The organism is Sagittula sp. S175 (assembly GCF_049800975.1).
In the GTDB taxonomy this organism is placed as follows: domain Bacteria; phylum Pseudomonadota; class Alphaproteobacteria; order Rhodobacterales; family Rhodobacteraceae; genus Sagittula.
In genome coordinates, this window is sequence record NZ_JBNAGB010000004.1 from 169,775 (window position 1) to 282,419 (window position 112,645).

The 112,645-nt window shown below is 64.9% G+C and carries 106 protein-coding genes, 1 tRNA gene and 1 riboswitch (2 of these 108 cut by a window edge); of the genes, 58 read left to right on the forward strand and 49 right to left on the reverse strand.

The features are described 5' to 3' along the window. From gcvP to ACP16H_RS07245, 5 genes are all read right to left on the reverse strand, one after another. Nucleotides 1–1,315, reverse strand: partial view of an aminomethyl-transferring glycine dehydrogenase gene (gene gcvP, locus ACP16H_RS07225; protein ID WP_425071593.1) — the 5' end (the start) only. 1,529 nt of this gene lie to the left of the window's left edge; only the first 1,315 of its 2,844 coding nucleotides appear in the window; its start codon is at nt 1,313–1,315; the stop codon falls past the left edge of the window. Nucleotides 1,316–1,405: 90 nt separating this feature from the next. Continuing rightward, complete coding sequence (locus ACP16H_RS07230) at nt 1,406–1,696, reverse strand: hypothetical protein (RefSeq protein WP_425071594.1); 291 nt, start codon at nt 1,694–1,696, stop codon at nt 1,406–1,408. A 42-nt stretch (nt 1,697–1,738) separates the two neighbouring features. After that, a complete protein-coding gene (gene gcvH / locus ACP16H_RS07235; protein WP_425071595.1) occupies nt 1,739–2,098 on the reverse strand; it encodes a glycine cleavage system protein GcvH in 360 nt (119 codons plus the stop codon). Between the two features lie 17 nt (nt 2,099–2,115). Further along, nucleotides 2,116–3,237, reverse strand: coding sequence for a glycine cleavage system aminomethyltransferase GcvT (gene gcvT / locus ACP16H_RS07240; RefSeq protein ID WP_425071596.1), 1,122 nt, complete (start codon nt 3,235–3,237; stop codon nt 2,116–2,118). A gap of 151 nt (nt 3,238–3,388) precedes the next feature. Next, nucleotides 3,389–3,480, reverse strand: a riboswitch (glycine riboswitch). A gap of 46 nt (nt 3,481–3,526) precedes the next feature. Beyond that, complete coding sequence (locus ACP16H_RS07245) at nt 3,527–4,009, reverse strand: RrF2 family transcriptional regulator (protein WP_425071597.1); 483 nt, start codon at nt 4,007–4,009, stop codon at nt 3,527–3,529. A gap of 96 nt (nt 4,010–4,105) precedes the next feature. On the opposite strand from ACP16H_RS07245, the gene ACP16H_RS07250 reads away from it, so the two are divergent. After that, nucleotides 4,106–4,669, forward strand: a complete 564-nt coding sequence (locus tag ACP16H_RS07250; RefSeq protein WP_425071598.1) for a gamma-glutamylcyclotransferase family protein — start codon at nt 4,106–4,108, stop codon at nt 4,667–4,669. Nucleotides 4,670–4,722: 53 nt separating this feature from the next. Here ACP16H_RS07250 and ACP16H_RS07255 read toward each other — a convergent pair whose 3' ends face one another. From ACP16H_RS07255 to ACP16H_RS07265, 3 genes are all read right to left on the reverse strand, one after another. Then, complete coding sequence (locus ACP16H_RS07255; protein ID WP_425071599.1) at nt 4,723–5,283, reverse strand: DUF2202 domain-containing protein; 561 nt, start codon at nt 5,281–5,283, stop codon at nt 4,723–4,725. 153 nt (nt 5,284–5,436) lie between these two features. Beyond that, the gene (locus ACP16H_RS07260) at nt 5,437–7,953 is read right to left on the reverse strand and encodes an ABC transporter permease (protein WP_425071600.1); all 2,517 of its coding nucleotides are present in this window, start codon (nt 7,951–7,953) and stop codon (nt 5,437–5,439) included. Further along, the gene (locus tag ACP16H_RS07265; RefSeq protein ID WP_425071601.1) at nt 7,950–8,651 is read right to left on the reverse strand and encodes an ABC transporter ATP-binding protein; all 702 of its coding nucleotides are present in this window, start codon (nt 8,649–8,651) and stop codon (nt 7,950–7,952) included. The genes ACP16H_RS07260 and ACP16H_RS07265 overlap by 4 nt, the downstream gene beginning before the upstream one ends. A gap of 14 nt (nt 8,652–8,665) precedes the next feature. On the opposite strand from ACP16H_RS07265, the gene ACP16H_RS07270 reads away from it, so the two are divergent. Beyond that, a complete protein-coding gene (locus tag ACP16H_RS07270) occupies nt 8,666–9,340 on the forward strand; it encodes an arylesterase (protein WP_425071602.1) in 675 nt (224 codons plus the stop codon). 10 nt (nt 9,341–9,350) lie between these two features. Here the strand turns inward: ACP16H_RS07270 and ACP16H_RS07275 are convergent, their stop codons facing one another. The 6 genes from ACP16H_RS07275 to ACP16H_RS07300 form a co-directional block, all read right to left on the reverse strand. Continuing rightward, complete coding sequence (locus tag ACP16H_RS07275; protein WP_425071603.1) at nt 9,351–9,545, reverse strand: hypothetical protein; 195 nt, start codon at nt 9,543–9,545, stop codon at nt 9,351–9,353. Between the two features lie 100 nt (nt 9,546–9,645). Beyond that, nucleotides 9,646–10,815 (reverse strand): geranylgeranyl reductase family protein, encoded by a 1,170-nt coding sequence (locus ACP16H_RS07280; protein WP_425071604.1) that lies wholly within the window; start codon nt 10,813–10,815, stop codon nt 9,646–9,648. Then, complete coding sequence (locus ACP16H_RS07285; RefSeq protein WP_425071605.1) at nt 10,812–11,360, reverse strand: L,D-transpeptidase; 549 nt, start codon at nt 11,358–11,360, stop codon at nt 10,812–10,814. The genes ACP16H_RS07280 and ACP16H_RS07285 overlap by 4 nt, the downstream gene beginning before the upstream one ends. 134 nt (nt 11,361–11,494) lie before the next feature. Further along, a complete protein-coding gene (locus tag ACP16H_RS07290; RefSeq protein ID WP_425071606.1) occupies nt 11,495–12,169 on the reverse strand; it encodes a MotE family protein in 675 nt (224 codons plus the stop codon). Nucleotides 12,170–12,178: 9 nt separating this feature from the next. After that, a complete protein-coding gene (locus tag ACP16H_RS07295; RefSeq protein WP_425071607.1) occupies nt 12,179–12,523 on the reverse strand; it encodes a hypothetical protein in 345 nt (114 codons plus the stop codon). A gap of 12 nt (nt 12,524–12,535) precedes the next feature. Continuing rightward, complete coding sequence (locus ACP16H_RS07300; protein ID WP_425071608.1) at nt 12,536–13,057, reverse strand: flagellar basal body-associated FliL family protein; 522 nt, start codon at nt 13,055–13,057, stop codon at nt 12,536–12,538. 115 nt (nt 13,058–13,172) lie between these two features. On the opposite strand from ACP16H_RS07300, the gene fliF reads away from it, so the two are divergent. Genes fliF through fliP form a run of 4 tightly spaced genes read left to right on the forward strand, consistent with a single transcriptional unit; the run spans nt 13,173 to nt 16,425 of the window. Next, a complete protein-coding gene (fliF, locus tag ACP16H_RS07305; RefSeq protein WP_425071609.1) occupies nt 13,173–14,801 on the forward strand; it encodes a flagellar basal-body MS-ring/collar protein FliF in 1,629 nt (542 codons plus the stop codon). Beyond that, nucleotides 14,798–15,412, forward strand: coding sequence for an ABC transporter ATP-binding protein (locus tag ACP16H_RS07310; protein WP_425071610.1), 615 nt, complete (start codon nt 14,798–14,800; stop codon nt 15,410–15,412). The genes fliF and ACP16H_RS07310 overlap by 4 nt, the downstream gene beginning before the upstream one ends. Then, the gene (locus ACP16H_RS07315; RefSeq protein ID WP_425071611.1) at nt 15,405–15,689 is read left to right on the forward strand and encodes a FliM/FliN family flagellar motor switch protein; all 285 of its coding nucleotides are present in this window, start codon (nt 15,405–15,407) and stop codon (nt 15,687–15,689) included. Before ACP16H_RS07310 ends, ACP16H_RS07315 begins: the two co-directional genes overlap by 8 nt. 4 nt (nt 15,690–15,693) lie before the next feature. Next, complete coding sequence (fliP, locus tag ACP16H_RS07320) at nt 15,694–16,425, forward strand: flagellar type III secretion system pore protein FliP (RefSeq protein ID WP_425071612.1); 732 nt, start codon at nt 15,694–15,696, stop codon at nt 16,423–16,425. A 12-nt stretch (nt 16,426–16,437) separates the two neighbouring features. On the opposite strand, the gene ACP16H_RS07325 is transcribed toward fliP, so the two are convergent. Next, nucleotides 16,438–17,397, reverse strand: a complete 960-nt coding sequence (locus tag ACP16H_RS07325; RefSeq protein ID WP_425071613.1) for an aldose epimerase family protein — start codon at nt 17,395–17,397, stop codon at nt 16,438–16,440. A gap of 64 nt (nt 17,398–17,461) precedes the next feature. Here ACP16H_RS07325 and ACP16H_RS07330 point away from each other — a divergent pair, with 64 nt between their 5' ends. Further along, nucleotides 17,462–18,691 (forward strand): CynX/NimT family MFS transporter, encoded by a 1,230-nt coding sequence (locus ACP16H_RS07330; protein ID WP_425071614.1) that lies wholly within the window; start codon nt 17,462–17,464, stop codon nt 18,689–18,691. A gap of 3 nt (nt 18,692–18,694) precedes the next feature. On the opposite strand, the gene ACP16H_RS07335 is transcribed toward ACP16H_RS07330, so the two are convergent. Together ACP16H_RS07335 and ACP16H_RS07340 are read right to left on the reverse strand one after the other, a co-directional pair. Continuing rightward, nucleotides 18,695–19,624 (reverse strand): rhodanese-related sulfurtransferase, encoded by a 930-nt coding sequence (locus ACP16H_RS07335; protein ID WP_425071615.1) that lies wholly within the window; start codon nt 19,622–19,624, stop codon nt 18,695–18,697. A 36-nt stretch (nt 19,625–19,660) separates the two neighbouring features. Beyond that, entirely contained in the window at nt 19,661–20,878 is a 1,218-nt protein-coding gene (locus ACP16H_RS07340) for an Hsp70 family protein (RefSeq protein WP_425071616.1), read from the reverse strand. 102 nt (nt 20,879–20,980) lie between these two features. Between ACP16H_RS07340 and pncA the strand changes: the two genes are divergently transcribed. From pncA to ACP16H_RS07370, 6 genes are all read left to right on the forward strand, one after another. After that, nucleotides 20,981–21,574 (forward strand): bifunctional nicotinamidase/pyrazinamidase, encoded by a 594-nt coding sequence (gene pncA, locus ACP16H_RS07345; protein ID WP_425071617.1) that lies wholly within the window; start codon nt 20,981–20,983, stop codon nt 21,572–21,574. Between the two features lie 94 nt (nt 21,575–21,668). After that, nucleotides 21,669–23,627, forward strand: coding sequence for a response regulator (locus ACP16H_RS07350; protein WP_425071618.1), 1,959 nt, complete (start codon nt 21,669–21,671; stop codon nt 23,625–23,627). Next, a complete protein-coding gene (pncB, locus tag ACP16H_RS07355) occupies nt 23,564–24,853 on the forward strand; it encodes a nicotinate phosphoribosyltransferase (RefSeq protein ID WP_425071619.1) in 1,290 nt (429 codons plus the stop codon). Before ACP16H_RS07350 ends, pncB begins: the two co-directional genes overlap by 64 nt. A gap of 111 nt (nt 24,854–24,964) precedes the next feature. Further along, a complete protein-coding gene (gene hisC / locus ACP16H_RS07360; protein WP_425071620.1) occupies nt 24,965–26,050 on the forward strand; it encodes a histidinol-phosphate transaminase in 1,086 nt (361 codons plus the stop codon). A 2-nt stretch (nt 26,051–26,052) separates the two neighbouring features. After that, entirely contained in the window at nt 26,053–26,958 is a 906-nt protein-coding gene (locus ACP16H_RS07365; protein WP_425071713.1) for a prephenate/arogenate dehydrogenase family protein, read from the forward strand. Between the two features lie 25 nt (nt 26,959–26,983). Further along, a complete protein-coding gene (locus ACP16H_RS07370) occupies nt 26,984–27,625 on the forward strand; it encodes an extensin family protein (RefSeq protein WP_425071621.1) in 642 nt (213 codons plus the stop codon). Nucleotides 27,626–27,629: 4 nt separating this feature from the next. Here ACP16H_RS07370 and ACP16H_RS07375 read toward each other — a convergent pair whose 3' ends face one another. Further along, nucleotides 27,630–28,553: a sterol desaturase family protein gene (locus ACP16H_RS07375; protein ID WP_425071622.1), complete on the reverse strand. Its 924-nt coding sequence runs from the start codon at nt 28,551–28,553 to the stop codon at nt 27,630–27,632. Then, complete coding sequence (locus ACP16H_RS07380; protein ID WP_425071623.1) at nt 28,543–28,953, reverse strand: hypothetical protein; 411 nt, start codon at nt 28,951–28,953, stop codon at nt 28,543–28,545. The genes ACP16H_RS07375 and ACP16H_RS07380 overlap by 11 nt, the downstream gene beginning before the upstream one ends. A 349-nt stretch (nt 28,954–29,302) precedes the next feature. On the opposite strand from ACP16H_RS07380, the gene ACP16H_RS07385 reads away from it, so the two are divergent. Continuing rightward, nucleotides 29,303–29,845: a hypothetical protein gene (locus tag ACP16H_RS07385; protein WP_425071624.1), complete on the forward strand. Its 543-nt coding sequence runs from the start codon at nt 29,303–29,305 to the stop codon at nt 29,843–29,845. Between the two features lie 332 nt (nt 29,846–30,177). Here the strand turns inward: ACP16H_RS07385 and ACP16H_RS07390 are convergent, their stop codons facing one another. Beyond that, nucleotides 30,178–30,741, reverse strand: coding sequence for a TlpA family protein disulfide reductase (locus ACP16H_RS07390; protein WP_425071625.1), 564 nt, complete (start codon nt 30,739–30,741; stop codon nt 30,178–30,180). Nucleotides 30,742–30,762: 21 nt separating this feature from the next. Here ACP16H_RS07390 and argH point away from each other — a divergent pair, with 21 nt between their 5' ends. The 6 genes from argH (at nt 30,763) to ACP16H_RS07420 (ending at nt 37,218) form a co-directional block, all read left to right on the forward strand. Beyond that, nucleotides 30,763–32,151 (forward strand): argininosuccinate lyase, encoded by a 1,389-nt coding sequence (argH, locus tag ACP16H_RS07395; RefSeq protein ID WP_425071626.1) that lies wholly within the window; start codon nt 30,763–30,765, stop codon nt 32,149–32,151. Beyond that, nucleotides 32,151–32,297: an argininosuccinate lyase gene (locus tag ACP16H_RS07400; RefSeq protein WP_425071627.1), complete on the forward strand. Its 147-nt coding sequence runs from the start codon at nt 32,151–32,153 to the stop codon at nt 32,295–32,297. The genes argH and ACP16H_RS07400 overlap by 1 nt, the downstream gene beginning before the upstream one ends. Further along, a complete protein-coding gene (locus tag ACP16H_RS07405; RefSeq protein WP_425071628.1) occupies nt 32,297–32,608 on the forward strand; it encodes a DUF2834 domain-containing protein in 312 nt (103 codons plus the stop codon). Before ACP16H_RS07400 ends, ACP16H_RS07405 begins: the two co-directional genes overlap by 1 nt. Before the next feature lie 66 nt (nt 32,609–32,674). Then, nucleotides 32,675–33,202: a hypothetical protein gene (locus tag ACP16H_RS07410; RefSeq protein WP_425071629.1), complete on the forward strand. Its 528-nt coding sequence runs from the start codon at nt 32,675–32,677 to the stop codon at nt 33,200–33,202. 119 nt (nt 33,203–33,321) lie between these two features. Next, nucleotides 33,322–34,587 carry a diaminopimelate decarboxylase gene (gene lysA, locus ACP16H_RS07415; protein ID WP_425071630.1) on the forward strand — a complete coding sequence of 422 codons (1,266 nt, stop codon included), beginning with the start codon at nt 33,322–33,324 and terminating at the stop codon, nt 34,585–34,587. A gap of 36 nt (nt 34,588–34,623) precedes the next feature. After that, nucleotides 34,624–37,218 carry a TIGR02302 family protein gene (locus tag ACP16H_RS07420; RefSeq protein ID WP_425071631.1) on the forward strand — a complete coding sequence of 865 codons (2,595 nt, stop codon included), beginning with the start codon at nt 34,624–34,626 and terminating at the stop codon, nt 37,216–37,218. Between the two features lie 160 nt (nt 37,219–37,378). Here ACP16H_RS07420 and arfB read toward each other — a convergent pair whose 3' ends face one another. From arfB to ACP16H_RS07450, 6 genes are all read right to left on the reverse strand, one after another. Then, complete coding sequence (gene arfB, locus ACP16H_RS07425; RefSeq protein ID WP_425071632.1) at nt 37,379–37,798, reverse strand: alternative ribosome rescue aminoacyl-tRNA hydrolase ArfB; 420 nt, start codon at nt 37,796–37,798, stop codon at nt 37,379–37,381. A 477-nt stretch (nt 37,799–38,275) separates the two neighbouring features. Further along, nucleotides 38,276–38,917, reverse strand: coding sequence for a queuosine precursor transporter (locus ACP16H_RS07430; protein ID WP_425071633.1), 642 nt, complete (start codon nt 38,915–38,917; stop codon nt 38,276–38,278). Between the two features lie 93 nt (nt 38,918–39,010). Then, the gene (locus ACP16H_RS07435; RefSeq protein WP_425071634.1) at nt 39,011–39,889 is read right to left on the reverse strand and encodes an esterase-like activity of phytase family protein; all 879 of its coding nucleotides are present in this window, start codon (nt 39,887–39,889) and stop codon (nt 39,011–39,013) included. A 4-nt stretch (nt 39,890–39,893) separates the two neighbouring features. Continuing rightward, nucleotides 39,894–40,811: a penicillin-insensitive murein endopeptidase gene (gene mepA, locus ACP16H_RS07440; protein WP_425071635.1), complete on the reverse strand. Its 918-nt coding sequence runs from the start codon at nt 40,809–40,811 to the stop codon at nt 39,894–39,896. Next, nucleotides 40,808–42,169, reverse strand: coding sequence for an MFS transporter (locus ACP16H_RS07445; RefSeq protein WP_425071636.1), 1,362 nt, complete (start codon nt 42,167–42,169; stop codon nt 40,808–40,810). The genes mepA and ACP16H_RS07445 overlap by 4 nt, the downstream gene beginning before the upstream one ends. A 115-nt stretch (nt 42,170–42,284) precedes the next feature. Beyond that, complete coding sequence (locus ACP16H_RS07450; RefSeq protein ID WP_425071637.1) at nt 42,285–42,827, reverse strand: acyl-CoA thioesterase; 543 nt, start codon at nt 42,825–42,827, stop codon at nt 42,285–42,287. A gap of 129 nt (nt 42,828–42,956) precedes the next feature. Between ACP16H_RS07450 and ACP16H_RS07455 the strand changes: the two genes are divergently transcribed. Further along, complete coding sequence (locus ACP16H_RS07455; RefSeq protein WP_425071638.1) at nt 42,957–43,244, forward strand: YggT family protein; 288 nt, start codon at nt 42,957–42,959, stop codon at nt 43,242–43,244. Between the two features lie 116 nt (nt 43,245–43,360). Here ACP16H_RS07455 and ACP16H_RS07460 read toward each other — a convergent pair whose 3' ends face one another. Next, complete coding sequence (locus ACP16H_RS07460) at nt 43,361–43,867, reverse strand: SH3 domain-containing protein (protein ID WP_425071639.1); 507 nt, start codon at nt 43,865–43,867, stop codon at nt 43,361–43,363. A gap of 99 nt (nt 43,868–43,966) precedes the next feature. Here ACP16H_RS07460 and ACP16H_RS07465 point away from each other — a divergent pair, with 99 nt between their 5' ends. The 4 genes from ACP16H_RS07465 (at nt 43,967) to ACP16H_RS07480 (ending at nt 46,595) form a co-directional block, all read left to right on the forward strand. Next, a complete protein-coding gene (locus ACP16H_RS07465; protein WP_425071640.1) occupies nt 43,967–44,953 on the forward strand; it encodes a 2-hydroxyacid dehydrogenase in 987 nt (328 codons plus the stop codon). Between the two features lie 8 nt (nt 44,954–44,961). Beyond that, nucleotides 44,962–45,306: a CidA/LrgA family protein gene (locus ACP16H_RS07470; protein ID WP_425071641.1), complete on the forward strand. Its 345-nt coding sequence runs from the start codon at nt 44,962–44,964 to the stop codon at nt 45,304–45,306. Beyond that, a complete protein-coding gene (locus tag ACP16H_RS07475; RefSeq protein WP_425071642.1) occupies nt 45,299–46,015 on the forward strand; it encodes an LrgB family protein in 717 nt (238 codons plus the stop codon). Before ACP16H_RS07470 ends, ACP16H_RS07475 begins: the two co-directional genes overlap by 8 nt. Nucleotides 46,016–46,082: 67 nt before the next feature. Beyond that, the gene (locus tag ACP16H_RS07480; protein ID WP_425071643.1) at nt 46,083–46,595 is read left to right on the forward strand and encodes a PhnA domain-containing protein; all 513 of its coding nucleotides are present in this window, start codon (nt 46,083–46,085) and stop codon (nt 46,593–46,595) included. A gap of 119 nt (nt 46,596–46,714) precedes the next feature. Here the strand turns inward: ACP16H_RS07480 and ACP16H_RS07485 are convergent, their stop codons facing one another. After that, a complete protein-coding gene (locus ACP16H_RS07485; protein ID WP_425071644.1) occupies nt 46,715–48,271 on the reverse strand; it encodes a 2-isopropylmalate synthase in 1,557 nt (518 codons plus the stop codon). Between the two features lie 14 nt (nt 48,272–48,285). Continuing rightward, entirely contained in the window at nt 48,286–48,642 is a 357-nt protein-coding gene (locus ACP16H_RS07490) for a cupin domain-containing protein (RefSeq protein ID WP_425071645.1), read from the reverse strand. A 307-nt stretch (nt 48,643–48,949) separates the two neighbouring features. On the opposite strand from ACP16H_RS07490, the gene ACP16H_RS07495 reads away from it, so the two are divergent. Then, the gene (locus tag ACP16H_RS07495; RefSeq protein ID WP_425071646.1) at nt 48,950–51,904 is read left to right on the forward strand and encodes a calcium-binding protein; all 2,955 of its coding nucleotides are present in this window, start codon (nt 48,950–48,952) and stop codon (nt 51,902–51,904) included. Nucleotides 51,905–52,066: 162 nt separating this feature from the next. Here the strand turns inward: ACP16H_RS07495 and epsE are convergent, their stop codons facing one another. After that, on the reverse strand, nt 52,067–53,275 hold the full coding sequence (gene epsE, locus ACP16H_RS07500) for an exopolysaccharide biosynthesis GT4 family glycosyltransferase EpsE (protein WP_425071647.1): 1,209 nt from the start codon (nt 53,273–53,275) through the stop codon (nt 52,067–52,069). A gap of 178 nt (nt 53,276–53,453) precedes the next feature. Between epsE and ACP16H_RS07505 the strand changes: the two genes are divergently transcribed. From ACP16H_RS07505 to ACP16H_RS07530, 6 genes are all read left to right on the forward strand, one after another. Next, on the forward strand, nt 53,454–54,278 hold the full coding sequence (locus ACP16H_RS07505; RefSeq protein WP_425071648.1) for a glycosyltransferase: 825 nt from the start codon (nt 53,454–53,456) through the stop codon (nt 54,276–54,278). A gap of 17 nt (nt 54,279–54,295) precedes the next feature. Next, complete coding sequence (locus tag ACP16H_RS07510) at nt 54,296–55,633, forward strand: oligosaccharide flippase family protein (protein WP_425071714.1); 1,338 nt, start codon at nt 54,296–54,298, stop codon at nt 55,631–55,633. 195 nt (nt 55,634–55,828) lie between these two features. Beyond that, on the forward strand, nt 55,829–62,239 hold the full coding sequence (locus tag ACP16H_RS07515; protein ID WP_425071649.1) for a type I polyketide synthase: 6,411 nt from the start codon (nt 55,829–55,831) through the stop codon (nt 62,237–62,239). Nucleotides 62,240–62,242: 3 nt separating this feature from the next. After that, a complete protein-coding gene (locus tag ACP16H_RS07520; protein ID WP_425071650.1) occupies nt 62,243–63,229 on the forward strand; it encodes a glycosyltransferase family 2 protein in 987 nt (328 codons plus the stop codon). Beyond that, on the forward strand, nt 63,216–67,697 hold the full coding sequence (locus ACP16H_RS07525) for a MupA/Atu3671 family FMN-dependent luciferase-like monooxygenase (protein WP_425071651.1): 4,482 nt from the start codon (nt 63,216–63,218) through the stop codon (nt 67,695–67,697). Before ACP16H_RS07520 ends, ACP16H_RS07525 begins: the two co-directional genes overlap by 14 nt. A 561-nt stretch (nt 67,698–68,258) precedes the next feature. Continuing rightward, nucleotides 68,259–69,590, forward strand: coding sequence for a GumC family protein (locus ACP16H_RS07530; RefSeq protein WP_425071652.1), 1,332 nt, complete (start codon nt 68,259–68,261; stop codon nt 69,588–69,590). A 120-nt stretch (nt 69,591–69,710) separates the two neighbouring features. Here ACP16H_RS07530 and ACP16H_RS07535 read toward each other — a convergent pair whose 3' ends face one another. From ACP16H_RS07535 to ACP16H_RS07560, 6 genes are all read right to left on the reverse strand, one after another. Beyond that, nucleotides 69,711–71,390 carry a CpsD/CapB family tyrosine-protein kinase gene (locus ACP16H_RS07535; protein WP_425071653.1) on the reverse strand — a complete coding sequence of 560 codons (1,680 nt, stop codon included), beginning with the start codon at nt 71,388–71,390 and terminating at the stop codon, nt 69,711–69,713. A 155-nt stretch (nt 71,391–71,545) separates the two neighbouring features. Continuing rightward, the gene (locus ACP16H_RS07540; RefSeq protein WP_425071654.1) at nt 71,546–73,657 is read right to left on the reverse strand and encodes an NAD-dependent epimerase/dehydratase family protein; all 2,112 of its coding nucleotides are present in this window, start codon (nt 73,655–73,657) and stop codon (nt 71,546–71,548) included. 7 nt (nt 73,658–73,664) lie between these two features. Continuing rightward, on the reverse strand, nt 73,665–74,624 hold the full coding sequence (locus ACP16H_RS07545) for a glycosyltransferase (RefSeq protein ID WP_425071655.1): 960 nt from the start codon (nt 74,622–74,624) through the stop codon (nt 73,665–73,667). Beyond that, nucleotides 74,621–75,871: a glycosyltransferase gene (locus ACP16H_RS07550; protein WP_425071656.1), complete on the reverse strand. Its 1,251-nt coding sequence runs from the start codon at nt 75,869–75,871 to the stop codon at nt 74,621–74,623. The genes ACP16H_RS07545 and ACP16H_RS07550 overlap by 4 nt, the downstream gene beginning before the upstream one ends. Further along, complete coding sequence (locus ACP16H_RS07555) at nt 75,868–76,851, reverse strand: NAD-dependent epimerase/dehydratase family protein (RefSeq protein WP_425071657.1); 984 nt, start codon at nt 76,849–76,851, stop codon at nt 75,868–75,870. Before ACP16H_RS07555 ends, ACP16H_RS07550 begins: the two co-directional genes overlap by 4 nt. Beyond that, nucleotides 76,839–77,996 (reverse strand): Gfo/Idh/MocA family protein, encoded by a 1,158-nt coding sequence (locus tag ACP16H_RS07560; protein WP_425071658.1) that lies wholly within the window; start codon nt 77,994–77,996, stop codon nt 76,839–76,841. The genes ACP16H_RS07555 and ACP16H_RS07560 overlap by 13 nt, the downstream gene beginning before the upstream one ends. A 189-nt stretch (nt 77,997–78,185) precedes the next feature. On the opposite strand from ACP16H_RS07560, the gene ACP16H_RS07565 reads away from it, so the two are divergent. Beyond that, nucleotides 78,186–78,950 (forward strand): WecB/TagA/CpsF family glycosyltransferase, encoded by a 765-nt coding sequence (locus tag ACP16H_RS07565; protein ID WP_425071659.1) that lies wholly within the window; start codon nt 78,186–78,188, stop codon nt 78,948–78,950. 16 nt (nt 78,951–78,966) lie between these two features. On the opposite strand, the gene ACP16H_RS07570 is transcribed toward ACP16H_RS07565, so the two are convergent. After that, the gene (locus tag ACP16H_RS07570) at nt 78,967–79,446 is read right to left on the reverse strand and encodes a YqhA family protein (RefSeq protein WP_425071660.1); all 480 of its coding nucleotides are present in this window, start codon (nt 79,444–79,446) and stop codon (nt 78,967–78,969) included. A 60-nt stretch (nt 79,447–79,506) separates the two neighbouring features. After that, complete coding sequence (locus ACP16H_RS07575) at nt 79,507–80,682, reverse strand: acetyl-CoA C-acyltransferase family protein (RefSeq protein WP_425071715.1); 1,176 nt, start codon at nt 80,680–80,682, stop codon at nt 79,507–79,509. A 105-nt stretch (nt 80,683–80,787) separates the two neighbouring features. Here ACP16H_RS07575 and ACP16H_RS07580 point away from each other — a divergent pair, with 105 nt between their 5' ends. Both ACP16H_RS07580 and ACP16H_RS07585 read left to right on the forward strand, forming a co-directional pair. Continuing rightward, nucleotides 80,788–81,741 (forward strand): PLP-dependent cysteine synthase family protein, encoded by a 954-nt coding sequence (locus tag ACP16H_RS07580; protein ID WP_425071661.1) that lies wholly within the window; start codon nt 80,788–80,790, stop codon nt 81,739–81,741. Between the two features lie 7 nt (nt 81,742–81,748). Continuing rightward, nucleotides 81,749–82,453, forward strand: coding sequence for a DUF4336 domain-containing protein (locus ACP16H_RS07585; RefSeq protein ID WP_425071662.1), 705 nt, complete (start codon nt 81,749–81,751; stop codon nt 82,451–82,453). A gap of 326 nt (nt 82,454–82,779) precedes the next feature. Here ACP16H_RS07585 and ACP16H_RS07590 read toward each other — a convergent pair whose 3' ends face one another. Further along, nucleotides 82,780–84,132: a mechanosensitive ion channel family protein gene (locus tag ACP16H_RS07590; RefSeq protein ID WP_425071663.1), complete on the reverse strand. Its 1,353-nt coding sequence runs from the start codon at nt 84,130–84,132 to the stop codon at nt 82,780–82,782. A gap of 290 nt (nt 84,133–84,422) precedes the next feature. Between ACP16H_RS07590 and leuC the strand changes: the two genes are divergently transcribed. The 4 genes from leuC (at nt 84,423) to ACP16H_RS07610 (ending at nt 88,946) form a co-directional block, all read left to right on the forward strand. Next, nucleotides 84,423–85,838 carry a 3-isopropylmalate dehydratase large subunit gene (leuC, locus tag ACP16H_RS07595; protein ID WP_425071664.1) on the forward strand — a complete coding sequence of 472 codons (1,416 nt, stop codon included), beginning with the start codon at nt 84,423–84,425 and terminating at the stop codon, nt 85,836–85,838. A 174-nt stretch (nt 85,839–86,012) separates the two neighbouring features. Continuing rightward, the gene (gene leuD / locus ACP16H_RS07600) at nt 86,013–86,618 is read left to right on the forward strand and encodes a 3-isopropylmalate dehydratase small subunit (RefSeq protein WP_425071665.1); all 606 of its coding nucleotides are present in this window, start codon (nt 86,013–86,015) and stop codon (nt 86,616–86,618) included. A 511-nt stretch (nt 86,619–87,129) separates the two neighbouring features. Further along, a complete protein-coding gene (locus tag ACP16H_RS07605; RefSeq protein ID WP_425071716.1) occupies nt 87,130–87,948 on the forward strand; it encodes a hypothetical protein in 819 nt (272 codons plus the stop codon). 20 nt (nt 87,949–87,968) lie between these two features. Continuing rightward, on the forward strand, nt 87,969–88,946 hold the full coding sequence (locus ACP16H_RS07610) for an endonuclease/exonuclease/phosphatase family protein (RefSeq protein ID WP_425071666.1): 978 nt from the start codon (nt 87,969–87,971) through the stop codon (nt 88,944–88,946). On the opposite strand, the gene ACP16H_RS07615 is transcribed toward ACP16H_RS07610, so the two are convergent. After that, entirely contained in the window at nt 88,828–89,637 is an 810-nt protein-coding gene (locus tag ACP16H_RS07615) for an NmrA family NAD(P)-binding protein (protein WP_425071667.1), read from the reverse strand. The genes ACP16H_RS07610 and ACP16H_RS07615 overlap by 119 nt on opposite strands. Nucleotides 89,638–89,844: 207 nt before the next feature. Here ACP16H_RS07615 and ACP16H_RS07620 point away from each other — a divergent pair, with 207 nt between their 5' ends. From ACP16H_RS07620 to ACP16H_RS07635, 4 genes are all read left to right on the forward strand, one after another. Next, nucleotides 89,845–90,741 (forward strand): LysR family transcriptional regulator, encoded by an 897-nt coding sequence (locus ACP16H_RS07620; protein ID WP_425071668.1) that lies wholly within the window; start codon nt 89,845–89,847, stop codon nt 90,739–90,741. 55 nt (nt 90,742–90,796) lie between these two features. Next, nucleotides 90,797–91,903, forward strand: a complete 1,107-nt coding sequence (gene leuB / locus ACP16H_RS07625) for a 3-isopropylmalate dehydrogenase (RefSeq protein ID WP_425071669.1) — start codon at nt 90,797–90,799, stop codon at nt 91,901–91,903. Nucleotides 91,904–92,022: 119 nt separating this feature from the next. Next, nucleotides 92,023–93,009, forward strand: a complete 987-nt coding sequence (locus ACP16H_RS07630; protein ID WP_425071670.1) for a DMT family transporter — start codon at nt 92,023–92,025, stop codon at nt 93,007–93,009. 75 nt (nt 93,010–93,084) lie between these two features. Further along, nucleotides 93,085–93,161: transfer RNA gene (locus ACP16H_RS07635), tRNA-Pro, on the forward strand. A gap of 127 nt (nt 93,162–93,288) precedes the next feature. Here ACP16H_RS07635 and ACP16H_RS07640 read toward each other — a convergent pair. The 7 genes from ACP16H_RS07640 to ACP16H_RS07670 form a co-directional block, all read right to left on the reverse strand. Further along, nucleotides 93,289–93,486 carry a CsbD family protein gene (locus tag ACP16H_RS07640; RefSeq protein WP_425071671.1) on the reverse strand — a complete coding sequence of 66 codons (198 nt, stop codon included), beginning with the start codon at nt 93,484–93,486 and terminating at the stop codon, nt 93,289–93,291. A 43-nt stretch (nt 93,487–93,529) separates the two neighbouring features. Beyond that, a complete protein-coding gene (locus tag ACP16H_RS07645; RefSeq protein ID WP_425071672.1) occupies nt 93,530–93,778 on the reverse strand; it encodes a hypothetical protein in 249 nt (82 codons plus the stop codon). A gap of 131 nt (nt 93,779–93,909) precedes the next feature. Beyond that, nucleotides 93,910–94,866 carry a YihY/virulence factor BrkB family protein gene (locus tag ACP16H_RS07650; RefSeq protein WP_425071673.1) on the reverse strand — a complete coding sequence of 319 codons (957 nt, stop codon included), beginning with the start codon at nt 94,864–94,866 and terminating at the stop codon, nt 93,910–93,912. 49 nt (nt 94,867–94,915) lie between these two features. Further along, a complete protein-coding gene (locus ACP16H_RS07655) occupies nt 94,916–96,472 on the reverse strand; it encodes a phospholipase D family protein (RefSeq protein WP_425071674.1) in 1,557 nt (518 codons plus the stop codon). Further along, a complete protein-coding gene (locus ACP16H_RS07660; RefSeq protein ID WP_425071675.1) occupies nt 96,462–98,186 on the reverse strand; it encodes a sensor histidine kinase in 1,725 nt (574 codons plus the stop codon). Before ACP16H_RS07660 ends, ACP16H_RS07655 begins: the two co-directional genes overlap by 11 nt. 25 nt (nt 98,187–98,211) lie before the next feature. Further along, on the reverse strand, nt 98,212–98,775 hold the full coding sequence (locus ACP16H_RS07665; protein ID WP_425071676.1) for an RNA polymerase sigma factor: 564 nt from the start codon (nt 98,773–98,775) through the stop codon (nt 98,212–98,214). Further along, complete coding sequence (locus tag ACP16H_RS07670) at nt 98,762–98,914, reverse strand: NepR family anti-sigma factor (RefSeq protein WP_425071677.1); 153 nt, start codon at nt 98,912–98,914, stop codon at nt 98,762–98,764. The genes ACP16H_RS07665 and ACP16H_RS07670 overlap by 14 nt, the downstream gene beginning before the upstream one ends. A gap of 126 nt (nt 98,915–99,040) precedes the next feature. Between ACP16H_RS07670 and ACP16H_RS07675 the strand changes: the two genes are divergently transcribed. Next, a complete protein-coding gene (locus tag ACP16H_RS07675; RefSeq protein ID WP_425071678.1) occupies nt 99,041–99,850 on the forward strand; it encodes a response regulator in 810 nt (269 codons plus the stop codon). A 61-nt stretch (nt 99,851–99,911) separates the two neighbouring features. Here ACP16H_RS07675 and ACP16H_RS07680 read toward each other — a convergent pair whose 3' ends face one another. Next, nucleotides 99,912–101,078, reverse strand: coding sequence for a GAF domain-containing protein (locus ACP16H_RS07680; RefSeq protein ID WP_425071679.1), 1,167 nt, complete (start codon nt 101,076–101,078; stop codon nt 99,912–99,914). A gap of 165 nt (nt 101,079–101,243) precedes the next feature. Beyond that, nucleotides 101,244–101,414 carry a DUF1328 domain-containing protein gene (locus ACP16H_RS07685; RefSeq protein ID WP_425071680.1) on the reverse strand — a complete coding sequence of 57 codons (171 nt, stop codon included), beginning with the start codon at nt 101,412–101,414 and terminating at the stop codon, nt 101,244–101,246. Nucleotides 101,415–101,529: 115 nt separating this feature from the next. Between ACP16H_RS07685 and ACP16H_RS07690 the strand changes: the two genes are divergently transcribed. The 14 genes from ACP16H_RS07690 to paaZ form a co-directional block, all read left to right on the forward strand. Continuing rightward, on the forward strand, nt 101,530–101,844 hold the full coding sequence (locus ACP16H_RS07690; RefSeq protein ID WP_425071681.1) for a DUF883 family protein: 315 nt from the start codon (nt 101,530–101,532) through the stop codon (nt 101,842–101,844). A 123-nt stretch (nt 101,845–101,967) separates the two neighbouring features. Further along, entirely contained in the window at nt 101,968–102,378 is a 411-nt protein-coding gene (locus ACP16H_RS07695) for a phage holin family protein (RefSeq protein WP_425071682.1), read from the forward strand. Beyond that, the gene (locus tag ACP16H_RS07700; RefSeq protein ID WP_425071683.1) at nt 102,362–102,988 is read left to right on the forward strand and encodes a hypothetical protein; all 627 of its coding nucleotides are present in this window, start codon (nt 102,362–102,364) and stop codon (nt 102,986–102,988) included. Before ACP16H_RS07695 ends, ACP16H_RS07700 begins: the two co-directional genes overlap by 17 nt. 3 nt (nt 102,989–102,991) lie before the next feature. Further along, nucleotides 102,992–104,026, forward strand: coding sequence for an AI-2E family transporter (locus tag ACP16H_RS07705; RefSeq protein WP_425071684.1), 1,035 nt, complete (start codon nt 102,992–102,994; stop codon nt 104,024–104,026). A 60-nt stretch (nt 104,027–104,086) separates the two neighbouring features. Then, nucleotides 104,087–105,049, forward strand: coding sequence for an amidoligase family protein (locus tag ACP16H_RS07710; protein ID WP_425071685.1), 963 nt, complete (start codon nt 104,087–104,089; stop codon nt 105,047–105,049). Beyond that, the gene (locus ACP16H_RS07715) at nt 105,046–105,768 is read left to right on the forward strand and encodes a gamma-glutamyl-gamma-aminobutyrate hydrolase family protein (protein ID WP_425071686.1); all 723 of its coding nucleotides are present in this window, start codon (nt 105,046–105,048) and stop codon (nt 105,766–105,768) included. Before ACP16H_RS07710 ends, ACP16H_RS07715 begins: the two co-directional genes overlap by 4 nt. Before the next feature lie 79 nt (nt 105,769–105,847). Beyond that, nucleotides 105,848–107,032, forward strand: coding sequence for a 23S rRNA (adenine(2503)-C(2))-methyltransferase RlmN (rlmN, locus tag ACP16H_RS07720; RefSeq protein ID WP_425071687.1), 1,185 nt, complete (start codon nt 105,848–105,850; stop codon nt 107,030–107,032). A gap of 59 nt (nt 107,033–107,091) precedes the next feature. After that, nucleotides 107,092–107,898: a PaaX family transcriptional regulator C-terminal domain-containing protein gene (locus ACP16H_RS07725; RefSeq protein WP_425071688.1), complete on the forward strand. Its 807-nt coding sequence runs from the start codon at nt 107,092–107,094 to the stop codon at nt 107,896–107,898. 194 nt (nt 107,899–108,092) lie between these two features. Then, on the forward strand, nt 108,093–109,076 hold the full coding sequence (paaA, locus tag ACP16H_RS07730) for a 1,2-phenylacetyl-CoA epoxidase subunit PaaA (RefSeq protein ID WP_425071717.1): 984 nt from the start codon (nt 108,093–108,095) through the stop codon (nt 109,074–109,076). Between the two features lie 11 nt (nt 109,077–109,087). Next, complete coding sequence (paaB, locus tag ACP16H_RS07735; protein WP_425071689.1) at nt 109,088–109,375, forward strand: 1,2-phenylacetyl-CoA epoxidase subunit PaaB; 288 nt, start codon at nt 109,088–109,090, stop codon at nt 109,373–109,375. Beyond that, complete coding sequence (gene paaC, locus ACP16H_RS07740) at nt 109,375–110,163, forward strand: 1,2-phenylacetyl-CoA epoxidase subunit PaaC (protein WP_425071690.1); 789 nt, start codon at nt 109,375–109,377, stop codon at nt 110,161–110,163. Before paaB ends, paaC begins: the two co-directional genes overlap by 1 nt. Next, nucleotides 110,157–110,660, forward strand: coding sequence for a 1,2-phenylacetyl-CoA epoxidase subunit PaaD (gene paaD, locus ACP16H_RS07745; RefSeq protein WP_425071691.1), 504 nt, complete (start codon nt 110,157–110,159; stop codon nt 110,658–110,660). The genes paaC and paaD overlap by 7 nt, the downstream gene beginning before the upstream one ends. Before the next feature lie 34 nt (nt 110,661–110,694). After that, nucleotides 110,695–111,756, forward strand: coding sequence for a 1,2-phenylacetyl-CoA epoxidase subunit PaaE (gene paaE / locus ACP16H_RS07750; RefSeq protein WP_425071692.1), 1,062 nt, complete (start codon nt 110,695–110,697; stop codon nt 111,754–111,756). Next, nucleotides 111,746–112,645, forward strand: partial view of a phenylacetic acid degradation bifunctional protein PaaZ gene (paaZ, locus tag ACP16H_RS07755; protein ID WP_425071693.1) — the 5' portion only. It continues 1,155 nt past the right edge of the window; only the first 900 of its 2,055 coding nucleotides appear in the window; its start codon is at nt 111,746–111,748; its stop codon lies beyond the right edge, outside the window. The genes paaE and paaZ overlap by 11 nt, the downstream gene beginning before the upstream one ends.

The following is a 112,645-nucleotide window of genomic DNA, read 5'->3' on the forward strand; positions in this document are numbered from 1 at the left end:
AGGCGCGCCACACGGCTTCGATGGTCGAGGGGCGGGTGCGCTCGTCCAGGGTGATGCCCACCTTGGTCTTGCCGACCTTGCGCAGGTTCAGCCCCTCGCGCACCGCCGCCTGCAACACGCCGCGCTGCAAAAGGCCGACGTCCACCGTGATGGTGTCGAAGAACGATTTGGGTTCGACGGCAAAGCCCGCCGCCTCCAGCCCCTTGGCCAGGCGCGCGGTCTTGCGATGGATGCGCTGGGCGATGGCGCGCAAGCCCTTGGGGCCGTGGAAGACGGCGTAGAACCCGGCCATCACCGCCAGAAGCGCCTGCGCGGTACAGACGTTCGAGGTCGCCTTCTCGCGCCGGATGTGCTGCTCGCGCGTTTGCAGGGCGAGGCGATAGGCCTTGTTGCCGTGGCTGTCGATGGAGATGCCGACGATGCGGCCCGGCATGGCGCGCTTCATGTCGTCCTTGCAGGCCATGTATGCGGCGTGCGGCCCGCCGTAGCCGACCGGCACGCCAAAGCGCTGGGTCGAGCCGACAGCGATATCGGCGCCCATGGCCCCCGGCTCCTTCAGCAGGCACAGCGCCATCGGGTCGGCGCTGACCACCGCCACCGCCCCCGCCGCATGCAGGGCCTCGATCTCGGGCGTGACATCCCGCAAGTGGCCGTGGGTGCCGGGATACTGGAAGATCGCGCCATAGACCTGCGTCGCGTCCAGCTGGTCCACGGGCCCGACGATGACCTCGATCCCCAGCGGCTCGGCCCGCGTCTTCATCACGGCGATGTTCTGCGGGTGACAGCCCTCGTCGACAAAGAAGGCGACCGCCTTGGACTTGGCCACCCGCTGCGCCATGGTCATCGCCTCGGCACAGGCGGTGGCCTCGTCCAGAAGCGAGGCATTGGCCACCGGCAGGCCGGTCAGGTCGCACACCATGGTCTGGTAATTCAGCAGCGCCTCGAGCCGCCCCTGCGAGATCTCCGGCTGGTAGGGCGTATAGGCCGTGTACCAGGCGGGGTTCTCGAGGATGTTGCGCTGGATCGCGGGCGGCGTCACGGTGCCGTGGTATCCCTGCCCGATGAGCGAAGTCAGGACCTTGTTCTTCTGCGCCACCTCGTGCAGGCGGTGGATGACCTCGCGCTCGGACAGGGCCTTGCCCCAGTCCAGTGCGCCGTCCCAGCGAATGTCGGCGGGCACGGTCTGCGCGATCAGCGTGTCCAGCCCGTCCACGCCCAGCACGTCGAACATCTGCGCCATTTCCTCGGGCGAAGGCCCGATGTGGCGACGGTTGGCGAAATCATACGGCAGGTAGTCAATCGGCTCATAGGTCATCAGGCAATCCTTCCCCGATCAGGGGGCACGCGGCCCCTGCTTCTTCTTGGTCCAAATACTCATTGTCCACGCCCGCCTCCGGGCACGGCGTCACCGCTTGGCCTTCACGGCCTCCAGCAGCATCATCAGGCCCATCCGGGCGCCCTTGGCATTGTCGAACCCGACGCCCGCACCGGATTTCTCCCACAGCCCGCGCGCATCCTCACCCGAGGCAATCATCCGCTGGATCGCCGCGCGCAAGGCAGCCAGCTCGTCCGGGGAAAACCCGGACAGGACTTCGTCCACCGCATCCTCGAAGCGCTCGAAGCGGTCGAAAATCTGGTGCGAGAGGCCCTTGCCCACCCGGCTCCACAGCGCTTGGTCTTCGGTCGTCAGGTCCATGTGGCGTAGGTCGGGGCTGTGCCCCGACTCCCCTGTGAAAGGTCAGGAAATGAAGGATTTGTAGGCCGCTTCATCCATGAGGTCGTCCATGTCGGACATGTTCTCGACCTTCATCTTGAAGAACCACGCGTCCCCTTCCGGGTCCTCGTTGACCTTGCCCGGATCGGCGACGATGGCCTCGTTGACCTCGACGATCTCGCCGTCCAGCGGGGCGAGGATGTCCGACGCGGCCTTGACCGACTCGATCACCACGACCTCGTCGTCCTTCGACACTTCGGTCCCGGCTTCGGGCAGTTCCACGAACACCACGTCGCCCAGTTGCTCGGCCGCGTGTGCCGTGATCCCGACCACCACGAGGTCACCCTCGACCAGCAGCCACTCATGCTCTTCGGTAAACTTCATCCGCGTCTCCTGTCCGCTCACCGTTTGAATCCCGCCGGGACGAAGGGCAGCCTGACCACGTCAACTGCCAGCCGCTTGCCCCGAACCTCGCCCCACAGCCGCGTGCCCTCGACCGAGGACCCGTCGGCCACGTATCCCATCGCCACCGGCGCATTGACCGAGGGGCCGAACCCGCCCGAGGTCACTTCGCCCACCTGCGCGCCGCCGTCCTCGGCGTCGAACAGCGGCACTCCGGCCCGCATCGGCGCGCGCCCCTCGGGCTGCAAGCCAACCCGGCGACGATCCACACCCTGCGCCAGCTGTTTCAGCACCTCGGAGTCGCCGGTAAAGCCACCCTCGGTCCGCCGCCGCTTGCCCATGGCCCAGGTCAGCCCGGCCTCGACCGGAGAGGTCCCGCTGTCCAGATCATTGCCGTACAGACACAGCCCGGCTTCCAGCCGCAGCGAATCCCGCGCGCCGAGGCCGATCGGTTCGACCCGTTCGTCCGCCAGAAGCGTCCGGCACAAAGCCTCGGCGGCGCTGTTCGGCACCGAGATCTCGAACCCGTCCTCGCCGGTATAGCCCGACCGGGACACCCAGCATTCGGCGCCCTGCAAGGTCACGGTTGCCACATCCATGAAAGTCATGTCCCGCACCTCGGGCGCCAGCCCGGCCAGCACGTCCTCTGCCTGCGGCCCCTGAAGGGCCACAAGGGCGCGGTCCTCGATCACCTCGATGGTCACGCCCGCAGGCTCCAGCGCGGCGCGCATCAGGCCAAGGTCGTGGTCCCTGCGCGAGGCGTTCACCACCATGAAGAGGTGATCGTCGCGCCGCGCGACCATCAGGTCGTCCTCGATCCCGCCGCTGTCATTGGTGAAATAGCCGTAGCGTTGCCGCCCGACACCCAGCCCGGCGATGTCCACCGGAACGATGCGTTCCAGCGCCTCGTCCAGACCGGCCCCGCGCAGGATCACCTGACCCATGTGCGACACGTCGAACAGCCCGGCCGCGGCGCGCGTGTGAAGATGCTCCTTCATCACGCCGAGGCCATATTGCACCGGCATGTCATAGCCGGCAAAGGGCACCATCTTGGCCCCCAGCTCGCGGTGCAATGCGTTCAGCACCGTTTCTTTCAGATCGCCGTGATCTTCTTGCGCCATGCGCCCCCCGTCATTTCCCCGGGGGCCATGCCACCGGACAGTCATGGCGCCTCCGCGCCGCACTGCCCCCTCTGTCTTCCGGCCTTTCGGCCTGCCTGAGATCGTTATCCCTTCGGCGGACGCGTGCACCCGCGCCTCTCTCCAGAGTCACTGCACCTCGACGGTCCTTTGGCCTGAGCGTTTCCGGGGCGGTTGCGCCTTCGGCACCGGCACATGCGCACCGGATTCTCCCGTCGTGGTCAAAGACTTGCTATGCGATGGCTGCACCCTTTGCAAGAGCGGCGACGCTTCAGGCGTCAATAGCGACTTCTGGTTTAACCTCTTGCCCACGGCACTGCGCCTGCGGCGCGATGATGTCGAGCAGATCGATGTTGTCGCAGACCAGCGTATCCAGCGTGACCGGGTCCAGCGTTTCATAAAAGGAATTGGCCGCTTTCGTCAGAAGATCGCGCAACCGGCAGGCTTCGGTCAGGGGGCAGGTGTTGTCCACATCGGCAAAGCATTCCGCCAGCGGCACCGGCTGTTCGAGATGGCGGAAAATGTCGCCAATCACGATCTCGGACGCGGGGCGGGACAGTTCCAGCCCCCCGTTTCGCCCGCGTTGCGTGTGCAGAAACCCCAACTGCGCCAGTTGATTGATGACCTGTGCGAGGTGATTCTCTGACGCGTTGCAGACCTCGGCGATCTCGTGCTTTGTCACCAGTCGGTCGGTATGGGCGGCGCAGTACATCAACACCCGCATGGCGATATTCGTTCGCTTGGTCACTCGCATGGCGCAGCACTCCACGGCTGGTTTCGGCTGTCCCCTTGTGGCAGCAATCCACAACCATGTGTTTGACATGCATCAATCGGGGCAAATACTTCGCATATGACGCATATGTATTTCTTTGGCTACGGGTCGTTGGTGAACGCCGCCACGCACGCCCATACGCCCCTGCACAAGGCCACGGCGAAGGGCTGGCGCCGCGCATGGGTTGCCGTGCCCGAGCGTGACCTGTGTTATCTGAGCGCGGTGGCGGACCCGCTGTCGGTGCTGCACGGGGCCATCGCCCCGGTGCCCGGCAACGACTGGGCCGCGCTGGACCTGCGCGAGGCGGCCTATGCCCGTCACGACCAGACGGAGCAGATCGACCATGACAGCCCGGCGCGCAGCATCGCGCTGTACGCCGTCGCGCCGGAACGCCATACGGACCCCGGTCCGGACAATCCGATCCTGCTGAGCTACCTCGATACGGTGATTACGGGCTTCCTCGCGCTGCATGGTCCGCAGGGGGCGATGGAGTTCTTTGCCAGCACCTCGGGCTGGCAGGCGCCGATCCTGAACGACCGCGTCGCACCGCGCTATCCACGCACCACACCGCTGTCCGAGCAGGTCCGGGAGATGGTCGACGAAGGACTGGCCGCGCAGGGCAGCCGCATCCTGGCGACCTGAAAAAGCGAAACGCCCCGGCCCGCCAGCCGGGGCGTCCCATGCTCAGACACGGTTCAAAGCAGCGCTTCGAAGGCGTCGAGATGGTTCACCGATCCTGCAAGCAGGCGGTCGTAGACGTCGGCCAGCGGCGTATCTGCGACGGCCTCGGCGGCGGCGGCGATGTCCACCATGTCCTTTGTCTCGATCGCGACGCCGACCTCGAGGGCCGCCTCCAGCGACTCGCTGCCCTGTGCCAGAAGGGTGTCGTACATCTCCTGCAACTCGGGATCTACGTAGGTGCCCGCCTCGGCAAAGACGATGGCATCGACGTCCAGCCCAAGGCTTTCGGCCTGCGCCAGAAGCGCGTCGAAGTGGTTGTCCTCGGACTCTGCGATGTTGTCGAAGATCGGAATGCCGTACATCTCGTAAAAGGCGTCATAGATGTCGCCCGCGAGCTTCTCCTCTTCGAGCATGAAGAGCAGTTCGGCGATGGCCTCGTCGGAATAGGTGGCTTCGGTCACCGTGACCGTCGTTTCCTGCTCAAAGGACGCATCGACCGGGCCACCCATGCCCTTGCCGAACCCGCCGCGACCAAAACCATTCTGCTCGACGCCGCCCCAGGCCCCCGTTTTCATACCGGTTCTCATTTTGACCTTTTCCTTCTTTGCTAAAGGGTCAAGGTCCCCAATTTCCTGCTTCGTGTGCGGAAACTGTTATATATGAAATTCGATATGTGAAAGGCGGAAATAAAGCCAATTTTAGGCTTGGGTGCATTCCCGCCAGTCCTGTTATTCGCTGGCCCGCAAGACCTGAGCCGGGCGGACGGACAGGGGCCTCCATGCGAACATCAGGTTGGCGACGAGTGTGGCAAGGATACCCCCCGTGACGACCCCCAGGGCATTCGGCCAGACGACGGCAAAGCTGCTCTCCATGACGAAGGTCATGATCGCCCAGGCGCCGAGGATGCCCGCACCCAGAGCCACAAGCCCCGCGCCGGCACCCAGAAGGGCCGACCGCAGGGCAAAGCTGGTGAGGATCGTGCGGCGCGGTGCGCCCAATGTCTTGAGCACAGCGGATTCGTAGGTCCGCGCGGTCTCGCCCGCTGCTGCCGCGCCGATCAGCACGAGGAAGCCGGTCAGCAAGGTCGCCGCCGCCCCCCAGCGCACCGCCGATGCGATGCCGTCGAGCAATTCAGAGACACGTTCTATGGCATCCTTCACCCGGATCGCGGTGATGTTGGGATAGGCGTTGGCCAGGTCGCGCAGGATCTGAGCCTCGGCCTGCGGCTCGGCATAGACGGTGGAGATGAAGGTGTGCGGCGCGCCCTGCACGGCTGCCGGGTTCATGGTCAGGACAAAGCCGATCCCGGCGGTGGAGAAATCCACCTCGCGGAAGGAGGTGATCGTCGCGTCGATGTCGCGGCCAAGGATGTTGATGGTGATGGAATCGCCAAGCTTCAGGCCGATTTCTTCGGCCTCTTCGGCGGCAAAGGACACTTGCGGCGGGCCGACATAATCCTCGGGCCACCATTCGCCCGCCGTCACAGTGGTGCGGCTGTCGGGCTGGGCGGCATAGGTGATGCCGCGGTCTCCGCGCACGACCCAGTGGTTGCCAGCGACTTCGCGGGCGGAGATGCCGTTAATCTTCGTGATGATGCCCCTCATCATGGGTGCGCTGTCGACGCGGCTGACGGCGGGATCGTTTTCCACGCGGTCGCGGAAGCCGTCCATCTGGTCCTTCTGAATGTCGACAAAGAAGTAGGAGGGCGCGCGTTCGGGCAGGTCGCGCTGGATGGCCGCACGGAAGTTGCCGTCGATCTGGCCGATGGCGGCAAGTACGGCGAGGCCGAGGCCGAGGGAGAGCACCACCGCAGAGGCGCTTTCGCGTGGTCCCCCGATGCTGGAGACCGCCCAACGCAATGCCGGAAGGCCTCGCGTAGCCTTGGTCGCGCGGCGTGCCGCCGCACGGATCAGCCACGCGGCACCGGTCAACAGGACGAGCGCGCCAAGGATGCCGCCCGCGGTGGAGAAGGTCAGACGTTCATCGCCGGAAAAGACCGCCGCCGTGCCGACCAGCCCCACAATAAGGATGAGCGTGGCGATGACGTAGCGGGTGCCGGGCAGGGCGCGTGCGCCTTCGAGGGCATCCCGGAAGAGGGTCGCGGCACGGACTTCCTCAGCGCGGGCGAGGGGCCAGAGCGTGAACAGAAGTGCGGTCAGCGTGCCGTAAAGCGCGGCCTCGATCAGCGGGGCGGGGTAGAGGGTGAACACCGTCGGGATTGGCAGGGCCTGCGCGATGATCGGCGACAGCAGCAGCGGAATCCCCGCGCCGAGGATCAGGCCGATCAGGATACCGACCAGCGCCAAGGCTCCGATTTGCAGAAAATAGGTCAGGAAGATGGTTTGCCGCGTGGCACCGAGCGTGCGCAAGGTCGCGATGACCGAGGTCTTGTTGGCGAGGTAGGCGCGCACTGCGGCGGACACGCCGATGCCACCCACGGCCAGCCCGGACAGGCCAACCAGCACGAGGAAACTGCCCAGACGATCGACGAACCGCGCGATCCCCGGCGCGCCACGGCGGGAATCGCGCCAGCGCAGGCCGGTCTGTTCGAATTTCTCCAGCGCATCGGCGGCGGCCGTGTCGAGATCGGTGCCGGGGGGCAGCAGCAGGCGGTATTCGGTTTCATACAGCGATCCGGGGGCCAGAAGGCCGGAGCCCTCCAGATCCTGTGTCAGAACGAGGGTGCGCGGCCCGAGGCCAAAGCCGTCCCCTGCGTCGTCCGGTTCGGTCACGATGGTGGCTAACAGGGTGAATTCGGCCTCGCCCAGCCTGAAGGTATCGCCGGGCGTCAGGCCCAGCCGGTCGGCCAGGACGGGGGCCATGACGGCGCCTCGGTTGGCCAGCGCCTCGTCCAGCGGGATGGCGGGTTCGAGGATCATCTCACCCAACAAGGGGTAGGCGCTGTCGACGGATTTCACTTGGGTCAGGCCGCGCTCGGTCTCGCCATCGCGGGTGACGGTCGCCATGGATCGAAAGTCTGTGATTTCAGAGACTTGCGTGGCGATTGAATCGAGGTAGGCGCGTTCTTCCTCGCTGGCGAAGCGGTAGGTGAACTGTGCCTGCGCGTCGCCGCCGAGCAGGATGGCCCCCTGGTCCTGAAGGCCCGCCTGGATGGCGGATCGGACCGACCCGACGCCGGCAATGGCGGCGACCCCAAGCGCGAGGCAGGCAAGGAAGATGCGGAAACCGGACAGGCCTCCGCGCAATTCGCGGCGGGCAAAACGGGCGGCTGTGGACAGGCTCATTCGGCGGCCTTCGTCGCGGCCAGAGTTTCGGCGTCGATCAGCCCGTCGCGCAGGGGGATCGTGCGATCGCACAGCGCGGCCAGCTCGGGCGCGTGGGTGACCAGCACAAGGGTCGCACCGTGTTGGCGGGAGAGGTCGAACAGCAGATCGGTGATCGCCTGCCCATTCGCTCCGTCAAGGTTCCCCGTAGGCTCGTCCGCCAGAAGGATGCGCGGCTGCGGCGCCAAGGCACGGGCGAGAGCCACGCGCTGCTGTTCGCCGCCTGACATCTGCGCGGGGTAGTGATCGGCGCGGCTGGCCAGCCCAACCTTGGCCAACATGTCCTGCGCCCGGTCAAAAGCGTCCTTGTCCCCGGCCAGTTCCAGCGGCGTGGCGACATTTTCCAGCGCCGTCATGGTCGGGATGAGGTGAAAGCGCTGAAAGACCACCCCCATGTTGTCGCGGCGAAACCGCGCGAGGGCGTCCTCGTCCATGGCGGTCAGGTCCTGTCCCAGCGCGGTGACGGTCCCCGTGGTGGCACGTTCCAGCCCACCCATAATCATGAGCAGCGAGGATTTGCCGGAACCCGAGGGCCCGACAAGGCCAAGGGTTTCGCCTGCCGCGACATTCAGGGATATGCCATGAAGGATTTTCACCATCCCGGCATTGCCCCTCAGGCTCAGGGTGACATCTTGGAGGGAGAGAACGGGTTCGGTCATGGAGGCGCTCCGCGATGTTTGCTGACGTTACATATGGGGTTGTTCGCTTGTGCAGCAAGGTGGCGCTGGTGCTTTGGGCGGTGTCTGCATCGGTGTCGGCGCAGGCGGAAACGGTGCATGTGCTGGCCCTCGGGGACAGCTTGACGCAGGGGTACGGGCTGCTGGATGGGGAGGGCTTCGTGCCTCAGCTCAACGATTGGCTCAAGGACCATGGCCACGATGTGCGTGTGGTGAACGGGGGCGTGTCCGGGGATACGACGGCCGGTGGGTTGTCCCGCGTCGAGTGGTCGTTGACGCCTGAAATCCGTGGAATGATCGTGACACTTGGCGGGAACGACCTGCTTCGCGGGATTGATCCGGCGACCTCGCGGGCCAACATCGAAGGTATCCTGAAGGTGGCTCAGGCGCGTGACATCGAGGTCCTGCTGATTGGCATGACTGCGCCGGGCAACTACGGGGCAGACTACAAGGCCGCTTTCGATGCCATTTATCCCGAACTGGCGGCGTCATATGGCACGCTTTATCTGAACAGTTTCTTTGCCGGTGTCATGCAGGACGGTCAGATGCCTTCGGACGTGAATTCGGTCATGCAAGCCGACGGGATTCATCCAAACCCTGAGGGGGTGAAGAAAATTGTCGCCGCCATAGGCCCGAAAGTCGAAGAGCTGATCGACCTCATGCGCCAGTAGGCGGACGGGTTCATGTGGGGCGCAGCTTTAACCCGTTGGGAGGCGGCTGCCATGTGGACAGCGCGATCAACGTCAGGCCGAGCAGGAGCGAAATTGCAAGGTACAGCGCCAAAGCCATACCAAGGGGAACGCTGAACCACAGCCAGCCAATCAACGCCATGAGCGTGCCGACACAGCTGCTGAATATGAACGCGATGATCGCCATTTGCCGCCTCCTGATGCCTAGAGGTTAACGCGGCAAAAGATAACGCGAGATTAATGCTCGGTGACAATTTAGGGGCGATTTGCCGGTCAAAGGGCTTCGCCTACCGTCCTCGCAGCGCGCGCCAGACAAAGCTGGGAAGGCGCAGGGCCATGCCCTTCATGATGGCATCGTATTCGGTCTGACCCGCAAGTAGCCGTAAATACTCGCGTTTCAGCGTTCTGGAGCGTTTGAAGCTGCGGATGAAGGTTGGTCGCAGAGCCTCTCGGAACATGACATGGCGCAACAGCCGGGCTTGTTTCAAACCTGAATGAATTGGGCGCAGCGCCGCCGTATAGCGCGATAGTGCCGTGTCCGGGTTCTGAGCATGCAGGGCCTCGACCACGGCCAGCGCGGCCAACTCGCCGCTGTGCAGCGCATGGGCGATGCCTTCGCCGGTGATCGGATCGACCAGCCCGGCGGCATCGCCGGCCAGCAGGACGCGTCCTTTGCCCGGGGTCTCGCGGAAACCGCCGAAGGGCAGGAATTGTCCCTTGATCTTAAGCTCTTCCGTGACGCCAAGCGTGCGTAGATACCCTGCGAGGGACGCTTTCATGTCGGCATTGCGGCGCATCACGCCGCCGACACCGATCGTCGTTCCGCAGGTCTTGGGGAACTGCCAGCCATAGCCCCAGTCGGCAGCCCCGAAGTCGATACGCAAGGGCACGTTCGATGCGTCCCCAGGCCGCTCGACCTCCAGCGCGAAGCCGATCTGGTCGCGGTCAAAAGCCTCTCCAAACAACAGCTTGGCGGTCGGACTGCTGACACCATCCGCCGCCACGATCAGCGGCGCGGTCAAGCGCAGTCCGGGGAGATCAAGGGCAGGGCTATCAGGGTCCAGTGTGCCCGGCTGACCTGTGAAGTCCTCGGCCCCCGCCGAAATGGCCTGCTGGAGCAACCAGGCATCCAGATCCCGCCGCATGGCGAGGTGAATCGGCGGAGAGTCACTGCCGGTATCGAGGTTCTCACCAAAGGCATGGAATTCGAAATTGTCGCGTCTTTCAAACGGGATGTCGGGCAGTGGCTTGCCAAAAATCCGGTCGTGATGCCCGATCGCACGTCCCGTCAGACCGCCACCGCACAGTTTGTCCCGGGGAAAACGCTTCTTGTCGACGAGCGCAGTCTTCAGACCATTTTTCGCAGCGGTCCGCGCACAAGCGGCGCCAGCTGGGCCGGCGCCGATCACGATGAGGTCGAAAGAGCGGGTCGCGCCGCCGGAATCCGTGGGAGTCACAGGACGGTGACTTTGGTCCCGACCGGCACGCGCGGATACAGGTCCATGACGTGCTCGTTAATCATTCGTACGCAGCCATTGGACACCGAACGACCGATGGATTCCGGAGCGGTGGTGCCGTGGATGGCGTTGAAAGTGTAACGACCGTCACGGTACAGGTACAGCGCGCGCGCGCCTAGAGGGTTACCCGGACCGCCCGGCTGCACGTAATCGTTGTCCTTGAACTTGCCGTAGTGGCCGGGATCACGCTCGATCATCGCATCGGTCGGACGCCAGGTCGGCCATTCCTTCTTGCCACCTACGTAAAATTCGCCGGAAATTGCCTGACCAGCCTTGCCGAACCCAACGCCGTAACGCATCGCCGAGCCGGGCTGGTCGATGTAATACAGGAAATGCGCGCGCGGCAGGATCAGGATCTGACCCGGCGCGCTGGCAGCCGACATGGCGACACGCTGCGGTTTGAAGATCGGATCGACCTCGAAAGCCAAAGCGGGCGTGGCCAGCGTCGTGGCAGCGGCGGCGAGGAAGGTACGACGATTCATCATGGCAGCACTCATTTCTAGGTAGACCCCCGTGATGTGGCCAAAAGGGCGACGAAAATCAATCCCGGGTTCGGGAAGACAGGGGTCACGATGGTGTGGGGGGAGGTTGGCCTGTGGCTCAATGGCCACAGCTTGGATCACTCCTTTGGCACCTCGGCGTTGCGTCCGGCGAGAATGACGCTGATCAGATACGCCTTCTCCGGCTGCATGCCGGCGAGGATCGAGGCGGCCGAATCGGGTTTCATGCGCGCCATGAAGCCGGCAGCGAACTGCGGGTCCATCTGTTCGAACACCTGCGCGGCCTGCTTTGGCTTCATCTTGGCATAGACGTCGGTCAGCTTGGCCAGATCATTCTCGGCGGCAGAGCTGGCAAGGGCCAGCGTTTCGCGCAGGCGCGCCTCTGCCGCCTCCATCGCTGTCATTTTGCGCTCGATTTCCTGTTCGGCGAGCGAAAGCGCCTGCATCCGGATATTCATGTCCTCTTCGCGCTTGTTGATACGCGCCTCGCGGGCCTTCAGCGCCTCGATCAGGGGCAGGATGTCAGCATCGGTCATGGCGGGCGGCGCGTCTGCGGCGTGCTGTTCGCCATGTCCGGTGTCATGCCCGGTATCGGCCGTTACATGCCCGGCAGAAGGGTCTTCGCGCGCGAAAGCACGATCTGCGCCGATTCCCACGCGAATCAGCGCCGAGGCCACCAACAGCGCGCCGATTGCAGCCAACGCGCCACGCGGCCGCTTGCGGGTCTTGGGAGACGGTTTGGCCGCCGGCGTTGCCTTGGGCGCGGTCTTATCCTTTTTGAGCATTTTCAGCATGATACGACCTCAGTTTCGAGAGTGGCGGACAAAGACGGGTTCAGCGGCCTCGGCTTTTGGCTGCGGCTTCTGGGGGAGGTCGTGCATCGAGGCGACCAGCAGTTCCAGGCGTCGGGCCACGTCCTCGGCCCGGTCTGTCAACTCTTGCAGGGATTTCGTGGAATCACCGGCGCTGTCCTGTGCGGCCGTAAGCGTGCGCGTCAGGTCGTCCACCTGGGCCGACAGAACGGCAACAGCCCCGCCGACACCGTTTTCCAGGTCGGTGAATTTCGTCAGCCGCCGGGCAAGCACGTAGCAATAGAACCCCGCGCCCAGCGCCCCGGCCACCAACAGGATATCCGCAATCATTTCCATGAGAATTCTTCCTCAGTTCAACACGAATTCGAGGACAAGCAGGTCGCGGACCCTGTCCTCCCCGGCCACCAGCCGGATACGCCGCAACATCTGGCCGCGCAGTTTGATCAAAGCGCCCTGCGCCTCGAGATCGCGGGGCTCCAGGGCGCGCAGGTAGCTGTTCATCACGTCCTGCACGCGCGGCAGGATGCCCTCGACCTCGGCCGCGTATTGCTGCGGGACCTCGAGGCTGGCGCGAAACCGGAGGTGCTGCGAATGCGAATTCGGGCCGAGGGAGACGACGACCTGCGGCACCTCGATGAATGACACCTTGGGCAGGGCGATATTGTCGACCTGCTCTTCTTCCGAGGCATGGGCATCCTCGGCGGGCGCCTCGGCATGGGCGTCGACGCCGCCCCCGCCCAGAAGACCAGACTGCACCGCAAAGAATCCACCGCCCCCGCCCGCCAGGGCCAGGACGACGCCAATGATCATCGGCAGCTTGGAAGGCTTCTTTTCTTCGACTTCACTGTCGTCGACCGTCGCATCCGACATGCAGAACCTCTTTTTCGCTCTGACATCGTTATAGGCGCAAAGGGGCTAACTGATTGTTAAGTCGAATGGGTCAAAACTCTGGACAACCGAACAGAAGGTTTGGACGGAGGTTGGTTTGAGCCAGATCCTAAACAGCTGGGGCGCCCTTGGTGGACGTCAGAGAATGGTGGTCCTCGGGGCCACGGTGGCCATGGTGCTTGCGGTCTGGGGGCTTGCCAGACTGGCGTCGGCTCCGAATTACGCATTGCTCTACGCGGGGCTGGAAAACGGCGCCGCAGGCGATGTCGTCACGGCGCTGGAACAGCGCGGCGTGCAGTTCGACGTGCGCGGCGGGTCGATTTTCGTTCCCGAATCGGAACGGGACGCCCTTCGGCTGACCCTCGCATCGGAAGGGCTGCCCGCCACCGACGGCAAGGGGTACGAGCTGCTGGACGGGCTGTCGGGCTTTGGCACCACCTCCCAGATGTTCGACGCCGCCTATTGGCGCGCGAAAGAAGGTGAACTGGCGCGCACCATCGTCGCCAATCCGCAGATTGCCACGGCGCGCGTGCATATCGCCAATACGACTGCGAATCCCTTTCAAAGGGACGTGAAACCGACGGCGTCGATCTCTGTCACCACCACCGGCGGTACTTTGTCGATGCAACAGGCGCGGGCGCTGAAGTATCTCGTGGCCTCGGCGGTGCCGGGGATGGAGCCGGAGAATGTCGCGGTGATTGACGGCAAGGGCGGGCTGATCGGCGCGGATTCCGAGACCGGTGCCGGGCCGACCGCCGACGACAAGGCGGTTCTGCTGCGCGACCGTGTGCAGCGGCTGATGGAGGCGCGCGTCGGCAATGGCAATGCGGTGGTCGAGGTCAGCGTAGATACCGTCACCGAATCGGAACTGATCCGGCAGCGCAGCTTTGATCCCGAGGGCCGTGTCGTGATCTCGACCGATACCGAAGAGACCTCGGACACCTCGCAGAATCAGGGCGGTGGCAATGTCACGGTGGCCTCCAACCTGCCGGACGGCAATGCGGGCGGCGGCAGCGAAAGCAGCTCGAGCCAGGCGAACGAGACGCGCGAGCGGGTGAATTACGAAGTGTCGGAGACGACGCGCGAGATCACCAAGGTGCCCGGCGCGATCAAGCGGCTGACCGTCGCTGTCTTGGTGAATGGAACCTACGAGGACGACGGCAACGGCAACCAGACCTTCGTGCCCCTGCCGGATGCCGAACTGGAGGCGCTGCGCGATCTGGTGGCCTCGGCCGTGGGCTTCGACGAGGCGCGTGGCGATCAGATCACCCTGCGCTCGCTGGCCTTTGAACGCCCCGAGGGCCTGGGAACGGGACCGATCGAACCGGGCCTGCTGGTGGGCAGCATCGACACGATGCGCGTGATCCAGATGGGCGTACTGGCCGCCGTGGCCCTGATCCTTGGATTGTTCGTGGTCCGGCCCGTTCTGGCGAAGGGCGACACCGCCATCGCGGGTCCCGCCGGTGCCTTGCCTGCGCCCGGTGGCATGGCCTCTGCCGATGCCGGCCCCGCGCTGAACGGCGAGATCGAGCCACTCGGCGGCTTTGGCGACCTGCCCATGATGGGCGACGGGCCGGATTTCAGCGGCATGGGCATGATGGACTTCGACGGAGGCGGGGACGAGGACCCGGTGGACCGGCTGCGCAACCTGATCCAGGAGCGCAAGACAGAGACCGTCGAAGTGCTGCGCACCTGGCTTGAAGAGGACAAGGAGCGTGCAGGTTGAGCGCTTTACAGGACCTTCTCGAGGACTTTGGCTCGCAGGAGAGCCAAGCGAAGGCGACGCGCGTCGCAGGCCCCTCGATCAGCGAATCCGAGCTTGAGGGGCAGAAGCTCGAGGCCTTCGAAAAGGGCTATCGCGCCGGTTGGGATGACGCGGTGAAGGCGCACTCCGATGACCGCAGCCATATCTCGAGCACTTTCGGGCAGCATTTGCAGGACCTTGGGTTCACCTATCACGAGGCCTACGGCAACGTGATGAATGCGGTCACGCCGCTGCTGGCCGAGATGGTGCGCGCGCTCTTGCCGGAACTGGCGCGCGCGACGCTGGGTCATCACATCGCGGAGCAGCTGGAAAAGCTGAGCGCCGAGATCGGGCAGGTCGAGGTGGAGATTGCCGTCGCCCCCGGCAAGATTGCCGCGATCGAGCCGTTGCTGGACGGCGACTACGGTTTCCCGGTGCGGGTGGTCGGCGACGATACGCTGGCCGAAGAGCAGGCCGACATCCGTTTTGGCAGCCACGAGCGGCAGATCGATCTGGGCGACCTCATCGCCTCGGTGACCGATGCGGTCGAGGGATTCGCGCACGACAATCAAAGGAAGATGACCCATGGATAACCCGACAGCCGGGCTGGCAACGGGCAACACGCCCTTTACCTCGGTCCCGATCGAGATCACCGTTTCGGTCGGCAAGGCCCGTCCGCTGGTGCGCGAGCTTCTGCAACTGAACGAGGGGTCGGTCCTGACGCTGGACAAGCAGCTGGACGACCCGGTCGAGCTGTATGTCGGCGAAAAGCTGATCGGCATCGGCGTGCTCGAGGTCGTCGAGGGCGACGGGCAGGGCCAGCTGGCGGTGCGCCTGACCGAAGTGGTCGACCTGCAAAGCCCGAGTTGACGTGATGCGGTGGGGGGTCATCCTGACGGCTGTGGTTCTGGCAATGACGCTGGCGTTGCCGGCCCAGGCGCAGTCCATTGCCATCGACATCGGCGAGGGCGGGTCGGTCACGGCCACCTCGGTGCAGTTGATCGCGCTCATCACCTTGCTGAGCCTCGCGCCGGGCATCGGCATCATGATCACCTGTTTTCCCTTCATGGTGACGGTGCTGGCGATCCTGCGGCAGGCGGTCGGCCTTCAGCAGTCGCCGCCGAACATGCTGATCGTCAGCCTTGCGCTGTTCCTGACGTACTTCGTGATGGAGCCGGTGTTTACCGAGGCCTATGACAACGGGATCGAGCCTCTGATCGCCGAACAGATCGACATCGAGGAGGCGGCAACCCGCGCCATAGCGCCGTTCAGGACCTTCATGGCCGGGCGGACGGAGGCCAAGACATTCGCCGCCATGGCCGACCTGCGCCCCGACGCCAAGGGGACAGCCCTGTCGGAGGACGCGCCGCTGTCGGTGCTGATCCCCAGTTTCATGCTGTCCGAAGTGGCGCGCGCCTTTCAGGTCGGTTTCCTGATCTTCCTGCCGTTCCTCATCATCGACCTGGTGGTGGCGGCGGTGCTCATGTCCATGGGTATGATGATGGTGCCACCGGCCATCGTGTCCCTGCCGTTCAAGCTGGCGTTCTTTGTCGTGGCAGACGGATGGAGCCTGTTGGCGGGGAGCCTGGTGCGTGGGTACTTTTAGCGTAGGTCGGGGTTAACCCCGACTCGCCTCCGGGGCGATCTCGACGGTCGTGACCTGACGATAGGGCCGGTCCGGTGCGCAGAACACCGGGGGAAACGCCGGGGTGTTTACCGCGTTCGGGAATCCCTGCGCCTCTAGGCAGATCCCGGCAAAGGGACCGTGAACCACATCGGCGAAGGGCGTCCCGGCGGGGGCGAGGTTCCCCGACGTATAGACCTGCAACCCCGGCTGATCGGTCCAGAGCCTCAGGCGCATCCCATTCGCCATGACCTCGGCCTGCGGACCCTCACCCGCTAGCGCGAAGTTCAGGTCGTAGCCCTCGCCCTCGGGGTCAGCCTCGGCAATCGTCCGCGCCGCGCGGAAGTCGTAGCGTGTGCCGGTGACGTCCAGCAGGTCGCCCGTCGGGATCAGGTCGGGACCGGTGGGCGTGACGTGATCGGCGGCGATGCGCAGGAGGTGGTCGCGCACGTCGCCCTCTCCGGCGATGTTGAAATAGGTGTGCTGGGCCAAGGCAATAGGCGTCTCGCGATCAGGCACGGCGGTCATGTCCCATGTCAGCGCAGCGCCTTCCAGCGTCATCCGCACGGACACCTCGACCCGACCGGGATAGCCCATGTCGCCATCCTCGGAGGTCAGTTCCAGCAGGACAGACCGCTCTCCCTCGGGCGTCATCCGCCAGTTGCGCGTGCCAAAGCCCTGCGGCCCGCCGTGCAGCTGGTTCGTGCCTTCGTTCGGGGTCAGCACGACCTCTTGTCCATCGAGCATGAACCGCGCCCCTGCCACCCGGTTGGCCAGCCGTCCCACCACCGCCCCGAGGTAGCCGGGGTTGGTGCGGTAGTCCTCGACGTTGGACCGTCCCAGCACCACGCGCCGTCCCGCGACGCGCCAGTCCTGCACCGCGCATCCGATGGAGAGCACCGTGATCTCGGTCTGGCCGTCGCGCAGGGTGTGGCTGTGGATGGGATCGGTCATTGCGTGCTCCGTTTCTGTCGTTTTCTGACTATCAGCGCTGACAGCCTGCGCATAGGGTCGTGTCATGACCGAAAGCCCCTTTGACAGTAGATATTCTTGGATACGCCTTGGCCTGACACTGCTGATCGCGGTGATGGGCAACGTCGGCATGTGGTCCATCATCGTGATCCTGCCCGATGTCGCGACCGAGTTCGGCGTCGGGCGGGCCGAGGCCTCCATGCCCTACACGCTGACCATGGTCGGCTTTGCGCTGGGCAACCTGTTCATCGGCCGGGCGGTGGATCGCTTTGGCATAAGGGCGGCGATGACCGGGGCCGGGGTGCTGATCGCGGCGGGCTATGCGCTGGCCTCGCTGGCGCCCTCCATCGCGATCCTCAGCCTCGTGCAACTGGTCATCGGCTTTGGCACGGCGGCGGGGTTCGGTCCGCTGATCGCGGATGTTTCGCTGTGGTTTCAACGCTATCGGGGGATGGCCGTCGCGGTGGCGGCCTCCGGGAACTACCTGTCCGGGGCGTTGTGGCCGCTGATCCTTGGCGTGCTGGCGAAACATTATGCGGGCGATGAGGGCTGGCGCTGGACCTACATGGTGCTGGCGGTGCTGACCGTGGTGCTGCTGCTGCCGCTGGCGCAGGTCTTGCGCCGTCGCGTACCCGCCGAAGCCCTTGCGCAGGCCGAGGCTGTCGCCAACGCGCGCGCCCGCGCTACCGGGTTTTCCGGCAGACAACTGGTGTGGCTGCTGGGGCTGGCTGGGGTTGGGTGCTGCGTCGCCATGTCCATGCCGCAGGTGCATATCGTGGCGCTCTGCGTCGACTACGGGTTCGGAGCCGTTGCCGGGACGCAGATGTTGTCCCTGATGCTGATGGGCGGGGTGGTGTCGCGGCTGGTGTTTGGGCTGCTGTCCGACCGGCTTGGGGGCGTCCGGACGCTGCTGATTGGCTCGGTCCTGCAAGCCCTGGCATTGTTCCTGTACCTGCCAGCCGGAGGATTGGTGAGCCTCTACGTGGTCAGCCTGATTTTCGGCCTCAGCCAAGGCGGGATCGTCCCGGCCTATGCCGTGATTGTGCGGGAATTCCTGCCCGCCCGCGAGGCGGGGCAGCGGGTCGGCTTCGTCATGATGCTGACCATCGTCGGCATGGCGCTGGGCGGCTGGATGTCCGGTGTGATCTATGACGTGACGGGCAGCTACGAATGGGCCTTCATCAACGGGATCGGCTGGAACGCGCTGAACATCGCGATCATGGTGATGATCCTGACGCGCGGACGGCGGGCCGGGCGATTGTCCGTCCCGGCCTGACGGTCAGCGCTCCAGCGGGTGATCGGCCTCGTCGGCGTGCAGGTGACGCTCGCCGCGCTCGTGCGCCAGCGCGATCTGCTTCTGCCGTTCACGGAACCGGGCCTTGTCCTCGTCCGAGGTCTCGTCGGCGCAGAGGTGGCAGGACACGCCGTGTTCGTACTCGGGCCGCGCGCGGTCCTCGGGCAGGATCGGGCGGCGGCAGGCGTGGCACAGCACATGCGGCCCCTCGGTCAGGCCATGGCCGACGCTGACCCGCCCGTCGAAGACGAAACATTCACCCTGCCAGCTGCTGTCCTCGGCGGGCACCTCTTCGAGGTACTTCAGGATGCCGCCCTTGAGGTGGTAGACGTCCTCGACCCCCTGGCCCAACAGGTAGTTGGTGGATTTCTCGCAGCGGATGCCGCCGGTACAGAACATGGCGATGCGCTTGTTGTGAAAGCGGTCCTTGTTCGCCTCCCACCATGCCGGGAACTCGCGGAAGGTGGCCGTTTCCGGGTCCACCGCGCCTTCGAAGGTGCCGATGGCGATTTCGTAATCGTTGCGCGTGTCGATGACCGCCACATCCGGAGAGCGGATCAGCGCGTTCCAGTCCTGCGGGTCGACGTAATGACCGACGCGGGCCTTGGGATCGACGTCGGGCTGACCCATGGTGACGATCTCGCGCTTCAGGCGGACCTTCATGCGGGCAAAGGGGCGTTCGGCGGCGGTCGACAGCTTCCATTCCAGATCGGCACAGCCGGGCAGGGCGCGGATATGCGCCAGAACCGCGTCGATGCCAGCCTTTGGCCCGGCGATCGTGCCGTTGATCCCCTCGGCGGCCAGCAGCAGGGTGCCGGTGACGTGGTTGTCACGGCAGAGGTCCAGCAGCGGCGCTTGCAGCGCGGTGTGGTCCGGAAAGCGGGTGAAGTGATAAAGCGCGCAGACCGTAAACATGACTTCCCAATCCCTTAAATTGTCAGCCGGCAATCGTTATTGTGCAGCGATTGCAAGGCCATGCATGACGGCAGTGAACACTTGCGTGTTAACGGGTTTCGCATCGGGAAGCGACTCTGCCATAGCGTCGCGGACCGACCCCAGCAGCGACGAGCCGCCGACAAAGACCACGTTGTCCACTGTCGCGGGCGCGACCCCTGCCTCGGTCAGGGTGGCCATGGCCTGCCCGGCGATCTGCTGGGCGGACCCGGCGAGGGTGCCGTTCATCGCGGTTTGCAGCAGGTCCACGCCGAGGCCCTTCTCGACCTCGCGCAGGTCGATGCGGCCCATCTCGGCGGCGTTGGCGGCGATCTTCCCGGCCTCGACCGCATAGGCGATGTCGTGGCCAAGGTGGCTTTCGAGCACCTCGGCGAGCCGTTCGAAGGGCTCGGGATCGGGGGCCAGGCGCACCCAGCGCTCCACCTCGCGCAGTTGCGCGGCATCGTAGACGAAGGGGATCTTTTCCCAGCTGGCAAGGTCGTGGAACAGCGCCTTGGGCGCGGCATGGGTGCGGGCGCCCAGCTCCGCGCCGATCTCGGCCCCATAGCCAAAGAGCGGCATGGCGTAGTCCAGCGAAAGCGCCTTGTCGAAGTCGGTGCCGCCAAGGCGCAGGCCAGTGGAATGGATCACGTCCGTCTGCGCACCGTTCCGGTCACATAGGGTAAAGTCCGAGGTGCCGCCGCCGATGTCCACGATCAGCGAGCGGCCCTGTACGTCGGCGGCCAGCGCGGCGGCCTCGGGTTCCGGCAGGAAGTCGACGTGCTTGAACCCGGCCATGAGGTACGCCTCGGTCAGGTCGGCCAGAGCCTGCGCGTCACGCTCGTCCGAGGCGGAGTGAAAGCGCACGGGACGCCCCGACAGCGCGCTGTCAAAGGTCATGTGGGTATGCGCCTCGGCCCGTTCGCGGATTTCCGCCAGGAAGCGGGCGATGATATCGATCAGGGTGACGCGTTCGTTCAGGATGCGGCGCGGTTCACGGGCCAGCGGCGTGCCGAGGATGGATTTCAGCGCCCGCATGAAGCGCCCCTCGGCGCCCTCGCGCATGGCCCGCGCGGCCTGCGTGCCGTAGATGTATTTCTTTGCGGCAAAGTCGATGAAGACGGCGGTGGGCAGGGTTTGCTCACCCGGCTCCAGCGGGATCACGTAAGGCGTGTTGCCCGCCATGACACCGGCGGCGGTGTTCGAAGTGCCGAAATCCAGACCGAGGCGCGCCATGGGAATCCCTTTCTTTGAAGGGGCGCGGCATAGACCCATCCGCCGCATATGGCAATCGTCGCGTCACGCGCTAGGATTGCCGCAGATGCAAAGGAGAATGCCATGCACGCGCTGATCGTGATCGACGTCCAGAACGATTTCTGCCCCGGGGGCGCGCTGGCGGTGCCCGGCGGCGATGAAATCGTGCAGGGGATCAATGCCCTGATGGTGGAATGTGACGCGGTGGTGCTGACGCAGGACTGGCACCCGGCGGGGCATTCGTCCTTTGCCTCGACGCATGAGGGCAAGGGCCCGTACGAGGTCGTCGAGATGCCCTATGGGCCGCAGGTTCTGTGGCCGGATCACTGCATCCAGGGCTCGCCCGGTGCGGCGTTCCACATGGAGCTGGAGGCAGACCGCGCCGACCTGATTATCCGCAAGGGATTCCGGGCCGGGATCGACAGCTACTCGGCGTTTTTCGAAAACGATCACACGACGCCGACCGGGCTGGAGGGTTACTTGCGGACGCGCGGGATTGATCGGCTGACGATGGTGGGGCTGGCGACGGATTTCTGCGTCAACTTCTCGGCGGTGGACGCGGCGCGGCTGGGGTTCCAGGTCGAGGTGCACGAACAACTGTGCCGTGCGATTGATCTGGACGGCTCTCTCGCGGCGGCGCGTGCGGGGATGCAGAGTGCTGGCGTCAAACTGGTCTGACCTGACCAATTGACCGGATTTGGTGTCTTTTTTCGGATTTGGGAATTGTTCACACTCCTGACCTAGGGTCACCGCGAGGTCGGGAAGAGCATGAATGCCCACGGGTGAAGAGATCGGGAAATCTGCGGAGGCGCAGTTCGAGGCACGCTATGGCCAGGCTGCGCTGCTACGGCGCTACGCGCGCGCGCGGGTCCGGGAATTCTGGGTGAGACAGGTGGCAACGGCGATCGGCTGCGTCGTTGTATGGCACATCGTCAGCCCCGTCGCCTCGATCTATTGCCTGTGCATCACCCTGCTGGGGGAATCCTTTGACGCCTGGTGCCTGCGTATCGCCGTCCGGCGGCTGGACGCGGGCAGTGCCCTGCGGCCGATGCAGCGGTTCACGGCCTTCTCCGCCGGTGTGCAATCGGCGACCATCGGGGCCTGCGTGCTGCCGGTCATGATGCTGTCCACAACGGACGAGGCACCTCTGCTGGCGTTGAGCTTTCTCATGGCGGCGGCGGTGAACGCAGGCTTTGCCATGACGCATCACCGCCTTGCCTCGATCGTCAAACTGGCCGTGCTGGCCACTTGCGTACCGGTCTTCCTGATTGGCGATGCCATTTCGGCTGGGGGTTTTGGCATGCGCCAGCTCATTCACCTGCTCGAGGTGATGATGATGGCCTTCCTGACCTATACCTTCGTGGAATTCGCCGTGCGCAGCTGGCGGCGACGGCTGGCCAATGAGCGGTCCTTGATGGAAAGCGCGGCAGAGCGGGAGGCGACCAACCGTGAACTGGTGAAGGCGCAGCGCAAGGCCGAACAGGCCGCGCAAGCCAAAAGCGCCTTTCTTGCCACCATGAGCCACGAGATCAGGACGCCCCTCAACGCCGTCATCGGCATGAGTGACCTGCTGGGCGCGACTGACCTGAGCGAGGAGGGCAAGGGGTACGTGGATACGATCCGCACGGCCTCGACGTCCTTGCTGGGGATCATCAACGACGTGCTGGATTTCTCGCGGCTGGATGCGGACCAGATGGCCTTTGAGGCGCTGCCGTTCACCCCGTCCGAAAGCATCTCGGCGGCGGCGCGGATGCTGATGCCGCTGGCGCAGGAAAAGGGGTTGCAGCTGGTGCTTGCGGACGACGGATCGCTGCCGCTGCGCGCCTGTGCCGACGAAGGGCGATTGCGGCAGATCCTTGTGAACCTCGTGGGCAATGCCATCAAGTTCACCGATGCGGGCGAGGTCAAGGTGTTCTCGCGCGCGGAACAGATGCCGGATGGCTGGCGGCTGCGGGTTCAGGTGTCGGACACGGGGATCGGCGTGCCGCCTGACCGGGCAGAGGCGATCTTTGAGGTGTTCCAGCAGGCTGACGCCGCCACGACGCGGCGCTTTGGCGGGACAGGGCTGGGCCTGCCGATCAGTCGGGCATTGGCGCGGCGCATGGGGGGCGACATCCGCCTGCTGCAACGGGATCGCCCCGGCGCGACGTTCGAGCTGACGGTCCGACTGGAACGTGCCGCCGTCGAAGCGCCTGCACGAGCCGCCGGTCCGGTGGCGGTGGAGCACGGTATTGCCAAGCCGATCCGCGTCCTGCTGGCCGATGACAACGAGACCAACCGCCTGCTGGTGCAGCAATTCCTGAGGAAGGAGCCGGTGACCCTGTACCAGGCGGTCAATGGGCGCGAGGCCGTGGACCTTGTGCGTCGCCTGCACCCGGACGTGGTGTTGATGGACATGGCCATGCCCGAAGTCGACGGGCTGGAGGCCACGCGGCGCATCCGCGCCATGACCCTGCCGCAGCCGCATATCGTGGCGCTGACCGCCAATGCCTTTGCCTCGGACCGGGCGGCGTGCGAGGAGGCGGGGATGGATGACTTCCTTACGAAACCTATTCGTAAATCAGTGCTTGTTTCCGCGCTGGGCCGGGCCTCCCGTCAGGAGAAAGCCCTTTCAAAACCGGGTGATGATGCCGTATCAGGGTCTGAACGCGCGGAAGGAGGCGGCCCTTGGACATCGCCACGAGAGTCTGGAACCACAAGTGGAAGATCGATCCGATCGTCCGGTCGCTGATCGACACCGACTTTTACAAGCTGCTGATGTGCCAGTCGGTTTTCCGCAATCGGCGCGACACGCAGGTGACCTTCAGCCTCATCAACCGCTCGTCCAACGTGCCCCTGGCAAAGCTGATCGACGAGGGCGAGCTGCGCGAACAGCTGGATCACATCCGGTCCCTGCGCCTGACCCGTGGCGAAAGCACATGGCTGCGCGGCAACACGTTTTACGGCAAGCGCCAGATGTTCCGCCCGGATTTCATGGAGTGGTTCGAGAACCTGCAACTGCCCGCCTACCATCTGGAGCGGGTGGGGGATCAGTACGAGCTGACTTTCGAGGGCAACTGGCCGGAGGTCATGCTGTGGGAAATCCCCGCGCTGGCGGTTCTGATGGAACTGCGCGGGCGCGCCGTGCTGCACGACATGGGCAAGTTCGAGTTGCAGGTGCTGTATGCCCGCGCCGCAACGAAGCTGTGGGAAAAGGTCGAACACCTGCGGCAGGTCCCGGACCTGAAGATCGCCGATTTCGGCACGCGGCGGCGGCACAGTTTCCTGTGGCAGGACTGGTGCGTGCAGGCGATGCTGGAGGGGCTGGGCAAGAACTTTACCGGGACGTCCAACTGTCTGATCGCCAAGAACCGCGATCTGGAGGCCATCGGCACCAATGCGCATGAATTGCCCATGGTCTACGCGGCCCTGGCCGAGGATGACGCCGCGCTGGCGCGTGCGCCTTATGACGTGCTGGCCGACTGGCACGAGGAACACGACGGCAACCTGCGCATCATCCTGCCCGACACCTACGGCACCGAAGGGTTTCTGAAGAACGCCCCCGACTGGCTGGCGGGCTGGACCGGCATCCGTATCGACAGCGGCGACCCGGCAGCCGGGGCCGAGATCGCCATCCGTTGGTGGAAGGACCGCGGAGAGGATCCGACGCAGAAGCTGGTGATCTTCTCGGACGGGCTGGACGAGCAGAAGATCGTCGAGTTGTACCACCAGTTTGCCGGGCGCGTGCGGGTGTCCTTTGGCTGGGGCACGTTGCTGACGAACGACTTCCGCGGGCTGGCCCCGAACGACGGGCTGGCGCCGTTCAGCCTTGTGTGCAAGGCCGTGTCCGCCAATGGCCGCCCCACAGTGAAGCTGTCGGACAACCCCAACAAGGCGATGGGGCCGAAGGACGAGATCGCCCGGTACAAGCGGGTCTTTGGGGTGGGCGAACAGGAAGCGCGCGAGATCGTCGTCTAGGTCTGTCTGTCGTAAATGCTCCACACCCACGGTTGAGGGGTTAACTGCGCCTTCAGTGGGTCTTTTCTTGTCTGTCGTGCGCGGGTAAGCCCAACGCGAAGGAGTACCCCAATGGCCCCCATCGCACCGCAACCCGGAATCATGGAGATCGCCCTGTACGAGGGCGGCAAGTCCAAGGTCGACGGCGTCACCAACGTGGTGAAGCTCAGCTCGAACGAGAACCCGTTCGGCGCAAGCCCGGCGGCGAAGGACGCCGTGGCGCGGTCGGTGCATGAGTTGCATCGCTACCCCTCGACCGACCATGCCGAGCTGCGCGCGGCCATTGCCGAGGTGCACGGGCTGGACGCGGAGCGCATCATCTGCGGCGTGGGATCGGACGAGATCATCCACTTTCTCTGCCAGGCCTATGCCGGGCCGGAGACCGAGGTGCTGTACACGGAGCACGGCTTTGCCATGTACCGCATCAGCGCGCTGGCGGCAGGGGCGACCCCGGTCGAGGTGAAGGAGCGCGACCGCGTGACCTGTGTCGACAACCTGCTGGCGGGCTGTACGGACAAGACGCGGCTGGTGTTCATCGCCAACCCCAACAACCCCACCGGCACGATGATCGGTCTGGCCGAGATCGAGCGTCTGGCCGAAGGCCTGCCGGAGAACTGCCTGCTGGTGCTGGATGGCGCCTACGCGGAATACGTCGAGGGCTATGACGGCGGCGCAAAGCTGGTGGACATGCGCGACAACGTGGTGATGACGCGGACCTTCTCGAAGCTGTATGGCCTTGGCGGGATGCGCGTGGGCTGGGGCTATGCGCCCAAGGCGGTGATCGACGTGCTGAACCGCATTCGCGGGCCGTTCAACCTGTCCAGCACCGCGCTGGCTGCGGCCGAGGCGGCGATCCGCGATACGGCTTGGACCGAGAAGTGCCGCGATGACAACACGCGCCTGCGCACGCTGCTGTCGGAATCTCTGGCCGAGCATGGCGTGCCTTGCGACACCTCGATGGCGAACTTCGTTCTGGCGCGTTTCGGCAGTCAGCAGGAGGCCGAGGACTGCGATTTGTATCTGCAAAAGCAGGGGCTTATTGTGCGCCGGGTGGCAGGGTACAAGCTGCCCAACTGCCTGCGGATCACCGTGGGCGACGAACCCAGCGTGCGCCGCGTCGCCTATTGCATCGGCCAGTTCAAGGCGGGCGACCGGTGACAGTGGTCTACGAAAAGGTCGCGCTGATCGGGCTGGGCCTGATCGCCGGGTCGATGGCCTGGGCGATGAAGCGCGACGGCGTGGCGGCGGAGGTGCGTGGCTATGCGCGCTCCGAGGCGAGCCGCGACATGACGCGGCGGCTGGGGTTCTGTGATGTCGTCTGCGACAGCATGGAAGAGGTGGTGATGGACGCCGACCTCGTGGTGCTGGCGACCCCCGTGGGGGTCATGGGCAAAGTGGCCGAGACCATTGCGCCGCATCTGAAACCGGGGGCGGTTGTGATCGACGTGGGCTCGGTCAAGCGGACGGTGATCGAAGAGGTTGGCCCGCATATTCCCGACGGTGTTCACTTCATCCCCTGTCACCCCATGGCGGGGACGGAACACTCCGGTCCCGACGCGGGCTTTGCCTCGTTGTTCGACAACCGGTGGTGCCTGATCGTGCCGGTGGATGGCACGCCCGAGGGACAGGTCGCCAAGCTGGAGATGTACTGGCAGCGGCTGGGCGCCAAGACCGAGCGCATGGACCCCGAGCATCACGATCTGGTCTGCGCCGTGGTCAGCCATGTGCCACACCTGATCGCCTACACGATGGTGGGCGTGGCCGATGACCTAAGACGCGTGTCCGATCAAGAGGTTATCAAGTTCTCCGCCGCCGGTTTCCGCGATTTCACCCGGATCGCGGCAAGCGATCCGACCATGTGGCGCGACGTTTTCCTGACCAACAAGGAAGCCACGCTGGAGATCCTCGGACGGTTCACCGAGGAGCTTTTTGCGCTGCAACGCGCCATTCGGACGGGGGATGGTGAGCAGCTTCATGCCTATTTCACCCGGACCCGGGCCATTCGGCGTGGCATTCTGGAGGCCGGTCAGGATACGGATAAACCGGACTTTGGCCGCTCTCGCTGAGCGGGCGATCGTAAGGGGTAGAGCCGTGAAGAAACTGATTTTGCTGGGCGCCGTTCTGCTGGTCGCAAGCTGTGGTGGCGTGCGTCAGAAGGCCGAGGACACCATGGCGATGAGCCTCGCCGCGGTGAAGGGACGCTTTGCCGGGCAGGGGGCTGTCTGCGGCGATCCGGCCTTGATCGGCGAGAGCATCGGGCATGTTTCGGGTGACGGCGCCTGCGGCATTCAGGATGCCGTTCTTCTGAAGGCGGTGGACGGCGTGGCGCTGTCGACCCCGGCGACAATCAACTGTGGGACGGCCAAGGCGCTGAAATACTGGGTGAATTCGGCGGCGCGTCCGGCGGTGGGCAACCGGGGCGGCGGCGTGAACGAGCTGAAGGTCGCGGCCTCTTATGCGTGCCGCACGCGCAACCACAAGCGCGGCGCGCGGCTGTCCGAGCATTCCAAGGGCAACGCCATCGACATCGCGGCGATCCGGTTGATGGACGGCAGCGAGCTGGACGTGCTGTCGGATTGGCATTCCAAGGACAAGGGCCCGGTGCTGAAGAAGATGCACAAGGCGGCCTGCGGCACCTTCGGCACGACCCTCGGGCCGGGGTCGGACGGGATGCACGAGAACCATTTCCACTACGACATCGCCAGCTATCGCGGCGGGCCTTACTGCAAGTAAGGCCTTACCCAAGCCCTGGCTTGCCCGCGTCCTGCGGGGTGCGGGCGAGGTGGCTGGCCTTGATCTGGTCCGAGGTCTGGCGCGTGCCGTCATGGCTCCACCCCGGGGGCGCAAAGCAGTACATCAGGCGCTCGCGCCATGTCAGGCCGGGTTGGCGCACGTCGGCCCAGATGCCCTGCCATTCGTGAAAGGCCACGCGCAGCGGGTTGAAGGTGCCGAGATTGTGGACGAGGCCGTAGTCGGGTTTTTCCTCCTCGGGAACGAAGGTGCCGAACATCTTGTCCCAGATGATGAAGACGCCCGCGTAATTGCTGTCCAGGTAACGCGGGTTGCGGCCGTGATGCACGCGGTGGTGCGAGGGCGTGTTCATGACCGCCTCGAACCAGCGGGGCAGCTTGTTGATGGCCTCGGTGTGGATCCAGAACTGGTAGATCAGGTTGATCCCGCCGACGAAGAGCACCAGCGCCGGGTGAAAGCCCAGCAGCACCAGCGGCGCGCGGACGATCATCATGAAGGTGAAGGTCTCGGTCCAGGTTTGGCGCAGCGCGGTGGTCAGGTTGTAATGCTGGCTGGAGTGGTGGTTGACGTGGCTCGCCCAGACCCAGCGGATGCGGTGGCCAAAGCGGTGCACCCAGTAGTAGCGCAGGTCATCCAAGACAAAGCACAGGAGGATGACGGGGAGCGAGGTGCCGAGGTCGAACGGGGTGATTTCCCACAAGAGGATAAAGAACCCCCAAGCGAGGAAGCCCAGCAGGATGCCCGACGCCACGCTTCCCGCCCCCATGATGAGCGAGGTCACCGCGTCGCGGGTTTCATAGCGGCCGCCGCGCCCGGTGATGCGGATCCAGAGGATCTCGGCCAGGATGGCGGCGATGAACAGGGGGACGGCCAGTTGCACCACGTCCGGGAATGTCAGGTCATCGGGCATGGGCTGGCTCCTTGTTGGCCTGGATGACGCGCGTCCAGGCCGTGGTTTCGTCCTGCGTCAGGACAAGGCGCAGGCCTGGCGCAGTCGGATCGGGCAGGGTCAGGTCGAGGCCCGTGGCGGTGGGCTTTGCGCGGGCGCCCCGCAGCAGGCGGGCGGTGCTGTCGGAGCCCATGGGCCAGACGAGGCCGGGGCCTTCGGGCGTCATGACCAACGCGGCGGCGCGCTTGCGGGTCAGGGTGACGGTGCCGGCGGGCAGCTCGGGGAACTCGCGCGCCCAGGCGGCGCGGGCCTCGTCCTCGGTGTCGAAGCGTTTCGGCGTGGACAGGCCACTGCGATGGACCAGCGCCACGATGGCCGCGATCCCTCCGACGACCAGCAGTATGAGCCAGTGCAGCGGCATGGTGTCCTCCCTGTCGATGACTGTGGCGGGGCGCGGGCGCGCTGTCAAAAGAGGCGTTGCGTCAGGGGGAAGGGGAATGTGGCGAAGGTCGCCACATTTCGTCGGATTTTGCCTGAAACCGAATCGCGCGGGGCGGCTGCGGGGCGGTTTGCGCATTGATTCGGGCGGTTTTGGGCGGAATTGCGGCGGAGATTGCCGCCTTGATTGGAAACGGTTTTTCGCAATGATCGGAGACTGTTGGCAACATGCAGGCCAATAGGGCGATTGTGGCATGAAGTCGTTGCGCGCCGCCCCGATTTCGCCCAAATCTGTCCTTGTCGGTGGGGGCCGACGACAAGGAAACGCTGACATGCGCGCAATTTTCGCAGCCCTCGCCCTGGTTTTCATGGCATCGCTCGCACAGGCTGACATTGCCTGGAAAGTTGACCGCATGGGTGCAGGCTCGATGCTGGTGATGAAGGACCGCGCAGGCGCCCTGACCCACATCAAGCGCGGCACCGAAGGCGCCCTCCATGTCTTTGACGTCTATGCGGGACAAGGCGCGCGGGCTCAGTTCGCCGGCAGCTACAAGACGAACGCCAAGGGGGACGTGGTGGAAACCATCGCCTTCGATGGGGCCGTGACGCGTTTTGTCCCGCATCGCTGCAATCGCACGGTCGGGGAATGCAAGTTCACCATGGTGCATCCGGACGGCTTCCATGAGCCGCGCGTGCGGGTGACTCATGCCATCCGCGGCGGGCTGGAGTACCGCGAATACGGCCTCGACGGACTGATGACCGAAGGCCAGATGATGGTGGACAAGGACGGCACCGCCAAGGACGGCTGGCAGCGCGACGACAAGAAAGACGAACAGAAACAGCGTACGAAGCGTGTCCTTCTGGCCTTGAAATAACCAATTACCCTAAGGGGCGAGCGATCTCTCTCCGCTCAACCCGACCTGCTCTCTCTCTCTCTCTCTCTCTCTCTCTCTCTCTCCGAGAGCATGACGCCCGCCCGGTCTCTCTCCCGGGCGGGTGTTGTCGTTTTCAGCGGGCGAGTCGGGGCAAGCCCCGACCTACGCAGTCTCTGAGGGAATCGCGCGTAACAGAGATGGCGCAAGGCGCGCCTTGCCCTTCATCTTGACAAAAATACCCTCGGGGGTCGGGGGGCAGAGCCCCCCGTCGCGCATGGCGCGACAAACTCCGGTTGTACGTAGGGGCCAGGCCCCCATTGCCTTGCGTCAGATCAGCTTGCCGGGTCGGCCATGAGAGCCGTCAGCAGCGCCTTGGCATCGGCCCCGGACCAATCCGCGTCGCCGGTCAGGCGCGCGACCTCCTGCCCCTCGGGGTTCAGGATCACGGTCACGGGCAGGCCCAGCACGGCCATTTCGCGGGCCAGCATGGAATTCGGATCGCGGTGCAGGGGCAGGTTGTCGACGCCGATCTCGGCAAAGAAGTCCTGCATCTTGGCGGGCGGGTTGCGCGAGGTGGCGATGGTCACGACCTCGAAGGTGTCGCCGCCCAGCTCGGCCTGCAATTCCGACAGCATCGGCATCTCGTGGCGGCAGGGCGCGCACCAGGTCGCCCAGAAGTTCACCAGAACCCATTTGCCCTGCCAGTCCGACAGGTTCAGCGGCTGCTCGTCGAAGGTCATGAAATCGGCCTTGCCCGCGTCCTTGGGTGCGGGGTGAAAGACCATCTTGCGCATGTCGCCCGCCACCACGGCCTGCGCGGCGGCCACATCGGCGAACCCCGGATTTGCCAGCGCCATCGCACCGGTATAGAGAGCCGCAAGCACAAATCTTTTCATAAGACCTCCGAAAGGCACGTCATGTCGGACAAGACCTCGAACCAGATGTGGGGCGGCCGCTTTGCCGCAGGGCCGGATGCGATCATGGAGGCGATCAACGCCTCGATCGGATTCGACAAGCGGCTCGCGGCGCAGGATGTCGCCGGATCGAGGGCCCATGCCTCCATGTTGGCTGCACAGGGTATCATCAGTTCTAGCGATGCCGAGGCCATTCGGGAAGGTTTGCTCACGGTCTTGTCAGAGATCGACGGCGGGTCGTTCGAATTTTCCACGGCGCTGGAAGACATCCACATGAACGTGGAGGCACGGCTGAAGGAGATCGTCGGCGAACCGGCGGGGCGTCTGCACACGGCGCGGAGCCGCAACGACCAGGTGGCGACGGATTTCCGGCTTTGGGTGCGCGATCAGTTCGACGCCGCCGAAAGCGGGCTGGTGGCGCTGATGAAGGCGCTGCTGGCGCAGGCCGAGGCGGGCGCGGACTGGGTGATGCCGGGCTTTACCCACCTGCAGACCGCGCAGCCGGTGACATGGGGGCATCACATGATGGCCTATGTCGAGATGTTCTCGCGCGATCTGTCCCGCGTGCGCGACGGGCGCAAGCGGATGAACGAATCGCCTCTGGGTGCGGCGGCGCTGGCGGGGACGGGCTTTCCCATCGACCGGCACATGACGGCAGAGGCGCTGGGCTTTGACGCGCCGATGGCCAACAGCCTCGACGCCGTGTCGGCGCGGGATTTCGCGCTGGAGTTCCTGTCGGTGGCGTCGATTTCCGCCATGCACCTCAGCCGCTTTGCCGAGGAACTGGTGATCTGGTCGTCGGCGCAGTTCCGGTTCGTGACCCTTTCGGACCGGTTCTCGACCGGCTCGTCGATCATGCCGCAGAAGAAGAACCCCGACGCCGCAGAGCTGATCCGCGCCAAGATCGGCCGCATCTTTGGCGCCAATGTCGCGCTGATGATGGTGATGAAGGGCCTGCCGCTGGCCTATTCCAAGGACATGCAGGAGGACAAGGAGCAGGTGTTCGACGCCGCTGACAACTGGATGCTGGCCTTGGCGGCGATGGAAGGCATGGTCAAGGACATGACCGGCAACCGCGAGGTGCTGGAGCGCGCGGCGTCTTCGGGCTTCTCGACTGCGACCGATCTGGCCGACTGGCTGGTGCGCGAGACCGGCCTGCCCTTCCGCGAGGCGCATCACGTGACGGGCGCGCTGGTGGCCAAGGCCGAGGCCAAGGGCTGCGACCTGCCGGACCTGTCGCTGGAAGAGATGCAGGCGGTGCATGGCAAGATCGACGCGTCGATCTATGATGTCCTTGGTGTACACAATTCGGTACGCTCGCGTCAAAGCTATGGTGGCACCGCGCCCGAGCAGGTGCGCGCCCAGGTGGACCGCTGGAAAGGACTGCTGTGATGACCCTTCGCGCCATGATGGCCCTCGTGTTCCTGTCGGTGGTCGCTGCCTGCGGCGCGGACGGCGACCCGATCCCGCCAGAGCCAAAGGAGGCACCGGTCGGGCTTTCGGTTCAGGGCACGGTGTCCGTCGGGATCCGGGGCTGATGTTGCGGCACCTCTGGCTGGCGCTGGCCGCCTGGGGGGCGGTGCACCCGATGATCTATTTCGGGCGCTTCCTGTCCGCGAATGGCTGGGATCTGGGGGCGCTGGTGGACTCGTGGTTCGTCAATGACGGGACACGGGGGCTGACCTGGGACCTGACGATTGCGGCGGTGGTGCTGACGCTGTGGATTCTGTCCGAGGTGGCGGTGCGGCGCAACTGGCTGGCGCTTCTGGCCATTCCGGCGACCTTTTGTATCGGTGTCAGTTGCGGGCTGCCCCTCTACCTGTGGTTTCGTGCGCGACCAGTCAGCTAACGCTTGCCTTGTTCCGGTTTGGCGGTAGCCTTCGATTGTTGGAATGTTTCACGATTGGAGGCCGCCATGGTCCGACTGCTTGTCCTGGGATTTGCCCTTTTGATCGGAGCGCTGCCCGTCGCAGCGCAGACGCTGGTCACGGTGACCGGTGCGGTAGAGGCTCCGAACCGTGGGGCCTTCGATCCGGCGGTGGACAAGTTCCTTGGCCACCACGATGTGCGGTTTGACCGGGCTTTTGCGTTTGATGCCGCTGCCCTCGCCGCGCTGCCGCAGGTGACGGTCCAGGCGGATTTCCCGAAAGGGGAGGCGGTGCATGCCTTTGCGGGGCCGCTTCTGGCGGATGTGCTGGCGGTTGCGGGGGCTGACGGGCAGACGGTGAGCGTGCAGGCTCTGGACGGCTACGCGGTCGAGGCGCCCGTGGCGGAGATGGTCGCTCAGGGCGCTGTTCTGGCGACGTCGCGCGACGGGCAGGCGCTGGGGATCGGGGATTTCGGCCCGGTCTGGGTGGTCTTTCCCCGCGCCGAGCGGGCGGACCTGAAGGATATGGATGACGGGCGCTGGGTCTGGTCGGTGTTCCATATCCGGATCGAGTGATCGGGGCGGTTTGGCGGGCCTAGCCCCGGTTCCTTTGGACAACCGATTTCCGATGCTGGGGGCTGGCCCCGCCGCGTCCTTCGCGGTACATCGCGCGAAACCCATAATGGAGCGCGCCGATGGACCACTTCCTGTATCGTGACGGCCAGCTGTTTGCCGAGGATGTTCCCGTCGCCGAGATCGCGGCCCAGGTCGGCACGCCGTTTTACCTGTATTCGCTGAACACGCTCCTGCGGCATTTCACGCTGTTCGACGAGGCGCTGTCCTGGGGGCCGCACCTTGTGTGCTACGCGATGAAGGCGGCCAGCAATCAGGCGATCCTTACGGCGCTGGGCAAGGCGGGCGCAGGCATGGATGTGGTGTCGGGCGGCGAATATGCGCGGGCCAAGGCGGCTGGCGTGCCGGGAGAGCGGATCGTGTTTTCCGGCGTCGGCAAGACCAAGGAAGAGATCCGGCTGGCGCTGGAAGGCGGCATTCGCCAATTCAACGTCGAATCCGAGCCGGAGATGCGGGCGATTTCCGAGGTGGCGCAGTCCATGGGCGTCGAGGTGCCGGTGGCCATTCGCGTGAACCCGGACGTGGACGCCAAGACCCATGCCAAGATCGCCACGGGCAAGTCCGAGAACAAGTTCGGCATTCCCATCGCGCGGGCAAAGGAAGTCTATGCCGAGGCGGCGGCTTTGCCGGGGCTGAAGGTGGTGGGGATCGACGTTCACATCGGGTCTCAGCTGACGCAGCTGGAGCCTTTCGAGCAGGCCTATCGCAAGGTCGCCGAACTGACCGAGGTGCTGCGCGCCGAGGGGCACGAGATCACGCGGCTCGATCTGGGGGGCGGGTTGGGGATCCCCTATGCGCGCTCGAACGAGGCGCCGCCGCTGCCGTCCGATTATGGCCAGCTGATCCAGCGCACCGTGGGGCATCTGGGCTGCGAGATCGAGATCGAGCCGGGGCGGCTGATTGCCGGGAACTCGGGCCTGCTGGTGTCCAAGGTGATCTACCTGAAGAACGGCGAGGGGCGCGATTTCCTGATCCTCGACGCGGCGATGAACGACCTGATCCGCCCGGCGATGTATGACGCGCATCACGAGATCATCCCGGTCATGGAATCCGAGGTGGCGACCGAACTGGCCCCCTATGACATCGTCGGGCCGGTCTGCGAGTCGGGCGATACCTTTGCCAAGGGGCGGCTGATGCCGCCGCTGAAGGCCGGGGATCTTGTGGCCTTCCGGTCGGCGGGTGCCTATGGCGCGGTGATGTCGTCGGAGTACAACACGCGGCCGCTGGTGCCCGAAGTTCTGGCAAAAGAAGTTCAATTCGCCGTCATCCGGGCGCGTCCGACCTATGAGGATATCATAAATCGGGATACCGTTCCTGAATGGTTGTGAGCTATCCTGCGCGCAACCTGATGCAGGAGGCGCGTTTTGGCTCGCAAGGAACCGCGACACACCCCTAATTCCGAGCGTGTCACCGGGTTGATCCGGTGGCCGCTGCGGCTGACCCGTTCCGGTATGGTGGCAGAGGCCGTCACGCGCGCCTTCTGGCCGCTGTGGTCGGTGCTGTTCGTCGTGCTGGCCCTGCTGATGCTGGGCGTGCAGGACGAGGTGGCCGTGGAATGGGTCTGGGGCGTCGGCGCGGTGCTGGCGGGCCTGGGTCTGTGGGCGCTGTGGCGAGGTGTGCGGATGTTCCGCTGGCCGTCCGAGGATGCCGCGCTGGTACGTCTGGATCAGGCGATGAAGGGGCGGCCCATTCAGGCGCTTCTGGACCGGCAGGCGATTGGCGGCGACGATCCTGCCTCGTTGGCGGTCTGGAAGGCGCATCAGGCGCGGATGCAGGCGCGCCTGCGCGACGCCCGCGCGGTGGAACCGGACCTGCGGGTGTCGCGCGCCGATCCCTTTGCCCTGCGTTATGTCGCGGTGCTGGGTCTGGCGGTGGCGCTGCTGTTCGGGTCCTTCGGGCGCGTGCAATCGGTGACCAACATGGGTGTTGGCGGGGGCGGGCTGGCCGAGGGGCCGGCGTGGGAAGGCTGGATGCAGCCGCCCGCCTATACGCGGTTGCCGTCGGTCTACCTGAACGACATCACCGACCCGGAACTCTCCGTGCCGGAGGGCGCGGCGATCACCTTGCGCATGTACGGGCAGGTGGGCGCGCTGACGGTCGAGGAAGATGTCTCGGACCGCGAGGTCACGCCCGAGATGGCCAGCGCCACGGCGCAGGATTTCGAGGTGGCGCGCTCTGGGCGGCTGGCGATCGAGGGGCCCGGCGGGCGTGAATGGCAGGTGGCCATGGTGCCCGACGCGGGGCCGAGCGTGGCGCGCGAGGGCGAGATCGAGACCAGTTACGAGGGCGAGGCGAAGATCCCCTTCCGGGCGCAGGACGACCATGGCGTCGTGACCGGGGTGGCGCGGATCACGCTGGACCTTGGCGCGGTGGACCGTCGCTGGGGGCGGGCGTTGGAGCCGGAGCCTCAGGAAGTGATCGAAGTGCCGCTGCCGATGCCGGTGGCGGGGGACCGGACGGATTTCGTCGAACCTCTGGTGGCGAACTTCTCGCTGCACCCCTGGGCGAACCTGCCGGTTCGAATGGAGCTGGAGGTGCAGGACGCCCGCGGGCAGAGCGCGCTGTCCCAGCCCGAGGAGATCACGCTGCCGGGTCGGCGGTTCTTTGACCCGGTGGCGGCGGCGCTGATCGAGGAGCGGCAGGCGCTGCTGTGGAACCGCGATTACGCGCGCGAGGCGGCGATGATCCTGCGCGCGGTGCTGAACCGCTCGGACGCGCTGTTCCGCAAGCCGGAGCAGGCCGAGACCCTGCGTGGTCTGATGGAGCGGATCGAGGCGGGCGCGCTGGACGGCATGAGCGACGAAGCGCAGGCGGAGATCACGCAGGCGCTGTGGGATCTGGCGCTGGAACTGGAAGAGGGCGATCTGGAGGACGCGCGGCAGCGGATGCAGCGCGCGCAGGAGCGTCTGGAAGAGGCGATGAAGAACGGCGCCTCGGATCAGGAAATCGCCGAACTGATGCAGGAACTGCGCGAGGCGACCCGCGATTACATGCGCCAGCTGGCGCAGGAGCAGGCCAAGCGCGGTGAGCAGGAGGGGCAACCTCAGAACCCGCAGGACATGATCGAGATGTCGCAGGACGACATCCAGCGGATGATGGACCGCATTCAGGAGTTGATGGAAGAGGGCCGGATGGCTGAGGCGCAGGAGGCGATGCGCCAGCTTCAGGAGATGCTGGAGAACATGCAGATGACCCAGGGCCAGGGTCAGGGGCAGTCTCCGGGTGAGCAGGCGATGGAAGGGTTGTCGGAAACGCTGCGCGACCAGCAGGAACTGTCGGACGAGGCGTTCCGCGAGTTGAATCAGGGTCAGCAGGGACAACAGCAGGGCCAGCAACAGCAGCCCGGTGAGGGTCAGCAGCAAGGCCAGCAACAGGGGCAACAGCCGGGCAGCGGGCAGGACGGTCAGCCGGGGCAGGGTCAGCAGGGCCAGAGCCAGAACGGGCAGTCGCTGGCGGACAGTCTGGCGGAACGGCAGCGGTCCTTGCGCGACGAGTTGAACCGCCAGCGGAACAACCTGCCGGGGCAGGGCTCCGAGGCTGGGGAAGAGGCCGGGCGCGCGTTGGAGCGGGCCGAAGGTGCTATGGACGGCGCCGAGCGTGCGCTGCGGGACGGCGCGTTGGGCGAGGCGATCGACCAGCAGTCACAGGCGCTCGAGGCGCTGCGCGAGGGGATGCGGTCCTTGGGCGAGGCCTTGGCGGAGCAACAGCAGCAGCAGGGGCAACAGCGGTCCGGGCAGCAGGGCTTTGCCGAGGGCGGCGACCCGCAGGAGCAGCGTGATCCGCTGGGCCGCAATGCCGGGACCACCGGGCGGACCGGGACGGACGAGGGCCTGTTGCAGGGCGAGGACGTCTATCGCCGCGCCGAGGAACTGCTGGGCGAGTTGCGCAAGCGGTCGGGCGAGACGGAACGCCCGGAAGTGGAGCGTGATTACCTGGAGCGGCTGCTGGAGCGGTTCTGAGGCGACGTGACCCAAAGGTGCGCGGCTGTGCGCCGCGCGCTGTTTGTCTCGTCGTCGGCCTGCGGCCTCCTCCTCGGGGTGCCTCTGGCGGAGGTATTTTCGTCAAGATGAAGCGGGGCGCTGTGGCCTGATTGCCTTTGGGGCGAACAGGCTGGGCGGGTCAATTGCCGGGATCGACCTTGCCGCGCAGCGCCTTGACCTCGCCGCGTTCCTTTTTCGCCTGAAGGCGGCGGCGTTTCGATCCCAGCGTGGGCTTGGTGGCGATGCGGCGCTTGGGCTTTTCGCAGGCTTTGAGGATCAGTTCGGCCAGGCGCTCGCGGGCGATCTCGCGGTTGCGGGCTTGGCTGCGGGTGTCCTGCACCTGGATGACGATGGCGCCGTCGGTGGTCCAGCGGCGACCTGCGAGGCGTTTGAGGCGTGATTTCACCGGGGCAGGGAGGTTTGGGGAGCGCTCTGCCTCGAACCGCAGTTCGACGGCGGTGGAGACCTTGTTGACGTTCTGCCCGCCGGGGCCCGAGGCGCGGATGAACTGTTCGGTCAGTTCCCAGTCCTCGATGGTGATTTGGTCGTTGATGCGCATGGGGCCAAATGTGGTGGCGCGGCGCGCAGAGTAAAGGGCAAACAATGTCTCGAGTTACAGTTGAATTGGCTGTTCGCGGTCTCTCGCTGCGCTCGAATGCGAAAACCAGTTCATTGAAATTCAATTTGAACTCAAGACAATTTAAAAGGGCCGCCTGCGTCAAGCGACCCTTCGAGAATTACGGAGGCGGGGCGGTTAGGCTCTGCCAATCCGGGGGTCATGTGACCCAGGGGCTGCCCTAGGTCGCGTCTCCTCGAACTGTTCCGACACCTCTCTCCAATGCTTCTCTTGACACTGGATCACCTCCTTTCAGCTGTTTCAACGCAAAGCTTTAGCGTGTGCGGGTTGTTGGCCCACTGGCTCGGTACACACGCAAGATGATGGTGGCACGGGATCCCCGAACCACAAAGTATTTTTTGCGTTCTAGCCGAATTTTTGGTTAACGTGCCTGTAGATGCAGCGTTTCGGCGCGGCGGTTCAGGCCGCCTGCGCCGTCCCGAGAGCTTTGGCCACGATCACCCGGAAGGGGATCAGCGCGACCAGTGCGAGGCCCAGTTTCACCATCCAGTCGGCCACGGCGAGCGACACCCAGAGCGGCGCCATGGGGCCTGCGCCCAAGAGCGGCACGGCCTCGTTTGCCCAGGACACGTCGTTGCCCGGCTCGATCGCGGTGAGGGCGGCGGAGAAGGCGATGGTGAAGAAGATCGCGGTGTCGAGCGAGGAGCCGACCAGCGTCGAGGCCAGCGGCGCACGCCACCATGCGCCAGAGCGCAGGCGGTCGAAGATCGCCACGTCCATCAGTTGCGCCGTCAGGAAGGCAAGGCCGGAGCCGAGCGCGATGCGCAGCGTCACCGCCGGATAGGTGTAGCCGTCGCCTTGGAGCATGATCTGGGTGCCGATCAGCGAGCAGATCACGCCGACGATGAAGCCCGCGAAGACCACCTTGCGCGCGGCGGGCGCGCCGTAGATGCGGTTCATCAGGTCGGTGACGAGGAAGGCGAAGGGATAGGTGAAGGCACCCCAGGTCAGCCAGTTGCCGAAGAGGAACTGGACCAGGATGTTGGAGGCCAGCACGATGGCGGCCATGGCAAGGATGCCGGGAATGTACGTGCGGTTCATGATGGACCCGTTTTTGACAAGGTTGCGGGGACTTGGCGCGGCAGGATGCCGGACGGGCGGTCCTTAACGACATGGGGTGAGTCGTGCAAGGGGTCAGGGGGACAGTCGGAATTCGACGACTTGCGTCGATTGCAGCGCGTTGAAGTTGTCGTCCGAGATCAGCGTCAGGCGGATCGCGCCCGTGTCGTCGCGCCAGACGGCGAGGCCTTCGAGGTTGTCTAACTGGCCGGGGCGGGTGTGGACGAGGGTGTCCTCGGAGAGGATCGCGGAGTCCGACAGGGTGAAGGCGCGGATGCGGCTGGAGAAGGCGAAGCCGTTGAAGGCGCGTTCCAACAGGTAGAGCCTTCCGTCCGGGCCGAAATCCGCGCCCACGGGAAGGAAGCCGCCGCGGCGGGGGATTGCGAAGGGCTGGGTCCATGTGCCGTCGAAGCGCCAGACGGGAAAGGCGCGGGTCAGCTGGCCGGAGCGTTCGGGGAGGGTGTAGAGGCGGCCCCGGGCGTCGATGGCCAGCGCCTCGGGGCCGGTGTTGGGGTGCGGGGCGCTGAAGCCGGTGATCGGCGGCAGCGGGCGGGCGGGGCCGTCGTCTGCGTAGGCCCAGACGCGGTGTTCCCCTTCGAAGGAGACGTAGGTCGTGCCGTCGGGCGCTATGGCGAGGCCCTCGGAATCGGAGAGTTCGAGCGACAGGGGTCTGTCGTCGGGGTCGTGCAGGCCGCGCGGGGGTGTGGGCGTGATGGCGGTGATGCGGGAGCCGTCGCGCTGGATGGTGGCCGACAGGATCATGGCGCGGTCGGAGATGACCGTCAGGCGGCTGCCGTCATCCGAGACTTCGAGGCCGGAGAAGCCGCCTGCGTCGTGGACCCGGACCGGCCAGGTAAAGGTGCCGAGGTATTCGGGTTCGGCGCGCAGGGTCGTGGGCAGGCACAGGAAAAGGCAGAGCGCGGCCAGAGGGCCGCGCGCTTTGAGCTGTGTCATGGAGTTACTGGGCGGCGAGAACGTCGGCGCATTGGCCGGGGAGGTCGCCCATGGTCAGCTCGCGCCGGGGCGGGGCGGGCTTGGCATTCGGGTCCGGCGGCGGCGGATTGAGGATGTTCTTCACCCACTGTTCGGCGTCGGCGCAGCCGTCCCCGGCAGGCGGTGCCGCCTGGTTGACGCAGCCCGCCGCGCCCTTGGGGCAGTTCAGGCGGACGTGGAAGTGGTAGTGGTGGCCCCACCACGGACGGACCTTGCGCAGCCAGGCGCGGTCGCCTTTCTCGTCCTTGCACATCTGCACCTTGGCGCCCGGAAAGACAAAGATGCGCGCGGTGCGCGGATCCTGCGCGGCGGCCTTGATAATCTCGTGGTGCTGCCGGGTCCATTTGTCGTTGGTATAGGCACCCGACGAACGGCGCATGGAAATGGACGAGATGTTCTCGCGCGCCTTGGCGGAGAGGGTCAGGTCGTTGGCAGGCAGCATCCAGATGTCGGCGTCGAGGCCGATCTGGTGGCTGGCGTGGCCGGTCAGCATGGGGCCGCCGCGCGGCTGGCTCATGTCGCCGACGTAGATGCCTTTCCAGCCGGGTTGCTGCGCGGCTTTGCGGCTGAGATCCTGCACGAAGTCCACCAGTTCCGGGTGGCCCCAGTTGCGGTTGCGCGACAGGCGCATGGCCTGCCATGTCGGGCCGGTCTCGGGCAGTTCCGCGCCGCCTGCGAGGCAGCCCTTGGAATAGGAGCCATAGGGCGCGGAGGCCTGCGCGGAGGCGCTGGATTTGGAGCCGAACAGCTGCTTGGCCTGTTTCGAGGACAGCACCGGGTCGATGGGTTTCGCCACTTCCATCCGCTCGCCCGAGATGTCGCGGGGGGCGGGGGAACAGGCCGCGAGGGCCATGAGGGCAATCAGGAATGTCTTGCGGATCATTGGGTCATATCCCCTTCGGGTCGCACCCAGCGTAGCAGGAAGAGGCCGAGGAGGAAAAGGAAGATCACGGGGAGAAAGCCCAATTGGTTCGATTGGGTCCACAATGTGAAGAGGGTGATGAGCGCTGGGGCAAGGAAGGCGGTGGCCTTGCCGGTGAGGGCGAAGAGGCCGAAGGCTTCGGCGGGGCGCTCGGGGTCGGTGTGGCGCACCATGAGCGAGCGCGAAGCGGAGTAAAGCGCGCCGCCCGCACCGCCCATGATCGCGCCGCAGATGAAGAAGGTGACGTCGGGGATCAGGCTGCCGGGGGGCAGCGGGATCATGAAAAGGTGGTCTCGTGACATGCCGACGACCACGGTGGAGACGATGATGAGCGCCCAGATGCTGGCGAGGATCACAGGTTTCGGGCCAAGGCGTTCATCGGCGATGCCGCCGATCCAGCTGATGACGGCGGCAGCGATGGCGGCGATGATGCCGAAGACGCCGATCTGGATGATGGTCCAGTCGAGCACCAGTTTCGCGTAGATGCCGCCGTAGCTGTAAAGCGCGGTCAGCGCGTCGCGGTAGAACATGCTGCCCACGAGGAAGTTCAGGCAGGAGCGGCGTTTCCGGATGGCCGTCACCGAGGCGCGCAGGTCGCGCAGCATCGAGCCGATGGTGGCGCTGTGCGGTGTGCGGTCCTCGCGGATGGTGAGGAAGTAGGGGATCGTAAAGAGCGCGAACCAGATGGCGATGAAGGGTCCGACAGAGCGGGTGCCTTCGCGTGCCTCGGGGTCGAGGCCAAAGAGCGGCGAGAGGCCGATGAGGGTCTTGCCGCTGTCGTTTTCCGCCAGAAAGAGCAGCATGATGAAGAGCGACAGCACCCCGCCCCAATAGCCAAAGGCGGTGGCCATGCCGGAGATGCGGCCGATCTCTGCGCGAGAGCCGAGGGAGGGCAGCAGCGCGTTGTTCAGGTTGAAGGCGGATTCGGAGAAGACGAAGCCCGCCCAGAAGGCCACGAGAGCCACCATCAGGCCGGTGCCGTCGGGCTTCAGCCCCCAGAGGGCGAAGGCGCAGACAATGGCGAGGGCGGTGAAGACGCGGATCCAGGGGAGTTTTCGCCCGGTGGAGTCGGCCCAAGCGCCGAGGAAGGGCGCGGAAAAGGCGATGACGAGGCCCGCGACGGTCTGGGCCGAGGACCACAGCCCCTGGGCGCTGGCGCGGGCGGCCTGATCGGCCTGACCGTGCGCCAGGAACCATTCGGCGGCGACGGCGGCGAAATAGGGGGCGAAGATGAAGGTGAGGCCAAGCGTGGCGTAGGGCTGCTGTGCCCAGTCGTAGAAGGCCCAGCCCCAGATGCGTTTGCGGTGTGTCGTGGTCATGTCGTCCCCCCTGCGGGCAGGTTAGAGCCTGTGCGGGAGGGGCTGGCAAGATGGAACCGGGGGAGTCGGGGTGGAACCCCGACCTACGCGTGACCGGAGGTTGTGCGTAACCGGCTCAGGTTTCGCGGTGGGGCGGCCAGGGGCGTGCGGCTTCGGCCTCGATCCATTTCGTGACCCAGTCTGGGAGGGTGGGTGCCGTAGTCATGTCGACGCCCATGGCGGCGGCGAGGCGGTCGGTCGTCACGATGCCGTTGCGGTCGGTGATGGCGGTGCGCAGCACGATCTGGCTGGAGCATTCTCCGTCCTCCTTCCACATGCTTTGTTCGATGTAGGTGAAACGATGGTCCCAGCCGATGGCGCGGGTTTGTACCTCGACCTTGTCGAAGCCGCGCACGCGGCGGCGGTAGCGTACCACGGAGCCTGCGACGGTGAGGCCCCATTTCTCGCGCTTGAGCACGTCCAGAAGACCCATGCGTTCCGCCATGGGAATGCGGCCCAGGTCATAGAGCGTCAGGGTGCGGCCGTTGTTCAATTCGTTCCACATGTCGAGGTCCCAGGGCATGCAGCGGTGGTGCGAGACATGGGTGTCGAAGATGCCCATGCGCGGCATCCGGCGGGCGGCGCGCATGTCCTTGAAGAGGCGGAAGAAGGGATACATGGCAGGACTCCTTTGACCCCGGGACATGCTGCGCTGCGGCAGCAACGTCAACCAAGACCTCGCGGCACTCTTGTTCTGCGGGCGTCGGGCGCTTAGGTGGTACGCAACCGAAATATGAAGAGGCCTGCGATGATTTCGCTTTTCCAGATTCTGCTGATGATCATCGGCATCGTGAAGTTCATCGTGATCGCGCATGTCATCATGAGCTGGCTCATCAACTTTCAGATCCTGAACCTGCGCCAGCCGCTGGTGGCCTCGATCTGGGACGGGCTGAACCGGCTGCTGGAGCCGATCTACAGCAAGCTGCGGTCGTTCCTGCCGCCCATGGGGGGGCTGGACCTTGCGCCGCTGCTTTTCTTCGTCGCGCTGATCGCGGTGGAGATCATCCTGCGCAACAACGTGGCGATGTTCTACTGATCTTGGTGCGAGAGGGGGCGCTGCCCCCGTCTGCCGCTGGCAGACTCCCCCGAGGGTATTTGGAAAACCAAAGAAGCAGGGGCGTCCGGTTCGTTTGGCCGGGCGCTTTTTCGTGTTCAGTCGCGGATTTCGTCCGGGGCGACGCCCCAGAGGGCGGCTTTCGGGGCCCAGCCCTTGTATCCGCCCGTGGTGAGTTGGCACCAGTCGACGCCGCATTCGCCGAGGCGCGCGATCACGCCCAGTTCGAGGCGGGCGTTGACCTGTGAATCGCGCGAGGGGCGGGCGTAGAGGGAGAGCATGTCCTCTTCGACGATGACGGTGCGCACACCGGAGAGCAGGGAGTAATGCACCCAGCCGCCAGCGCCGTCGCGATCGCGCACGCGGCGCCAGTGGCCATATTCGGCGGTGACTTCGAGCGGCATGTCGCGGCGGGTGTAGACCCAGTCGATGCGGTGGCTGAGCGAGGGGCCGCGGCGCACGTTGCCCTCGGCCGCCTTCATCGAGACGTAGCGCGGGATGGGGAGGTTGGTCACGGAGCCGCGTTCCGCCGCCAATGCCGAGATTGGGGCCGAGGTTGCCGCCAGGATCAGCGCAATGCACGCTGTCGCGAGGTGTCTGAACATGTCCGCCTGCTCTTTTTGTTCGGCGGGTTCTTGTGCCCCGTCCGGTCCTGACGCAGGTTAGCCGTAACGCGCCCATCGGAGAAGCACGGGAGAGCCTCCATGCCATCAAAACGTCTGAGTGTTGTCCTGACGCGACGCTTGCCCGAAGTTGTCGAGACGCGTCTGTCGGAACTGTTCGACGTCAGGTTGCGTCTGGAAGATACGCCCATGACCCGCGAGGAACTGGTGGCGGCGGTGCAGGACTGCGACGTTCTGGTGCCCGCGATCACCGACAGGATCGACGCGGGCCTGATCGGGCAGGCGGGCGAGCGGCTGAAGCTGATCGCCAACTACGGCGCGGGGTTCGATCACATCGACGTGGCGACGGCGCGGTCGCGGGGCATCCTTGTGTCGAACACGCCGGGGGTGGTGACGGATGACACCGCCGACATGGTGATGGCGCTGATGCTGGCGGTGACGCGGCGGCTGCCGGACGGGCTGGCGGTGATGCAGGACGGGTCCTGGCAGGGCTGGGCGCCGACGGCGTTCCTGGGCGGTCGACTGGGCGGCAAGCGGCTGGGCATCCTTGGCATGGGGCGTATCGGGCAGGCGGTCGCGAAGCGCGCGGCGGCCTTTGGGATGCAGGTGCATTACCACAATCGGCGGCGGCTGCGGCCCGAGGTCGAAGGGGCGCTGGACGCGACCTGGTGGGAGAGCCTCGACCAGATGCTGGCGCGCATGGATGTTGTCAGCGTGAACTGTCCCTCGACGCCCTCGACCTTTCACCTGCTGAACGCGCGGCGGTTGCAGTTGATGAAGCCGGATGCGGTGATCGTGAACACTTCGCGCGGGGAGGTGATCGACGAGAACGCGCTGGTGCGGCTCTTGAAGGCCGGGCAGCTGGGCGGCGCGGGGCTGGACGTCTACGAGCAGGGCTCGCACGGGAACGCCGATCTGCGGGCCATGTCGAACGTGGTGATGACGCCTCAGATGGGGTCGGCCACGCGTGAGGGGCGTGTCGAGATGGGCGAGAAGGTCATCATCAACATCAAGACCTTTGCCGACGGGCATCGTCCGCCGGACCAGGTCGTGCCGTCGATGCTGTGATCCGGGTCGTGCTGATCCTGCTGGCGTTCCAGCTGGCAGGAGAGACCGTGTCGCGTGGGTTGTCGCTGGCGGTGCCCGGCCCGGTGCTGGGGCTGGCGGGGTTGTTTACAGCCTTCCTGATCGTGCCGCGACTGGCGGGCTACATGCAGGAGACCGTGCAGGGACTGTTGGCGCATCTGTCGCTGTTGTTCGTGCCTGCCGGGGTGGGCGTGGTGGCGCATCTCGACGTGATCGCGGCGCATGGGATCGGGCTGATCGTTGCGCTGGTGGGGTCCACCGTGCTGGCGATCCTTGCCGGGGTCGGAGCCTTCGTGCTGGTGGCACGGCTGACCGGAGGGCTGGAGGATGGATGAGGCGCTGGCGCTCTGGTCCTACCTCGCGCGGGAGCCGCTGCTTTGGCTGACGCTGACACTGGCGGCCTATACCGCCGCCGAGGGGGTGTCGGCGCTGTTGAACCGGCATCCGCTGGCGAACCCGGTGTTGATCGCGGTGATCCTTCTGGCGCTGGTGCTGCGTGGGACGGGCACGCGTTACGACACGTATTTTCAGGGCGCGCAGTTCGTGCATTTCATGCTTGGCCCGGCGACGGTGGGGCTGGCGCTGCCGCTGTACCTGAACCTCGGGCGGGTGCGGCGGGCCGCGCTGCCGATGCTGGCGGCGCTGCTGGCCGGGTCACTGGTGGCGATGCTGTCGGCACTGGGGCTGGCTTGGGCCATGGGGTTGCGGGGCGCGGTGCTGCTGTCGCTGGCGCCGAAATCGGCCACTGCCCCGGTGGCGCTGGGCGTGTCCGAGGCGGTGGGCGGCATCCCGACGCTGACCGCCGCGCTGGTGATCCTGACGGGGATCATCGGGGCGGTGGTGTCGACGCCCATGCTGAACGCTTTGGGCGTGAAGGACTGGCGGGCGCGCGGATTTGCCGTTGGCGTCGCGGCGCATGGAATCGGGACGGCGCATGCCTTTCGCATCCACCCGACGGCGGGGGCGTTTTCCGGCATCGGTATGGGGTTGAACGCGATCCTGACGGCGGTGCTGGCGCCGCTGGTGGTGGGGCTGCTGTTCTGAGGGCGGATTGGCGCATGGACTTTTGCCCGCGCAGGGGCCATTGCCCGGTCAACCAAGGAGATTTCCAATGACCCAATGTGCGCTTTGCAAGGCCGAGCCGACCAGCCCCTATACCGTGACCCCCAAGGATGACGAGATCGCGCTGTGCGAGACCTGCCTTGCGGGGGTGCAGGGTGGTCCCGAGGATGGCCCGCACTGGCAGTGCCTGAACGAGGCGATCTGGTCGACCGAACCCGCCGAGCAGGTGGTGGCCTGGCGGCTGCTGAACGCGCTGGACGCGGCCTGGGCGAATGACCTGCTGGAGATGGCCTATCTGGAGCGGGAGGTCATGGAGTGGGCGCAGGCCGGTGCGCCGTCGGGCGATGCGATCGTGCATCGCGACGTGAACGGCACGGTGTTGCAGAACGGCGATACGGTCACGCTGATCAAGGCGCTGCCGGTGAAGGGCGCGGGATTTACCGCGAAACAGGGGACGGCGGTGCGGAAGATTTCGCTGGAGCCGGACAATGCCGAGCACATTTCGGGCCGGGTCGAGGGTCAGCGGATCGTGATCCTGACGAAGTTCGTGAAGAAGAGCTGAAGAGGGGGCGCTGCCCCCGCGCCTGCGGCGCTCCCCCGGAGATATTTGGACCAAGAAGAAGCAGGGGCGCGGCGCCCGGAACAGGAACGCCCGGGCGGATGAGGCCCGGGCGTTTTCGTTCAGTGCTGCTTGTAGCTGATCTCGCGCTTGTCGGCGCCGGGGCCGACCTTGGCGCGGCGGACGAGGAGGCGGTTGAGAGCCTGGATATAGGCCAGCGCGGAGGCCACGACGGTGTCGGTATGGGCCGACTGGCCGGTGGCGATCATGCCGTCCTCTTCGAGCCGGACGGAGACGGTGGCCTGTGCGTCGGTGCCTTCGGTCACGGCGTTCACCTGGTAGAGTTGCAGCCGCGCCTTGTTGGGGTGGAGGACGCGGATCGCCTTGAAGGTGGCATCGACGGGGCCGTCGCCTTCGGAGGTGGCCTGCTGGTCCTTGCCGTCGATTTCAAGCTCGATCTCGGCCTCGGCGGGGACTGTGCCGCAGGTGACGCGGAGGTTCACCAGCTGGATCGCGTCCGCACCTTCGGTGGTGGCGGAGACCAGCGCGAGGATGTCGTCGTCGAAGACCTCCTTCTTGCGGTCGGCGAGGTCCTTGAAGCGGACGAAGATGTCCTTGAGCTGGTTGTCGCCCACCTCGGTGCCGAGGTCCTTGAGCTTGGCGCGCAGGGCGGCGCGGCCGGAGTGTTTGCCGAGCGGCAGGGAGGTCCCGGCGAGGCCCACGTCCTCCGGGCGCATGATCTCGAAGGTTTCCTTGTTCTTCAGCATGCCGTCCTGGTGGATACCGGATTCATGGGCAAAGGCGTTCTTGCCCACGATGGCCTTGTTCGGCTGCACCTGGAAGCCAGACACCGTGGCGACGCGGCGCGAGATATGCATGATCTTCTTCGTGTCGATGCCGGTGTCGAAAGGCATGATGTCGTGGCGGACCTTCATGGCCATCACGACCTCTTCCAAGGCGGTGTTGCCTGCGCGTTCGCCGAGCCCGTTGATGGTGCATTCGATCTGGCGCGCGCCGGCCTCGACTGCCGCGAGAGAGTTCGCCGTCGCCATGCCGAGGTCGTTGTGGCAATGGGTGGCAAAGACCACATCGTCGGCGCCGGGCACGGTCTCGATCAGGCGGCGGATGAGGTCGGCGCTTTCGCGCGGCGCGGTGTAGCCGACGGTGTCGGGGATGTTGATGGTCGTTGCCCCGGCCTTGATCGCGATCTCGATCACGCGGCAGAGGTAATCCCATTCGGTGCGCGTCGCGTCCATGGGCGACCACTGGACATTGTCGCAGATGTTGCGCGCATGGGTCACCGTCTGGTGGATGCGGTCGGCCATCTCGTCCATGGTGAGGTTCGGAATGGCGCGGTGCAGTGGCGAGGTGCCGATGAAGGTGTGGATGCGCGGCTGCGCGGCGTGTTTCACCGCCTCCATGCAGCGGTCGATGTCGGGCAGTTGCGCGCGGGCAAGGCCGCAGATCACGGCGTTCTTCGATCGCTTGGCGATCTCGGAGACGGCGGCGAAATCGCCCTCGGAGGCGATGGGGAAGCCCGCTTCGATGATGTCGACCCCCATGTCGTCGAGCAGCTCGGCGATCTCGAGCTTTTCATCATGGGTCATGGTCGCGCCGGGCGACTGTTCGCCGTCACGGAGCGTGGTGTCGAAGATGAGGACGCGGTTGGAATCGGTCATTGTCTTGGTCCGTTTCAGATTTGCGGTTTGGTGGCCGGGGTCATGTCGGCATCACCGGAATTTGGTTCACCTTTCGGCTCGATCAGCAGCACCTTTACCTCCACGTCAGCGCGGGGGCGATGCACCTGTCCGGCGGGCACGATTACGATCTCGCCCGCCTTTACGGTCACCGGGTCGCGATCCTCGTACTCCATCACCATCTCGCCTTCCAGAACGAGAAAGAAGTCGTCGGTCGTGTCGTGCTTGTGAAAGGGAAACGCGCCCTGAAATTTCACCACCATGATGTCGTTGTCATTGTACGACGCGACGACATGCGGGTCCCAGTGCGTTGAGAACATGGCCAGTTTCTGGGCCAGATTGATCGGTGTCATGTATGTGTCCTGACTGCTGTTGGAATGGCTCGGCGCGTCACATGTCTCCTCTGAGCAGGCGCGCCGACAGGTGCACGCTCAGAGGCGTGCTAGCAGCAGGTCGTGGCCACGCACGAAAGGCGCCGGAAGACGCGGAGCATTCGTGATATGGGCCAAGGTCATCATGGGCCGCACTATACGCCTGCAATTGTAAATGAAAACCCATGAAAAGCGCAAAAACTCGCGCGGGGCGGGTGGCATGGCTTTGATGCGTCGGGGATTTGGGGCATACTCCGGGAAAACAGGCCATGACAGGCGGGGCAGTGCGATGATCAGGACAGTGGTTTGGGCCTTGGCTCTCGGCTTGGGGTTGGCAGGCGCTGCCGTGGCAGAGCGGCAGGAGGCCAAGGTTTACATCTTTGGCAATTCGCTGGTGCATCACCTCAGCGAGAAGGCCGAGAACACCAACGTGCCGCATTGGCTGAACGAGATGGCGAAGGCCGATGGGCGGACCTTTGGCGTCGACGGCCAGTGGGGTTTTCTGCGCAACTTTGCCGAGAGCCTGCCGCCGTCTGCCAATTGGTCTTTCAGCGGCGTGAAGGGCGTCTGGGGGCCGGGGCAGGGGGGATTCGGCGACGGTGGGTTCACCGATGTCCTTGTGACGCCTGCGAATTTTATCCAGTACCAGCTGCCTGACGTGCCTTACGAGGGGGACAATTCGACCGGCGAAAGCCCGTTGGGCGCGATGCAGAAGTTGTTCGATTGGGTGCACGAGCAAAGCCCGGCCTCGCGCCTGTTCGTCTACGAAGGCTGGGCCGAGATGGAGGCGATCACCGGGCGGTTTCCTCCGGGCGAGAGGGATTTCGAGCGCTATCATCAGGTTAACCTTGGTGAATACCACCAGTGGTATCGCGATCTGGTGAACGTGCTCGACGTGACCCGTCCCGATCTGGAGGTCGAGTTGATCCCGGTGGCCTCTGTCCTGGCGGGGTTGATGGCGGAGGGCGGTCCGCTGGCCGATGTGCCCGTCGAGGCGCTGTATGAGGATGGCGCGCCGCATGGGACGCCGTCGCTGTATTTCCTTGCCTCCATGGTGGTTTATAGCTGGCTTTACGACGCGCCGCCCCCGGCGCGCTATCGGCCTCCGGCGACGTTGCATCCGGATGTGGTGTTGAACTACGGCGCGATTGCCGAGGCGATCTGGGCGGCGGCGCCGGTGGCGACGGCTGCGGCGACCGTGGAGGCGCGCGGGTCAGAGGTGGTGGCAGAGGTCACCGAAGAGGCCGCGCCGGACTTGCCGGAGCGCGAGGCGCTGGTGTTGCCCGCCAGCGGGATGCGGCCTGCGGGGCTGCCGTCGCTGGGGTTCGGGCTGAACGGGATTTCCGATTGGTCGACGCAGCATCCCTTTGTGAACATGATGAAATCCGCGCGCGGCTGGGTGGGACATTCCGCGACGGAGTGGGGCGCCATGTCGACCGAGGAACTGCGCGCGGGCGGGTATCTTAATGAATATGACTATCCGGTTGCGATCCCGCCGGAGGTGGTGGCGCTTGAGGCCGTCCTGTTAACCGATCAGGACGAAGGGCAGGAGTGGTTGCGCGGAGATTACGTGCTGACCTACGAGGGCACCGGCAAACTTGAAGTCACCGGACGGGCGCGGCGTGTGCGCTACGACGACGGCCGCGTGACGTTTTCGTACAGCCCTGGCGAGGGGCTGGTGGGGGTGCGGATCGATGAGGTTTCCGCCGACGATCCGATCCGGAACATCGCCATCGTGAAGGAGGAATACCTGCCACTGTACGAGGCCGGGGCGCTGTTCAACCCCTTGTTTCTGGAGAGGATTCAGGATGCGCGGTCGGTGCGCTTCATGGACTGGATGCTGACCAACGGCTCGCCGGTGATGAATTGGGCCGACCGCCCCGTGATGGAAAGCGCCAACTGGCTGGACTGGGGCGTGCCGCTCGAGGTCATGGTACGGCTGGCGAACGTGCTGGGGGCGGACCCGTGGTTCAACATGCCGCACGCGGCGGATGACGATTATGTCCGGCATTTTGCGGAGATGGTTAACCGCGATCTCGACCCCGGTTTGAAAGCCTATGTCGAGTATTCCAACGAGGTCTGGAACCAGATCTTTCCGCAAGCGGGCTATGCGCGGGCACAGGCGACGACGCTTTGGGGCGAAAGCGAACTTGGCTGGATGCAGTGGTACGGGCTGCGCTCGGCACAAGTTATGGACATCTGGAGCGAGGTTTACGGCGATGAGGCCGAGGCGCGGCTGGTGCGGGTGATTGGCACGCACACCGGCTGGCCGGGGCTGGAGGAGCAGATCCTCGTAGCGCCGCTGGCGTACCTTGCGTTGGGGCGCAAGCCGGTCGAAAGCTTCGATGCCTATGCGATCACGGGATATTTTGGCTACGAAATGGGCTCGGAAGAGATGGCGCAGCGCATGAACGGCTGGCTCGACCAGTCCGAGGCGCTGGCGACCAAGGCGGGCGAGGCCGAGGGCCTGCGGCGGGTGTCCCTGCGCGAGTTCGTGAAGGCCGCGCGGTTCGAGGCGGCGATTGCCCCGGTGGCTAAAGCCTTGGAAGAAGGCAGTTTATCGCAACTGGTTAACGAAGTGTTCCCCTATCAGGCGGGCGCGGCGCGGCGTTATGATTTGGACCTCGTGATGTACGAAGGTGGCACGCATGTCACGGCGCACGGTGCGCAGGTGAATGACGAGAGGCTGACGGAGTTCTTCAAGGTTTTCAACTATACCCCTGAAATGGCGAAACTTTATGAGCAGTTGCTGGGTGGCTGGGCAGCATCGGGCGGGACGTTGTTCAATGCGTTTGTGGACGTGGCCCCGGCCTCGCAATGGGGCTCGTGGGGCGCGTTAAGACATCTTGAGGATTCCAACCCGCGTTGGGACATGCTGGCGGCCTACAATGCCTCTGGTCCACAGTGGGAGGAGCGCGAAGCCACTGTTTTCGCTGACGGAATCCGGGTCCTGGGGTCCGGTGCCGCCGAGCGGATCGAGGGCACGGCGGCCGAGGATTACGTGGTCGCGCTGGGCGGAGACGACGTTATAGTTTCAGGCGGCGGTGCGGATGTCATCAACGGCGGCGCGGGGCAGGACGTGGTGGTGCTGCCGCTCGCGCAGGAAAGCTATGAATTCCAGCAGGTTGACGGGGTGACGGAGGTGCGCGGACCGCAGGGTGTGACACGTCTTGCAGGGGTCGAAGCGCTGCGGTTCGGGGCCGAGGACGCGCCGGATGTGGCGCTGGAGAGCCTTGGGGGTTAACCGGGCGGACGCCTCGTTAACGGAAGCGCGTTAACCTTTTTGAAAGGTGAGTCGTGACCACATTCAGGGGGTAAAGTGGCCACATGTTAACCTTTGCGGCGCACTGCCACCCACAACGACGCGAATCGGACACGCAGGTGGGTTGAAAACCCAACCTACGGCTTAGCCGCGCAGGCGGTTGATTTCCTCGACCAGCACCTCGGCGCCCAGTTCGGCGCGGAAGTTCGCCTCGATATGGGCGCGACCCGCCGAGGACAGGCGCAGCAGTGCGTCGGGGTCGCCCGCCAGCGAACGGATGGTGCGGGCCAGCTGGCCGGGGTTCTTGGGTTCGACGAGGTAACCGGTGGAGCCGTCGGCGATCAGTTCCGACACGCCGCCCGCGTCGGTGCCGACGGTGGGCACGCCCATGGACATGGCCTCCATATAGGCGACGCCGAGCGGTTCGTGCCAGGAGGCGAGGACAAAGAGGTGCGCCTGCTCCAGCTTGGCCTTGACCTCGACGTTCGAGATCGCGCCAAGCAGTTTGACGTGGTCCTGAAGGCGGAGTTTCTTCAGGTGATCCTCGAGCTGGGTGCGGTAGCCGGTGCCGCCGTGATCGTCTTCGCCCGCGATTTCAACGCGCACGTCGACGCCCTGGTCGATCAGCTGGCGGGTGGCGGACATGAGGTCCTGATGGCCCTTCACCACGTTCAGCCGCGCGCAGGAGAAGATGCGGATCGGGCGACCGTGCTCTGGCGGCTGATAGGGCTTGGCGCGCTTCAGATTGGTGGTGTCGACGCCCATGGGACGGATCAGCAGGCGGTCTGGCAGGTCGCCCGCGAGCTGCTCGTGCACCTCGTCCATGAGCTTTTGCGTGATGACGGTGGCAAAGCTGGCATCGCGCCATTTGAAGCGCTGGCCGGGGCCGTAGTCGGACAGCGGTCCGTGCAGGGTCAGCGAGTAGCGCGGCCCGCCCATGTGGTGCGTCAGCGCGGCGATAAAGGCGGCGCGGGCGGCGGAATGGGCGTGGATGTGGTCGAGGTTCAGGCGCTTTGCCGCGGCGTGCAGCCGGTCGGCGGCGGCGAGGCTGATGAGCACGTCCTTTGAAAAGGCGCGCGGCTCGGTCAGCAGCCATTTCGGCAGGCCCTTGGGCGTCAGTTTGGCCACGGCGGACAGGGCAAAGATCGGGTTCACGCGGCCAAGGTAGGTGGTGCGGGCCATGGCCTCGCCCGCCCAGTCGTGGGAAATCAGTTTCGCGGGCGGCTTGCGGGTAGAGAAGACATGCACCTCGTGCCCCATCGCTTCGAGCGCCTTGATCTCGCGCCAGAAGAAGATGTGGGTCTGTCCCGGAAATTGCGGGACGATGTAACCGATGCGAAGGCCTTGCGGCAAAAGTGATTCCCTGAGTTGGCAGCCCCGCCTTCCCCGTGGCAGGTTGGGCCGAGTATTTCCGGCGGCTCCTTCATTTGGCCATAGTTAACTGAAAGTAATGTTCCGGAAGCGTTCAGGTTTTTCGCCGGGTGTGGCGCAGCGGGTACGGGTTGTGGGGAAAGCGAAGGATTCAGACGGAATGCGGGCCACGGTTGTGCTGCCGGCGTCGAACGAGGCAGCGCTGATCGGCGGCTGCCTTTCTGCGCTTTTGCAGTCCGACGGGGTCGAGGGCGTCGAAGTCGTCGTCGTGGCGAACGGCTGCCGGGACGATACGGCGGCGCGGGCGCGGGCGTTCGCAGAGGCTTTTGCCGCGAAGGGCTGGGCGTTGCGGGTGTTGGAACGCGCCGAGGGTGGCAAGCTGGGTGCGCTGAATGCCGGGGATGCGGTGGCTCGTGGGCCGGTACGGATTTACCTCGATGCGGATGTGACGGTGTCGCCGGGGGTGTTGGCGCAGATCGTGCAGGCCTTGCAGGGCGATGCGCCCGCCTATGCCAGCGGTGCCTGCCGGATCACGGCGCAGGGTGCGGTCAGCCGGGCCTATGCGCGAATGTGGGCGCGCGTGCCCTTCATGCGCGAGGGCGTGCCGGGCTGCGGGCTGTTCGCGGTGAACGCGGCGGGGCGTGCGCGTTGGGGGGAATTTCCTGACATCATTTCCGATGACACCTTCGTGCGGCTGAGCTTTACCCCCGAGGAACGGCATGGGGTGCCCGCGCCGTATGACTGGCCGATTGCCGAGGGGTTCGGGCGGCTGGTGCGCGTCAGGCGCAGGCAGGACGCCGGGGTGCATGAGATCGAAAAATTGTATCCGCATTTGTTGAAAAACGACGACAAAAAGCCCTTTCCGCTGCGTGAGAAGCTGGGGATCGCGCTGCGCGACCCGCTGGGGTTCGGCGTCTACGCGGGCGTTGCCCTGGCCGTGAAACTGACGGCGGGACGCGCCGAGGGATGGAGCAGGGGGCGGTGAGGATAACCATTCCGGGCATGACGGGGCAGGGGCTTGGGGCGCGGGTGCTGCGGTCGAGCCTGCTGACGGTGGGGGGCTTTGGCTTCAGCCAGATGGTGCGGCTGGCGTCGAACCTGATCCTGACGCGTCTGTTGTTCCCCGAGGCCTTTGGCCTGATGGCGCTGGTGATGGTGTTCCTGATGGGGCTGCACCAGTTTTCGGACGTGGGTGTTGTGCCTGCGGTGATGCAGTCGAAGCGCGGCGATGATCCTGAATTCCTGAACACCGGCTGGACCATGCAGGTGTTGCGGGGCTTTGGGCTTTGGGCGGTGGCCTGTGCGCTGGCCTGGCCGATGGCGCAGTTCTACGACCAGCCGGAGCTGGCCGCGATGTTGCCCGTGGCGGCCTTGACCCTGGCGATCGACGGGTTCCGGCCCACCAGCATGATTACCGCCAACCGGCACCTGATGCTGGGGCGGGTGACGGTTCTGGACATGGCCACGCAGCTGTCGGGCGTCGTGGTGGCGATCCTCCTTGCGTGGTGGTGGCAAAGCGTCTGGGCGCTGGTCGTTTCGGCGCTGGTGGGGTCCGTGATGCAGGTAATCCTGAACACGGTGTTCCTGCCCGGACCGCGCAACCGCTTTCACTGGGAGCGGGAGGCCGTGTCGGAGCTGATGCTGTTCGGCAAATGGGTGTTCCTGGCGACCATCGCGGGGTTCTTCTACAACCAGGCGGACAAGATCCTGATGGGCAAGCACCTCGCGCTGGAGGTGTTCGGGGTCTACAACATCGGCTTCTTCTGGGCGTCCTTCCCGATGATGCTGGGCTACATGGTGACGCAGAAGATCCTGATCCCGATCTACCGCGAAGCGCCGCCGAAGGAGAGCGCCGCCAATTTCGCCAAGCTGCGCAAGATGCGGGTGGTGGTCACGGCGATGCTGATGGGGTTCGTCGGGGTCTTTGCCCTGCTGGGCGACTGGCTGGTGAGCCTGCTTTACGACGACCGCTACATCGCGGCGGGGGCCGTGGCCGTGGTGCTGGCCTGCGCGCAGATGCCCGCGCTGATCGTCATGACCTACGATCAGGCGGCGCTGGCGGCGGGGGATTCGAAACGCTTCTTTGTCCTCGCGCTGGCACGGGCGCTGCTGCTTTGGGCCGGGCTGTTGCTTGGGCTGGAGGCAGCGGGGCTGCTGGGCGCGCTGGTCGGCATGGGCTGCGCCTACCTGGCGGCCTACCCGGTGGTGGTCTGGCTGGCGCGGCGCATGGGGGCCTGGGACGGGCTGCACGACCTTGGGTTCGGCGCGGTGGCGCTGGGGCTGACGGCGCTGGCGCTCTGGGTGAACTGGGACTCGGTCGCCGTGCTTTCGGGCATGTAGGCCTTACCAAAAGGGGTAGGGTATTGTCCGCCATTCCCCGTGAATTTTGCACCTAAAGCGGTCATCTTCTACACTGTAGAAACAGTCCCGTGGTGAATGCGGCTTTTTCCGGGGTGAATTCCTAAAAACCGCCGCATTTTTCCCGCATTCCTGAAGCAAGGGTGGGAACGTCTATTTTGACAAGGTGGTTTGGGCATGACGGACTCGGTCAGCGAGAATGACATCGCAATTGTCGGCATGGCCGCGCACCTGCCCGGAGCGGAGGATATCGCTGCCTACTGGCGCAACCTGCGCGACGGCGTGTCCTCGATCCGCCGTCTGTCCGAGGAAGAGCTGACCGCCGCGGGCGAAGACCCCGGCCTGATGCGCCACCGCGATTACGTGCCCTTTGCCGCGCCGCTGGATGGTTTCGCGGACTTCGACGCCGAGTTCTACGGGCTGTCGCCCAAGGACGCGGCGGTGATGGACCCGCAGCACCGCCAGTTCCTCGAAGTCGCATGGGAGGCGCTTGAGACGGCGGGCCACGTGCCCGAGGGGTTTGATGGTTCCATCGGTGTGTTCGCGGGCTGCGGGATGGGGTCGTATTTCTACTTCAACGTCTGTTCGAACCCGGACCTGGTTGAAAACACGGGGATGTTCCTGCTGCGCCACACCGGGAACGACAAGGATTTCATGACGACGCGGCTGTCGCATATCCTTGACCTGAAGGGGCCGTCGATAAACCTGCAAACCGCCTGTTCAACGTCGCTGGTCGCCGTGCATTACGCCGCGCAGGCGCTGTTGAACGGCGAATGCGACATGGCGCTGGCCGGGGGCGTGACCATCGAACTGCCGCAGGGGCGCGGGTATTTGTACAAGGAGAACGAGATCCTCAGCCCGGACGGGGCCTGCCATGCCTTCGACCATCGGGCGAAGGGGACGGTGTTCGGGTCGGGCGCGGGCGTGGTGGTGCTGCGTCGTTTGGCGGATGCCATTGCGGATGGCGATCACATCTGGGCCGTGGTGAAGGGCTCCGCTGTCAACAACGACGGCGCGCAGAAGGCCGGGTATCTGGCCCCCTCGGTCGAGGGGCAGGCAGAGGCGATTGCCGATGCGCAGGCCCTTGCGGGTGTGACGGCGGAGACGGTGCAATACGTTGAATGCCACGGGACCGGGACATATCTGGGCGATCCCATCGAGGTGGCTGCGCTGACGCAGGCCTTCCGCGAGACATCGGATGCGGTGGGGACCTGCCGGATCGGGTCGGTCAAGACCAACATCGGCCATCTGGATACGGCGGCGGGCGTTGCATCTCTGGTGAAGGCATCGCTGGCGCTGCACCATCGGCAGATGCCGCCCTCGCTGGGGTTCGAGAAACCCAATCCGGCGATTGATTTCGACGGCTCTCCCTTCGTGGTGAACGACCGGCTGACCGCGTGGGAGCGCGGAGAGACGCCACGCCGCGCCGGGGTGAATTCGCTGGGCGTTGGCGGGACCAATGCGCATGTGGTGCTGGAGGAAGCGCCGGAACGGGTGGCCAGCGACGAGAGCGACTGGCCGTTCCAGATCCTGACGGTTTCCGGCCGGTCCAAGGCGGCCCTGGAGGCCAATGCCGCGCGTCTGGCGGCGCATCTGCGCGCGCATCCCGAGCAGCCCTTGGCGGATGTCGCCTGGACGCTGCGCGAGGGGCGGCGTCATTTCGATCGTCGCATGGTTGTGGTTGCCGGAACCCATGCCGAGGCGGCGGACCGTCTGGATGGCCGCGAACCGCGTCGGCAGTTCGTGCACGAGGCGGTGGAGTCGCCGGAGGTGGTCTTCATGTTCCCGGGCGGCGGCGCGCAGTACGCGGGCATGGCGCGGGACCTGTACGAGACGGAGCCGGTCTTTGCCGAGTGGATGGATCGTGGATTGTCTGTGCTGGAGTCGCTGATGGCGGCGTCGGAAGTGAGTATTTCCGAAGCAGAGAAACGGGATGTGCGCGCGCTCTGGCTGGGGTCGGACGAGGCGGCGTTGCTCAGGCCTTCGGTGCAATTGCCGCTCATCATGATTACCGAATACGCGTTGGCGCAGCTGTGGATGAGCTGGGGGATCACGCCCGTGGCGCTGACCGGGCATTCCATGGGCGAGAACACGGCGGCCTGCGTGGCGGGCGTGATGGGCTTCGAGGACTGTATCGGGCTGGTGCATTTGCGCGGGCGGCTGATGGATTCGGTGCCGAAGGGCGGGATGCTGTCGGTTGGTTTGGCGGCAGACGCGTTGCGGCCCTTGCTGGGAGATGCGCTGGATCTGGGCGCGGTGAATGCGCCGGGGCTGTCGGTGGCCTCGGGACCTCAGGGGGCCTTGGATGAATTGGAGGGTGTGCTGGCGGCGAAAGGCGTCGATTGCCAGCGCATCGGCATCGACATCGCGGCGCATTCGCGGTTGTTGGAGCCGGTGCTGGAGGCCTTTGGCGACTACTTGCGCAGCATCGAATTGCGCGCGCCGCAGGTGCCTTTGACCTCCAACGTGACCGGGCAGATGATGACCGACGCGCAGGCGACGGACCCGGGGTATTGGGTGTCGCACCTGCGCGGAACGGTGCTGTTTGCCGATTGCGTGGGCGCGGTTTCCGGGCCGTCGCGCGTGCTGCTGGAGGTGGGGCCGGGCAAGGCGCTGACCTCGCTGGCGCGGGCGCATCCCGGTGTGGTGGCGGGGCAGGTGCTGTCGTCCTTGCGGCATCGCGACGAGGACGTGGCCGACGATGCGCATATGTTCGAGGTGCTGGGGCGGCTGGCGGCGCTGGGCGTGGGCATCGACTGGGGGCAGGTCTGGGGCGAGGCGCGGCGCAACCGGGTGGTCTTGCCGACCTATGCCTTTCAGCGGCAACGCTATTTCATCGAACCGGGCAAGGCGGCGGACACGCGGCCCACGTTCCTGATGCGCTCGGATGACGTGTCGGGCTGGGGCTGGAAGCCGGTCTGGCGGCCGCGCGCTGCCGAGGTGGAGGTGTCCGATCTGGAGGATGCCGACCGGCAGGTCTGGCTGATGTTCATGGACGAGGCCGGAGTCGCGGGGCGGCTGGCTGCGCGGCTGCGCGGTGCGGGGCATGAGGTGGTCGAGGTGCGGCCCGGTGACGGCTTTGCCCGGGTGGGTGAGGGGTATGTTCTCGCGCCGGAGCATGGCCGCGAAGGGTTCGACCTACTGATGGCTGATCTGGCGGCGCGGGGTTTGTTGCCGACGCGGATCGGGCATTTCTGGCTGCTGACGGAGGGGGAGGGGCATCGGCCCGGGTCGTCGTTCTTCCATCGCGTACAGGAGCAGGGGTTCTACACGTTGCTCTTTCTCGCGCAGGCGCTTGAGGGGGAGGCGGTTCCGCGTCCCGTGCATCTGACGGTGGTGACCAATGGCGCGGCGCGGCTGCGGGACGAGGCGTTGCCCTACCCGGAAAAGGCCACCGTGGCTGGACCCGCGCGGGTGATCCCGCGCGAGATGGCGGGCGTTTCGGTCACGACTTTGGATGTGGAATTGCCAGGGGTTGTGGAGGCGCCGTTCTGGGCGCGCGCGCGGGCCGAAGCCGTGCGGGATAGCGCCTTGGCGGCGCTCGAGGCGCGCTTGTTGGAGGAACTGCTGGCCGAGCCGGGCGACCGCATCGCGGCGCTGCGCGGGGACCGGCGGTTCGAATGTGCTATGCGGCCCGTGGCGTTGGAGGCGGTTCCGCCAGTCGATGGCGGTGTCGTTGTGATCACAGGAGGCTTTGGCGGCATCGGCCTGACGTTGGCGCAGGACATGGCGGCGCGCGGGGCGAAGTTGGCGCTTCTGGCGCGCAAGGCCCTGCCGGATCGCGCCGAATGGGCGGATTACCTGCGCCGTCACGCGCCGCAGGACCGGGTTGCCACGCGCATCCGCGCCGTGCAGGCGCTGGAGGCGCAAGGGGCCGAGGTCATGGTCGTGGCCGCCGACGTCTGCAACGCGGGCCAGATGCGCGCGGCGCGCGAGGCGATCGAGGCGCGCTTTGGTGTGATCACAGGTGTCGTGCATGGCGCGGGCGTGATCGCCGACGCGCCCCTGATGACGAAAACGCCGTCTTCAGTGGAGGACGTGTTCACGCCCAAGATCCACGGCACCGAGGTGCTGGGCGAGGTCTTTCCCGACGGTTCGGTCGAGTGGATGGTGCTGTTTGCCTCCTCCTCGACCGTGACCGCGCCCGCCGGGCAGGTGGATTACGTGGCGGCGAATGAGTTCCTGAACGCCTTTGCGCAGGCGCGGTCCGGCAAGACGCGGGTTGTGGCGTTGAACTGGGGCATCTGGAACGAGGTCGGCATGGCGGCCGAGGCCGTGGCGGCGCGCACGGGCGATCTGCCCAAGGCGCCGGTGGAATCGGTGGCGCTGCCGATGCTGGACGAGATGACCTTTGACGCGCAGGGAAATCGCGTGTTTTCCGCGTCTTACAGTGTGAACGACTGGTGGATCGGAGAGCACCGGACACGGGCAGGCGATGCGCTTTTGCCCGGGACGGGGTATCTGACGCTCGCCGCTCATGCGTTGCGGGCGCATCACGAGGACGGCGGGTTCGAACTGCGCGACCTGGAATTCCTGCGCCCGCTGAAGGTGGCCGAGCAGGGCACGCGCGGCGTTCGCGTGCGGCTGGAACGGTCGGATGCGGGCTATGGATTCGAGGTCCTGGCGGATGTCTCGCTGAACGGGCGGCACGGGTATGCAAGTTGTGCACAAGGTGATCTGTCACTGCTGCCCATGGCGCGGCCTGCGGCGGTCGACCTCGACGCGGTGCGGCGGCGCTGCGGTCCTGTGCGCGACGGTAGCGGGGCCAAGATGTTGACCGCGCAGGAGGTTTTCCTCGACTTCGGACCGCGCTGGCAGGTGCTGGACGCCTGCGCGCTGGGGCGTGGCGAGGGGGTGGCGGACCTGTCTCTGGGCGTCGACGCGCAAGGTGACGGCTGCCTGCTGCACCCGGCGCTGCTGGATATTGCGACGGGCTGGGCGATGGAGCTGATCGCGGGCTACCAGCCAACGCATCTGTGGGTGCCGGTGCGCTATGCCTCGGTCCATGTATACACTTTGTCTAATAGCCTGCCCGCGCGGGTGGTCAGCTGGGTGCGCAACGCGGCGGCCAATGATGCGGCGCGCGAAACGGCGGTGTTCGACATCACGCTCTGCACGCCCGAGGGCGAAGTCCTGGTGGATATCAAGGGTTTCACCATCCGCAAACTGGCCTCGCTGGACGTGCTGAGTGCCGCCCCGCGCCTGACGGTCGCAGAGGTGGAGTTCGACGAACCCGCCGGTGCGCAGGCCCTGTCCCCCGCCGAGGAACGGCTGGCGCACAACCTGTCGCAGGGCATCCTGCCCGCCGAGGGCGTCGATGCTTTCTGGCGCGTGCTGGGATCGGGCGAGCGGCAGGTGGTGGTGTCCTCCATGGATCTGCCGTCGCTGGTGGAACAGGCGCGGGTGGTTGAGGCCTCGGCTACGCAGGCTTTTGACCGGCCGCAGCTGGAGAGCGATTTTGTCGCGCCCGAGGGCGAGATCGAGACGCGGCTGGCGGGCTTCTGGCAGGAGCTGCTGGGGGTGACAAATGTTGGCGTCGAGGATTCCTTCTTTGACCTTGGCGGGCACTCGCTGATCGCGGTGCGCCTCTTTGCCATGGTCAAGAAGGCCTTCCGCGTCGATTTCCCGATTTCCGTGCTGTTCGAAGCGCCGACGATCCGCGCCTGCGCCCGGCTGATCGAAGCGGAGGTGGGGCCCGTCGAGGGGGCCGCGCCCGCCGCTCCGGTCAAGCGATTCCGGCATCTCGTCGCGATGCATGACGGCGACGGCGGGCCGCGCCAGCCGTTCTTCCTGATCGCCGGGATGTTCGGTAACGTGTTGAACTTGCGTCATCTTGCGCATCTTCTGGGAACGGATCGCCCGTTCTACGGCGTGCAGGCGCGCGGGTTGTACGGCGGTGAAGCCCCGCATGAGACCATCGAGGAGGCCGCCCGCGACTACATTGCCGAGATGCGGCAGGTGCAGCCGGAGGGGCCCTATATGCTGGGCGGGTTCTCGGGCGGTGGGATCACCGCCTACGAGGTCGCCCGGCAGTTGGAGGCCATGGGGCAGGAGGTGTCGCTGGTGGTCATGCTGGACACGCCCTTGCCGCAGCGCCGTCCTTTGGAGCCGGTGGACCGGGCGCTGATCCAGTTGGCGCAGGCGCGCGAGAAGGGTGTGACCTATCCGTTTATCTGGGCGAAGAACCGGATCGCCTGGGAGATCGCGCGGAGGCGCGCGCCCGAGGCGACGGCGGCCACGGGCTTCCACAATGCCGAGATCGAAGCGGCCTTCTACCGTGCCATCTCTGCATACAAGGTGCATACATGGTCCGGGCGTCTGGTGCTGTTCCGACCGCCGTTGGTGGGCAAATGGCGTGTCTCCGGTGGTCGCCTGGTGAATTCGGAACGCACCTATGTGCTGGAGGACAACGACTGGCGCTCGGTCGCGCCGCAGGTCGAGGTGCACGAGGTGCCGGGCGACCATGACTCGATGGTGCTGGAGCCGAATGTGCGCGTACTGGCGGGCCTGATGCGGGCGGCGATCGAGACGGCAGAGCATTCCGCGCCCGGTGAGGTGGTCCCCTTCCCCGGCCACGCGGCGGAGTAGACAATGCGTATACTCGTGGTCTCCCTCAACTGGCGCACCGCCGAGATGACCCTGCGGTCGATCCGCGCGGCGCTGGACGCCATGGAGGGGCTGGACGCTGACCTGGTGGTTGTGGACAACGATTCGGGGGATGGGTCATTCGAGGTGATCCGCGACACGGTGGACCGTGAGGGCCTGCCGGTGCGGGTGTTCCAGTCCGGGCACAACGGGGGTTTCGGTGCCGGGAACAACGTCGGTATCTGGGCCGGGATGGCTGATGGCGGTGAACCGGATTTCATATACCTGCTGAATTCAGATGCTTTTCCGGCCAAGGATGCGATCCGGGCCCTGGCCGACCATTTGGCGTCGCATCCACGCGTCGGCTGCGCCGGATCCTACATCCACGGCGAGGACGGTGAGGCGCATGTGACCGCCTTCCGCTTTCCGTCGATTGCATCGGAATTCGAGGGCGCGGTGCGCTTTGGCCCGGTGTCCCGGGCTCTGGCGCGTCATCGGGTGCCATTGGGCGTTCCGGATTGTACACAACCTGTAGACTGGCTGGCGGGGGCGTCGATGTTGCTGCGCCGCGAGGTGTTGGAGCAAACAGGTTCCTTCGACGAGGAATACTTCTTGTATTTCGAGGAAACCGACCTGTGTCTGCAAATCGCCCGCGCCGGGTTTGAAACCCATTACGTGCGCGAAAGCGCTGTGATGCATATCGGATCGGTCTCGACAGGCATGAAGAAATGGTCAAGAATTCCAACCTATTGGCTGGACAGCCGCTGGACCTATTTCGCCAAGAACCACGGCCGAGCCTATGCCGTTGCCGCCACCTTGGCGCATGTGGCGGGCGGGCTGCTCTGGCGGCTCAGGCGCGTCGTGCAGGGTAAGCCGCCCGCTGATCCGCCGCATTTTCTGCGCGATCTCCTAAAACACGACCTGAAGGCCATGACGCGCCCCTTGCCGGGTGCCGAAGGGGCGACGAGGAGGGACAAACATGTCCACGTTTGACTGCGTTCTGATCGGAAATGAATCGCTGCTGGTGCAGTGTGGCGAGATGGTTCTGACAAAAGGGCATCGCGTCCGAGCGGTCGTCACGCATAGCGCCGATGTGCGCGCCTGGGCCGAGGGGCGCGGGCTACGGGTCGAGGGATACGGCGACGGTCTGGCGGAACGGCTGGGTGTGTTCGACTGGCTGTTGTCAATTGCCAATCTCGAGATCATCCCGACGGACGTGCTGGCCTGCGCCACGCGCGGCGCGTTGAATTTCCATGACGGGCCCTTGCCGCGTCACGCTGGGTTGAACGCGCCCGTCTGGGCGCTGCTCGAGGGCGAGGCACGCCACGGCGTGACCTGGCACATGATCGAAGGCGGTGTGGACGAGGGTGATATCCTCGTGCAGCGGTTCTTTGACATTGCGCCGGGGGACAGTGCGCTCACGTTGAATACAAAGGCCTACGAGGCGGCTATGGGGTCGTTTCCGGCGGTGCTGGAGCAACTCGAAAACGGCCTCCGCCGTGCGCCGCAAGACTTGGCGCAGCGGACGTATCATGCCTTGGCGGACCGTCCGAAAGGCTTTGGTCTGTTGGATTTTTCCCTGCCTGCCAGTGCGTTGGAGCGGAACGTGCGCGCGCTCGACCACGGGCCGTACTGGAACCCGCTCTGCGCGCCAAAGCTACGGGCGGGGGGGCAGGTCTGGCTGGTCTCGGCGGCGCGCGTGGTCGAAAGCCGCGCTGTCCCGGGTACGGTTCTGGACTGCGACGGTGACTTGACGGTGGCTTGCGGCAGCGGTGCGCTGGTTCTGACCCTGACGCGCATCTGCGGTGCGCCGGTGAACGCGGCGCAGGTGGCCTCGGTCGGTGATCGGTTGGACGTCGGTGACTTACGCGCGGTGGACCGGACCGTGGGATTGACCGTGAAGGGGGAGAAGGCCGCGCGGCGCGCCTTTGCGACCTTTGAACCTGCTGTTATCGCCGGAGTTTCCGGCGAGGCGGGGGAGATCGTGACGCGCGAGTTGACCGTGTCACGCGATGCCGTGGCGCCTTGGGCGCGGCGAGTCACGGGGCGAGACACGGTCGATCTGGCGTGGTCGGATGCGGAACTGGCACGGGCAGCGGAGACCGGGATCGTCTCCCCCTGGGCGCTTCTGCGCGCCGGAGAGGCCCTTGGCCCTGTGCGCCGGTTTGCAACGGACCTCTTTGCCCGCGCGCCGGAATTGTCCTGGCCCGAGGTGCCGATGATCGGCGTGTCCGAGGCGGGGCATGTGCCGGGGACGGTCGTGACGGTGCATCTGTCCGGGGCGTTTTCGTATGATTCCGGGCGTATTGCGCCGGAAATGGCGGAATTGCTGGCGGCGCGACTCGCCTTCTGGTCGGCGGGCGGCGAGGGCCTGCCGGAGGCAGAGCGGGCGCTGGTGCTGGATCAATGGAATGCGACCTCGGTCGAACATGATCGCAGCCTGACCATGCAGACCGCGTTCGAGGCGCAGGTTGCCCGAAGCCCGGATGCCACCGCGTTGATTTTTGAAGATGTACATCTGTCGTATACAGATCTGAACGCCCGCGCCAACCGCGTGGCGCACCTGCTGCGGCAGATGGGTATCGGCGCGGGGCAGATTGTCGGCCTGTGCGTGACGCGCTCGGTCGACCTGATGGTCGGCGCGCTGGGGATATTGAAGGCGGGCGGCGCCTACCTGCCCATGGATCCCAGCTATCCGGCTGACAGGCTTCAGCATTTTGTCGAGGACAGCGGTGCACAGGTCATCGTGACGCAAGCCGGGGTCGAGGCAGCGCTGCCGCGTCATGACGCTCAGGTGCTGGTGCTGGATGCCGAACCGCGTCTGTCGGAGATGCCCGAGGAAAACCCGGAGCCGGTCTCCGCCCCCGGTGACATTGCATACATGATTTATACAAGTGGTTCGACGGGCAAACCCAAGGGTGTCATGGTCGAGCACCGCAACGTGGTGAATTTCTACGTCGGGATGGACCAGCATATCCCGACGACGGGTGTCTGGCTGGCGGTGACCTCGCTGTCTTTCGACATCTCGGTGCTGGAACTGTTCTGGACCACGGCGCGCGGCTTGACGGTTGTTCTGACCGGGGACGAGGACCGTGGGCTGATTTCCAATGGGCCGATGCCGACCGCCGGCGGCATGGACTTTTCCCTTTATTATTGGGGCAATGACGACGGCGTCGGGCGCGACAAATACGCCATGCTGCTGGAGGGCGCGAAGTTCGCGGACGAGAACGGTTTCGTGGCCGTCTGGACGCCGGAGCGGCACTTCCATGCTTTCGGTGGGCCTTATCCGAACCCGTCCGTGACGGGCGCTGCGGTGGCGGCGGTGACGAAGAACATCGGTGTGCGGTCCGGGTCTGTGGTGGCTCCGCTGCACCATCCCGCGCGGATCGCCGAGGAATGGGCGGTCATCGACAACCTCACGAACGGGCGCGCCGGTCTGGCCATTGCCAGCGGCTGGCAGCCCGATGATTTCGTGCTGCGGCCGGAGAACACGCCGCCCGAGAACAAGCCCGCCATGATGCGCGATCTGGACATCGTGCGCCGCTTGTGGCGTGGCGATGCCGTTGAATTCCCTCGAAAAGACGGCTCGATGCACGCCGTGGTCACGCAGCCGCGCCCGGTGTCGAAGGAGATCCCGATCTGGGTGACGACGGCGGGCAATCCGGCGACCTGGAAGGAGGCCGGAGAGAACGGCTGCCACGTGCTGACGCACCTTCTGGGGCAGTCTGTCGACGAGGTCGCGGGCAAGATCCGGCTGTATCATCAGGCGCTTAGGGATGCCGGGCACGATCCGGCGGACTTCAAGGTCACGCTGATGCTGCACACTTTTCTCAGCGATACGCGCGAGCACGCGCGTGAGATCGCGCGTCAGCCGATGAAGGATTACCTGACCTCGGCGGCGGGGCTGATCAAGCAATACGCCTGGGCCTTCCCGGCCTTCAAGCGGCCCGAAGGGGTGTCGAACGCCTTTGACCTGACGCTGGATGGCTTGGGTGAGGAGGAGCTGGACGCGATTCTTGAATTCGCCTTCGAGCGGTATTTCAACGACAGCGGGCTGTTCGGGACGGTCGAGGATGCTTTGGCGCGGGTCGAAGAGGTCAAGGCCATCGGCGTGACCGAGGTCGCCTGCCTGATCGACTACGGCATCGCGCGGGACGTGGTGTTGGACGGGCTGCGCCCGCTGGCCGAGGTGGTGCGGCGTGCCAACGCGGTGCGGGAGCTTGCGGCGGATGATTTCAGCATCGCGGCCCAGATCGTGCGGCATGGCGTGACGCACCTGCAATGCACGCCGTCCATGGCGCGGATGATCGTCATGAACGATGAGGCGCGGTATGCACTCAAGAGTGTGCAACATGTATACCTTGGTGGCGAGCCGCTGCCCGGGGCCTTGGTCGAGGAATTCGCCGAGGCGACGGGCGCGACGGTCACCAACATGTACGGGCCGACGGAGACGACCATCTGGTCGTCCTGCATCCGGGCGGAGCCGGGGCAGGCGGTGGTGGACATTGGCAAGCCCTTGGCGAACCAGCAGATGTACGTGCTGGACGAGGACCGGCAGCCCGTGGGGGTTGGTGTCGAGGGCGAGTTGTGGATCGGCGGCGAAGGCGTGACGCGCGGCTATTGGCAGCGCGAGGACCTGACCGCCGAACGCTTTGTCGACAACCCGTATGCACCTGGGCGGATGTATCGGACCGGCGACCTTGTTCGGTGGCGGTCTGACGGTCGGATCGACTTTGTCGGGCGGGTCGATCACCAGGTGAAGCTGCGCGGATACCGGATCGAACTGGGCGAGATCGAGGCTTGCCTGGAGTCGGTGCCCGGCGTCACGCAAGCCGTGGTTTTGGCGCGCGAGGATGTGCCCGGCGATGTGCGGCTTGTGGGGTATTACACCGGCACGCGGCAGGAAGAGGCGGCGTTGAAGGCCGTGATGGCGCGCGAACTGCCGGGCTTCATGGTGCCGGGGCGGTTCGTGCGGATGGAGGCTTTCCCATTGACGCCAAACAAAAAAGTGGATCGCAAGGCGCTGCCCGTGCCGACGGTCGTGCAAACGGTCGAGATGCAGCCCGCCTCCACGGCTACCCCAAGGCCAGCACCCGCTGCCCCGGTCGCGCAGGGCGATACGGCTGCGGTTCAGACTCAGGTCGCGGCGATCTGGGCCCGTTTCCTGGGTGTGCAGGGGGCGAAGGGGGGCGACAGCTTCTTTGACCTCGGCGGGCATTCGCTGTTGGCGGTGCAGGTGCACCGGGCCATCCGCGAGGAAATGGGCGCGGCGAAACTGTCGATCACCGATATTTTTCGGCTGCCGAAACTGGCTGATCTTAGCGCGCGCGTGGCTGAATTGATGGAGTTCGGAACGAAGCCCGCGGAGGTCGCGGTTGCGCCCACGAGTGAGCGTCAGACGAGCACTCGGGCCGACGCCATGGCGCGGCGGCGCGAGATGCGGGCGCGTCGGCGGGCCTGAGATCCTTTGAACTGCGGTCGTTGCGCTGGCGCGGCGGCCGGGACGAACACGGGCACGGTGTGTGCCGGAACGCGGGGGAGGCTTTGCCTCCCCCGAACCCCCTCCACGGTATTTTTATCAAGATGAAGGGGGCGCGTGGTCCTGAACCGGCGACCTTGGGACCGCGGCCCTCCGGCGGGCGTGGGGCACGTTGCCCATATTTGCCATATTTCAGTCCGATTCGGGTCTGCCGTGGGGTTCCTTTTCGGGTGTGTGGCGCGGGCGGGGCCTTCCGTCAGGAGGTGGGGCCGGGACGATGTCCCGGAAATGTGGCCGAAGCGCCCAAATTGGCCGCTGATTTCATTCAAATTTCTGAAATCGTGTCGAAAATATGGCGGCGGTTCGGATTGCGGATACGCACTGTTTCCCGCATTGGGGCCGCAAGGTGATGGCAAAAATAAGGCGGCTTGGTTAGATTGTGTCCTGAAGATGGCGTGCTCCGGTCGCCTTTTGCCCGAATTGGGGCGGGGTTCCGGGGTCGTCTCTTCCGCATTGGGGGCCAACTTTGCGGGAGCGCGTGACATGAACCAGTTCCAGTCCTTCGGAGAAATCCTCGCTGCAGTGAAGCGGCGGGGCTGGCTGATCCTCGGGATCTTTCTTGCAGGATGTATCCTGTCGGTAAATTTCGCGCTGACCCAGCAGAAGGTCTACGAGGCGACCGCGGTCGTGCAGATCGAGGACGCCACCGTTTCCAACACCTCGAACGGGGCGGCAACTGCGGCCAATGACACCTCGCGTCGGCTGCAGTTGATCGAGCAGCGGCTGATGTCGCGCGACAATCTCGTGCGGGTGATGGAAAAGCATGAGCTGTTCACCGAGGATGCGAGCCTGACCGACAGCGAGCGCGTCTACATGATGCGCCAGTCGGCGCGGATCAAGGAAATCACCAACTCTACGCCGGTCTTCAGCGCCGCCGGGCAGAGGCCGTCGGGGCTGATGATAACGGTGCAACTGGCCGATGCCGAGAAGGCCGCCGTCGTTGCGAACGACCTCATGGAATCGGTGATCGTGCAGTCGCGCACCCGGTCCGAGGAACAGGCGCGCGAGACGCTGGCGTTCTACATGAACGAAGAAGCGCGGGTGGATGCCGAGATCGTCGCGCTGGAGGACATGATCGCAGAGTACAAGACGGCCAACGCGGCCCAGCTGCCGGCGGGTGTGATGGCGCTGCGCACGCAGCTGACGACCCTGCGTGACAGTGAGTTGAACCTGGAGCAGGAAATCATCTCGATCCAGTCGAACGATGGCCGCAAGCGCGCCGAGGACGTCGAGCGTCAGTTGGGGCTGTTGCAGGATCAGCTGGCGCTGGTCTCGGCCCGTGCAGCGCAGATCGAAGCTCAGATTGCCAGTGCTCCGGGGGTCGAGCGCGAGCTGACCCGGCTGGAGCGCGAGATGGACAAGCTGAAGGACCAGTACAGTGTGATCACACGGTCCAAGGCCGAGGCCGAGATGGGTCAGGCATTGCAGGATCAACAGGCCGGTGGGCGTTTCGAAGTGTTGGAAACCGCGCTGGTGCCGGAGAACCCGATGTCGTCGTCGCGCAAGAAGATCGCCGGTGTGGGGGCCTTTGGCAGCCTGCTGCTGGCGCTGGCCGTGGCTGCGGTGGTGGAAATGATGAACCCGGCGATCCGCAATCCCGCGCAGATGGAGCGTCTTCTGGGCATCCAGCCGGTGGTGTCGATCCCGGTGGTGGCGACGGGGCGTGACCGCGCCGTGGGTGGCACGAAGTGGCTGGGCAAGGCGCTCGCGCTGTTCGCGATGCTGGCCGGGCTGGTGGCCTGGCTGGGCAAGGCCTCGGGCTTGGGGTCGCTCTTGGGGAACGTGTTGCCGCGTCGCGTGGTGGCCGGCGAGTAAAGCGGGCTCTGGCCCGACGGAATGCAGCCCCTTCGTGCGCTTGGGAGCGTCGGAGGGAAGAGACCGCGGCGGGAGGTGGGGCCTTCGCCGCGGTTTTCTTTTGCGGCATCTGATCCGGGATCAGTAGGTGTAGCGCTCGACGCCGGTGCCCTCGGCCTTGTTCAGGACCATGCCGAGCAGCGGCGTGTCGGGGCCGAGGCGACGCTCGACTTCCTTGATCTCGCGCTCGGTGGTCAGGCCGCCGCCGACCACCAGGAGCACGCCGTCGAACATCGGCTGGAAGGCGATGACATCGTCGTAGAACAGCGCCGGCGGCAGGTCAAAAAGCATGACGTCCGGGTGCAAGACGTCCTCGATATGCCGCAGCGCGCGTTCGGTGCGCGGGTCCTGAAGCAGTTCCGATGCATAGGGTTCGGCCACGGTGTTCAGGGCGAATGCAATGTTGCGGCCGGCGTCAAAGCTGTTGGCCCCCATGCGCAGGAAATGATCCTCGGGTTCGAGGGCACCGCGCAGCACGTCGCCAAGCGAGCCGGGCCCGTCGACCCCCATGACCTGATGCAGGCTGGGGCGGCGCATGTCGAAATCCATCACCAGCGTGCGCGTATTTTCCTGCCGTGACAGGGAAATGGCGAGGTTCGCCGTGGTGAAGGTCTTGCCACAGTCCTTGCCCGGAGAGGTGATGGCGACGCGTTTCCAGCCCTTTTCGTTCAGCGCGTGCATGAGGCGCGTGCGCAGGACGTCAAAGGTGGTGTGCGCCGGATCGAGCCGGTCGGCTGTGATGATGCGGTTGCGGTTGAGGTGGTTCAGGTCGAATTTCGCCACCGGAATGTCGAACCAGAGGTCGTCATGCTCTGGTGCGGGGTCTTCGGGTGCACGCTGTGCCGGGGTGAGCGGCAAGGGCGTCGGCGGCACGGTCCGCCGGGTCTGTTCGATCTCGGTGAGGCGCGCGGCGCGGACGGCTTCGGCCTGTTCCGCGATGCGCTGCTCCTCGGCCTGGCGGGCGGCTTCGATCCGGCGGGCCTTGTCGGCCTTGCGTGCGGCAGCGGCGGCCTCGACGCGGGCGCGCTCCGCGGCCTCTGCGCGGGCTTGTTCTTCGGCCTGGCGCCGGGCTTCGGCATCGGCTGCAGCGCGGGCTTCGGCGTCACGGCGGGCTTTTGCTTCGGCGGCGACGCGTTCTTCCTCGGCACGGCGGGCGCGCTCGGCGGCCTCTGCGCGGGCTTGTTCATCGGCTTGGCGCCGTGCTTCAGCTTCGGCCGCAGCGCGGGCTTCGGCGTCGCGGCGGGCTTCTTCTTCGGCAGCGATGCGTTCTTCTTCGGCACGGCGGGCGCGCTCGGCGGCGTCCGCGCGGGCCTTTTCTTCGGCCTGACGCTGGGCTTCGGCGGCGGCGCGTTCTTCGGCGAGGCGGCGGTTCTTTTCGGCGCGGGCGCGGGCGATGGCCTCGGCGCGCTCCTGCTCGCGGCGGGCCTTCTCGGCAGCCTCGGCGGCGAGGCGAGCCTCTTCGGCCAGTCGTTCCGCTTCGCGATGGGCGGCAATGCGTGCCTCTTCGGCAAGGCGCTCGGCCTCGACTTCCTCGGCAAGGCGGCGCGCCTCTGCCTCTGCGGCACGCCGATGGGCTTCCGCCTCTTCCGCCATGCGCAGAGCTTCGGCCTGATGGATGGCTTCTGCCTCCGCCTCGCGGCGGGCGAGTCGGTCTTCGCGGGTCTCAAGCGGCGGGATCGGTGCGAGATCTTCCTCCGCAGGTTCCTCGACCTTCAGAGCCTTGCGCTTGCGGCGAAATTTCCGGCTGTCCATCATGTTCATGCCTTGCCCTCGGGCCCCGTCGCGGCGGGTCCCCTGCGCTTTTAAATCCTTGTATGCCCGTTTTGCGGACATGACTGCTCGGGGTGGTTAAAGCAGTCAATTCTGGCCAGAATGAGACCGATTAAAGGGTATTGTTTACCAAACCCGTCCCCGTGTCAGAAGCCGAACAGATTTGCCTGCGTGATCGCCCTGTCGATGAAACGCGCGCGGTCGGGTTCGGGTTGCCAGCCCAGCACCGACTTGGGCCGGGCATTGTCGAAGGGCGAGAAATGCGCGCGGCTTTTCCAGTCGGCCAGCGAGGGGCGCACCACGCCCTTGCGCCGCAGCGCGTGCTTTTTCAGCAGGTATTTCACCGCGTCCGAGGCGTAGAAAGCGTTCAAGTTGCCGGTCGAGACGCGGATGCGCGCCCCCAGTTCCGCGTGGATCGCGTCGAAATAATCGCGCGCCGACATCATGGGATCGCCGATGAGGTTGAAGCTTTGCCCTTCGACGCCCTCTGCGCTGCCCATGGCGATCAGCCCGTCGGCCACGTCGTCGTTCAGCACGAAGGGCAGGGTGTTGCGGCCATGGCCCCAGATGCGCACCGCGCCCGCGCCGTGCCAGCGCCCGATGCCCCAGTGTTGCAGCGGACCGCCGGGGCCGACGACGATGCCGGGGCGGGCGATGACCAGCGGCAGGCCGCGCTCGGTGTGCAGCTTCAGCAGCTGGCGCTCGCACTCGGCCTTGGACCGGGCATACATGTTGCGATCCGTCATGTCGGCGGGAAAGGGTGTGTCCTCGGTGATCGTCACGCCCGGATCGGACATGTCGTAAGAGGCGATGGTTCCGGTGTATACAAGTCGTGTAACGCTAGCCTTTTCAGCGGCAACGCCGATGCGGGTGGCCACGCCCACGTCATGGATCAGCGCGTCGGACCAAGTGGATTCAAGGCTGCGGGCGAGGTTGTACACCTGTTGTATGCCTTGCATCGACGCAGTTAGCGCGTCGAGGTCATAGAGGTCCACCGGCACGGTTTCGACATTGTCCGGCAGGTCCGGGAAGGGGCCGGACCGCCCGCGCGAGACGACGCGCACGTCGTGACCCTGCGCCACCAGACGCCGGGTCAGCGCGCGACCGATGAAGCCGGTGCCGCCGATGACCATGGCGGTGGGCTTGGGCGCGCGGGTCTTTACCGCCGGGGCGGCGACCTGCTTTGCCTGCGCCGGAAGGGCGTCGATGATGGCGTCGATGGTGTCCATGACCGCCACCGCAGAGGCGGCGGAGAAGCGCGGGTCCTGCTTGCCTTGTGCCATGGCGCCGTAGACGGCGGCGTCCATGCCCCGGAAGGACAGGCCATAGGGGTTCTGCGTGTTCAGAGACTTGCTCTGGGTCCAGGCGTTGCGCAGCCCGTTGCCCATGCGTTGCGCTGCCAGATCCAGCTGGCGGCGCAGCGGGTTTACGATGAGGTCGGAGGCGTTCTCGCGTTCGACCGTCAGGGTGTCCCCGGCAAAGTCCAGCCGCGCGCGCGCCGACGAGCCGCGCAGCGTGACGGAGCGGTCGTCCACCGTCTCGACCATGGTGATCCGGAACAGCAGGTTCACATGCCCGGCGCGGGCCAGCACGCGAAAGCCCTGCGGGCGGGGATCGTCGCCGGGCAGCATCACGGGGTGCGTCGCCTCGGCATGGGTGATCTGGATGGGGCCAAAGAGGTCGTGGGCAAAGGCCACCAGATGCGGACCCAGTTCGAGGATCAGGTTCTGCGGCTGGCGCAGCAGCCACAGGTTGAACGGGCCGGAGCGCAGGGGGGCGAGGGGCAGCGCCCATGTGACCTCGGCCGTGTGGATGCGGCCATAGTCCCCGGCCTGCATCGCGGCCTTCATCCGGGTGTACGAGGGCAGGCCAAGGAAGTTGTGACCGGGGGCAAAGAATCGGCCTGCCTGTTCAGCGGCTTCGGCGATTCGACGGGTGGCAGCGGATGATTCGGCAACAGGCTTTTCCACAAGCACATGCAACCCGCCGGAGAGACATTGTGTCGCTATACTCTCGTGTATGTTGGGGGGCGTGAGGATATGCGCCGCGTCGCACATCCCAGAGGCGATCAAATCGTCCACATCTGTGAATATGGTTGCGCCGTGTTGCGCCGCCAGTGCCTTGGCCGCCGATTCGCGGGGGTCGCAGACGGCAGTCACCTGAACGCCGGGGGTCGCGGCGAGGGCGTCTGCGTGCCAGTCGGCGATGTAGCCTGCGCCGATGAGGCCAATGCGGATGGGGGCTTGGGTGACGGTCATGTGGGCCTCATTTGTATTCTATGATCCGCATTTCGGCGCCGCTCAGACGCCGGGCGTGGTAGCGCAACATGCCGATCAGGTTCGGGAATTTGGACAGGGCGATAAGGGCGGCGTGGGGCCAGGCCTCGGACCAGCGCATACCGCCGCGTCGCAGACCCTGCACCGTGCGCAGGTAATTCAGCAGGTAGATCAACAGGATGAACGCCGTCAGCCAGAGTTGCGTGACAAATCCCGCCAGCGCGATCAGCGGCAGGACCAGCGCGTAGGTCCAGACCCGCATGCGTTCGCGTGCAAAGTATTCCGGGTGCAGATGCCCCACCTGGGCAAAGCCGTGGCCGCTGCGGATGGCGCGTTGCCACCATTGGCCAAAGCGGGTCATGGCGGCGTCGTGGCGGGTCATTTCCTCGGGGATGCGGTGCAGCAGCCAGCCCGCCTTGCGAAAGCGGACGCAGATTTCCTCGTCCTCGGAGGCGATGACGATGGGGTTCATGCCGCCGACGGCGCGCCAGAGCGGCGCGCGCACCATCATGTCGCCGCCGCAGGCCAGGATCGTCCCGGCGGGGCGGCGCCATTCCCAGTCGCACAGCTGGTTGTACAGGCTCACGTCGCGGTGGATTTCCGACCGCCAGCCGGTGACCATGCCGACTTTGGGGTTGTCGTCGAGGAAGGCCGCCGCCTTGTCGAGGTAGCCGGGCACCAGCGCGCAGTCGCCGTCGATGAACTGCACGTATTCCGGTGCGTCGAGCGCGTCGAACCCGGCATTGCGGGCGCGGGCTGCGGTGAAGGGCGTGGACATGTCGAGGTTGACGACCTTGGCCCCGGCGGCGCGGGCGGCGGCGACGCTGTCGTCGGTGGACCCGGAATCGACATACACAACCTGTCGCGCCAATTCGGCGACAGAGGCCAAGGCGGCCTTCAGGCGGTGTCCTTCGTTGCGTCCTATCAGGACGACGTCGACGGGGGTCATTGGGGGGGCTCCGACAGGGGTGTTGGGCGCTTTGGGGGTGTTTCCCCGCGCGCATAGGCGGTGAACAGGGTCGAGAGGCGCGCGGCCTCGGTCTGGATGGCGAAGTCGGCGGCGACGATGGCGCGGCCCGCTTGCCCCATGGCGCGGCGCCTGTCGGGGTCAGCGAGCGTTTCGGCGATGGCGGCGGCCAGCGCGTCCGGGTCGCCGGGGGGCACCAGCGTTCCGGCCGCGGGGCTAACCAGTTCCGGCACACCAGCGATGCGCGTGGTCACGACCGGCACGCCGGAGGCCAAGGCCTCCATCAGCACCACGGGCACACCCTCGGCAAAGGAGGGCAGGACAAAGAGGTCGGTCTGTGCCAGTGCCTCGGCCACTTCGGACTGGCTGCGATAGCCCATGAAGGTCACGCAATGGTGCAGGTCCAACTGGCGGGCGTAGGCGTCGATGGCGGCGCGCTCGGGCCCGTCGCCGATCAGGGTCAGGCGCAGGTCGGGGTGGTCGGGCTTCAGCGCGGCAAGGGCGCGCAGCAGGACGGGCACGCCCTTTACCCCTGCCAGCCGCCCGACGAACAGCATGTTCTGCCCGTCATGCGGCGCAGGCCTGTAGCGCCCCGGATCGACGCCGCAATGGATGACGTGGAAGCGGTCCCAGTGGATCTGATTGCTGAAACACATCAGCTGCGAGCGGGCAAAGTCGCTGATGCAGGCGACGAACCGCGCGCGTGCGGCCTTTTCGTCGATGCGCCAGTGGTGTGGCTCAAAGAAGATGTCCGGCCCGTGGATGGTAAAGCTATAGGGGATGCCCGACAGTTCCGAGGCCAGCATGGCCACGGTACAGGATGCCTTGGCGATGTGGTTGTGCAGGTGGCCGATGCCCCGGTCCGCAAGATGGGCGGCCAGCACCCCGGCCTCGGCAAAGTAGATCAGGTTGTAGAGACGGCCCTTGATCCCTTTCGGCGCGGTGGTCCACGCCAGTTTCAGCGCCTTCAGGTAACGCCGGGGCTTGCGCATCCAGCGCAGGTGCGCCGACAGCAGGCGCGGACCCTTGCAGGCGTCCAGCACCTTGAAGGTGCGGGCGTGTTCCTCGCGCTGTTCCGGGCCGACGAGGTGCTCGGCCCCGGTGGTGCGGATCGAACAGGTTTCGACCTGATGACCCAATGTGCGCAGGGCGGCGACCTCGCGCTGGATGAAGGTGTCCGAGGCGCGCGGGTATTCCCCGGTGAGGTAGGCGAGTTTCGGCAGGCTCATCCCTTGCCCTCCTTCGTGCGGGCCATCATGCCCTCGAAGGTGTCGATGTCCTGCCCGCCAAGTGCGTGGCGCAGGCGGGTGTTGGGGTAATGCAACGGCATCATCCGCGCCCGCAGGATCGGCTCGCGGAAGAGGCCGGGGAGGTGTTTGGCGATAGGCCTCAGCAGCCGGGCGAGGGTGGCCCATGTGCTATAGGGCACGGTCAGGTTCAGGCGCGGCCAGCCGTAGACGCGCCTGTGCGCGCGCAGGAAACGGGCGCGGGTCGGGCGGTCGTCGTCAAAGACGTTGAGTATGGCGATGCCGTCGGTGGGCGTGCGCGCGGCCTCGACCGCGGCGCGGGCCACGTGGTCGACATGGGCGAGGGGCAACTCGCCTTTTGAGCCGATGGTGACGAAGAGTTTCGACGCCCAGAAGCCTTGCAGCGCGTGCCAGCTGCGAGTCGGCCCCCAGATCGCGCCGGGGCGCAGGATCCATGCGTCCTCGCGGTCGGCCTGTTGGAACATCTCCTCCTGCAGGCGCTTGGCCCCGGCGTAGGGATCGCGGGCGGTTTTCAGCGAGCCATCGGGCAAGGGGATCAGCGGGGTCGATTCGGTCATCGTCCCGCCGGGGGCGAGCCTGTCAGTGTCGTAGACGGACAGGGACGAGATCAGGACGAGGCGTGGATCGCGCGTGGTCCAGACGTCGAAGATGGTCTCGCTGGCGGTCAGCGTGTCGCGGGCCAGCCGCGCCGGATCGTCGCCCATGTGGGCGGCGGCATGGATCAGCGCGGCGTCCTCCGGGAGGGCGTTTGCGAGGGTTGTCGCGGCGTCTGGGGCGGTCAGGTCGAGTTGCAGGTGGGTGATGCCGGGGTCCTTTGACCATTCGGGCAGCGGCGCGGAGCGGGTCACGGCCAGCACGGGCAGGCCGTGCCGCCGCGCCTCGGCCACGCAGGCCCGGCCAAGAAAGCCGTTCGCGCCGGTTATGGCGATCAGCTGGCCCATGGCATCGGCTCCATAGGTTCACAGGTGGTTGTCATGCGCTGCGCGCCCGTGGTTTCGCCCGCGTTCTGGATGGCCAGCGTGACCTCTGTCAGGTGCAGGGCCATGTCGTTGGACATGCGCGGCGGGCGGTTTTCGCGCAGGGCGTCCAGCACTTCGGCAGGGCCGAGCATGAAGTTCATCGCCGCCGCACCCCAGCGTTTGACCTTTGGATGTGTTGGTTGGGCGAGGCGCAGGCGCTTCGGGAACGGGTGTTCCATCAGGCGGCGGCGCAGGTTCAGGCGGCGGGCAAAGCGCACCTTTGCCCCGTTGTCCCAAGCGGCGTCGCAGGACAGCACGCCCTTGTCCCCCACGATGCGGATGGTGTGGTTGTGCGGCGCGGTGATGGAGCAGGTCAGGCGCGTCACCGGCCCGTTCTCGAAATAGAGAACGGCCACGGACAGGTCGGGGGCGAAGGGGCCGGTGCCCTCCTTGTTCGGGATGGTCTCGGCGCTGGCGGCAACCACGGTGCGGACCGGGCCGAACCACGCCATCAGCCATGTCAGGTAGTAGCCCGCGTGTTCCAGCGTGCAACCGACGCGGAATTCGTCCTGATACGGCCAGGGCGCGCCCGATTCCGAGACCCATTTGTGGTAGGCCGCCTGCGGGACGAATCCGTCGTCGAGTTCCGCGTAGATCGCGCGGGGCGTCCCGGCGATGCCGTGACGCAAGGCGTGGCCCAGCGTCTGGGCCGCCTCGCCCAAGGCGGAACAGGGGGCAGAAGCCAGCGTCAGCCCCCGCTCGGTGGCCAGCGCGTGCAGGGTCTTGGCGTCCTCCAGCGTGGTGGCAAGGGGCTTTTCGGAATAGACGGGGTGCCCAGCCTTCAGGCAGGCCTGCGACGTTGTGAAATGGGCATGCGGGTTGGTGAGGTTCAGCACCAGCGCGCCGGGCGCTGCGGCCAGAAGCGCTTCGAAGGACTCACAGGCCGGGTAGCCCCAATGGGTGCAGAACTGCGTCAGCCGCGCGCTGTCGATGTCGTAGACCCCGGCCACCTCGATCCCCGGAAAGGTCTGGAGAGAACGCGCGTATAGATCGGCCACGAACCCGCAGCCGAGCAACAAAACGCGGTCCTTCTGACCGTTCGTCGTGACCTCGTGGACAACCACCATGAACCCCCTTGATCGGTGCCAAGGCATATACAGGAACATGGCGATAATGGGACGATTGCCGCGCATGGGCCGCAGAATGCGGCGCTGCGGCATCACCTGCGCGAATTTTGACGCCGTTGTTGCAGAAACGGCACGGACCTGACGCAGGATAGCGGCTATCAAGGCGGGCGGGGACAAGTGAGGCTGCTGATGGAATTCCGGATCGAAGGCCAGACGATCCATGTGAACGTACCGACCTGGGCCGTGCTCGAAGCGCGGGTGCGGGAACGTTTCGCGCAACGTAAAGGGTTTGCGCTGGCGACGATCAACCTTGACCACCTGGTGAAGCTGCGCGGCGATACGGCTTTTCGGATCGCCTATGCGGCGCAGGATTTCGTGGTGGCGGATGGCAATCCGATTGTCTGGATGTCGAAGCTGGCCGGGCGGCCCGTGTCGTTGATCCCGGGGTCGGAGGCGATCGAGCCGCTGGCCCGCATCGCGGCGGCGCAGGGGGTCAAGGTGGCGCTGTTCGGCGCGTCGGACCCGGTGCTGGCGGCGGCCAAGGACTACCTCGAGCGCGAGATCCGCGATCTGGACGTGGTCTGTACCATCGCGCCGGCCATGGGCTTCGATCCCAAGGGCGAGCTGGCCGAGGCCATGCTGGGCGAGATCGCCGACAGCGGCGCGCGGCTGTGTTTCGTCGCTTTGGGCGCCCCAAAGCAGGAGGTCTTCGCCGCCCATGGCCGCAAGGTCGCCCCCGAGGTCGGTTTCGTCAGCATCGGCGCGGGCCTCGATTTCTTTGCCGGAACCCAGAATCGCGCGCCGAAATGGGTGCGGACATTCGCGCTGGAATGGCTGTGGCGGGCGCTGTCGAACCCGAAACGGCTGGGGCCGCGCTATGCGAAATGCATTGCCATCCTGCCCTCTGAAACGGCCAAGGCGGCGATGATCCGGCTGGGCGACAGCCGCGAGTGACCCGCCGGCACAGGCGCTAGGACTTCTCGGTCTTCCCGGCCTTCACGCTGATGAACCAGGTCAGGGCCGCGATGACTGCAGCGATGCCGACACCCAGCCCCATCAGGTCGCGCGCCCCGTCCCAGGCCACCGCCTGCCCGAGGAAGACGACCGCCAGAACGACGATCACCACCGCGACGAGCTTGTTCTTCAGGTCGTCGAGCGTGCGGATCTTCAGCCAGTCGGGTGTCGGCACCGTGGGGTCGATGAACAGTGAATACAGCCCCACCGAGACGATGTAGAAGACCGTCCCCATCAGGAACAGATCGATGATCTCGATGAATTCCAGCGCCATTTCCTTGGCGCCCTTGCGGGTGACTTCGGCCTTTTCGAACAGGTACCAGACCAGCTTGCCGCCTTCGAGAAAGCCGTAGACCAGCAGGCAGACCGAAGCGACCAGCGCGCCGATTACCGCGATCAGGACCAGGTAGCGGGCACTTCCAAGGACAGGGCGCATGACGGTTTTCCTTTGCGTAGGTCGGGGTCAACCCCGACCTACCTCAGGGGGGACGCGGTTTCAGATGCGCTCGATTGCCACGGCAATGCCCTGACCACCCCCGATGCACATGGTGATGAGCGCGCGGCGGCCATTGATGCGCTCCAGCTCGTATAGTGCCTTGACCGTGACGATGGAGCCGGTCGCGCCGACCGGATGGCCCAGCGCAATGGCGCCGCCGTTGGGGTTCACCTTGGCCGGGTCCAGACCGAGGCCCTTGTTCACCGCCAGCGCCTGCGCGGCAAAGGCCTCGTTGCTTTCGATCACGTCGAAATCGCCGACCGTCAGGCCGGTGCGCGCCAGAAGGGCCTCGACCGCCGGGACCGGGCCGATGCCCATGACCTCGGGACGCACGCCCGCGTGGGCGTAGCCGATCACCCGCGCACGCGGCGTCAGACCGGCGCGCTCGGCGGCCTCGCCCCGCGCCAGCACCAGCGCAGCCGCGCCGTCGTTGATCCCCGAGGCATTGCCCGCCGTGACCGACCCATCCTTGCGGAAAGCCGGACGCAGGCCCGCCAGCGCCTCCAGCGTCGTGGCCTTGGGGTGCTCGTCGACCTTGAACGCCACCGTATCGCGCTTCACCTTCACCTCGACCGGGACGATCTGGCTGTCGAAATACCCCGCCTCGATGGCCGCCGCCGCGCGCCGCTGGCTTTCCAGCGCAAAGGCGTCCTGCTCCTCGCGGGTGACGGAATGCTCGCCCGCGACGTTTTCGGCGGTGATTCCCATGTGGCCGGTGCCGAAGGGGCAGTTCAGCGCGCCCAGCATCATGTCCAGCGTCTTGATATCGCCCATCTTCTGGCCCCACCGCTGGCCTGGCACGATATAGGGCGAGCGCGACATGGCCTCGGCCCCGCCGACCAGCGCGAAGTCCGCATCGCCCAGCGCCAGTGCCTGCACGCCCGACACGATGGCCTGCGCCCCCGACCCGCACAGGCGGTTCACGTTCATCGCCGGAACCGTGTCCGGGATACCGGCCTGCATCGCGGCGACGCGGCTGAGGTACATGTCACGCGGTTCGGTGTTGATGACATGGCCAAAGACCACCGTGCCGATTTGCCCCGGCTCGACCCCGGCGCGTTCCAGCGCGGCCTTGCTGGCAGCGGTCGCCGTGTCGATGGGCGCAACGCCCGACAGCGACCCGCCAAAGGTGCCGATGGCGGTACGTGCGCCGCTCAGAATGACGATATCACCCAGTTCCTGCATGTCTCTCTCCCTATGGTTGGCCGCACTTTGCCCGCTGCGCGACCGACTGTCAGCCGCGACGTGACGTCCCGCCTTTGGCAGGCTATGCCTTGTCCTATGGAAGCGCTCCCGAACATCCTGCACGCCATTGCCGACACGCCCTTGGTCGAGCTGTCCCGCCTCACCGCGCAGCTTGGCCTGCGGGGCCGATTGCTGGCGAAATGCGATTACCTTTTGCCCGGCTTTTCCAAGAAAGACCGCGCCGCGCGGGCGATCATGGAGGCGGCCACCGCCTCGGGTGCCTTGCGGCCCGGTCAGCCGGTGATCGAGCTGACCTCGGGCAACATGGGGACCGGGCTGGCGATTGCCTGTGCCGTGATGGGCCATCCCTTCATCGCGGTGATGAGCGAGGGCAACTCGATGGAGCGCGCCCGGATGATGCGCGCCTTGGGGGCCGAGGTGGCGCTGGTCCCGCAGGCCCCCGGTGGCCGTCCGGGGCAGGTGTCCGGGGCGGACCTTGCACTGGTCGACGATGCGACCCGCCGCCTGACCGCCGAGCGCGGTGCTTTTCGCGCCGATCAATTCGCCCATGCGGGCAACCCCTTGGCGCATGAAACCGGCACCGGGCCGGAGATCTGGGCGCAATCGGGCGGGTCGGTCACCGCCTTCGCGGATTTCGCTGGGTCAGGGGGCACGCTGGGCGGCGTTGCGCGGTTCCTGACGCCCAAAGGGGTGCGGTGCTACGCCGTCGAACCCAAGGGGGCCGAGGCCATTTCGGGCGGCGCGACGGACCACCCCGACCATCCGATCCAGGGTGGCGGCTACCTGATGGCCGACCTCGCCCATCTGTCAGACGTGCCGCTTGCGGGCCATCTGACCGTGACCGGGGACGACGCCCGCGAGGCCGCCCGTCTTCTGGCGCGGAGCGAGGGTATCTTTGGCGGGTTTTCCTCGGGTGCGAACCTCGCCGCCGCGATCCAGTTGCTGAGAGGCCCGGAAGACGGCGGCACTGTCGCCTTTGTCGTCTGTGACAGCGGGCTGAAGTACCTGTCCACGGACTTGTGGGAGTAGAGCCGCCATGCTGGAACCCTTCGGGCCTGATCTCTGGCTCTCGGACGGCCCGGTTGTCACCGGGGCGGCGGGATTCCGGTTTCCGACACGCATGGCCGTCGTGCGCCTGCCGGATGGCGGCGGGCTGTGGGTCTGGTCGCCTGTGGCCCTGACCAACGCCCTGCGCGCCGAAGTGGAGGCCCTCGGTCCCGTCCGCCACATCGTCGCGCCGAACAGCCTGCATCATCTGTTTGTCGCGGCGTGGTCAAAGTTCTGGCCAGAGGCGCAGATCCATGCCGCGCCCGGCTGTCAGGCTTTGGGCGTGGACGCCAGCACACCGTTGTCAGATGTGCCGTGCCCGGCGTGGGCGGGGGTGCTCGACCAGGTTGTGGTGCCGGGGAACCGGATCACCACCGAAGTGGTGTTCTTCCATCGTCCGTCTGCCACGGTTCTTGTCACTGACCTCGTGCAGCAGCTGCCGCGCGATTGGTTTCACGGCTGGCGCAAGCTGGTGGCGCGGCTTGACCTGATGAGCGCGCCCGTGCCGTCGGTGCCGCGAAAGTTCCGGCTGGCCACGACGGACCGCAAGGTGGCAGGGGCGGCGGTGGCGCACATCCTGAAATGGCCCGTTGAACGGCTGGTCATGGCGCATGGGGCGCCGGTGAAGTCCGGGGCAAGAGAGGTGCTGAGCGCAGCATTCGATCGGCTGCGACCGCATATCTCCGAGGCTTGATAAAACGGTTTCAGGATGATTGCGGATGCCACGGGGCGCGAATGCCTGATGGCTGATCCGGTTGCCTTGCCATACCGCGTCGTTCCCTCAGTCCAGTCCGCGCCGATAATACGTGCCCGGAGGGGGGCCTGGCCGCTTGCGGGGACTTACAAACCCGACCAGCCGCGCCAGGCCCTTCCAGAGAGAGTTCCTACCATCCGAGGGCAAACCACGCGGTGCCACCATTGGCCGGGGGCCATCGTCATAGGGACGCAGGGCGGCATCGTGCCAGTTATCATCGGATCGAGACATGCACAGAGCATGGCTCAGAGACCCCTAACGGTCGGTTAATCGACGACTGACTGCATAGAATTGTCACTATTCTGGGAGTCGCCCAGCAGGCGCACTTCGCGTTGTGGGAATGGAATGGAAATCCCGTTCTCCTGAAAGGCGTCCCAGAGCGCCAGGAACACGTTTCCACGGATGTTGGTCAGGCCGCCCGTCGGGTCGGTGATCCAGAATCGCAGGATGTAATCCACCGAGGAATCGCCAAAGCCGACGATATGGCAGACCGGAGGCTTGAAGGTCAGCACCCGGTCCACGCCCTTTGCCGCCTCGATAGCGATCTTGCGCACCTTGTGCGGGTCGTCGTGGTAGGATGTGCCGAAATGGATGTCCAGCCGGACGAAGTCGTTGGAATGCGACCAGTTCACCACCTGCCCGGTGATGAGGTCCTCGTTGGGGATCAGGTACTCCCTGCCGTCCCGCGTCACGACGCTGACATAGCGCGCGCCTAGCGCCTCGATCCAGCCGAAGGTGTCGCCGAGGCTGATGACGTCCCCCGGCTTGATCGACTTGTCCAGCAGGATGATGATGCCTGAAACGAGGTTCGAAACGACCTTTTGCAGGCCGAAACCGAGGCCCACGCCGATCGCCCCCGACAGCACCGCAAGGCCGGTCAGATCGACTCCCACCGACTTCAGCCCGAGGAAGAACGCCGCACCGAACAGCGCCACCTGCAGGACCTTCACCGCAAGCACCTGCATCGACGGGCTGATGTCCTTGTTGCGCTGGATCGACGCCGCCGAAGCCCCTGACGCCAGCCGCGCCAGCGCCATGAGCGTCGCCATGACCACCACGGCCTTCAGCAGCAGCCACAACGAAAACCGCGTGTCGCCCAGCGTGAAGGCAAAGGAATCGAGGAAGGCCCGCGCCTCGTCATGCCAGCCGAGGATCGACAGGGTGGCCCATGTCCACGCACCGTAGCGCACAAGGAACGCCATCGCCGGACTGAGGAACATCCGCGTGGCAAAAGCGATGAACAGCCATGCCGCCGAAAGGTTCGCCAGTATGCGCAGCAGCACCGAGCGCGACCCCCAGGTGACCTCCTTCATCACCAGGTAGACGCACCAGATCAGCAGAACGAACAGGATCATCCGCATGCGCCGCTGCACCACCAGCCCCAGCCGCAAGCGCCATTTCGGCCAGTTGTCGCGCGATCTCAGCCAGTTGCCATACAGCGGAGACAGCGCCAGGGCCCCCAGCCACGCGACGGCGAACACGCCCATGGCGATCAGCAATTGGTACAGGGTCCACTTGCGCGTCACCTCGCGCCATAGCGCGCCGCCCTCGGCCAACAGGAAATCGAGCCCCTGCCGGATCAGGTCCCCGTCGAGGGGGATCGGTGTCACTGGCTCCATGCCGGTCCTTCCATCGTGGTTAATTCATCCTAGGCAAAGCCGCTCTCCGTGCAAGCGTGACGACCCGAGCCAAGCCCTTGATAGACTCACCGGCAACCTGTATCTGCGATGGCATGGAACAGACGCTCGACCTTTGCGACCGCGCCCGGCTGCGCGAACGCTTCTTCGGGGCCACCCACACGGTGCGCGCCTGCCTATCGGTATGAGCTGAGGCGCTTTTGCGCCCGGCGCCGACGCGCCACCCATTCAAGATACCCAAGACACCCATACCCAAAGAACGGGAGAGGACCATGTCCCCCAAGACGCTTTATGACAAGATCTGGGATGCGCACGTCGTATCCGAAGACGCGGACGGCACCTGCCTTCTGTATATCGACCGCCACCTCGTCCACGAAGTGACGTCTCCTCAGGCTTTCGAGGGCCTGCGCATGGCGGGCCGCAAGGTGCGCGCGCCGGAAAAGACCATCGCCGTGCCGGACCACAACGTGCCCACCACCGCGGGCCGCGAAGACCCGAAAAACATGACCGAGGATTCCGCCATCCAGGTCGCCGCGCTCGACAAGAACGCAAAGGATTTCGGCATCCATTACTACCCGGTGACCGACATCCGTCAGGGCATCGTGCACATCGTCGGCCCGGAGCAGGGTTGGACCCTGCCGGGCATGACGGTTGTCTGTGGTGACTCGCATACTGCGACCCACGGCGCCTTCGGCGCGCTGGCGCATGGTATCGGCACCTCCGAGGTGGAGCACGTTCTGGCCACCCAGACGCTGATCCAGAAGAAGTCCAAGAACATGAAGGTCGAGATCACCGGCAAGCTGCGCCCCGGTGTGACCGCCAAGGACATCACCCTCGCCGTGATCGGCCAGACCGGCACCGGCGGCGGCACCGGCTACGTCATCGAGTACTGTGGCGAGGCGATCCGCGACCTGTCGATGGAAGGCCGCATGACCGTCTGTAACATGGCCATCGAAGGCGGCGCACGCGCTGGCCTGATCGCGCCGGACGAGAAGACCTTTGAATACGTCAAAGGCCGCCCGCACGCCCCGAAAGGTGCGCAGTTCGAGGCCGCTCTGGCCTGGTGGAAGACCCTCTTCACCGACGAAGGCGCGCATTTCGACAAGGTCGTGACGCTGAAGGGCGAGGAAATCGAGCCGGTCGTGACCTGGGGCACCTCGCCCGAGGACGTGCTGCCGATCTCCGCGCTGGTGCCCGCGCCCGAGGACTTCAAGGGCGGCAAGGTCGAGGCGGCCAAGCGCTCGCTGGACTACATGGGTCTGACCCCGGGCCAGAAGCTGACCGACATCAAGATCGACACGGTGTTCATCGGCTCCTGCACCAACGGCCGGATCGAGGACCTGCGCGCCGCCGCAGAGATCGTGAAGGGCCAGAAGATCAAGGTGAACCGCGCCATGGTGGTGCCGGGCTCGGGCCTCGTGCGTCTTCAGGCCGAGGAAGAAGGTCTGGACAAGATCTTTACCGATGCCGGTTTCGAATGGCGTCTGGCGGGCTGCTCCATGTGCCTCGCGATGAACCCCGACCAGCTGTCCGAGAACGAGCGCTGCGCGTCCACGTCCAACCGCAACTTCGAAGGCCGTCAGGGGTACAAGGGGCGCACGCACCTCGTGTCGCCTGCCATGGCCGCTGCTGCCGCGCTGACCGGTCACCTGACCGACGTGCGCGAGCTGCTGACCGAGACCGCGTGATCCCGCGCCGGGCGGTGCTTACCGCCCGGTTAATCCTGCTTCCGCAAGGGGTAAAAGCCGAAATGCTGCACTGCGATATGCATGGTTTGTGCATAGTTTCTGCATGGATTGTGCATCCGGGTGCATCGGATCGGCGGACACCACATCTTGCGGCCCGAAATTAGGAGTCTGTTAATGGACAAGTTTACCAAGCTTACCGGGATCGCGGCCCCCATGCCGCTCGTGAACATCGACACGGACATGATCATCCCGAAGATCTTCCTCAAGACGATCAAGCGCTCCGGCCTTGGCGTGAACCTCTTCGACGAGATGCGCTATGACCGTCAGGGCAACGAGATCCCCGATTTCGTCCTGAACCAGCCGCAGTACCGCGAGGCAGAGATCATCGTCGCCGGTGACAACTTCGGCTGCGGCTCGTCGCGTGAACACGCGCCGTGGGCGCTGAAGGATTTCGGCATCAAGTCGGTCATCTCGACCAGCTTCGCCGACATCTTCTACAACAACTGCTTCAAGAACGGCATCCTGCCGATCGTGCTGCCGCAAGAGGCCGTCGATGTGCTGATGAAGGACGCCGAGAAGGGCTCGAACGCGCGCATGATCGTTGATCTGGAAGAGCAGACCGTGTCGACCTCGGACGGCCAGTCGTTCTCCTTCGAGATCGACCCGTTCAAGAAGCATTGCCTGCTGAACGGTCTCGACGACATCGGTCTTTCGCTGGAGAAGGCCCCGGCCATCGACACCTACGAGGGCAAGATGGCGCAGGAGCGTCCCTGGGTCTGACCGCCCGCGAGATTACAGAAAGGCCCGCCACCCCGGCGGGCCTTTTTCGTTCCGTTCCCGGGAGCCGGGAACGCGTTGATATGTCCGCCCCGGTCTAAACTACCCATTAGGGTTAACGCCGCTGGGCATCCGGCGAGTTCGCGCCTGCGTGGCCACAGCGGCCTTGAGGATGGGTGAAAGAACGGGCTAAGGTTAAGAAATTCCGTCGATCTCATGGCGCTGCGCCGCTTGGCATAGATCCGGAAAATACTGCAAGCCCAATATCTTGTAGACCCACACAACCCCGCCGCGTCTGCGCCGCGGAAATGATGCAATCCCGCACCAGTCCAACCGCGAATCCGCCTGAAAACGGTGCGAGGTCTTACCTTGTTGTTGTGGTGCCGCGTGAAAAGGGGCAGAATTTGGGCAAGAATGAGGCAGCCCGTCACAATCGGCGGGATCGAAATGGAACAAGGTCGCGGCATCGTATCGCAACCGTCCGGATCGAAAGGGCAGATCTGTGATATCACGCATGGTGGCGGCTGCGGCGCGCGCTTTTCTTGTGGCTATGCTCATTGCCTTGCCCGCAATGATCCTGCCGAACGTGCGCCCTGACACCACGCAAATCGCTGCGCTTCTGGCGCTTGTCGCTGCCGTGCTGACCTTTGTCGAATACATCTCGGAATACCCCTCGCTGATCGAATTTCGCGATGCCCCGCCGTTCAACCGGATGAGGTTTCTCGCGCTTTTCGTGACCGTCCTTCTGATGTCCCTGATTGCACGCGGTGCGACACATCCGACCCCGGTGACGCTGTCCATCAGCCAGATCGGCCACAGCGTTGGACAGGCTATGGATTTCCCGTTCTCTCCCGTGCGCCTGATGGTGCTGGTTGCACCCGCCGACGCGCCTGCCCCTGCGCTCGACCTGATACGGGCGCTCGCCGGGCTGGCCTATCTGATTTCGCTCTCGACACTGGTGGTTTTCGTGGCCGTCGTGCGTTTGCTCGATTGGCCGATCCGCAAGGGCGCGTTCAATTTCTGGGTCAATCTGCCCCTGTTCGATCCGACCACCGGCGGAGATGTCTTGTACCGTCTGAAACGCGACAGCCATTTTAACGTCGCATTAGGGTTTCTTCTGCCATTCTTGGCACCGGCCGGATTGAAGCTGGCCGAAGCCTGGGGTGCCGCCCCGAACCTGATCGACTTTCAACCGCTTATCTGGACGATGATTGCATGGTCCTTCCTTCCGGCAAGTCTCATCATGCGCGGGGTCGCACTTATGAGGATCGCCGATCTGATCGAGGAAAAGCGCCGTCGCGCTTACGCGCAGGCCGAGTTGCAACTGGCCTGATCCTGGTTCTTTCTTACCTCATGGTCGCCTTTGCCGCGCGGGCCGATGGTCTGCGCGTCGCCACGTGGCATGGCGATTTCAGTCGCAAGGGGCCGGGTCTGCTGTTGCGGGAGCTCGTTGCCGGGGATGTGGATCTGACGCCGATCATTTCGGCCGATCCGGACATCCTGGTGCTGACCGACATCGACTACGATGGGGGACTGGCGGCGCTGGGCGCCATGCAAAAGGGGCTTCGCGAACGGGGCGCGGACCTGAGGCACGCCTTTGCCGTGCGTCCCAATACCGGGTGGCAGACAGGTCTGGACCTCGATGGCGACGGGCGGACTGGCGGACCACGGGATGCGCAGGGGTACGGCTTGTTTTCGGGTCAGGGTGGCGTGGCGGTTCTGTCGCGCTATCCCGTCGCGATGGAAGCGGACTTTTCCCGGCTTCCGTGGGGAGAGGCCCCGGACAGCAACATGATGTCCGGTGACACGGGACAGGATGTTCAGCGCCTGTCCAGTGCTGCGCATTGGGCGCTGCGGGTCGACGGGGCGGATGGCCCTTTTCTTCTGCTGACGTTGGCCGCGACGCCCCCGGTCTTCGATGGGCCGGAGGATCGGAACGGCCGGCGAAACCATGACGAGGTCCTGTTGTGGGGGCATTATCTGGACGGGCGTCTTGGCGCACCTCCGGGCTTGCCCGTTGTTATCGCCGGTAATCTGAATCTGGACCCTGAACGCGGCGAGGGTCTGCACGAAGCCGTGCAAACCCTCTTGGCGCATCCGCGCCTCACCGATCCGCAACCCGGGGTGGAGACTGTTTCGTGGGACAGTACCGGGCCTATGCGGGTCAGCTACGTGTTGCCTGACAAGGCATTCGATGTTCTGGGCGCCGGGGTCATGCCGTCTGAGGGCGACTCCGATCCGGGACGGCATCGGCTGGTCTGGGTCGATCTGTCCCTGCGACCAGCGGCGAGATTGCCCGCGCAATCGCCTCCTTCACCGGGGTCGGGGTGAAATCGGTCGCAACGTGATCAAAGCTGCCACGCGCGAGGTGATGAGGTTTGTTCCAAAGATACCGCATTTCCAGCAAGGAAGCGGCCAGCGGCAGAATCGGTCGCGCGAGCTGAAGCGGCCACCAGGCCATCGGCTTCACCCGAACGTCGCGGCCGAGGGCTTGACCGCAAAGATTTGCCAGCTCGCGGCCAGTCAGGGTGTACCCGGGGAATGCGATGTCACTGGTGCGAGGCAGGGCGGTGCGCCGCTCGGCCAGCATGACAACGGCGCGCGCCATGTCGGGAAGGAATGCCCAGGCGTGCGGAATGTCCGGGTCTCCCGGGTAGGTCAGAACCGACTTGTGCAACGATTTCGCCATGATCCGGTCCAACCAGTTGCCCGAGGCTTCGGTGTCCAGAAAATCTCCTGCGCGGAGGACGATCAGCGGAATACCGGCGCCACGCAATTGGCGCTCCATCTCGACGCGAATGCGGCCCAGCGGATTGCGTGCGGCATGTTCCAGATGCGGGCCGAATGCCTCGGGTGCATCCTCGCCATACACGTAAACGTTGCCTGCCAGGATCACCGTCGCGCCGGAGGCCCTGGCGGCGCAAATGACCTCCTGCGTCTGGCGGGGCACTTGCGCGGCCCAGTCGGGATAGGCGGGGTTCCAACCGTGCACGATCACGTCCTTGCCGCGGGCGGCGGCCATCAGATCGTCCCCCCGCGCAAACAGGCTGACAGACCACCCGGCATTCCAGAATGCCTCTGCGGTATGGCGTCCGAACCGGCCGTTGCCGCCAAGGATCAGAACTTTCCCCGTCATAGCGAAATTCCTCATTGGGTTGCTTTGCCAGATTGCGCCATTCAGAATATTTCAGGAATTGCGAGAATTCGCAGAGGGCGTATTCATATGTGAATGGCTGACTCGCTGTCCAAACTTGACTGGTCTCTGGTGCAGACTTTCCTCGCCGTGGGTGAAACCGGGTCGTTGACCGAAGCGGCGCGCCGTCTGAACATCTCGCAGCCCACCGCCGGACGTCAGATCCGCCAGATCGAGGAGGCCTTGGATGTCAGCCTTTTCCAACGCCAACCGCGCGGTCTGGCACTGACCGAGGCGGGTTCAGCACTGATGCCGCATGCGCGGACCATGGCGGATGCGCTGCACAGGCTGAGCCTGACCGCTGCCGGACGGTCGGAAAAACTTTCCGGTCCGGTCCGCGTGACCGCAAGCGTGTTCAGTGCGTTCCACCATCTGCCGCCGATCCTCGCGCGGTTGCGGACCGAGGAACCTGCAATTTCCATCGATCTCGTGCCCTCGAACCGGTCCGAGAACCTGCTGTATCGCGAGGCGGATATCGCGGTCCGGATGTATCGGACAGAACAGCTTGATATCGTGACGAAATACCTGGGTGAAATGAGGCTGGGGCTGTATGCGTCACAGAGCTACGTGGCGCGGTGCGGACAGCCAGAAAGCATGGATGATTTCTTTGACCATGACGTCATCGGCTACGATCGGTCTGACCTGATCCTTCAGGGCCTGCGCAAAGTGGGCATTCCGGCGCAACGCGATTGGTTTGCCACGCGGACCGACGATCAATGCGTCTACTATGAACTGATGCGCGCTGGCTGTGGGATCGGGTTTGCGCAAACCCATGTGGCGGATGCCGATCCGGGCCTGCGGCGTATCCTGCCGGACGTGCCGATGCCGACCCTGCCCCTTTGGTTGGCGGCGCATGAGGCGGTGCGCCAGACCCCCCGCATCCGCCGCGTCTGGGACGCGCTTGAACACGGGCTGAAGCCCTGTGTTTCTTGACCTTCCGTTGCCCAACGGCTAGGCGATGCGCAATCCACGAACAAAGGACGCCCCCATGAGCAACCCCTCGCTTCTCATCCTGCCCGGTGACGGGATCGGCCCCGAAGTCATGGCCGAAGTGCGCAAGATCATCAGCTGGTACGGTGACAAGCGCGGCTTGGCCTTCGACGTGTCCGAGGACCTCGTCGGCGGTGCGGCCTATGACAAGCACGGCACCCCGCTGCATGACGATACGATGGCCAAGGCGCAGGAAGTGGACGCGGTTCTGCTGGGCGCCGTGGGCGGTCCGAAATACGACGTGCTGGACTTCTCGGTGAAGCCCGAGCGCGGCCTGCTGCGCCTGCGCAAGGAGATGGACCTTTACGCCAACCTGCGCCCGGCGCAGTGCTTTGATGCGCTGGCGGATTTCTCGTCGCTGAAGAAGGACGTGGTGGCCGGTCTCGACATCATGATCATCCGCGAGCTGACTTCGGGCGTCTACTTTGGCGAGCCGCGCGGCATCATCAAGGAAGGCAACGAGCGCGTGGGCATCAACACCCAGCGCTATACCGAGTCCGAGATCGCCCGCGTGGCGCGGTCGGCCTTTGAAATGGCCCGCAAGCGCAACAACAAGGTCTGCTCGATGGAGAAGGCCAACGTGATGGAATCCGGCATCCTGTGGCGCGACGTCGTGCAGGAGATCCACGATGCGGAATATCCGGATGTGGAGCTGTCGCACATGTACGCCGACGCGGGCGCGATGCAGTTGACCCGCTGGCCAAAGCAGTTTGACGTGATCGTCACCGACAACCTCTTTGGCGACCTGCTGTCCGACCTCGCCGCGATGCTGACCGGTTCGCTGGGGATGCTGCCGTCGGCCTCGCTGGGCGCACCGATGGAGAACGGCCGTCCGAAGGCGCTGTACGAGCCGGTGCACGGCTCCGCGCCGGATATCGCGGGTCAGGGCAAGGCCAACCCGATCGCCTGCATCCTGTCTTTCGCAATGGCGCTGCGTTACTCTTTCGATCAGGGTGCCGAAGCGGATCGCCTTGAAAAGGCCGTGGAAAAAGTGCTGGCAGACGGTGTGCGCACTGCTGATCTGTTGGGCGAAGAGGGTGTTTCCCCGGTCTCGACCTCGGAAATGGGCGATGCCGTCGTCGCCGCTCTGGACGCCAGCCTCTAACAGGGGTTAACCAGATTGAAGGGCCGTTCCGGTACTGGGGTGCCGGGGCGGCCCTTTCCATTTGCATCCGCGGGAAACCTCTGGTTCGGTGCGGATGTTTGCGCAATCAGGAAGAGACCATGGGACATAACGCCAAAGGCGCGCTGCTGGCGCTGATCGCATTCGGAATCTACGCAACCCATGACGTGGTGATCAAATATCTCGGTGGGGGATACTCCCCGTTCCAGATCATCTTCTTCTCGACGCTGATGTCCTTCCCTTTAGTCAGTTTCATGCTGATGCGTGATCCGCAGCCCGGGACGCTGCGACCCGTCTACCCGATGTGGACGGTCATTCGCACCACGGCGGCCGTGCTGAACGGCATGTGCGCGTTCTACGCCTTTTCGGTGCTTCCTCTGGCGCAGACCTACGCCATCCTCTTTGCAGCGCCGCTGCTTATCACCATCCTGTCGATTCCCCTGCTGGGGGAGCAGGTCGGCTGGCGTCGTGGCGTCGCGGTTCTGGTCGGTCTGCTGGGCGTTCTGGTCGTGCTGCGCCCCGGGTCCGCGCCGATGTCGTTCGGCCACCTTGCCGCGCTGGGCTCGGCGATCTTTGGGGCGCTTGCATCCATCATCGTGCGCAAGGTCGGGCGCGAAGAACGCGCCGTCGTTCTGTTGCTTTACCCGATGGCGGCGAACTTCGTGGTGGTCGGCGCGCTGATGATCGCCTTCTACAAACCCATGCCGATCATCGACTTTGGAGCGGCCTCGCTGATCTCGATCATGGGGTTCATCGCCGGGCTTTTCCTGATCGGCGCGTACAAGGCCGGGGAGGCCGCCATCGTCGCACCGATGCAGTATTCCCAGATCCTGTGGGCCAGTGCCTACGGGTTTTTTCTGTTCGACGAGACGATTGATACCTTCACCATGATCGGCGCAGGCATCATCATCGCTTCGGGGATCTACATCGTTCTGCGCGAAAGCTCGAAGGGCAGTTCGCAGACCCCCGTGTTGCGCACCCGGTCTCGTGGTTACGGCGCGGCGTTCCGCATCTCGCCGTTCCTGCGTCCGGACGACCGGCGCAAGATGACCAACGCCGGAACCCGGACGGTCGGCGAGAACCAATAGGTAAAATGTTTTGGCGGGAGACGAAAAACGTCTCTTGCCAAAGTCGTGCGGGCGATATATCCCGCGCTCCACGGTCGGAGCGTAGCTCAGCCTGGTAGAGCACTGTCTTCGGGAGGCAGGGGCCGGAGGTTCGAATCCTCTCGCTCCGACCATTTACCAGCACATCATGATGATTTAGCCCTCGCGCGAAAACGCCGACCGTGAGTGTCACGATCGGCGTTGTCTGTGGGGTTGTCCGGCCCGAGGTAGTAAAACCGTTGGCCCCTACAAGCGGTTGCTTCAGGCAGCGTTCAACATGTTGTCGACGATCTGGCGAACTTCGTCCTTGGACTTGCCCAGTCGCTGCTGGAGCTTGCCTTCCAGTTGCTCGCGATCGCCGCGCGCCTCTTCCAGCTCGTCGTCGGTGAGATCACCATAGGCCGAGCGCAGCTTGCCCTTCAGTTCGGTCCATTTACCTTCCATGATGTCGCGATCCATGACGCGTCTCCTTTACCTGTTACCTTTGGATTGAACGGTCAGATCAGTTCTGAGCGACGTTCTCTTCTTCCGGCGGGGTCACTTCCAGCTTCGGAACGGTCACGGTGACCTCTTCCTCGACCACATCGACGTCGCCGACTTCTGCGTCGAACTTCGGCATCTGGCCGTCTTCGACGTTGACCTCGACATCGGGCAGGCGTGCTTCCTGGGTTTGATCGATGTCGATCATGTAAATGCCAAAGCCGACCAGCACGATTGCAACGATGGCTGCGATAACTGCACCAATTCTCATTGTGTATTCCCTCCTGATTTCAGTAGGTTAACCCGCGAGCCTCGATCTGGTTCCCGTGCCGTTCAAGATTTTTTGAAGACTGGCGCGGGTGTTTGGCGGGGTGACCATCTGGTCATCGGAGAAACTCGCAACTAGCGATCTGGTTCCCCACGCAGTGCGCCCAGAGTGTCCGCCTTCACGGCGCCGCGCTGGCCCATGGGGCGCTCTGGCCCGGTGGTGGTGTCGTGGCGCGTCTGCGCCTCCATTTCGGCATCGACCGTGGCGCCGAGCAGAACGATGAAGGCCGAGAGCCACAGCCAGTAGAGCAGGATTATGACGCCGCCAAGCGTGCCGAAGGTTTCGTTGTAGCTGCCAAACGACTGAACGTATTTGGAAAAGATGATGCTGCCGGTGACCCAAAGGGCGCAGGCCAGCGCGGCACCCGGCGTCAGCCAGCGCCACTTGGCACGACGTCGCGACGGACCAAAGCGGTACAACATGGCGATGCCGAAGACGCCGACGATGAACAGGATCGGCCAGCGGATGACCAGAACCAGTTCGTTGAATTGCGGGTTCTTCCACACGTAGGCCGCGATGGCGGGCATGGCTGCCACGATGCCGACCGTGATGAGGATGCCGATGATGAGGCAAAGCGTCATGGCGATATTGAGCAGCTTCAGAACGAAATAGCCGCGCCGCTCGCGCTCACCGTTGATGACGTTCAGACCGATGATGAAGTTCTCGACCGCTTTGGATGCGGACCACAGGGCCAACCCGATGGCAAAGAGAGCAGCCCAGCCCAGAGAGCTGTTCGACGCCGTGACGACGCTGGTCAGCTGGCCCATGAGGATCTCGGCGGCGGCAGCGGGCAGAACGCGCGCAATGGCGTCAGAGGTGTCGATCAGGTAACTGGGGTCGGTCACCATGCCCGCAAGGGCAACGGCTGCGGTGATCGCCGGAAACAGGGAGAGCAGACCGTAGAACGCGATTCCTGCCGACAGCAGGCTGAGGTTGTCATGAACGATGGTGTTGTAGATGCGCACGCCGACGTCGAGCAGACCTCGAGCAGGGATCTGGGACGGTGAAACGGCGGTGCGGCCTCGGCTCATATCGGGCTCCGGTTTGATGTCTTTTCAGCAAGATAGCGCGGAAAAGCGGTTATACCACGTTCTCTGTCACACCGGGAAGCGGTTGGACGAGTTCCGCGCCCTGGCCTTTGTCATAAGGCACAAGGAAGCCGCTGCGGTTTTCTGGCAGGCAGACGCCATTGCGGCGCACCTCTGCGGCCCAGCGGGTTTGCAGGGTCTTCGGGTCCCGCGCCTCTTCGGGCAGAGGGTCGAACCACCAATGTTGAAACAGCTTTTCGCGCAGCCGGGCCACCCGGTCAGGGGTCTTCAGCTCGACGGCGACTTCGGTGTCCCAACGCATCGAGCGCCCGTTGAGGTTCGCAGAGCCGACCAGACCGTAGTCGTCGTCGCGCACAAGGACTTTGTTGTGGACGTAAATGATGGGTGACCCTGCGAGAACCGCACGCGTGTCCCGCGCGGCCATCACCGGGCGCACCGGAGACGAGAATGTCACGCGGTCACCGAAAGCTTGCCGGAGCGTGTTCATGGCGTCCCGTTCCAAGGAGAGACCATAGCGCGCGTCCAACTCCTCGTTGCCCTCGAAAGCCACATCCTCGGGCAGGGCGGGAAGCACGAAGAAAAGGGTGAGGTCCGGATTCCTTGTCCCCGCTTCGGCCAAGGCATCGGCGACCACGCCGGAGCGGAGGAACTGGGTTTCCACGTAAACAAGGTGACGGGCCTCGCGAAAGGCGCTTAGATGTGCTTCCTCGATTTCGCTGAGCAAGGTCCGTGGTGACAGGAACGGCAATTGAAAACGGCGAGGGCAGGAGAGCGTGCGCTTGATCCCCGGAAGGGCGCCCGGAGTGGCCTTGCCGCCGCAAAGGTTTTCGAAACACAGAAGATGCGCACGGGCATCCCGGGCCTCTGGTCCTTTCAGGATGACCTGCACGTCGGACCAGGTCTGTGCGGCGGGTTGGTCATGTGCGGGCGAGTCGTAGCGTCGCTCGTTGAGGTCCAGCCCCCCGACATAAAGGATTTCACCGTCCATGACGGCAAGTTTCTGGTGGTGCGTCACCGTATGGATTTCTGGCAGGCTGCCCACGTCCAGTCTTACAGCCTGCCGGTCGAGCCGCGCACGGCTGATGTTCTTCATGCGGTCCCACTTCTTGCGCAGTAATGCAGGCAGGAGGGCGATCCAAGGCAATGCACCCGGCTTTGCAGGGTGCAGCGTGGCCCTGACCTGAAGTTGATTGGTCCCGACCACTCCGGCAGCTTCTGCCAGCGCAGCGCCCTGGCGCACGGTGCGCCACGATAATTCGTGCAGTTCGGTGCCCATCACCGGGTCGAAGTCAGTGACCACCAGCGTCACCTCGACACCGCGGCGCAAGGCATCTGCCAGCAGATCGAACCAGTCCTCTCCTACGGCGCGCGCTTCCGGGCTGCGCAGTTTGGTCGTCATGTCGAAGATGCGAAAGCCGGCAATGATCTCGCGGTTGGCGGCCAGTACAGCACGTTCAAAAGCTGGCCACGCCTCGTCGGCCGTCACCAGAACGTCGAAGTCCGGGACCAATGGACGGTCGGACTTGGCGCGCACGGGCGTCTCAGTCCGGTCGTCGGAGGTCAGATCTGTGACGGCCTCAAGCTGCATTTTCGATCTGCCGCTGCGCAGTGAAGTCGCGACGCGGGAAGATCACGCTTAACGTGAATTGACCATCGTCCTTCACCTGAGAAACCTGCCCGTCCAGCTGACGAATGAATGCTGTCATAAGACGATTCCCCAAACCGTCGCCTTCTTCGGTTTGGCTGTCTATGGGTTGGCTATCGACGCCCACAGTGTTCGTGATCAACAGCTCCACGTCGCCATGATCCAGTTCGGACAGGCTGATGGAGATCTGGCACTGGCCATTTTGACCAGTTCCGACATACTTGTAGGCATTGGTCAGCGCCTCGGTGACGAGCATGGACAACGGGACGGCCTGATCCGGGAACAGGGCAAAGCTTGCAATGTCCGTTTGCAGATCGACGCGACCGCTTTGTGAGAGGGTGGTGACATCGTCGACCACGGTCTTCACCAGATCGCCCGAATCCACGGTCGTCAGATCCGGCGTGGTGTAAAGCGTGCGGTGCAGCATGGCGAGGCCGCGCACGCGGCGCTGCAAGCCCGCCAGCATGTGCCGTGCCTCGGCAGACCGCGCCGAGCGGGCCTGCATGTTCATGATCGACGCAATAAGCTGAAGGTTGTTCTTCACCCGGTGGTGGACCTCCTTCAGCAGGACTTCCTTGTCGCGCAGGTCCTTTTCCTGACGGGCTTCTGCCTCTGTCAGGATCAGTGCCATGCGGTTGAAGGCACGCTGGGCTTCTTCAAGTTCCTCGGGGGGATCGACCAGTTGCAGATACGTCTGACGACGCTCGCCAAGGGCGAACTGCCGCATGGCAGAACGCAATTGCCGAATGTGACGCACAACCAAGCGCTGCAGACCAAGGAATGCCACGCCGATCCCGGCCAGCCACATCAGGGCCGGGAAGACCACCGCCATGCGCGCACGCGGGCCTTCGCCGCTGGCGTTGGCTACGGAAACTGGCCAGCTGCCGACCAGCACCAGAACATCGTCGATCATGGGCGCAACGGCGAAAAACCGTTCCTCACCGTTGCCCGCGATGCCGCGGAAAGTGGTGCCGACGCGCGTCACCAGTTCTGTCAATGGTATGTCGCGGGGCAGGAACCCCGGACCCGCCTGAATGCCGCTGGTCGAAGAGATGATGCTGCCGTCGAGATTGACCGAGGCGAGCTTCAGTTCCTGCGTCGGGAGTGGATTCTCCAGCATTGCGTTGGCGATGGAATGCGGAATGGAGATGGAGACCACGCCCACCGTCTCATCGCCGTTCTTCACAGGATGTGCCGCAGTGATGACCGATTGTTGGGTGATCGGGCCAACCGGCAGCATCTCGACAGCCGGGCCATTGCGGCGGATCGCATCCTCAAAGGCACGGGTGCCTGAAAAGTCTCGGACCATACCGTTCGAACTGCAATTCATCCGTCCATCCGCGGCGACGAAGCTTGCAAAGATGAACAGCTGCTGGCTGTCGATGAAATTGGCGAGGATATCCCTGCACGCAATGTCATCGACAATCGCCACAGCAGAGGACAGGCCTTGGGCGGCGCCCAAGGCTTGCTGTATCATCTCGCGCTCTCCCGTGGCGGCGGCCACGGTCTCTGAGAGCAATGCGGCCTTCGACAGGTCCTGCGCCTCGTCCACCACCACGTAGGTCTGGTAAACCGAGATGAGGCCCAGCGGCAGCATTGCCAGGGACATCAGGAAAGCGATGCGCGCGCCGAGGCTTTTTGTAAGGACCTTGATCACGTCAAAGCTCGTTCGTTGTTTCCGTTCACATGGCGTGACGTTGCGCCGATACGATCCCTGTCGTCACCCGGTCCGTCAGCTCCAGGTTCTCTTCGTCATCCAGCCCCATCAGTTCGGCCAGACGCGCCCGTGCCCGGTTGACCCGGCTTTTCACGGTGCCTACGGCGACACCGCATGTCTCTGCGGCCTCTTCGTAGGAGAACCCTTCTGCCCCAACCAGCACAAGCGCTTCACGCTGTTCATCCGACAGCTCTGCGAAGGCCGTGTTGAAGTCGCGCATCTGCAAGCGTCCGTCGTGGTCCGGTTTCTGGGCCAGACTGGCCGAGAAGGTCCCATCCGGGTCGCCCACTTCACGCCGCGCCTTGCGGTGGTGCGAGTAGTAGGTGTTCCTCAGGATTGTGAACAGCCAAGCCCGCAAATTGGTTCCCTTCTCGAAGGTATCAATTTTTGTCCAGGCTTTGACCAGTGCGTCCTGTACCATGTCATCTGCAAGCGCCGAGTTGCCAGTGAGGGACATGGCGAACGCGCGCATGGGCCCGAGGTGATCCACCAGCTGGTCGCGGGGATCACGGGTATCAGGACTCTGCATTATTGCTTCCGTTGTTGGAGGAATTTCCGCCCTCGGCTGCCCGCAACTGTGCCAGCAGATCGGTGAAGCGATCCGGTACGCCCTGCTTGGTAACGTCCCCGTAAGCGCGCTTCAGGTTCTCGTCGATTTCCTGTTGCACCCTTGTTGTCTTTCGATCTGAGTTCATGTTTCAGCTTACACATTTTTTTTGTCTATGGCGGGAACATAACGTGTTTTGCGGTGTTTGGTTCCCTGAGGATGCAAAAAAAATGATGGATACCGGACGATGAGCACAACTCAGTCTACCGACCTTACCAGCGTGATTGGCTCGAACCTGCCTTTCCTGCGCCGCTACGCCCGTGCCTTGACGGGCTCGCAGGACAAGGGTGACAACTACGCCGCTGCCACGCTTGAGGCGATCCTGAGCGATATCAATAGCTTCGACCGCACACTGGCGCCGAAGGTGGCGCTGTTCAAGGTCTTCCAGACCATTTGGAATTCCACCGGCGGCGCGCTGTCCGAGGATGATGATGGTCTTGCGGCCAAGGCACAAAAACACCTCGCCCGACTGACGCGTGACACGCGCGAGGCCCTTCTGCTGCACACCATCGAAGAAATGTCTTTCGCAGAAGTCGGCGCTGTGCTGGACACCTCCGAGACCGAAGCGCGCGAACTGGTTGATATTGCCTACGCCGAAATGTCGAAGTCCGTCTGCGGCAAGGTCATGATCATCGAGGACGAGGCGATCATCGCCATGGATCTCGAAAGCATCGTGGGAGAGATGGGTCATCAGGTCACCGGCATCGCCAAGACCGAAAAAGAAGCACTGGCGCTTTACAAGAAAGAGACGCCGGACCTCATCCTGTCCGACATCCAGCTGGCAGACCTGTCGTCGGGCATCGACGCGGTGAACCAGATCCTCGGCGACAACGCCGATATCCCGGTGATCTTCATCACGGCCTTCCCCGAGCGCCTGCTGACCGGCGAAAGCCCCGAGCCGGCGTTCCTGATCGCCAAGCCTTACACCGAGGAACAGGTCCGCTCGGCAGTCAGCCAAGCGATGTTTTTCTCGTCGACGGAAACGCTGCAAGCCTGATCCGAACGCATCATCTCGAATTGAACAAAAGGGCCCCGCTTGGGGCCCTTTTCATCTCGGTTCAGTTCGCCAATCTTTCCAGCGGCAGGTGCATCCGGTGAAAGAACCGATCAGGCTGGATTTCGGTGGTCAGCGTGCCACCAAGTTGTCCTTCCAAGGAAATCGTCAGCAGGCGCGATCCGAATCCGCCGCCCTGAATGTCGATCTCCCCCCATTGATGGCCGGTCTCGTTCCAGTCGATGCGCAGGGTGTCCCGTTCGATCCACCATTGGACGTCCAAGCGCCCGCCATCGACCGACAGGGCACCATACTTGGCCGAGTTCGTTGCCAGTTCGTGAATAGCCAGGGTCATGTAGACGACCGATTTGGGGCCGACGGCCACCTCTTCGCCCGTCAGTACCAATCGGTTTTCGCCTTGGTAAGGCTGCAACAGTTTTGACAGAAGATCACCCAATGGCGCTCCGGTTCCGAAACTGCCTTGGGCCTGCACGACGGGCACGATCATGTTGTGCGCCGCGTTCAGCGCTTCGAGCCTGCGCGTGATGCTGTCCGCGAGATCATGCGCAGAGGCGGAGGTGCGGCGGTCGATCCGCACCATCCCACCGATCAGCGAAAACAGGTTGCGGATCCTGTGGTTCATCTCTTGCAGGACGACGTCACGCTCGTCGACGGTGTGACGTAGCGCCAGCTCTGCTTCGAGCATCGCAACGAGATCGGACAGCGCGTCCAGATCGGCCTGGCTCCAGTCCCGCGGCTGTGAGTCGATCACGCAGAACGACCCAAGAACTTCGCCGGTAGGCGCGTGGACCGGCACACCCAGGTAAGCGATAACGTTCAGGTCATGCACTGCACCGTTGTCCCGCAGGAATGGATCGTGGCGGGCGTCTGACACCATCAGCGGTTCGCCGGAGCTGGCGACGTATTGGCAGAAAGAATGGGACAGAGGCGTGCCTTTCGCATCGCACGCTGGTCCGGCCAGGCCAGTTTGTGCCTTGAAATGCTGCCGCTCCGCGTCGACGTAGGACACGAGACTGACAGGCGCATTCAAAATGCGGCTGGCCAGTCGCACGCTGCGCTCGTGCGCCGGATCGGATGTATCCGTCATGACGCCGGTTTTGGTCAGTGCCTCCAGGCGTGCGGGATCGCTAAGTTTGAGCCGGTGATCGTTTACATCGGCCTTCAGCTGAACACCGGTCGCAAATTGCATTTCGGTCATGCCGTCTTCCATGCCCCAACTTGACTCCAATGACCCTATTTAGTGCTTAAAGTTCCGAGGTACAGTACTGTTACCTGTTTCGAGCAAGTTCTCGTAAGCATAGTGAACACCACTGCGAGTCAGTCGAGCCCGACACATGTCTGTGCCGGGCTCGGATAAGGTCTACTTGATCCCTTGTTACGGCGTGCGGCCACGCAGGGCGCGTGCGACCATTGCCACGACGAAGAGGATCAGGAACAGCACGAACAGCACTTGTGCGACGCCGGCCGATGCGGATGCGATGCCGCCAAAGCCAAAGATACCGGCGATGATGGCGACAACGAAGAAAAGCAGAGCCCAATAAAGCATTTCAGTTTCTCCTACAGTATTCGATCAGTCTGCCATCTCAACTTTCCATACACCGAATTGGTTCCCGGGAACCTTTCGCCCTGTTGCGGGTTTTATGACGGAAAGGAGATCAATCATGAGTGCTTCGAAAAATCCGCTTCGCAATGGGTCGGACTCCGGGATCGACCGTGCCGCCGCCCATGCCAAGGACGCCGTAAACAGTGCCCGCGAGTCGATTGAGGAAGGTTACGCGGAAGCGCGCGACCACGCTTCGCAAGCGTTTTCTGCGGCTCAGGAAAGTGGCCGTGCGGCCTACGAGGAGGGCGCGGTCATGGTGCGCGATGCACACGGTCAGCTTGAATCCGCGATCCGGCGCAATCCGACGGCCGCCCTGTTGGGGGCTGCCGGTGTCGGTCTGTTGGTGGGCTTGGCCATGAAGTCCCGGAAGTAAGACATACTCGGGAGGGGGCGCGGCTCCCTCCCCTTACCGCAAGAATAAAAAAAAGAAAAAATGTCTTAGGGCGTGCTTGGCATTAATGAACATAAACCGGCGCGCAGAGTTTGGGGACGACAAATGGCACAGCACGACCCCGGTCTTTCCGGTTTGACCGGAAGCATCGCGATACTCATCCAAGAGTTGCGCGGCCTGCTACGCGTGGAGATCGCTTTGGCAAAGGCCGAGATGTCACAAGGTGCTGCCCGCATGGCTGCGGGCATTTCGTTGATTGTGCTTGCTGCGATGCTTTCGTTCATCGGGCTGCTGGCGTTGTCGGGTGCGGCCGTTCTTGCGGTCAATGCGCAGGGATACAGCCTTTTGGCGTCGGCAATTATGGTTGGGGCCTCTGTAATCTTACTGGCCGCGATTTTTGCCTTTGTCGGAATTCGCAAAGTCAGCGTTTCCAATCTCGTGCCGAAGCGCGCCATGGCGAATATTCGCGCCGATTTGAAAAGTGCCACGGAGATGTCCAGTGACCGACCGTATTAAGGAATTGGAGGCGCAGGCCGCCATGCATCGCGCGGGTCTCGCGGCGGCACTCTCGGGGATTGCGCGTGGCGCGCAACCGACGGCCCTGGCAAGCACTGATCTCGCTCAATCCGCTGCGCGCCTTGCCATGGAGACTGCCAAGAAAAATCCGCTGGCGACCGCCTTGGTCGGCGCGGGCCTCGTGATGATTGCGGCGAACACGGGCAAGACGAAACCGTCCGCGCCGAAACCCGAGGCAATGCCTCAGGCGGACGCTGAAACCATGCGGGCGTCGCTGCATGAGGACCTCGGGCATCTTCCGCCTGAGGCACGTAAGCGCGTTATCCGGAAGCGGATCGAGGCGCTGGAAGCGCAAGAAGACGTGGAAAAGCATCCGACCACGCCTCTCGGCATCGCAAAGAAGCACCCTTTTGCCCTTCTGGTTGCCGCCGCCGGAATAGCGTTTGCGGCAAAGACGCTGTGGCCGACGAAGGCGCGAAAGGCGCAGGCCAAGCGCGATCAATCCGTCCGCGCCGCCGAGACCCAGTTGCAGGTCGAGGAGGCCCGGATACAGCCGTTTCCGTCAGGCCCCGCGCCCACGCATCACTTTCACCATCAGGACAGGATCTGACCCATGCTGGGCCTTTCCCCCCGCGAGTCTCGTATCGCTTTGCGCGCGTTGGTCGCGCTTTCGCTGGTCACGGTGATCGGCGCGCTGAAATTGGCGGGAGATCTCGTCGCCCCGGTCGTCTTGGGCCTCGTGCTAGGTGTCGTCCTGGCGCCGATCGTGACGCGGCTCGGTCGTGTCGGTGTGCCACGGTCGCTGAGCGCATCTGTTGCCCTGTTGGTGGCGGTGGTCTTTCTGATCCTGCTGCTCTCGGCGCTCGGTCCTGTCCTGTCCGGCCTGATGGAGGAAATCCCCAAGATCCAGAGAGAGGTTCGCGACTGGCTGGACGAGATCGTCCGGTTGGTACGTGGTGCGGAATCGCTTGGGCGCGAGATCGAGGAAAGTCTCGCGGAAGGCAGCGACGAAGCGGTGAAAGCCGCCGTGCCGACCCTGATCGACGCCCTTTGGATGGCGCCGAACTTCATGGCGCAGGCGATGATCTTCTCCGGCACGCTGTTTTTCTTCGTGATGACGGGGAACGATATCTATGACGCGCTTCCCGCACGATCCAGCGCCCTCCGCGCCGCCGACCGCGCGGTATCGCACTACTTCATCACGGTGACGACCATCAACGCAGTGCTCGGTCTGGCGGTCTTTGGCGTGATGACGCTGATCGGGTTGCCTAACCCGATGCTTTGGGGCGGGGCGGCGTTCCTCCTGAACTTCGTGCTGTATCTCGGTCCGATTGCGCTTTTGGTGGCGCTGCTTATCGCGGGTTTCACGCAGTTCTCGGGAGCGATGATCATGGTTCCGCCACTGGCCTATCTCGCCCTGAACCTGACCGAAGCGCAGTTTGTCACACCTTCTTTGGTCGGGCAGCGACTGCGCCTGAATCCGCTGGTGGTCTTTCTTGCCATCCTCTTCGGTCTCTGGCTATGGGGGCCGGTGGGCGGGATCGTGTCCCTGCCGGTTCTGGTCTGGGGGCTGGTCTTTACCGGCCACCGCACAGAGGCTGATTTCGAAGGCCAGGTCGAGGTCGAACCCGTGCCGGAAACCGCCTGATGGAACCTGTAGCGCCTTTCCGCGTTGTCCGCCTGAGGGACAGAAGAAAGGCCACAGCGCATGACCAATTCATACCCGGCCCTGCCCCTGCCTGACACGGCAGAGGGCGCTCCGCGTCGCACTGGCGTCGAGATTGAATTCGCTGGAATGGATGAGCGGCAAGCTGCGCGATGCATTGCCGAGCTGCTTGGCGGCGAGATCACCGAGAGCGATAGCCGTGAGTTGACGGTTCTCGGGACGGAACTGGGTGACATCGAGGTCGAACTGGACACCGTACTGCGCAAGAAGAAGGGCGTGCCCCTGCTTGAAAAGGGTCTGGACCTTGCCACCGGCCTCGTCCCGGTCGAGATCATTGCTCCGCCTCTGCCCACAGACCGGCTCGCAAGGCTGGACGATCTTGTTGCGGCGCTGCGGGAACGTGGCGCGACGGGCACGCGGGACGGTCTGATGTTGGGATTCGGTGTTCATCTGAACACTGAGGTCGTCGCTCCGGACCATCCGCATACGCTCAAGACCATTCTGGCCTTTGGCCTGATTGAGCCGTGGCTGCGCCGCGAGGAAGACCTCGATATGACGCGCCGTCTGATGCCGTATGTGAACCAATGGCCGTCTTCTTTCGTTGATGACATGGCGCGTAACATGCCTGGCACGATGGCTGCCCTGATGGCTGTGGCCGCGCGCCATATCGACTCTCGAAATCATGGTCTGGACCTGTTTCCGCTCTTTGCCCATGCGGAGCCGGAACTGTACCAACGCCTGTTCCCGAAGCCGGACAAGACGTCGGCGCGTCCAACCTTTCATTTCCGAATGCCCGACTGCCGTATCGACGAGCCCGATTGGTCCCTCGCACGCAGCTGGCGCCTGTGGTCGACCGTCGAAGAGGTCGCACAGAATGCGGACCTGCTGGAGGCCTTGGGCAGGGACTGGCTGGACCACATGCATTTCGCGCCGGGAGCGGATGGTCGTTGGGCCTCCAAGGTCGACGCGCGCTTCAAGACCCATTGGCAGGAGGCCGCAGAATGACCCGTCCCATCATCGGCGTCACGACCTCGGAACGGTCTGGCTGGCGCATCTATCCGCTCGTGAACCTGAGCCTCTGGCTGGCCGGGGGCAGGGGCAAGCGCTGGGGGGCGGGGCGTCCGCATGATCTTGATCAGGTCGATGGCGTCATCATCGGCGGCGGGGACGACATTGGCCCGGAGTTGTACGGCGGCAAGCTGGGCATTTCGGCACGGCTCGATCCCGAGCGGGACAGATTCGAACGCGAAATCGCGGAGCACGCCATCGCCCGCAACATTCCCGTGCTGGGCATCTGCCGCGGTGCGCAGATGCTGAACGTCGCCCTTGGCGGGACATTGGACCAGAACGCGTGGCAGACCTACGGGATGGAGCGCAAGATCCGCACGATCCTGCCCAAACGCGAGGTCCACCTGATAGAGGGCACGCTGCTGGCCGAGCATACTGGCGCGCAACCTATGAAGGTCAACGCGCTGCACACGCAGGCGGTAGACGCATTGGGCAACGGGTTGCAGGTCTCTGCGCGGGACGAGGCGGGCATGGTGCAGGCGATCGAACGCACCTCGGACCCGTTTGCCCTTGGCGTGCAATGGCACCCCGAACACCTGTTCTACGCGCACAGGCAGAGGGCGATCTTTCGTGCCTTGGTGGCGGCTGCGCGGGCACGAGCGGAGCGGCGCAATCAGTTGGCGGGCGCTTTCGACGCGGTAGAGCCGGCCGAGTAACGGTGAATTGCGTGGGCCCCATGGAAATCCGCGCCGAATCCTGTATATAAGCGGCTTCTTCTCCGAAGGATGCCTGACCATGACCGACGCTCCGATCACCCAGGACGTGTTGACGATCCCGCGCAAACTGCCCGAAGGCGGCAAGACCAACATCATTGGTCTGACGCGTGACGGCTTGCGCGATGCGTTGATCGCCATCGGCACGCCGGAGAAACAGGCCAAGATGCGCGTGAACCAGGTCTGGCAATGGCTGTACTTCTGGGGTGTGCGCGACTTTGCAGAGATGACCAACCTGGCCAAGGATTACCGCGCCAAGCTGGCGGCGCATTTCGAGATATCTCTGCCGGAAATGGTGTCGAAGCAGGTCTCTGCCGACGGCACCCGCAAGTACCTGGTGAAGATCGCGGGCGGCCACGAGGTCGAAGTGGTCTACATCCCCGAAACGGACCGGGGGACGCTGTGCATCTCTTCTCAGGTCGGTTGCACGCTGACCTGCTCCTTCTGCCACACGGGCACCCAGAAACTGGTGCGCAACCTGACAGCCGGGGAAATCGTCGGCCAGATCATGATGGCGCGCGACGACCTTGGCGAATGGCCCGAACCGGGCGTGGGCACCGGGGAACAGGGGCCGCGCCTGCTGTCCAATATCGTGCTGATGGGCATGGGCGAGCCGCTCTACAACTTCGACAACGTGCGCGACGCGATGAAGATCGCGATGGACGGCGAGGGCATCGCGCTCAGCCGTCGCCGCATCACTTTGTCCACCTCCGGCGTGGTGCCGGAAATCGCCAAGACTGCCGAGGAAATTGGCTGCCTTCTGGCCGTCTCGTTCCATGCCACCACTGACGAAACCCGCGACAAGCTGGTTCCGATCAACAAGCGTTGGAACATCGAAACGCTGCTGAACGCCCTGCGCGAATACCCAAAGCTGTCGAATTCGGAACGGATCACCTTTGAATACGTGATGCTGAAGGACGTGAACGACACGGATGCCGACGCGCGGCGACTGGTGAAGCTGATCCAGGGCATTCCGGCCAAGATCAACCTGATCCCCTTCAATGAGTGGCCCGGCTCGCCCTATCAGCGTTCGGACTGGGAGCGGATCGAGAAATTCGCCGACATCATCTACAAGGCCGGGTATGCCTCTCCGATCCGCACTCCACGGGGTGAGGACATCATGGCCGCCTGCGGTCAGCTGAAATCGGCCACGGAGCGGGAGCGCAAGTCGCGCGCCCAGATCGCGGCAGAAACCGGGACGGCGTGACACGCCTGTTCCGAGGATGCTCTGGACAGCCGCGTGCCGCTCCGCGATGACTGCGGTTCATGAAACTCACTGATATCTGTCCTGATACGCCGCGCGCGCCACACTTCATCGTCACCATCTACGGCGACGTGGTGGAGCCGCGCGGCGGCACGTTGTGGATGGGCACACTGATCGAGACCTGCGCCCGCCACGGCATCAGCGAAAGCCTTGTCCGGACCGCCGTGTCCCGGCTGGTCTCTGCCGGTCGGCTTGAAGGCGTTCGGGTGGGGCGGCGCAGTTATTACCGTCTTTCGGAACGGGCAAAAGCCGAGTTCCGACAGGCGTCGCGCATCCTTTTCGATCCGCCGGCTGCGCCGAAGGGGTGGCGCGTGGCGTTGTTGGGCGCCGGGGCGGAAGATCTGCAGGCGCCGTGGGTGCGGTTGGGCTCTGGCGCCGCGCTGGCGCCCGCGCGCGATGATCTGTCCCTGAAGGGGGGCGTGATCCTGCACGCCGACCAGTCTCAGGGCGATTTCCCCACGCTGGCGGCCCAGCTTTGGCCGCTGTCAGAGGTTGCCGGGTCCTATCGCGCCGTGCTTTCGCGATACAGCGCGCTGGACGATGCCGCCTGCGCCGGTCCCGATGCCTTGGCCTTGCGGCTGCGGCTGGTGGATGACTATCGGCGCGCCGCCTTGACCGATCCGCGCCTGCCATTCGATGCGTTGCCGTCCGACTGGCCCGCACCGCGCGCGCGCGCCTTGTTCGTGCGTTTGTACCACGCGCTGTCTTCTGCAGCCGATCAGCAGGTCGCCGTGCATTTCGAGACTCAGGACGGTCCGCTGCTGCGCGAAACGGATGCAACACAGCGTAGGCTCGCCTCTCTGGCCTGACATCGGCGAAATTTTTTCGTCTGTTATTCAATGGCTAAACAAAAACATCACGCAAAAACAAAAAAATGATTTTGCACGTGATGTTTTCCGGGATACCTAAAAACCAACCAACCGGTCAGCGAATGGAGGCGCCGCCGGACTCACACCCCTTGAGCGGGTCGTGGTAAGGTCGCGCAGCAATGGGAGGATTGATGATGTACGCACAGATGATCCAGTCGGAGAAGTCGGACGAGACCCTCGAAGAGTTGGCGGCGTTTCAGGCGCGCATCGACCGTGGAGAGCGGATCGAGCCGAAGGAGTGGATGCCCGAAGGCTACCGCAAGACGCTGATCCGCCAGATCGGCCAGCACGCCCATTCCGAGATCGTGGGCCAGCTGCCCGAAGGCAACTGGATCACCCGCGCGCCGACGCTGGAGCGCAAGCAGATCCTGCTGGCCAAGGTGCAGGACGAGGCGGGCCATGGGCTGTACCTCTATTCCGCCTGCGAGACGCTGGGGATCTCGCGCGATGAACTCTTTGACCGGCTGCACTCGGGCGCGATGAAGTACTCCTCGATCTTCAACTACCCGACGCTGACCTGGGCCGACATGGGTGCGGTGGGCTGGCTGGTCGACGGCGCGGCGATCATGAACCAGGTGCCCTTGCAACGCACCTCCTATGGTCCCTACGCCCGCGCCATGGTGCGGATCTGCAAGGAGGAATCCTTCCACCAGCGGCAGGGCTACACCATCATGATGAAGATGGCGCAGGGCACGCCCGAGCAGAAGGCCATGGCGCAGGATGCGCTCAACCGCTTCTGGTATCCGTCCCTGATGATGTTCGGCCCGTCCGACGCCGAGTCCGTGCATTCGAGCCAGAACATGGCGTGGAAGATCAAGATCAACACCAACGACGAGCTGCGTCAGCGCTTCGTCAACGAGACCGTGCCACAGGCGCATTACCTTGGGCTGACGGTGCCCGACGAGACGCTCAAGTGGAACGAGGACAAGCAGGGCTGGGACTTTGCCGAGCCGGATTGGACCGAGTTCTTCGAGGTGTTGCGCGGCAACGGGCCGTGCAACGAGGAACGCCTCGGCGCGCGCCGCAAGGCCTGGGACGACGGTGCATGGTTCCGCGACGGGCTGAGCGCCTATGCCGACAAGCAGGCAGCGCGCCGCCAGCGCCACGCCGCTGAATAAGGGGAGAGAACATGTCCAAGAAAGAATGGCCCCTCTGGGAGGTCTTCATCCGTGGCCAGCACGGGCTGAACCACCGTCACGTGGGCTCGCTGCACGCCTCCGACGCCGAGATGGCGATCAACCACGCCCGCGACGTCTACACCCGTCGCAAGGAAGGCGTGTCGATCTGGGTCGTGCCCTCGGCGCAGATCACCGCCTCGGCCCCGTCGGACAAGGGCGCGCTCTTCGATCCGGCAGAGGACAAGGTCTACCGCCACCCGACCTTCTACGACATCCCCGACGAAGTGGGGCACATGTGATGGCGCTGGACAGCACGACCGACGCGGCGCTCTTCGACTGGCTCTGCCGGCTGGGGGACAATGCGCTGATCCTCGGGCACCGCACCTCGGAATGGTGCGGCCATGGTCCGGTGCTGGAGGAGGACATCGCGCTGGCGAACACTGCGCTCGACTTGATCGGCCAGTGCCAGCTGTGGCTGGGCCTCGCGGCCGAGGTCGAGGGCAAGGGCCGCACGGCGGACAGCCTCGCGTACCTGCGCGACGCCATGGGGTTTCGCAACGTGAAGCTGGTGGAACTGCCGAACGGCGATCTGGGCCAGAAGGACATGGCGCGGACCGTTATGCGCGAGTTCCTGTTCGACGCCTATCACTTCGAACTGCTGACCGCGCTCAAGGACAGCACCGACCCGCGCGTGGCCGAGATCGCCGCCAAGGCGGCGAAGGAAGTGGCCTACCAACTCGACCGCGCCTCGGACCTCGTCGTACGCTTGGGCGATGGGACGGAAGAGAGCCACGCGCGGATGCAGGCCGCGCTGGATCACCTCTGGCCCTACACCGGCGAGATGTTCACCAGCGACGCGGTGGACGACGCCATGGCCGAGGCCGGGATCGCGCCGTCCCTCGCGGACATCCGCACCCGTTGGGAGGCCATCGTCACCGAGACGCTCGACGAGGCCACCCTCACCCGCCCCGAGCGCCGCTTCGACGTGCACACGGGGGGCAAGCAGGGGCGGCATACCGAACACCTGGGCTATATCCTGGCCGAGATGCAGTTCCTGCAACGCGCCTACCCGGGGGCCGAATGGTAGAGACGGACACCATATGGGCCTGGCTCGCCGAGGTGCCGGACCCGGAGATCCCCGTGGTCTCAGTCACCGATCTGGGCATCATCCGCGAGGTCGCGTGGCAGGGTGACACGCTGCGCGTCGCGGTCACGCCGACCTATTCCGGCTGCCCCGCCACGGCGGTGATCGACCTCATGGTCGAGGAAAAGCTGCGCGAGAAGGGCATCGCGAAGATCGCCCTCGAACGGCGCCTCTCGCCACCCTGGACGACGGACTGGATCACCGACAGCGCGCGCGAGAAACTGCGCGCCTATGGCATCGCCCCGCCCGTCGACGGCACCGCCAGCGATGGCCGCATGGGCCGCGCGGCGCGGCTGTCGGGATCGAACCTCAAGATCGACTGCCCGCGCTGCGGCTCGTCGCATACGGACAAGGTTTCGCAATACGGCTCGACGCCTTGCAAGGCCGCCTACGTCTGCCGCGACTGCCTTGAGCCCTTCGACTATTTCAAGTGCCACTGAGGCACCCCGGACTTCAGACAGGAGGAGGTCTGACATGCCCCGCTTCCATACCCTCGACGTTCTCGACGTCCGTCATGAGACCCGCGACGCCGTAGTCGTGACTCTCAAGCCGAAGGATGGCGATTTCGCCTTCACCCAAGGCCAATACCTGACCTTCCGCCGCGACTTCGACGGTGAGGAACTGCGCCGCAGCTACTCGATCTGCGCGGGGCTGGACGATGGCGCGCTGCGCGTCGGGATCAAGCGCGTCGACGGCGGGGCATTCAGCACCTGGGCCAACGAAAACCTCAAACCCGGCGACACGCTGGAGGCGATGGAACCGCAGGGCCGCTTCTTCACCGTGCTCGACCCCGCCTCGGCGAAGAACTACCTCGCCTTCGCGGGCGGGTCGGGCATCACGCCGGTGCTGTCGATCATCAAGACCACGCTGGCGCGCGAACCCAACAGCACCTTCACGCTGGTCTATGCCAACCGAAACGTCACCTCGATCATGTTCCGCGAGGAGCTGGAGGATCTGAAGAACACCTACCTCGGGCGGTTCTCGATCCTGCATGTCCTCGAATCCGAGGGCGATATCGACCTCTTCACCGGCCGCATCGACGCGGAGAAGATGGAGGCGCTGTTCCGCCTCTGGATCGACGCCGAGTCCGTCGACACCGCCTTCATCTGCGGGCCGGAGCCGATGATGCTGACCATCAAGGAAAGCCTCATGGCCCATGGCCTGACCGAGGACCAAGTGAAGTTCGAACTCTTCGCCAGCCAGCAGGGCCGCGCGAAACAGCGCGCGACCTCGCGCCATGTCGCAAACGACGGTGCGCGCTGTGCCGTGACCGTGACGCTCGACGGCACGACCCGTCAGTTCGAGATGCCCAAGGACGGCACCGCGATCCTCGACGCCGCCATCGCGCAGCACATGGATGCGCCCTACAGCTGCAAGGCGGGCGTCTGTTCGACCTGCCGCGCCAAGGTCACCGAGGGCGAGGTCGAGATGCTGACCAACCACGCGCTGGAGGACTACGAGGTCCGCGCCGGATATGTGCTGTCCTGCCAGTGCATCCCCCTCTCCGACACCGTGGTGCTGACCTATGACGAATGACCCCCGCCGCCTGCAGAGCTACATCGAAGGCGCATGGCGCAAGGGCAACGGCGAAGGCCGCCCGGTGCTGGACGCCGCCACTGGCGCGGTGCACGCGCTGATCGGGGCCGAGGGCCTCGACATGGCTGCAGCCCTCGACTGGGGCCGCGCGGTCGGTGGCCCCGCCCTGCGCCGATACACCACCCACGAACGCGCCATGATGCTGAAGGCCGTGGGGCAAAAGCTGATGGAGCAGAAGGCCGACTTCCACGCCGAGAGCCTGCACACCGGCGCCACGCCGCGCGATGCCCTGCCCGACATCGAGGGCGGAATCGGCACGCTGCTGACCTTCGCCTCCAAGGCCCGCAAGGAGCTGCCCAACGCCCGCGTGATCCCCGAGGGCCCGGTCGAGGTGCTCTCGAAGGATGGCTCCTTCGTCGGGCAGCACGTGCTGACGCCGATGCTGGGTGTCGCGGTGCATATCAATGCCTTCAACTTCCCGGTCTGGGGCATGCTGGAAAAGATCGCCCCGGCGCTGATCGCGGGCATGCCCTGCCTGGTCAAACCCGCCTCGGGGACAGCCTACCTGACGGAATTGGTGGTGCGGCGCATCCTCGATATGGGGATCCTGCCGGAGGGCGCGCTGCAGGTGCTGTGCGGATCGGTCGGCGACCTGCTGGATCACGTGACCGAACAGGACGTGGTGACCTTTACCGGCTCGGCGGCGACGGGGCGCAAGCTGCGCAGCCACCCGGCGATCGTGCAGAACTCGGTGCGCTTCACCATGGAGGCGGACAGTCTGAACGCCTCGATCCTCGCGCCCGACGCGGGGCCGGGCACGGCGGAGTTCGACCTCTTCGTGCGCGAGGTCTTCCGCGAGATGACCACAAAGGCGGGCCAGAAGTGCACC

Excerpts from the sequence above, each read along its gene's own strand:
- ACP16H_RS07230 (WP_425071594.1), bottom strand. The coding sequence starts at position 1,696 with ATGGACCTGACGACCGAAGACCAAGCGCTGTGGAGCCGGGTGGGCAAG.
- gcvH (WP_425071595.1), bottom strand. The coding sequence starts at position 2,098 with ATGAAGTTTACCGAAGAGCATGAGTGGCTGCTGGTCGAGGGTGACCTC.
- gcvT (WP_425071596.1), bottom strand. The coding sequence starts at position 3,237 with ATGGCGCAAGAAGATCACGGCGATCTGAAAGAAACGGTGCTGAACGCA.
- ACP16H_RS07245 (WP_425071597.1), bottom strand. The coding sequence starts at position 4,009 with ATGCGAGTGACCAAGCGAACGAATATCGCCATGCGGGTGTTGATGTAC.
- ACP16H_RS07250 (WP_425071598.1), top strand. The coding sequence starts at position 4,106 with ATGACGCATATGTATTTCTTTGGCTACGGGTCGTTGGTGAACGCCGCC.
- ACP16H_RS07255 (WP_425071599.1), bottom strand. The coding sequence starts at position 5,283 with ATGAAAACGGGGGCCTGGGGCGGCGTCGAGCAGAATGGTTTTGGTCGC.
- ACP16H_RS07260 (WP_425071600.1), bottom strand. The coding sequence starts at position 7,953 with ATGAGCCTGTCCACAGCCGCCCGTTTTGCCCGCCGCGAATTGCGCGGA.
- ACP16H_RS07265 (WP_425071601.1), bottom strand. The coding sequence starts at position 8,651 with ATGACCGAACCCGTTCTCTCCCTCCAAGATGTCACCCTGAGCCTGAGG.
- ACP16H_RS07270 (WP_425071602.1), top strand. The coding sequence starts at position 8,666 with ATGTTTGCTGACGTTACATATGGGGTTGTTCGCTTGTGCAGCAAGGTG.
- ACP16H_RS07275 (WP_425071603.1), bottom strand. The coding sequence starts at position 9,545 with ATGGCGATCATCGCGTTCATATTCAGCAGCTGTGTCGGCACGCTCATG.
- ACP16H_RS07285 (WP_425071605.1), bottom strand. The coding sequence starts at position 11,360 with ATGATGAATCGTCGTACCTTCCTCGCCGCCGCTGCCACGACGCTGGCC.
- ACP16H_RS07290 (WP_425071606.1), bottom strand. The coding sequence starts at position 12,169 with ATGCTGAAAATGCTCAAAAAGGATAAGACCGCGCCCAAGGCAACGCCG.
- ACP16H_RS07295 (WP_425071607.1), bottom strand. The coding sequence starts at position 12,523 with ATGGAAATGATTGCGGATATCCTGTTGGTGGCCGGGGCGCTGGGCGCG.
- ACP16H_RS07300 (WP_425071608.1), bottom strand. The coding sequence starts at position 13,057 with ATGTCGGATGCGACGGTCGACGACAGTGAAGTCGAAGAAAAGAAGCCT.
- ACP16H_RS07315 (WP_425071611.1), top strand. The coding sequence starts at position 15,405 with ATGGATAACCCGACAGCCGGGCTGGCAACGGGCAACACGCCCTTTACC.
- fliP (WP_425071612.1), top strand. The coding sequence starts at position 15,694 with ATGCGGTGGGGGGTCATCCTGACGGCTGTGGTTCTGGCAATGACGCTG.
- ACP16H_RS07325 (WP_425071613.1), bottom strand. The coding sequence starts at position 17,397 with ATGACCGATCCCATCCACAGCCACACCCTGCGCGACGGCCAGACCGAG.
- ACP16H_RS07330 (WP_425071614.1), top strand. The coding sequence starts at position 17,462 with ATGACCGAAAGCCCCTTTGACAGTAGATATTCTTGGATACGCCTTGGC.
- ACP16H_RS07335 (WP_425071615.1), bottom strand. The coding sequence starts at position 19,624 with ATGTTTACGGTCTGCGCGCTTTATCACTTCACCCGCTTTCCGGACCAC.
- ACP16H_RS07340 (WP_425071616.1), bottom strand. The coding sequence starts at position 20,878 with ATGGCGCGCCTCGGTCTGGATTTCGGCACTTCGAACACCGCCGCCGGT.
- pncA (WP_425071617.1), top strand. The coding sequence starts at position 20,981 with ATGCACGCGCTGATCGTGATCGACGTCCAGAACGATTTCTGCCCCGGG.
- ACP16H_RS07350 (WP_425071618.1), top strand. The coding sequence starts at position 21,669 with ATGCCCACGGGTGAAGAGATCGGGAAATCTGCGGAGGCGCAGTTCGAG.
- hisC (WP_425071620.1), top strand. The coding sequence starts at position 24,965 with ATGGCCCCCATCGCACCGCAACCCGGAATCATGGAGATCGCCCTGTAC.
- ACP16H_RS07375 (WP_425071622.1), bottom strand. The coding sequence starts at position 28,553 with ATGCCCGATGACCTGACATTCCCGGACGTGGTGCAACTGGCCGTCCCC.
- ACP16H_RS07380 (WP_425071623.1), bottom strand. The coding sequence starts at position 28,953 with ATGCCGCTGCACTGGCTCATACTGCTGGTCGTCGGAGGGATCGCGGCC.
- ACP16H_RS07385 (WP_425071624.1), top strand. The coding sequence starts at position 29,303 with ATGCGCGCAATTTTCGCAGCCCTCGCCCTGGTTTTCATGGCATCGCTC.
- ACP16H_RS07390 (WP_425071625.1), bottom strand. The coding sequence starts at position 30,741 with ATGAAAAGATTTGTGCTTGCGGCTCTCTATACCGGTGCGATGGCGCTG.
- argH (WP_425071626.1), top strand. The coding sequence starts at position 30,763 with ATGTCGGACAAGACCTCGAACCAGATGTGGGGCGGCCGCTTTGCCGCA.
- ACP16H_RS07400 (WP_425071627.1), top strand. The coding sequence starts at position 32,151 with ATGACCCTTCGCGCCATGATGGCCCTCGTGTTCCTGTCGGTGGTCGCT.
- ACP16H_RS07405 (WP_425071628.1), top strand. The coding sequence starts at position 32,297 with ATGTTGCGGCACCTCTGGCTGGCGCTGGCCGCCTGGGGGGCGGTGCAC.
- ACP16H_RS07410 (WP_425071629.1), top strand. The coding sequence starts at position 32,675 with ATGGTCCGACTGCTTGTCCTGGGATTTGCCCTTTTGATCGGAGCGCTG.
- lysA (WP_425071630.1), top strand. The coding sequence starts at position 33,322 with ATGGACCACTTCCTGTATCGTGACGGCCAGCTGTTTGCCGAGGATGTT.
- arfB (WP_425071632.1), bottom strand. The coding sequence starts at position 37,798 with ATGCGCATCAACGACCAAATCACCATCGAGGACTGGGAACTGACCGAA.
- ACP16H_RS07430 (WP_425071633.1), bottom strand. The coding sequence starts at position 38,917 with ATGAACCGCACGTACATTCCCGGCATCCTTGCCATGGCCGCCATCGTG.
- ACP16H_RS07435 (WP_425071634.1), bottom strand. The coding sequence starts at position 39,889 with ATGACACAGCTCAAAGCGCGCGGCCCTCTGGCCGCGCTCTGCCTTTTC.
- mepA (WP_425071635.1), bottom strand. The coding sequence starts at position 40,811 with ATGATCCGCAAGACATTCCTGATTGCCCTCATGGCCCTCGCGGCCTGT.
- ACP16H_RS07445 (WP_425071636.1), bottom strand. The coding sequence starts at position 42,169 with ATGACCACGACACACCGCAAACGCATCTGGGGCTGGGCCTTCTACGAC.
- ACP16H_RS07450 (WP_425071637.1), bottom strand. The coding sequence starts at position 42,827 with ATGTATCCCTTCTTCCGCCTCTTCAAGGACATGCGCGCCGCCCGCCGG.
- ACP16H_RS07455 (WP_425071638.1), top strand. The coding sequence starts at position 42,957 with ATGATTTCGCTTTTCCAGATTCTGCTGATGATCATCGGCATCGTGAAG.
- ACP16H_RS07460 (WP_425071639.1), bottom strand. The coding sequence starts at position 43,867 with ATGTTCAGACACCTCGCGACAGCGTGCATTGCGCTGATCCTGGCGGCA.
- ACP16H_RS07465 (WP_425071640.1), top strand. The coding sequence starts at position 43,967 with ATGCCATCAAAACGTCTGAGTGTTGTCCTGACGCGACGCTTGCCCGAA.
- ACP16H_RS07475 (WP_425071642.1), top strand. The coding sequence starts at position 45,299 with ATGGATGAGGCGCTGGCGCTCTGGTCCTACCTCGCGCGGGAGCCGCTG.
- ACP16H_RS07480 (WP_425071643.1), top strand. The coding sequence starts at position 46,083 with ATGACCCAATGTGCGCTTTGCAAGGCCGAGCCGACCAGCCCCTATACC.
- ACP16H_RS07485 (WP_425071644.1), bottom strand. The coding sequence starts at position 48,271 with ATGACCGATTCCAACCGCGTCCTCATCTTCGACACCACGCTCCGTGAC.
- ACP16H_RS07490 (WP_425071645.1), bottom strand. The coding sequence starts at position 48,642 with ATGACACCGATCAATCTGGCCCAGAAACTGGCCATGTTCTCAACGCAC.
- ACP16H_RS07495 (WP_425071646.1), top strand. The coding sequence starts at position 48,950 with ATGATCAGGACAGTGGTTTGGGCCTTGGCTCTCGGCTTGGGGTTGGCA.
- ACP16H_RS07505 (WP_425071648.1), top strand. The coding sequence starts at position 53,454 with ATGCGGGCCACGGTTGTGCTGCCGGCGTCGAACGAGGCAGCGCTGATC.
- ACP16H_RS07510 (WP_425071714.1), top strand. The coding sequence starts at position 54,296 with ATGACGGGGCAGGGGCTTGGGGCGCGGGTGCTGCGGTCGAGCCTGCTG.
- ACP16H_RS07515 (WP_425071649.1), top strand. The coding sequence starts at position 55,829 with ATGACGGACTCGGTCAGCGAGAATGACATCGCAATTGTCGGCATGGCC.
- ACP16H_RS07520 (WP_425071650.1), top strand. The coding sequence starts at position 62,243 with ATGCGTATACTCGTGGTCTCCCTCAACTGGCGCACCGCCGAGATGACC.
- ACP16H_RS07525 (WP_425071651.1), top strand. The coding sequence starts at position 63,216 with ATGTCCACGTTTGACTGCGTTCTGATCGGAAATGAATCGCTGCTGGTG.
- ACP16H_RS07530 (WP_425071652.1), top strand. The coding sequence starts at position 68,259 with ATGAACCAGTTCCAGTCCTTCGGAGAAATCCTCGCTGCAGTGAAGCGG.
- ACP16H_RS07535 (WP_425071653.1), bottom strand. The coding sequence starts at position 71,390 with ATGAACATGATGGACAGCCGGAAATTTCGCCGCAAGCGCAAGGCTCTG.
- ACP16H_RS07540 (WP_425071654.1), bottom strand. The coding sequence starts at position 73,657 with ATGACCGTCACCCAAGCCCCCATCCGCATTGGCCTCATCGGCGCAGGC.
- ACP16H_RS07545 (WP_425071655.1), bottom strand. The coding sequence starts at position 74,624 with ATGACCCCCGTCGACGTCGTCCTGATAGGACGCAACGAAGGACACCGC.
- ACP16H_RS07550 (WP_425071656.1), bottom strand. The coding sequence starts at position 75,871 with ATGAGCCTGCCGAAACTCGCCTACCTCACCGGGGAATACCCGCGCGCC.
- ACP16H_RS07555 (WP_425071657.1), bottom strand. The coding sequence starts at position 76,851 with ATGGGCCAGCTGATCGCCATAACCGGCGCGAACGGCTTTCTTGGCCGG.
- ACP16H_RS07560 (WP_425071658.1), bottom strand. The coding sequence starts at position 77,996 with ATGGTGGTTGTCCACGAGGTCACGACGAACGGTCAGAAGGACCGCGTT.
- ACP16H_RS07565 (WP_425071659.1), top strand. The coding sequence starts at position 78,186 with ATGGAATTCCGGATCGAAGGCCAGACGATCCATGTGAACGTACCGACC.
- ACP16H_RS07570 (WP_425071660.1), bottom strand. The coding sequence starts at position 79,446 with ATGCGCCCTGTCCTTGGAAGTGCCCGCTACCTGGTCCTGATCGCGGTA.
- ACP16H_RS07580 (WP_425071661.1), top strand. The coding sequence starts at position 80,788 with ATGGAAGCGCTCCCGAACATCCTGCACGCCATTGCCGACACGCCCTTG.
- ACP16H_RS07585 (WP_425071662.1), top strand. The coding sequence starts at position 81,749 with ATGCTGGAACCCTTCGGGCCTGATCTCTGGCTCTCGGACGGCCCGGTT.
- ACP16H_RS07590 (WP_425071663.1), bottom strand. The coding sequence starts at position 84,132 with ATGGAGCCAGTGACACCGATCCCCCTCGACGGGGACCTGATCCGGCAG.
- leuC (WP_425071664.1), top strand. The coding sequence starts at position 84,423 with ATGTCCCCCAAGACGCTTTATGACAAGATCTGGGATGCGCACGTCGTA.
- leuD (WP_425071665.1), top strand. The coding sequence starts at position 86,013 with ATGGACAAGTTTACCAAGCTTACCGGGATCGCGGCCCCCATGCCGCTC.
- ACP16H_RS07605 (WP_425071716.1), top strand. The coding sequence starts at position 87,130 with ATGGTGGCGGCTGCGGCGCGCGCTTTTCTTGTGGCTATGCTCATTGCC.
- ACP16H_RS07610 (WP_425071666.1), top strand. The coding sequence starts at position 87,969 with ATGGTCGCCTTTGCCGCGCGGGCCGATGGTCTGCGCGTCGCCACGTGG.
- ACP16H_RS07615 (WP_425071667.1), bottom strand. The coding sequence starts at position 89,637 with ATGGCCGCCGCCCGCGGCAAGGACGTGATCGTGCACGGTTGGAACCCC.
- ACP16H_RS07620 (WP_425071668.1), top strand. The coding sequence starts at position 89,845 with ATGGCTGACTCGCTGTCCAAACTTGACTGGTCTCTGGTGCAGACTTTC.
- leuB (WP_425071669.1), top strand. The coding sequence starts at position 90,797 with ATGAGCAACCCCTCGCTTCTCATCCTGCCCGGTGACGGGATCGGCCCC.
- ACP16H_RS07630 (WP_425071670.1), top strand. The coding sequence starts at position 92,023 with ATGGGACATAACGCCAAAGGCGCGCTGCTGGCGCTGATCGCATTCGGA.
- ACP16H_RS07640 (WP_425071671.1), bottom strand. The coding sequence starts at position 93,486 with ATGGATCGCGACATCATGGAAGGTAAATGGACCGAACTGAAGGGCAAG.
- ACP16H_RS07645 (WP_425071672.1), bottom strand. The coding sequence starts at position 93,778 with ATGAGAATTGGTGCAGTTATCGCAGCCATCGTTGCAATCGTGCTGGTC.
- ACP16H_RS07650 (WP_425071673.1), bottom strand. The coding sequence starts at position 94,866 with ATGAGCCGAGGCCGCACCGCCGTTTCACCGTCCCAGATCCCTGCTCGA.
- ACP16H_RS07655 (WP_425071674.1), bottom strand. The coding sequence starts at position 96,472 with ATGCAGCTTGAGGCCGTCACAGATCTGACCTCCGACGACCGGACTGAG.
- ACP16H_RS07665 (WP_425071676.1), bottom strand. The coding sequence starts at position 98,775 with ATGCAGAGTCCTGATACCCGTGATCCCCGCGACCAGCTGGTGGATCAC.
- ACP16H_RS07675 (WP_425071678.1), top strand. The coding sequence starts at position 99,041 with ATGAGCACAACTCAGTCTACCGACCTTACCAGCGTGATTGGCTCGAAC.
- ACP16H_RS07680 (WP_425071679.1), bottom strand. The coding sequence starts at position 101,078 with ATGGAAGACGGCATGACCGAAATGCAATTTGCGACCGGTGTTCAGCTG.
- ACP16H_RS07685 (WP_425071680.1), bottom strand. The coding sequence starts at position 101,414 with ATGCTTTATTGGGCTCTGCTTTTCTTCGTTGTCGCCATCATCGCCGGT.
- ACP16H_RS07690 (WP_425071681.1), top strand. The coding sequence starts at position 101,530 with ATGAGTGCTTCGAAAAATCCGCTTCGCAATGGGTCGGACTCCGGGATC.
- ACP16H_RS07695 (WP_425071682.1), top strand. The coding sequence starts at position 101,968 with ATGGCACAGCACGACCCCGGTCTTTCCGGTTTGACCGGAAGCATCGCG.
- ACP16H_RS07705 (WP_425071684.1), top strand. The coding sequence starts at position 102,992 with ATGCTGGGCCTTTCCCCCCGCGAGTCTCGTATCGCTTTGCGCGCGTTG.
- ACP16H_RS07710 (WP_425071685.1), top strand. The coding sequence starts at position 104,087 with ATGACCAATTCATACCCGGCCCTGCCCCTGCCTGACACGGCAGAGGGC.
- ACP16H_RS07715 (WP_425071686.1), top strand. The coding sequence starts at position 105,046 with ATGACCCGTCCCATCATCGGCGTCACGACCTCGGAACGGTCTGGCTGG.
- rlmN (WP_425071687.1), top strand. The coding sequence starts at position 105,848 with ATGACCGACGCTCCGATCACCCAGGACGTGTTGACGATCCCGCGCAAA.
- ACP16H_RS07725 (WP_425071688.1), top strand. The coding sequence starts at position 107,092 with ATGAAACTCACTGATATCTGTCCTGATACGCCGCGCGCGCCACACTTC.
- paaA (WP_425071717.1), top strand. The coding sequence starts at position 108,093 with ATGTACGCACAGATGATCCAGTCGGAGAAGTCGGACGAGACCCTCGAA.
- paaB (WP_425071689.1), top strand. The coding sequence starts at position 109,088 with ATGTCCAAGAAAGAATGGCCCCTCTGGGAGGTCTTCATCCGTGGCCAG.
- paaC (WP_425071690.1), top strand. The coding sequence starts at position 109,375 with ATGGCGCTGGACAGCACGACCGACGCGGCGCTCTTCGACTGGCTCTGC.
- paaD (WP_425071691.1), top strand. The coding sequence starts at position 110,157 with ATGGTAGAGACGGACACCATATGGGCCTGGCTCGCCGAGGTGCCGGAC.
- paaE (WP_425071692.1), top strand. The coding sequence starts at position 110,695 with ATGCCCCGCTTCCATACCCTCGACGTTCTCGACGTCCGTCATGAGACC.